The 88,486-nt window shown below is 63.3% G+C and carries 92 protein-coding genes, 2 tRNA genes and 1 other RNA gene (1 of these 95 cut by a window edge); 55 read left to right on the top strand and 40 right to left on the bottom strand.

The genetic code is table 11. The annotated features are described in order from the left end of the window. The first annotated feature begins 216 nt into the window (after positions 1–216). The 13 genes from ffs to nirD all read left to right on the top strand — a co-directional run bounded on the left by ffs (position 217) and on the right by nirD (position 13,614). Positions 217–315: signal recognition particle sRNA small type (gene ffs, locus BJN45_RS16275), an RNA gene on the top strand. A 27-nt stretch (positions 316–342) separates the two neighbouring features. Continuing rightward, positions 343–1,953, top strand: a complete 1,611-nt coding sequence (dnaX, locus tag BJN45_RS16270; protein WP_076097131.1) for a DNA polymerase III subunit gamma/tau — start codon at positions 343–345, stop codon at positions 1,951–1,953. A 12-nt stretch (positions 1,954–1,965) separates the two neighbouring features. Continuing rightward, positions 1,966–2,289, top strand: coding sequence for a YbaB/EbfC family nucleoid-associated protein (locus tag BJN45_RS16265; protein ID WP_076097129.1), 324 nt, complete (start codon positions 1,966–1,968; stop codon positions 2,287–2,289). A gap of 1 nt (position 2,290) precedes the next feature. Continuing rightward, complete coding sequence (gene recR, locus BJN45_RS16260; RefSeq protein WP_076097128.1) at positions 2,291–2,890, top strand: recombination mediator RecR; 600 nt, start codon at positions 2,291–2,293, stop codon at positions 2,888–2,890. Positions 2,891–2,994: 104 nt separating this feature from the next. Then, on the top strand, positions 2,995–3,591 hold the full coding sequence (petA, locus tag BJN45_RS16255; RefSeq protein WP_076097126.1) for a ubiquinol-cytochrome c reductase iron-sulfur subunit: 597 nt from the start codon (positions 2,995–2,997) through the stop codon (positions 3,589–3,591). A 1-nt stretch (position 3,592) separates the two neighbouring features. Further along, entirely contained in the window at positions 3,593–4,894 is a 1,302-nt protein-coding gene (locus BJN45_RS16250; protein ID WP_076097125.1) for a cytochrome b, read from the top strand. Between the two features lie 11 nt (positions 4,895–4,905). Then, on the top strand, positions 4,906–5,625 hold the full coding sequence (locus tag BJN45_RS16245) for a cytochrome c1 (protein ID WP_083651379.1): 720 nt from the start codon (positions 4,906–4,908) through the stop codon (positions 5,623–5,625). Positions 5,626–5,708: 83 nt separating this feature from the next. Next, a complete protein-coding gene (locus BJN45_RS16240) occupies positions 5,709–6,305 on the top strand; it encodes a glutathione S-transferase N-terminal domain-containing protein (RefSeq protein ID WP_076097121.1) in 597 nt (198 codons plus the stop codon). Positions 6,306–6,307: 2 nt separating this feature from the next. After that, positions 6,308–6,739: a ClpXP protease specificity-enhancing factor gene (locus BJN45_RS16235; protein WP_076097120.1), complete on the top strand. Its 432-nt coding sequence runs from the start codon at positions 6,308–6,310 to the stop codon at positions 6,737–6,739. Between the two features lie 128 nt (positions 6,740–6,867). Beyond that, positions 6,868–9,591 (top strand): nitrate reductase, encoded by a 2,724-nt coding sequence (locus BJN45_RS16230; RefSeq protein WP_076097118.1) that lies wholly within the window; start codon positions 6,868–6,870, stop codon positions 9,589–9,591. 19 nt (positions 9,592–9,610) lie between these two features. After that, a complete protein-coding gene (gene ybiB / locus BJN45_RS16225) occupies positions 9,611–10,600 on the top strand; it encodes a DNA-binding protein YbiB (protein ID WP_076097177.1) in 990 nt (329 codons plus the stop codon). A 231-nt stretch (positions 10,601–10,831) separates the two neighbouring features. After that, positions 10,832–13,276, top strand: a complete 2,445-nt coding sequence (nirB, locus tag BJN45_RS16220) for a nitrite reductase large subunit NirB (RefSeq protein ID WP_076097117.1) — start codon at positions 10,832–10,834, stop codon at positions 13,274–13,276. A 26-nt stretch (positions 13,277–13,302) separates the two neighbouring features. After that, a complete protein-coding gene (nirD, locus tag BJN45_RS16215) occupies positions 13,303–13,614 on the top strand; it encodes a nitrite reductase small subunit NirD (RefSeq protein WP_076097115.1) in 312 nt (103 codons plus the stop codon). 3 nt (positions 13,615–13,617) lie between these two features. On the opposite strand, the gene phnX is transcribed toward nirD, so the two are convergent. The 6 genes from phnX to BJN45_RS16185 all read right to left on the bottom strand — a co-directional run bounded on the left by phnX (position 13,618) and on the right by BJN45_RS16185 (position 20,701). Beyond that, positions 13,618–14,430, bottom strand: a complete 813-nt coding sequence (gene phnX, locus BJN45_RS16210; RefSeq protein WP_076097114.1) for a phosphonoacetaldehyde hydrolase — start codon at positions 14,428–14,430, stop codon at positions 13,618–13,620. A 27-nt stretch (positions 14,431–14,457) separates the two neighbouring features. Then, positions 14,458–15,693 (bottom strand): NAD(P)/FAD-dependent oxidoreductase, encoded by a 1,236-nt coding sequence (locus BJN45_RS16205; RefSeq protein WP_076097175.1) that lies wholly within the window; start codon positions 15,691–15,693, stop codon positions 14,458–14,460. A gap of 4 nt (positions 15,694–15,697) precedes the next feature. After that, positions 15,698–16,816 (bottom strand): 2-aminoethylphosphonate--pyruvate transaminase, encoded by a 1,119-nt coding sequence (locus tag BJN45_RS16200; RefSeq protein WP_076097112.1) that lies wholly within the window; start codon positions 16,814–16,816, stop codon positions 15,698–15,700. A 20-nt stretch (positions 16,817–16,836) separates the two neighbouring features. Further along, entirely contained in the window at positions 16,837–18,540 is a 1,704-nt protein-coding gene (locus BJN45_RS16195; protein ID WP_076097111.1) for a putative 2-aminoethylphosphonate ABC transporter permease subunit, read from the bottom strand. After that, positions 18,537–19,604, bottom strand: a complete 1,068-nt coding sequence (locus BJN45_RS16190) for a putative 2-aminoethylphosphonate ABC transporter ATP-binding protein (RefSeq protein WP_076097109.1) — start codon at positions 19,602–19,604, stop codon at positions 18,537–18,539. Before BJN45_RS16190 ends, BJN45_RS16195 begins: the two co-directional genes overlap by 4 nt. A gap of 65 nt (positions 19,605–19,669) precedes the next feature. Then, on the bottom strand, positions 19,670–20,701 hold the full coding sequence (locus tag BJN45_RS16185; protein WP_083651376.1) for a putative 2-aminoethylphosphonate ABC transporter substrate-binding protein: 1,032 nt from the start codon (positions 20,699–20,701) through the stop codon (positions 19,670–19,672). Between the two features lie 134 nt (positions 20,702–20,835). Here BJN45_RS16185 and BJN45_RS16180 point away from each other — a divergent pair, with 134 nt between their 5' ends. From BJN45_RS16180 to BJN45_RS16150, 7 genes are all read left to right on the top strand, one after another. Continuing rightward, a complete protein-coding gene (locus BJN45_RS16180; protein WP_205750615.1) occupies positions 20,836–21,594 on the top strand; it encodes an FCD domain-containing protein in 759 nt (252 codons plus the stop codon). Next, positions 21,587–22,447: an EamA family transporter gene (locus BJN45_RS16175; protein WP_076097108.1), complete on the top strand. Its 861-nt coding sequence runs from the start codon at positions 21,587–21,589 to the stop codon at positions 22,445–22,447. The genes BJN45_RS16180 and BJN45_RS16175 overlap by 8 nt, the downstream gene beginning before the upstream one ends. Positions 22,448–22,528: 81 nt before the next feature. Continuing rightward, on the top strand, positions 22,529–22,909 hold the full coding sequence (locus tag BJN45_RS16170; RefSeq protein WP_076097106.1) for a sirohydrochlorin chelatase: 381 nt from the start codon (positions 22,529–22,531) through the stop codon (positions 22,907–22,909). A 7-nt stretch (positions 22,910–22,916) separates the two neighbouring features. Then, positions 22,917–23,492, top strand: a complete 576-nt coding sequence (locus BJN45_RS16165) for an ANTAR domain-containing response regulator (protein ID WP_076097104.1) — start codon at positions 22,917–22,919, stop codon at positions 23,490–23,492. Between the two features lie 318 nt (positions 23,493–23,810). Then, positions 23,811–25,088, top strand: coding sequence for a CmpA/NrtA family ABC transporter substrate-binding protein (locus BJN45_RS16160; protein WP_076097102.1), 1,278 nt, complete (start codon positions 23,811–23,813; stop codon positions 25,086–25,088). 48 nt (positions 25,089–25,136) lie between these two features. Then, a complete protein-coding gene (gene ntrB / locus BJN45_RS16155; protein WP_240494601.1) occupies positions 25,137–26,087 on the top strand; it encodes a nitrate ABC transporter permease in 951 nt (316 codons plus the stop codon). 14 nt (positions 26,088–26,101) lie between these two features. Next, entirely contained in the window at positions 26,102–26,902 is an 801-nt protein-coding gene (locus tag BJN45_RS16150; RefSeq protein ID WP_170873114.1) for an ABC transporter ATP-binding protein, read from the top strand. A 54-nt stretch (positions 26,903–26,956) separates the two neighbouring features. Here BJN45_RS16150 and BJN45_RS16145 read toward each other — a convergent pair whose 3' ends face one another. The 6 genes from BJN45_RS16145 to BJN45_RS16120 all read right to left on the bottom strand — a co-directional run bounded on the left by BJN45_RS16145 (position 26,957) and on the right by BJN45_RS16120 (position 30,127). Next, positions 26,957–27,226 carry a hypothetical protein gene (locus tag BJN45_RS16145; protein WP_076097100.1) on the bottom strand — a complete coding sequence of 90 codons (270 nt, stop codon included), beginning with the start codon at positions 27,224–27,226 and terminating at the stop codon, positions 26,957–26,959. A gap of 130 nt (positions 27,227–27,356) precedes the next feature. Next, on the bottom strand, positions 27,357–28,130 hold the full coding sequence (locus BJN45_RS16140) for a fused MFS/spermidine synthase (RefSeq protein ID WP_076097098.1): 774 nt from the start codon (positions 28,128–28,130) through the stop codon (positions 27,357–27,359). 6 nt (positions 28,131–28,136) lie between these two features. Beyond that, positions 28,137–28,328, bottom strand: a complete 192-nt coding sequence (locus BJN45_RS16135) for a zf-HC2 domain-containing protein (protein ID WP_076097096.1) — start codon at positions 28,326–28,328, stop codon at positions 28,137–28,139. After that, positions 28,322–28,921 (bottom strand): sigma-70 family RNA polymerase sigma factor, encoded by a 600-nt coding sequence (locus BJN45_RS16130; RefSeq protein ID WP_076097095.1) that lies wholly within the window; start codon positions 28,919–28,921, stop codon positions 28,322–28,324. The genes BJN45_RS16135 and BJN45_RS16130 overlap by 7 nt, the downstream gene beginning before the upstream one ends. 50 nt (positions 28,922–28,971) lie before the next feature. Continuing rightward, positions 28,972–30,030, bottom strand: a complete 1,059-nt coding sequence (selD, locus tag BJN45_RS16125; RefSeq protein ID WP_076097093.1) for a selenide, water dikinase SelD — start codon at positions 30,028–30,030, stop codon at positions 28,972–28,974. Positions 30,031–30,052: 22 nt separating this feature from the next. Next, positions 30,053–30,127, bottom strand: a tRNA-Arg gene (locus BJN45_RS16120). 112 nt (positions 30,128–30,239) lie between these two features. On the opposite strand from BJN45_RS16120, the gene BJN45_RS16115 reads away from it, so the two are divergent. The 4 genes from BJN45_RS16115 (at position 30,240) to BJN45_RS18195 (ending at position 35,626) form a co-directional block, all read left to right on the top strand. Continuing rightward, entirely contained in the window at positions 30,240–32,264 is a 2,025-nt protein-coding gene (locus BJN45_RS16115) for a methyl-accepting chemotaxis protein (RefSeq protein ID WP_076097091.1), read from the top strand. Positions 32,265–32,338: 74 nt separating this feature from the next. After that, the gene (locus BJN45_RS16110) at positions 32,339–34,264 is read left to right on the top strand and encodes an ATP-binding cassette domain-containing protein (RefSeq protein ID WP_076097167.1); all 1,926 of its coding nucleotides are present in this window, start codon (positions 32,339–32,341) and stop codon (positions 34,262–34,264) included. 19 nt (positions 34,265–34,283) lie between these two features. After that, on the top strand, positions 34,284–35,495 hold the full coding sequence (locus BJN45_RS16105) for an MFS transporter (RefSeq protein WP_076097090.1): 1,212 nt from the start codon (positions 34,284–34,286) through the stop codon (positions 35,493–35,495). After that, on the top strand, positions 35,492–35,626 hold the full coding sequence (locus tag BJN45_RS18195) for a hypothetical protein (RefSeq protein WP_276205218.1): 135 nt from the start codon (positions 35,492–35,494) through the stop codon (positions 35,624–35,626). Before BJN45_RS16105 ends, BJN45_RS18195 begins: the two co-directional genes overlap by 4 nt. Here the strand turns inward: BJN45_RS18195 and BJN45_RS16100 are convergent. Beyond that, positions 35,614–36,546 carry an HDOD domain-containing protein gene (locus tag BJN45_RS16100; protein WP_240494600.1) on the bottom strand — a complete coding sequence of 311 codons (933 nt, stop codon included), beginning with the start codon at positions 36,544–36,546 and terminating at the stop codon, positions 35,614–35,616. The genes BJN45_RS18195 and BJN45_RS16100 overlap by 13 nt on opposite strands. A 38-nt stretch (positions 36,547–36,584) precedes the next feature. Here BJN45_RS16100 and BJN45_RS16095 point away from each other — a divergent pair, with 38 nt between their 5' ends. Beyond that, the gene (locus tag BJN45_RS16095) at positions 36,585–37,229 is read left to right on the top strand and encodes an MBL fold metallo-hydrolase (RefSeq protein ID WP_076097088.1); all 645 of its coding nucleotides are present in this window, start codon (positions 36,585–36,587) and stop codon (positions 37,227–37,229) included. Positions 37,230–37,231: 2 nt separating this feature from the next. On the opposite strand, the gene BJN45_RS16090 is transcribed toward BJN45_RS16095, so the two are convergent. Beyond that, on the bottom strand, positions 37,232–38,383 hold the full coding sequence (locus tag BJN45_RS16090) for an EAL and HDOD domain-containing protein (RefSeq protein ID WP_076097087.1): 1,152 nt from the start codon (positions 38,381–38,383) through the stop codon (positions 37,232–37,234). A 104-nt stretch (positions 38,384–38,487) separates the two neighbouring features. Here BJN45_RS16090 and BJN45_RS16085 point away from each other — a divergent pair, with 104 nt between their 5' ends. The 5 genes from BJN45_RS16085 to bamC all read left to right on the top strand — a co-directional run bounded on the left by BJN45_RS16085 (position 38,488) and on the right by bamC (position 43,199). Further along, on the top strand, positions 38,488–39,120 hold the full coding sequence (locus BJN45_RS16085; protein WP_076097085.1) for a DNA-3-methyladenine glycosylase family protein: 633 nt from the start codon (positions 38,488–38,490) through the stop codon (positions 39,118–39,120). A 59-nt stretch (positions 39,121–39,179) separates the two neighbouring features. After that, positions 39,180–40,148 carry an acetyl-CoA carboxylase carboxyltransferase subunit alpha gene (locus BJN45_RS16080; protein WP_076097163.1) on the top strand — a complete coding sequence of 323 codons (969 nt, stop codon included), beginning with the start codon at positions 39,180–39,182 and terminating at the stop codon, positions 40,146–40,148. Next, positions 40,117–41,094, top strand: a complete 978-nt coding sequence (tilS, locus tag BJN45_RS16075) for a tRNA lysidine(34) synthetase TilS (RefSeq protein ID WP_076097083.1) — start codon at positions 40,117–40,119, stop codon at positions 41,092–41,094. Before BJN45_RS16080 ends, tilS begins: the two co-directional genes overlap by 32 nt. A gap of 77 nt (positions 41,095–41,171) precedes the next feature. Next, on the top strand, positions 41,172–42,050 hold the full coding sequence (gene dapA, locus BJN45_RS16070) for a 4-hydroxy-tetrahydrodipicolinate synthase (RefSeq protein ID WP_076097082.1): 879 nt from the start codon (positions 41,172–41,174) through the stop codon (positions 42,048–42,050). A gap of 15 nt (positions 42,051–42,065) precedes the next feature. After that, positions 42,066–43,199, top strand: a complete 1,134-nt coding sequence (gene bamC, locus BJN45_RS16065) for an outer membrane protein assembly factor BamC (protein ID WP_076097161.1) — start codon at positions 42,066–42,068, stop codon at positions 43,197–43,199. A gap of 96 nt (positions 43,200–43,295) precedes the next feature. Here bamC and BJN45_RS16060 read toward each other — a convergent pair whose 3' ends face one another. Then, positions 43,296–43,571, bottom strand: a complete 276-nt coding sequence (locus BJN45_RS16060) for a hypothetical protein (protein ID WP_076097080.1) — start codon at positions 43,569–43,571, stop codon at positions 43,296–43,298. 120 nt (positions 43,572–43,691) lie between these two features. Next, positions 43,692–44,168: a hypothetical protein gene (locus tag BJN45_RS16055; protein WP_076097078.1), complete on the bottom strand. Its 477-nt coding sequence runs from the start codon at positions 44,166–44,168 to the stop codon at positions 43,692–43,694. A 51-nt stretch (positions 44,169–44,219) separates the two neighbouring features. Between BJN45_RS16055 and rlmD the strand changes: the two genes are divergently transcribed. Continuing rightward, a complete protein-coding gene (rlmD, locus tag BJN45_RS16050; RefSeq protein ID WP_076097160.1) occupies positions 44,220–45,518 on the top strand; it encodes a 23S rRNA (uracil(1939)-C(5))-methyltransferase RlmD in 1,299 nt (432 codons plus the stop codon). A gap of 42 nt (positions 45,519–45,560) precedes the next feature. Here the strand turns inward: rlmD and BJN45_RS16045 are convergent, their stop codons facing one another. Beyond that, entirely contained in the window at positions 45,561–46,253 is a 693-nt protein-coding gene (locus BJN45_RS16045; protein WP_076097077.1) for a Bax inhibitor-1/YccA family protein, read from the bottom strand. A gap of 133 nt (positions 46,254–46,386) precedes the next feature. Here BJN45_RS16045 and BJN45_RS16040 point away from each other — a divergent pair. Then, positions 46,387–46,474, top strand: a tRNA-Ser gene (locus BJN45_RS16040). 22 nt (positions 46,475–46,496) lie between these two features. Here BJN45_RS16040 and BJN45_RS16035 read toward each other — a convergent pair. Then, the gene (locus BJN45_RS16035; RefSeq protein WP_076097075.1) at positions 46,497–46,703 is read right to left on the bottom strand and encodes a hypothetical protein; all 207 of its coding nucleotides are present in this window, start codon (positions 46,701–46,703) and stop codon (positions 46,497–46,499) included. A gap of 130 nt (positions 46,704–46,833) precedes the next feature. Between BJN45_RS16035 and BJN45_RS17800 the strand changes: the two genes are divergently transcribed. From BJN45_RS17800 to BJN45_RS16020, 4 genes are all read left to right on the top strand, one after another. Beyond that, positions 46,834–46,977, top strand: a complete 144-nt coding sequence (locus BJN45_RS17800; protein ID WP_170873113.1) for a hypothetical protein — start codon at positions 46,834–46,836, stop codon at positions 46,975–46,977. 71 nt (positions 46,978–47,048) lie between these two features. Continuing rightward, positions 47,049–48,035 carry an HlyD family secretion protein gene (locus tag BJN45_RS16030; RefSeq protein ID WP_076097073.1) on the top strand — a complete coding sequence of 329 codons (987 nt, stop codon included), beginning with the start codon at positions 47,049–47,051 and terminating at the stop codon, positions 48,033–48,035. Positions 48,036–48,040: 5 nt separating this feature from the next. Further along, positions 48,041–50,782, top strand: coding sequence for a ribosome-associated ATPase/putative transporter RbbA (gene rbbA / locus BJN45_RS16025; RefSeq protein ID WP_076097072.1), 2,742 nt, complete (start codon positions 48,041–48,043; stop codon positions 50,780–50,782). Then, entirely contained in the window at positions 50,783–51,907 is a 1,125-nt protein-coding gene (locus BJN45_RS16020) for an ABC transporter permease (RefSeq protein WP_076097070.1), read from the top strand. A gap of 296 nt (positions 51,908–52,203) precedes the next feature. On the opposite strand, the gene BJN45_RS16010 is transcribed toward BJN45_RS16020, so the two are convergent. Further along, positions 52,204–52,809: a cob(I)yrinic acid a,c-diamide adenosyltransferase gene (locus BJN45_RS16010; RefSeq protein ID WP_076097065.1), complete on the bottom strand. Its 606-nt coding sequence runs from the start codon at positions 52,807–52,809 to the stop codon at positions 52,204–52,206. Between the two features lie 63 nt (positions 52,810–52,872). On the opposite strand from BJN45_RS16010, the gene hyi reads away from it, so the two are divergent. Further along, positions 52,873–53,646: a hydroxypyruvate isomerase gene (gene hyi / locus BJN45_RS16005; RefSeq protein ID WP_076097064.1), complete on the top strand. Its 774-nt coding sequence runs from the start codon at positions 52,873–52,875 to the stop codon at positions 53,644–53,646. Then, positions 53,643–54,917 (top strand): glycerate kinase type-2 family protein, encoded by a 1,275-nt coding sequence (locus tag BJN45_RS16000; protein ID WP_076097062.1) that lies wholly within the window; start codon positions 53,643–53,645, stop codon positions 54,915–54,917. Before hyi ends, BJN45_RS16000 begins: the two co-directional genes overlap by 4 nt. On the opposite strand, the gene BJN45_RS15995 is transcribed toward BJN45_RS16000, so the two are convergent. Both BJN45_RS15995 and BJN45_RS15990 read right to left on the bottom strand, forming a co-directional pair. Then, positions 54,914–55,573 carry a GGDEF domain-containing protein gene (locus BJN45_RS15995; RefSeq protein WP_076097060.1) on the bottom strand — a complete coding sequence of 220 codons (660 nt, stop codon included), beginning with the start codon at positions 55,571–55,573 and terminating at the stop codon, positions 54,914–54,916. The two genes, BJN45_RS16000 and BJN45_RS15995, sit on opposite strands and share 4 nt — an antisense overlap. Before the next feature lie 60 nt (positions 55,574–55,633). Next, a complete protein-coding gene (locus BJN45_RS15990) occupies positions 55,634–56,191 on the bottom strand; it encodes a CZB domain-containing protein (protein WP_076097058.1) in 558 nt (185 codons plus the stop codon). A gap of 122 nt (positions 56,192–56,313) precedes the next feature. Between BJN45_RS15990 and BJN45_RS15985 the strand changes: the two genes are divergently transcribed. Genes BJN45_RS15985 through BJN45_RS15965 form a run of 5 tightly spaced genes read left to right on the top strand, consistent with a single transcriptional unit; the run spans position 56,314 to position 61,817 of the window. Further along, the gene (locus BJN45_RS15985; RefSeq protein ID WP_076097057.1) at positions 56,314–57,795 is read left to right on the top strand and encodes an FAD-linked oxidase C-terminal domain-containing protein; all 1,482 of its coding nucleotides are present in this window, start codon (positions 56,314–56,316) and stop codon (positions 57,793–57,795) included. Continuing rightward, on the top strand, positions 57,795–58,850 hold the full coding sequence (gene glcE, locus BJN45_RS15980) for a glycolate oxidase subunit GlcE (RefSeq protein ID WP_076097055.1): 1,056 nt from the start codon (positions 57,795–57,797) through the stop codon (positions 58,848–58,850). The genes BJN45_RS15985 and glcE overlap by 1 nt, the downstream gene beginning before the upstream one ends. Beyond that, on the top strand, positions 58,850–60,079 hold the full coding sequence (gene glcF / locus BJN45_RS15975) for a glycolate oxidase subunit GlcF (protein WP_076097054.1): 1,230 nt from the start codon (positions 58,850–58,852) through the stop codon (positions 60,077–60,079). The genes glcE and glcF overlap by 1 nt, the downstream gene beginning before the upstream one ends. Then, positions 60,076–60,966 (top strand): HDOD domain-containing protein, encoded by an 891-nt coding sequence (locus tag BJN45_RS15970; RefSeq protein WP_076097052.1) that lies wholly within the window; start codon positions 60,076–60,078, stop codon positions 60,964–60,966. The genes glcF and BJN45_RS15970 overlap by 4 nt, the downstream gene beginning before the upstream one ends. A gap of 47 nt (positions 60,967–61,013) precedes the next feature. Beyond that, a complete protein-coding gene (locus tag BJN45_RS15965; protein WP_076097050.1) occupies positions 61,014–61,817 on the top strand; it encodes a PP2C family protein-serine/threonine phosphatase in 804 nt (267 codons plus the stop codon). Between the two features lie 44 nt (positions 61,818–61,861). On the opposite strand, the gene BJN45_RS15960 is transcribed toward BJN45_RS15965, so the two are convergent. The 4 genes from BJN45_RS15960 to BJN45_RS15945 form a co-directional block, all read right to left on the bottom strand. Further along, positions 61,862–63,313 carry a DEAD/DEAH box helicase gene (locus BJN45_RS15960; protein ID WP_076097158.1) on the bottom strand — a complete coding sequence of 484 codons (1,452 nt, stop codon included), beginning with the start codon at positions 63,311–63,313 and terminating at the stop codon, positions 61,862–61,864. Positions 63,314–63,474: 161 nt separating this feature from the next. Beyond that, positions 63,475–63,837, bottom strand: coding sequence for a response regulator (locus tag BJN45_RS15955; RefSeq protein WP_076097049.1), 363 nt, complete (start codon positions 63,835–63,837; stop codon positions 63,475–63,477). Beyond that, positions 63,830–66,370 carry a sensor histidine kinase gene (locus tag BJN45_RS15950; protein WP_076097047.1) on the bottom strand — a complete coding sequence of 847 codons (2,541 nt, stop codon included), beginning with the start codon at positions 66,368–66,370 and terminating at the stop codon, positions 63,830–63,832. The genes BJN45_RS15955 and BJN45_RS15950 overlap by 8 nt, the downstream gene beginning before the upstream one ends. A 32-nt stretch (positions 66,371–66,402) precedes the next feature. After that, positions 66,403–66,837 carry a hypothetical protein gene (locus tag BJN45_RS15945; protein ID WP_076097045.1) on the bottom strand — a complete coding sequence of 145 codons (435 nt, stop codon included), beginning with the start codon at positions 66,835–66,837 and terminating at the stop codon, positions 66,403–66,405. Between the two features lie 92 nt (positions 66,838–66,929). Here BJN45_RS15945 and BJN45_RS15940 point away from each other — a divergent pair, with 92 nt between their 5' ends. The 5 genes from BJN45_RS15940 (at position 66,930) to BJN45_RS15920 (ending at position 72,415) form a co-directional block, all read left to right on the top strand. Then, positions 66,930–68,216, top strand: a complete 1,287-nt coding sequence (locus BJN45_RS15940) for an extracellular solute-binding protein (RefSeq protein ID WP_076097043.1) — start codon at positions 66,930–66,932, stop codon at positions 68,214–68,216. Then, positions 68,216–68,959, top strand: coding sequence for a glycerophosphodiester phosphodiesterase (gene ugpQ / locus BJN45_RS15935; RefSeq protein WP_076097041.1), 744 nt, complete (start codon positions 68,216–68,218; stop codon positions 68,957–68,959). The genes BJN45_RS15940 and ugpQ overlap by 1 nt, the downstream gene beginning before the upstream one ends. A 53-nt stretch (positions 68,960–69,012) precedes the next feature. Beyond that, positions 69,013–69,372, top strand: coding sequence for a hypothetical protein (locus BJN45_RS15930; protein ID WP_076097040.1), 360 nt, complete (start codon positions 69,013–69,015; stop codon positions 69,370–69,372). A gap of 125 nt (positions 69,373–69,497) precedes the next feature. Continuing rightward, on the top strand, positions 69,498–72,113 hold the full coding sequence (alaS, locus tag BJN45_RS15925) for an alanine--tRNA ligase (RefSeq protein WP_076097038.1): 2,616 nt from the start codon (positions 69,498–69,500) through the stop codon (positions 72,111–72,113). A gap of 14 nt (positions 72,114–72,127) precedes the next feature. Further along, on the top strand, positions 72,128–72,415 hold the full coding sequence (locus BJN45_RS15920) for a hypothetical protein (protein ID WP_240494599.1): 288 nt from the start codon (positions 72,128–72,130) through the stop codon (positions 72,413–72,415). 3 nt (positions 72,416–72,418) lie between these two features. Here BJN45_RS15920 and BJN45_RS15915 read toward each other — a convergent pair whose 3' ends face one another. The 8 genes from BJN45_RS15915 to BJN45_RS15880 all read right to left on the bottom strand — a co-directional run bounded on the left by BJN45_RS15915 (position 72,419) and on the right by BJN45_RS15880 (position 79,060). Next, on the bottom strand, positions 72,419–72,727 hold the full coding sequence (locus BJN45_RS15915; protein WP_076097036.1) for a hypothetical protein: 309 nt from the start codon (positions 72,725–72,727) through the stop codon (positions 72,419–72,421). Positions 72,728–72,838: 111 nt separating this feature from the next. Next, a complete protein-coding gene (locus BJN45_RS15910) occupies positions 72,839–74,086 on the bottom strand; it encodes an EAL and HDOD domain-containing protein (protein ID WP_076097034.1) in 1,248 nt (415 codons plus the stop codon). A 9-nt stretch (positions 74,087–74,095) separates the two neighbouring features. Then, positions 74,096–75,487 (bottom strand): phosphomannomutase/phosphoglucomutase, encoded by a 1,392-nt coding sequence (locus tag BJN45_RS15905; protein WP_076097031.1) that lies wholly within the window; start codon positions 75,485–75,487, stop codon positions 74,096–74,098. Between the two features lie 9 nt (positions 75,488–75,496). Beyond that, on the bottom strand, positions 75,497–76,453 hold the full coding sequence (locus BJN45_RS15900) for a YheT family hydrolase (protein ID WP_076097029.1): 957 nt from the start codon (positions 76,451–76,453) through the stop codon (positions 75,497–75,499). Next, entirely contained in the window at positions 76,450–76,881 is a 432-nt protein-coding gene (locus BJN45_RS15895; RefSeq protein ID WP_076097154.1) for a YybH family protein, read from the bottom strand. The genes BJN45_RS15900 and BJN45_RS15895 overlap by 4 nt, the downstream gene beginning before the upstream one ends. Further along, complete coding sequence (gene waaF, locus BJN45_RS15890) at positions 76,878–77,891, bottom strand: lipopolysaccharide heptosyltransferase II (protein ID WP_076097026.1); 1,014 nt, start codon at positions 77,889–77,891, stop codon at positions 76,878–76,880. The genes BJN45_RS15895 and waaF overlap by 4 nt, the downstream gene beginning before the upstream one ends. 36 nt (positions 77,892–77,927) lie before the next feature. Next, positions 77,928–78,116 (bottom strand): zinc-finger domain-containing protein, encoded by a 189-nt coding sequence (locus BJN45_RS15885; RefSeq protein WP_076097024.1) that lies wholly within the window; start codon positions 78,114–78,116, stop codon positions 77,928–77,930. Between the two features lie 23 nt (positions 78,117–78,139). Next, the gene (locus tag BJN45_RS15880; protein ID WP_076097022.1) at positions 78,140–79,060 is read right to left on the bottom strand and encodes a branched-chain amino acid transaminase; all 921 of its coding nucleotides are present in this window, start codon (positions 79,058–79,060) and stop codon (positions 78,140–78,142) included. Positions 79,061–79,140: 80 nt separating this feature from the next. On the opposite strand from BJN45_RS15880, the gene BJN45_RS15875 reads away from it, so the two are divergent. Genes BJN45_RS15875 through mnmA form a run of 3 tightly spaced genes read left to right on the top strand, consistent with a single transcriptional unit; the run spans position 79,141 to position 81,237 of the window. Beyond that, positions 79,141–79,596: an NUDIX hydrolase gene (locus BJN45_RS15875; RefSeq protein ID WP_076097020.1), complete on the top strand. Its 456-nt coding sequence runs from the start codon at positions 79,141–79,143 to the stop codon at positions 79,594–79,596. Beyond that, complete coding sequence (locus tag BJN45_RS15870; RefSeq protein ID WP_170873112.1) at positions 79,596–80,147, top strand: hypothetical protein; 552 nt, start codon at positions 79,596–79,598, stop codon at positions 80,145–80,147. Before BJN45_RS15875 ends, BJN45_RS15870 begins: the two co-directional genes overlap by 1 nt. Beyond that, positions 80,140–81,237 (top strand): tRNA 2-thiouridine(34) synthase MnmA, encoded by a 1,098-nt coding sequence (mnmA, locus tag BJN45_RS15865; protein ID WP_076097018.1) that lies wholly within the window; start codon positions 80,140–80,142, stop codon positions 81,235–81,237. Before BJN45_RS15870 ends, mnmA begins: the two co-directional genes overlap by 8 nt. A 6-nt stretch (positions 81,238–81,243) precedes the next feature. On the opposite strand, the gene BJN45_RS15860 is transcribed toward mnmA, so the two are convergent. Both BJN45_RS15860 and BJN45_RS15855 read right to left on the bottom strand, forming a co-directional pair. Continuing rightward, positions 81,244–81,816, bottom strand: a complete 573-nt coding sequence (locus tag BJN45_RS15860; protein ID WP_076097015.1) for an HD-GYP domain-containing protein — start codon at positions 81,814–81,816, stop codon at positions 81,244–81,246. Between the two features lie 111 nt (positions 81,817–81,927). After that, on the bottom strand, positions 81,928–82,536 hold the full coding sequence (locus BJN45_RS15855) for a glutathione S-transferase (protein WP_076097013.1): 609 nt from the start codon (positions 82,534–82,536) through the stop codon (positions 81,928–81,930). A 95-nt stretch (positions 82,537–82,631) separates the two neighbouring features. Between BJN45_RS15855 and purB the strand changes: the two genes are divergently transcribed. The 4 genes from purB to BJN45_RS15835 all read left to right on the top strand — a co-directional run bounded on the left by purB (position 82,632) and on the right by BJN45_RS15835 (position 85,778). Continuing rightward, on the top strand, positions 82,632–83,999 hold the full coding sequence (gene purB, locus BJN45_RS15850) for an adenylosuccinate lyase (protein ID WP_076097150.1): 1,368 nt from the start codon (positions 82,632–82,634) through the stop codon (positions 83,997–83,999). Positions 84,000–84,061: 62 nt separating this feature from the next. Further along, a complete protein-coding gene (locus BJN45_RS15845; protein ID WP_076097148.1) occupies positions 84,062–84,379 on the top strand; it encodes a DUF2322 family protein in 318 nt (105 codons plus the stop codon). Between the two features lie 159 nt (positions 84,380–84,538). Further along, positions 84,539–85,000, top strand: a complete 462-nt coding sequence (locus tag BJN45_RS15840; RefSeq protein ID WP_076097010.1) for a c-type cytochrome — start codon at positions 84,539–84,541, stop codon at positions 84,998–85,000. Positions 85,001–85,085: 85 nt separating this feature from the next. Beyond that, positions 85,086–85,778, top strand: coding sequence for a cytochrome b/b6 domain-containing protein (locus BJN45_RS15835; protein ID WP_076097008.1), 693 nt, complete (start codon positions 85,086–85,088; stop codon positions 85,776–85,778). Positions 85,779–85,826: 48 nt separating this feature from the next. Here BJN45_RS15835 and nifM read toward each other — a convergent pair whose 3' ends face one another. The 5 genes in view from nifM to cysE are tightly spaced (at most 10 nt apart) and all read right to left on the bottom strand, a layout consistent with a single transcriptional unit that may run on beyond the window. Beyond that, entirely contained in the window at positions 85,827–86,654 is an 828-nt protein-coding gene (gene nifM, locus BJN45_RS15830; RefSeq protein ID WP_076097006.1) for a nitrogen fixation protein NifM, read from the bottom strand. Positions 86,655–86,658: 4 nt separating this feature from the next. Continuing rightward, positions 86,659–87,117, bottom strand: coding sequence for a nitrogen fixation protein NifZ (locus BJN45_RS15825; RefSeq protein ID WP_076097004.1), 459 nt, complete (start codon positions 87,115–87,117; stop codon positions 86,659–86,661). After that, positions 87,114–87,455, bottom strand: a complete 342-nt coding sequence (gene nifW / locus BJN45_RS15820) for a nitrogenase-stabilizing/protective protein NifW (RefSeq protein ID WP_076097002.1) — start codon at positions 87,453–87,455, stop codon at positions 87,114–87,116. The genes BJN45_RS15825 and nifW overlap by 4 nt, the downstream gene beginning before the upstream one ends. Before the next feature lie 10 nt (positions 87,456–87,465). Further along, complete coding sequence (locus BJN45_RS15815) at positions 87,466–88,005, bottom strand: hypothetical protein (RefSeq protein WP_076097000.1); 540 nt, start codon at positions 88,003–88,005, stop codon at positions 87,466–87,468. A 1-nt stretch (position 88,006) separates the two neighbouring features. After that, positions 88,007–88,486, bottom strand: partial view of a serine O-acetyltransferase gene (gene cysE / locus BJN45_RS15810; RefSeq protein WP_076096998.1) — the 3' portion only. 306 nt of this gene lie beyond the right edge of the window; the window shows 480 of its 786 coding nt (coding positions 307–786); the start codon falls outside the window, past its right edge — the gene reads right to left on this strand; it ends in the stop codon at positions 88,007–88,009.

Here is an 88,486-nt window from a genome sequence, read left to right as displayed (position 1 = left end):
CCCGAACAGGACCGTGAAACAGATGAGCGCCAATGATAGTGAGCTTCCGCTCGCGAAAGTAGGTCACCGCCAGGCTCCCATTACAAAACCCCCTGCTCATACCAGCAGGGGGTTTTTGCGTCTACTCTACGGAAAACCATTGATGCCACAGCTTGTCTGCTGAATTCCTTTGTTCGGCCAGAGAGCAGGCGCTATCTCTGTGTTAGAATCCTCAGTGGCGGGTCTCCCCGCATTGCAGGATGGTGAACCTGGTCAGGTCCGGAAGGAAGCAGCCACAGCTATTTACTGCAAGTGCCGGGGGTTAGGCTCGCCACTTTCATTTTTTGCTTTGGTGTGGGGCGCATGAGTTATCAGGTTCTCGCGCGCAAGTGGCGACCGCGCAATTTTTCGACACTAGTCGGCCAGGAACACGTTGTCCGTGCGCTGACTCATGCGCTGTCGGAACAGCGCCTGCATCATGCCTATCTTTTTACCGGCACGCGTGGTGTCGGCAAGACGACAATAGCCCGAATTCTTGCCAAGTCCCTGAATTGCGAGACGGGCATCACGGCTACACCTTGCGGAAAGTGCTCGGCTTGTCTCGAAATCGATGCCGGGAGATTCGTTGATTTGCTCGAGGTTGACGCTGCGACCAACACGCGCGTCGACGAGATGCGACAACTGCTGGAAAACGCGGTTTATGCTCCAACCAGGGGCCGTTTCAAGGTCTATGTGATTGACGAAGTGCACATGCTTTCAACCTCGGCATTCAATGCCATGTTGAAGACGCTTGAAGAGCCGCCCGAGCACGTCAAATTCATTCTTGCCACTACCGATCCGCAAAAGATTCCGGTTACGGTTTTGTCGCGCTGTCTGCAATTCAATCTGAAGCAGATGCCGGTTCTGTCCATATCCACGCATCTGGCCCACATACTTCAGGCCGAGGACATTCCTTTCGAAGCCACTGCGCTCGCGTTGATTGCCCGTTCAGCCGCAGGCAGCATGCGCGATTCGTTATCCTTGCTTGATCAGGCTATTGCGCACGGCGCAGGCAAGGTCGACGAGGCGCAAGTCCGGACGATGCTTGGCAGCGTCGATCAGGATCACTTGTTTTCTATTCTCGAGGCCTTGCAGGAAGGCAACGCTTCAGCGTTGCTCCAGGTGGCCTCGGCGCTTGCTGTCCGCAGCCTTTCCTTTGCCGGTGCCTTGCAGGAACTCGGGGCGCTGCTGACGCGCATTCAGGTTGCCCAGTGCGTGCCGACGGCGATTGATGACGAGGATCCTGACAGGGCCAGGGTGGTTGCGTTGGCGACAGCGCTTTCGCCGGAGTATGTGCAGCTCGCCTACCAGATTGTCAATGTCGGGCGTTCCGAACTGGCGATGGCCCCGGACGAGCATGCAGGATTCGTGATGACTCTCCTGCGTCTGCATACTTTCCGCCCGCGCAGCGTGGCCGAAGTGGTGGATTCGGCCCGGCCATCCCCCAGGGGAGGGGCTGAGCCTGTACGCCAGGTTGTACCTGTGGCTGCTCAAGTCAAGCCACCAGTCACTGAGCTGCCTTCGGCTCCGAGAAGTGTCCCTGTGGCAGGAAAGGTAGCTGGTGACTGGCATGAAATTGTTGCCGCGCTGCCGCTGTCCGGTTTGGCAAGGGAACTGGCAATCAACTGTGAATTGAAGGAGATTGGCGAGGGGCATTGTCTATTGTGCCTCCCGCCCAGTGTGGCCCATTTGCAGATGAAGCCATCGCCGGAAAAATTGCAACAGGCACTCAACGAATATTTTGGTCGTCAGGTGCTGCTCAAGATTGAGGTTGGCAGCCCGTCGGCTGAAACCCCGGCGGCGATAGCCGGGCGCCAGCGCCAGGAGCGTCAGGCGCTGGCTGAGAATGCCATTGAGCAGGATCTTTTTGTTCAGGAGGCGATCGATGCACTTGATGCCTCTATTGTGGAATCTTCCATTAAACCAATTGATTGACGGAGTAGCACCATGATGAAGGGTGGCTTGGGTGGTCTGATGAAACAGGCCCAGATGATGCAGGAAAATATGAAGAAGGCTCAGGAGCAGTTGGCCCAGACGGAAGTCGAAGGGCAGGCCGGGGCCGGGATGGTGAAGGTCCTGATGACCTGTTCGCACGATGTTCGCCGTGTCTCGATTGATGCATCGGTGATGGACGACAAGGAAATGCTTGAGGATCTCGTGGCCGCCGCAATCAACGATGCGGTGCGGCGTGGCGAAGCCTTGAGTCAGGAGAAAATGGCTGGTTTTACCTCCGGACTCAATTTGCCCCCGGGCTTCAAGTTGCCGTTCTGACGTGAATTCAAGTGGCCTCGATGCGCTGATCGAGGCGTTGCGCTGCCTGCCCGGTATCGGTCCCAAGTCTGCGCAGCGCCTTGCTTATCATCTGATGCAGCACGACCGGGCGGGTGCTGCCCGTCTCGGTGAGTCTATCCAGCATGCGTTGTCGGCAGTGCGTCATTGTCAGCGCTGCAACACTTTTACCGAACTCGATATTTGCGAACGCTGTGCTTCGCCACGGCGTGATCCGGAGTTGCTGTGCGTCGTCGAAACCCCGGTGGATATGAACATGATGGAGCAGACGCTTGCCTATCAGGGCCTCTATTATGTTCTGATGGGGAAAATCTCTCCGCTGGACGGTATCGGGCCGCGGCAGCTTGATCTGGAGCGTCTTCTGACGCGGGCCACTGATGGCGTCGTGCGCGAAGTGATTCTGGCGACCAATTACACCAACGAGGGTGAAGCGACCGCGCACTACATCACGGCAATGCTCAAACCACGGGGTATCGGGGTCACCCGGATTGCCAGAGGCATTCCGGTTGGTGGTGAGCTTGAGTACGTGGATAGCGGTACGCTGGCCCAGGCATTGCGCGAACGCAAGAGCCTCGGAGCCTGATAAGACGCGACAGCGTCTTTTAACAGGGGTTCCGTTGGCGTATAATTTAGCGTTTGTTTCTAAACCCATTCTAAACCCATCCAATTCCTTTAGGGGTCAGCGTTATGAGCAATCAAGGGAAAGTGGACTGCGGTCGGCGGCGTCTTGTCGTCGCGACTGCGGCCGTGGGCGGTGTAGGCGCCGTTGCTGCGCTTGTGCCGTTCGTATCCAGTTTGCTTCCGTCCGAACGTGCCAAGGCAGCAGGCGCTCCGGTCGAAGTCGATATCGGCAAACTGGAGTCTGGTCAGATGATCACCGTCGAGTGGCGCGGCAAGCCTGTCTGGATTATCAACCGGACCCAGGAAATGCTCGATACGCTGCCCAAGCTGGCCGATCAAATGGCAGATCCGAAGTCGGAAAAGAATCAACAGCCTGCTTACGCGCAAAATGAAACGCGTTCGATCAAGCCGGAACTGCTGGTTGTTGTCGGCATCTGTACCCACCTCGGTTGCTCTCCTTCCTCGAAATTCAAGCATGGTGCCGAAGAGGGAATGTCCGCTGACTGGCTCGGGGGCTTCCTTTGCCCTTGCCATGGTTCCACTTTCGACTTCGCCGGTCGTGTTTTCAAGGCGAAGCCTGCACCGACCAATCTCGAAGTTCCGCCGCACGTGTATCTGACCGATACCCGGATCCTGATCGGCGAAGACAAGAAGGGGGCATAAAATGGCTGGTGGAAATTTCGAAAAGTACAAGTCTGACGGTTCGCTCGGCGGCAACGTCCTGGAATGGGTGGACGCCCGTTTCCCCGCGACCTCGATGTGGAAGGGACACCTTTCCGAGTACTACGCACCGAAGAATTTCAACTTCTGGTATTTCTTCGGCTCGCTGGCCCTGCTGGTTCTGGTCATCCAGATCGTCACAGGCATCTTCCTGGTCATGCACTACAAGCCCGATGCCGCCCTGAATGCCGCCGGCGTTCCGGTGGCCTTTGCCTCGGTCGAGTACATCATGCGCGATGTCCCCGGTGGCTGGTTGATCCGCTACATGCACTCCACCGGTGCTTCGGCTTTCTTCATCGTGGTCTATCTGCACATGTTCCGCGGGTTGATCTACGGTTCCTACCGCAAGCCGCGGGAACTGACCTGGCTGTTCGGCGTCGGCATCTTCCTGGTGCTGATGGGTGAAGCCTTCTTCGGTTATCTGCTGCCGTGGGGCCAGATGTCCTATTGGGGCGCGCAGGTCATCGTCAACCTCTTCGGCGCGATTCCGCTGGTGGGCAACGATCTGTCGATCCTGATCCGCGGCGATTTCGTCGTCGGTGATGCGACGCTGAACCGCTTCTTCTCCTTCCACGTGATTGCTTTCCCGCTCGTCCTGATCGGTCTGGTTGCTGCCCATATCCTGGCGCTGCACGAAACCGGTTCGAACAATCCGGACGGTGTTGAAATCAAGGAAAAGAAGGACGCAAACGGCATTCCGCTCGACGGCATCCCGTTCCATCCCTACTACACGGTCAAGGATATCGTCGGTGTCGTGGTCTTCCTGATGGTTTTCTCCGCGGTCATGTTCTTTGCGCCGGAAGGTGGCGGTTTCTTCCTGGAAACGCCCAACTTCTACCCGGCCGATCCGCTGAAAACCCCGCCGCACATCGCGCCGGTCTGGTACTTCACGCCGTACTACTCGATCCTGCGTGCCATCGTCTGGAATTTCTTCGGTCTTGATGCGAAGTTCTGGGGCGTTGTGGCCATGGGCGCTTCCGTGGTGATCTTTGCCGCGCTGCCCTGGCTTGACCGCAGCCCGGTGAAGTCGATCCGCTATCGCGGTCCGATCACCAAAGTGATGATTGCGCTGTTCGTGGTCTGCTTCTTCATCCTCGGTTATCTGGGCACCCAGTCTCCGTCGCCGATGGGTGAGCTGATTTCCCAGATCTGTACGGTGTTCTATTTCGGCTTCTTCCTGGCCATGCCATGGTGGTCCCGAATGGACAAGTTCAAGCCGGTCCCGGAACGTGTAACCGTCAAGTGAGGATGCACAAAATGAAAAAATTTCTCATCGCATTGCTCTTCGCACCGGTTCTCGCGTTCGCCGCGGGTGCCAGCATCCACCTGGACAAGTGGCCGGGCTCGGTCAGTGACAAGGCTTCGCTGCAGAATGGTGCCAAGCTGTTCGTCAATTACTGCATGAACTGCCACGGCGCATCGTACATGCGCTACCAGAACCTGACCGATCTTGGTCTGACCGAGCAACAGGTCAAGGAAAACCTGATGTTCACCTCTGACAAGATCGGTGATCTGATGATGGTGGCGGCTCGTTACGACGAGCAGAAAAAATGGTTCGGTGCCGTTCCGCCGGATCTGACCATCATTGCCCGTGCCCGTGGCGAACTTGGCAACCCGGGTGCTGGTGCTGACTGGTTGTACACCTATCTGCGTACCTTCTATCAAGACACGAAGCGTCCGACCGGCTGGAACAACGTTGCGTTCGAAGCCGTCGGCATGCCGCACGTCCTGTGGGAACTGCAAGGAACCCAGGTCATGAATCCGGAAACGCACAAGCTGGAACTTGCTGTTCCCGGCAAGATGAGTCCGGCTGAGTTCGACAAGGCAGTTTCCGACCTTGTTGGCTTCATGGTCTGGATGGGCGAGCCGAAGCAGGAGTTCCGTCAGACGCTGGGCATTTTTGTTCTGGCATTCCTGGCATTGCTCTTCGTTGTGGCTTACGCTCTGAAGAAGGAATACTGGAAAGACATTCACTGATCCTCGCCGGGTCTGTTGACGGCATCGTGGGTTTGGCTTCGGCCAGCCCCCGGTGCCGAATCTCATTTTGAGGGCTACTAAACATGATGAACCTCTACTCGGGCACCACCTGCCCTTTCAGTCACCGTTGCCGTATTGTCCTGTTCGAAAAGGGCATGGATTTTCAGGTCATCGACGTTGATCTTTTCTCCAAGGCCGAAGAAATGGCTGCGATCAATCCGCATGGCCGCGTGCCGGTGCTGGCCGAGCGCGATCTTGTCCTGTTCGAGCCGAACATCATCAACGAGTACATTGACGAACGCTTCCCGCATCCGCAACTGATGCCGGCTGATCCGATCATGCGTGCCCGTGCCCGCCAGTTGCTGATCGGCATGGAACGCGAGATCTTCTCGCACATGGAGATCATCGAGAAGAACAGCAAGGCCGCCGACAAGGCGCGCCAGGAGATCAAGGCCCGTCTGACCGAGATCGTGCCGATCTTCAACAAGCAGAAATTCATGCTCGGTGATGAATTTTCCATGCTCGACGTCGCCATCGCGCCGTTGCTGTGGCGTCTCGACCACTACGGCATCGACCTCGGCAAGGCTGCGGCACCGCTGATGAAGTACGCCGAACGGATCTTCAGCCGCCAGGGCTTCATCGACGCGCTGACGCCGTCTGAAAAGGCCATGCGCAAGTAAGCATGGAACTCCCGTCCACCAAGCCTTATCTTGTTCGGGCCATCTGGGAATGGTGCTGCGATAACGGGTTCACCCCGTATATCGCAGTCCAGGTCGACTCGCGCACGCAGGTGCCGCGCGAATTCGTCCGGGATGGCCAGATCGTGCTCAACCTGGGGCCGGATGCAACCAACAAATTGCAGATGGGCAACGAGCTGATCGAATTCCAGGCACGTTTTGGCGGTGTGGCGCGTGAGCTTTCAGTGCCTATCGGCCAGGTGTCGGCAATCTATGCGCGCGAAAATGGCGCCGGGATGGCTTTCGATATCGGTGAAACTGCGCTAGCGACAGATGCCGGCGAAGAAATTGAACAGCCCGGTCAAGATGGTAATGACGAGCCGCCGGAGCCGCCACGCCCAACGACTGGGCGGCCAAACCTGCAACGCGTCAAATAGGGACATCAACTGCGGTCCACGCACCAAAAAGGGGAAATTCCATTCGGGAATATCCCCTTTTTTCATTCAAGTCATTGATTTTCATGGGTGGCATGTCTGTTGCTCAACAGGCATCCGGAAGGAAAATCATGAATCAGGAAGTCAAATCCACCTGTTGTTATTGCGGCGTCGGCTGCGGCGTATTGATCCGTACGGACGGCATTACGGTCCAGGGCGTGCGCGGCGATCCGGAACACCCGGCCAACTACGGACGTTTGTGCACCAAGGGCGCATCCCTGCATCTCACGGCGCAGGGCGAGGGGCGCCAGCGCCACCCGGCCTTGCGTCCGGCACGCGATCGTCAGCCCGAACAGGTGTCGTGGGCACAGGCCCTTGATACTGCGGTCGACCGTTTTGCCGGCATCATCCGCGAGCATGGGCCGGATTCCGTGGCTTTCTACATCTCTGGCCAGTTGATGACCGAGGACTACTATGTCTTCAACAAGCTGGCCAAGGGGCTGATCGGCACCAATAACGTCGATACCAATTCGCGGCTGTGCATGTCGTCGGCCGTCGCCGGCTACAAGCAGACCCTGGGGGCCGATGCGCCGCCTTGCTGCTACGAGGATATCGGCCAGGCCGGGGTGATCCTGATCGCCGGCGCCAATCCGGCGCTGGCCCACCCTATCGTCTTCCGCTACATCGAGGATGCGCGCGCCGCCAACCCGGCGTTGAAGATCATCGTCGTCGACCCGCGCCGTAGCGAAACCGCCGAGATCGCCGATCTGCACCTGCCCATCCTGCCCGGTAGCGATATCGCGCTGTTCAACGGCATGCTCCACGTGATGCTGGCCGAAGGGCTGGTGGATGGCGATTACATCGCTCGCCATACCAACGGCTTCGATGAGTTGGCTGGCAACCTGGCGGAATACACGCCGCAGCGGGTCGCCGGATTGTGTGGCATCCCCGCTTCCAGCATCGTTCGCGCCGCCCGCTGGTTTGCCACGCAGGGGCCGGCGTTGTCGCTGTATTGCCAGGGCCTGAATCAGTCGGCGCACGGCACGCACAACAATGCCGCGTTGATCCATCTGCATCTGGCCACCGGCCAGATCGGCAAGCCTGGCGCCGGGCCGTTTTCGTTGACTGGCCAGCCGAACGCCATGGGTGGTCGGGAAGTGGGCGGTCTGGCCAACCTGCTGTCGGCCCACCGCGATCTCGCCAATCCCGAGCACCGGGCCGAAGTCGCCGCGTTGTGGGGCATCCCCGACGTGCCGGCAAAACCGGGAAAAGCTGCGGTCGACCTGTTCAAGGCACTGGAAAGTGGCGAAATCAAGGCGGTGTGGATCGCCTGCACCAATCCGGCGCAGTCGCTGCCAAACCAGGCCAGCGTCCGCGCCGGGCTGGCGCGGGCCGAATTCGTCGTGCTCCAGGAAACCTTCGCCGACACCGACACCGCCGCTTACGCCGACCTCTTGCTGCCGGCCACCGGCTGGGGCGAAAAGCACGGCACGGTGACCAATTCCGAACGGCGCATCACGCGCGTGCAGCCGGCCGTTGCGCCGCTGGGCGAAGCCCGTCACGACTGGCAGATCGTCGTCGATTTCGCCCGCCGGTTGGGGCGGAAACTGCAGAATCCTGCGGTCGACCGGCTGTTTCCGTACGAAACCGTCGAATCCATTTTTGCCGAGCACTGTGTCACGACGCGCGGTCGCGATCTCGACATCAGCGGCCTGTCCTACTCCGTGCTCGAACAGCAAGGGCCGCAGCAATGGCCTTTCCCGGAAGGTGCCAGCCAGGGGCAGCAACGCCTGTACGCTGATGGCCGCTTCCCGACCGCCGATGGTCGGGCGCGCTTCATTGCCGTGGCGCATCAGGCAACGGTCGAGGTGCCGGGCAAGGAACATCCGCTCAGCCTGCTGTCGGGGCGCCTGCGTGACCAATGGCACGGCATGAGCCGGACCGGCATCGTGCCGCGCCTGTTCAATCTCGACGACGAGCCGCTGCTGGCCATGCATCCCTGCGACATGCGCCATCGCCAGCTTGACGACGGCGACCTGGTCCGCCTGTTCAACGGCCGCGGCGAGATCGTCGTGCGCGTGGCTTCGCGCCCCGGGCTGGCCCGTGGTCGGGTGTGGATGCCCATGCACTGGGGCAGCCGCTTCATGAACAGCGCCGGCGTCAATGCGCTGGTCGGCGATGCGGTCGATCCGTACTCGCAGCAGCCGGAACTGAAGCACGCGGCGGTCGAGGTGGCGAAGAGCGAACTGAACTATCCGCTGGCCGTGATCCGCCGCTGCAGCGACGTTGCCGAAGCGCTGCGCGTGCTCGATGCGGCGCGTAGCCTGCTGCCCGATTTTGCCTACGCCAGCGTTGGACTTTACGGCCGGGCCAGTCCGCTGGTCGTTTTCCGCGCGGCTACCGCCGAGCCGGCGACGGCCCGCGCACTGGCGGCGATCGATCGCTGTTTCGGCCTCGATGGCGAGACCGGCGCCATTGTCTATACCGACGCAAAACGCCATATCGCCAAGAAAGCCATCGCCATCGACGGCCAGCTGTTCGGCGTTCGCCTGGCTGGCGAAACTGTCGCTCAGGCCTGGCTCAAGCAGGCCATGGCCGAAGGCGGGCTGGACGCCAGCCTGTTGCGTTTCGCCCTGGCGCCGAGCGCCGCGGCACCGGTCAGCGTCAGTACCCGGCAGATTGTCTGCAAGTGCGCCGATGTCAGCGACGACCAGATCGTTAGCGCCATCGCGGGCGGCGCCGACCTTGCCGGCTTGCAGGAAAGCCTGAAATGCGGCACTTTCTGCGGCGGTTGTATCCCGGACATCAAGCGCCTGCTGACCCGGCAGGCCCAACAACACCCAGAGGCAGCCTGAGGCCCGAATGGAGGAGACTGTGAGTTACGCTCAATACATCAAGGAAATCGGTCGCGGTGCCCAGGGCTCGCGCAACCTCTCGCCGGAGGAAGCGCGGCAACTGTATGCGGCGATGCTCGATGGCGGCGTGCCCGATCTGGAACTCGGGGCGATCCTCATCGCCTTGCGCGTCAAGGGCGAATGCGTCGACGAAATGCTGGGTTTCATGGCTGCCATCGACGGCCGCATGAATCTGCTCGACATGCCGCACGGCCGGGTGCGCCCGGTGGTGCTGCCCAGCTACAACGGCGCCCGCAAGGAAGCCAACCTGACGCCGCTGCTGGCCCTGCTGCTGCAGCGCTTCGGCGTGCCGGTGCTGGTGCACGGTCTGCTCGAAGGTTATGGCCGGGTGACCAGTGCGCAGATCCTGCGCGAACTCGGTCACATGCCGGTCGGTTCGGCGCAGCAGGCGCAGCAGACGCTGGCCGAAAAGGGGCTGGCCTTCCTGCCGCTCAACGCGCTCTGCCCGGGGCTGCACAACCTGTTGTCGCTGCGTGCCCGGATGGGCGTGCGCAACAGCGCCCACAGTCTGGTCAAGCTGCTCAATCCTTTCCGCGGCGAGGCTGTGCTGGTGGCGCCGGCGACCCATCCCGACTTCATCACGCTGATGCGCGACATCCTTGTCGAGCGCGGCCATCGTGGCCTGCTGTTGCGTGGTACCGAAGGCGAGCCGGTAGCCAATCCGAAGCGCCGGCCGCGTCTCGAATACGTGCGCAACGGTGCCGTCGACGTGCTGTTCGAAGCCGAACACGACAGCCTGCGCGGCTTGCCCAACCTGCCCGAAGCCTTCGATGCGGTGAGTACCGCACGGTGGACGCGGCGCGTGCTGGAAAAGCAGTTGCCCCTGCCCAAGCCGATCGCCAACCAGCTGGCTTGCCTGCTGGTGGCCAGCGGTTACGTCGATGATCTGAACCAGGCCAAGGCCATTGTCGCCGTCGAGGCGACCGGCCTGCTGATGGGCGGCAACTGACGCAGCAATGCACTGCGCTGGTAGTGCAGGCACGCAATTGGTGCGTCGCTGTTGCGGTCGACGGGTGAAATTCGTTAAAAATCAATACCCTGATCCGCTGGCACGCGGATTGCACTGAAGTAGCCGAAAGCAGCGAATCAACCGCCAACGGGGGCGGTCCGATGGCAACGACGTCATGCGCTGAAACATCTTTGCACCGCAAGGTGCGCGCAACGTTGGAGCCCCGTCATCATGAGCAAACCCCGCCTGGTACTGATCGGCAACGGCATGGCCGGTGTCCGGACCATCGAAGAACTGCTGAAGATCGCCCCGGATCACTACGAGATCACGATCTTCGGCGCCGAACCGCATCCCAACTACAACCGCATCCTGCTGTCGCCGGTCCTCGCTGGCGAAATGACGGTGCCGGAAATCGTCCTCAACGAGCTTGAGTGGTATGCCCGCAACGGCATCACGCTGCACACCGGCAAGCAGGTCGTCGCCATCGACCGCGTCCGCCGCAAGGTGATCGCCGACGACGGCAGCGAGGCGCCGTACGACCGCCTGCTGGTCGCCACCGGCTCGACGCCCTTCATGCTGCCGATTCCCGGCAACGACCTGCCTGGCGTCATCGGTTACCGCGACATCAAGGACACCGACGAGATGATCGCCACCGCCAAAGTGCACAAGCACGCGGTTGTTATCGGCGGCGGCCTGCTCGGGCTGGAGGCCGCCAACGGCCTGAAGCTGCGCGGCATGGACGTGACCGTCGTGCATATCGGCCCGTGGCTGCTCGAACGGCAGCTCGACGAGACGGCCGGGCGGATGTTGCAGCAGTCGCTGGAAGACAAGGGTCTGAAGTTCCTGCTGCAGAAGCACACCGAGATGCTGGTTCAGGGTGAAAGCGGGCGCGTCGCTGCGGTGCGCTTCAAGGACGGCATGCAGATTCCCGCCGACCTCGTCGTCATGGCTGCCGGCATCCGCCCCAACTACGCGCTGGCCGAGAAGTCGGGCATCTATTGCAACCGTGGCATCGTCGTCAACGACACGATGCAGACCTACGACCCGAAGATCTACGCCGTCGGCGAATGCGTCAGCCATCGTGGCATCGCCTATGGGCTGGTGGCGCCGCTGTTCGAGCAGGCCAAGGTCGCCGCCAATCATCTGGCCGGTTACGGCATCGGCCGCTATACCGGCTCGGTGACCTCGACCAAGCTGAAAGTCACCGGCATTGACCTGTTCTCGGCCGGCGAATTCATGGGCGGCAAGGACACCGAGGAAATCGTCCTCAACGACCCGCACGGCGGCGTCTATAAAAAGCTGGTGATCAAGGACAACAAGCTGGTCGGCGGCGTCATGTACGGCGACACGGCCGATGGCCCGTGGTATTTCCAGTTGCTCAAGGACGCCCGCGACATCCACGACATCCGCGACTCGCTGATCTTCGGCCAGAGCCTGGTCGGCGACGTCGGCCACGCCGGCAACAGCAAGGCGGCCTTGATGGCCGACAGCGCCGAGGTCTGCGGCTGCAACGGCGTGACCAAGGGAACCATCGTCAAGGCGATCAAGGAGCAGGGCCTGTTCACGCTCGACGAGGTCAAGAAGCACACCAAGGCCGCGTCGTCCTGCGGTTCGTGTGCCGGGCTGGTCGAGCAGATACTGGCTTCGACCATCGGCGGCGCCTACTCGCCGGCGGCCTCCGACAAGAAACCGATCTGCGGCTGTACCGAACATTCGCACCAGAAAGTGCGCGAGGCGATCCGTGCGGAACACCTGACCAGCAAGGAAGCGGTTTTTGCCGAATTGGGCTGGTCGACCGCAAACGGCTGCGAGAAGTGCCGGCCGGCGATCAACTACTACCTGATCTCGACCTGGCCGCACGAAGCCAAGGATGATCCGCAGTCACGGCTGATCAACGAGCGCTCGCACGCCAACATCCAGAAGGACGGCACCTATTCGGTGGTGCCGCGGATGTGGGGCGGCCTGACGACGCCCAACGAACTGCGCGCGATTGCCGACGTCGCCGAGAAGTTCAACGTGCCGACGGTGAAGGTCACCGGCGGCCAGCGCATCGACCTGCTCGGCATCAAGAAGGAGGATCTGCCCGCCGTCTGGGCCGACCTCAACGCCGCCGGCATGGTTTCCGGCCACGCCTACGGCAAGTCGATCCGCACCGTGAAGACCTGCGTCGGCGCCGAACATTGCCGCTTTGGCACGCAACTGGCGATGGACATGGGCGTCAAGCTGGAGAAGATGCTGTTCGACATGTACGCGCCGCACAAGGTCAAGCTGGCCGTCTCCGGCTGCCCGCGCAACTGCGCCGAGGCCGGCATCAAGGACGTCGGCGTGATCGGCGTCGACTCCGGCTACGAGCTCTACGTCGGCGGCAACGGTGGGATCAAGACCGAGGTTGCGCAGTTTTTGTGCAAGGTGAAGTCGGACGAGGAAGTCATGGAATATTCCGGCGCCTTCCTCGAACTCTACCGTCAGGAAGGCTGGTACCTGGAGCGCACCTGCCACTGGCTGGAACGCGTCGGCCTCGATTACGTCAAGGGCCGCATCGTCGAGGACGAGGATGGCCGGCGCACGCTGTACGCCGCGCTGGTCGCCGCGCTGAAGGACGCCAAGGACCCGTGGTCGACCTCGCGCGAAGCGCAGCCGATCAAGCAGTTCATCCCGATTGCGGTCGACGCCTGAAAACAAGAGAAAACGAGGACAAGCCAATGAACCACTGGAAACTGATCTGCAAGCTGGAAGACATCCCGCCGCTCGGCTCGCGCATCGTCCGGCCGCAGAAGGGCGGCGACATCGCCATTTTCCGCACCAGCGACGACAAGGTCTTCGCGCTGCACGACAAATGCCCGCACAAGGGCGGGCCGCTGTCGCAGGGGCTGGTGCACGGCGAACGCGTGACCTGCCCGCTGCACGGCTGGAACATCGGCCTCGCCGACGGCCAGGCAGTGGCGCCGGACGTCGGCGGTTGCGACCGCTTCGATGTCAAGGTCGAGGCCGGCGAGGTCTTCCTCGCCCTTTGAGTTTTACGGGCGCTCGCCCTGGTGCAGGCGGCGCTCGATGTCGTCGAGCACCGGCAGCAGGTCGGCGACGCTGTCGATGACGTAATGTGCGCCGGCGCTGGTGAATTCGGGGGCGATGCGGGCGCGCAGGGCCGCCAGTTCATCCGCTGTCGCTGCCGTGAATTCGGCCTCGGTCAGGCCGGCCGGGCTGCCGGAAAGCATCAGGCCGACTGTCCACATGCCGGCGTTGCGGCCTTCGTGGATGCCCGGCAAGGTGTCGTCGACCTTGACGCAGCGGGCGACGTTGCCGATCTTCAGGTCGAGCACGCACTGCAGCGCCATCCACGGGCCGGGGCGGGCGCCGGCGGCGAGGTCGTCGGCGCAGACGGTACAGTCTGGCGTGTAGCCGTTGGCGGCGGCGACCGTCATCAGTTTTTCCATGACCACGCGCGGGTAGCCGGTGGTCGAACCGATCTTCAGGCCGCGTTTGCGCAGCGCGGCGACCGTCTCCCGCGTGCCGGGAATCAGCGCCGCGTGGGCGCCGACGCGCTCGACCTGCAGCGGCAGGAAGGTGCGGTAGATGTGGTCGATGTCGTCGTTGTTCATCGCCCGGCCGAATTTTGCCTGCCAGCGGGCGTTGACCGCAGGATCGCGGCCGAGCGCCTCGATGTGCTGCCATTTGCCCAGGCCCATCGGGCCGCGTGCTTCGGCCAGCGTCAATTCGAAAGCGAAAGCTGCGCGGAAGGCGTCGACGAAGATCTGGGTCGGCGCGAAGGAGCCGAAATCGACCGTCGTGCCGGCCCAGTCAAAAATGACGGCTTCAAGTTGTTCTTGCATGGAGTGTCTCCGTAGGGTGTCGGCGGTTCAGCCGGAAGTTTTTTGTGCCCGCGCGGCGGCGCAGGCGGCGAGGAATTCGCGGGAATAGGGATCGAAATTGCCGTGCCGGCCGGGTGCGCTTGGCAGCGGATCGACGAAGGGTGTGGCGCCACGGATCAGTTCGCCGATCAGCCGACCGACGCCGCCGGCGAAGCTGATTCCCGAGCCATTGCAGCCGCTGGCGACGAACAGTCCGGCGATCTGCGGCGCGGCGCCGACGACCAGTTGCCGGTCGGGCGTGTAGTTGCTCGGCCCGGTCAGGTAATGGGCGATGCCCAGCGTCTCAAGCGCCGGGAAATACGGTGTCAGTTCATCGGCGCCCTCGGCCAGGTTGGCCCAGCCGTCAGCATCGTCCGGGTCGAAGACGAAACCGCCGAGGTCGGCCGGCAGCGTGCGCGCGTCGGCAACCGCCGGCTGGCGTTCGCGGATACCGAAGAGCAGCGCGCCGACCTCGGGCCGCGCGTAGGCGCGGATCGCCGGCATCAGCACGATGGCGCCGTCGCGCGGAAAGATCGGCGCCGGCTCGCTGATCCAGTACTGGCTGCGCACCGGCGCCATCGGCAGCGGCAGGCCGAGATCGACGCTGAGGCTGTTGGCCCAGGCGCCGGCGGCGTTGACGACAACGCTGGCAGCGCGGCGCCGGCCATCGGCCAGCTCAATGCCCCAGACGCGGCCGGCTTCGACGACGATGCGTGTGACTTCGGCCGTCTCGCTGCGCACGCCGAGCGACACGGCGGCGCGCAGCAGTGCGGTGGCGAACAGATAGGGTTCGACGTAGCATTCGTCGGGGAAGAAGACCGCGTGATCGAAGCTCTCCGGCGCCAGCCAGGGCGCGCGGGCGAGTGCTGCGGTCTGGTCCAGCCAGGTGCAGGCGATACCCTGCGTGGCGGCCTTTTCGGCGCGCGCCTGCAGCGTGGCGAGATGGCTGGCCGGGGCGACGTGCAGCGCGCCGACCGTGCGCCGGCCGATGTCTTCGCTGAATTCGTTCTCGAGTTCGGCGATCGTGCGGAAGGTCTGGCGGGCCAGTGCGATCTGAGCGGCGTCGTCGCGCACCATGGTGACCAGCGCCGCTGCCCGGCTGGTCGCGCCGGCCGCCGGCTGCAGGCGCTCAAGCACAAGGACGCGCTCGCCCAGCCCGTGGCGGGCGAGTTCGTAGGCGACAGCGGCGCCGAAGATGCCGCCGCCGATAATCAAAATGTCGCGGTCGACCGGTGAATTTGTCATTTTTTCAGCCGTCGACCGCAACATTCATCGCGCGCAGCGTCGCGCCGACGGCATCGATCACCTTGGCCATGTCCTGCGTCGTCAGCGCGCCGATGCAGCCGACACGGAAGGTGTCGACTTCGGTCAGCTTGCCCGGGTAGAGGATGAAACCCTTGTCGCGCACCGCCGCGTAGAAGGTCTTGAAGTCGTAGTTCGGGCCACTCGGCGCGTGGAAGGTGACGATGATCGGTGCCTGGTGTTCGGGCGCCAGGAAAGGCTTGAGGCCAAGTCCGGCCATGCCGTCGACCAGTGCCGCGCAGTTGGCGGCGTAGCGGGCGTGGCGGGCGTTCAGGCCGCCTTCCTCGGCGTACTGCGCGAGGGCGGCGTGCAGCGCGACGACGACGTGGGTCGGCGGCGTGAACCGCCATTGCGTCGTCTTCTGCATGTACTGCCACTGGTCGTGCAGGTCCATCGCCAGCGAATGGCAGTTGCCGGCGGCGGCTTCCAGCGCGCTCTGGCGGACGATGACGAAGCCCATGCCGGGCACGCCTTCCAGGCATTTGCCGGAGGCGGCAACCAGCGCCGTGATCGGCGTCGTGCGCAGGTCGATGTCGAGGGCGGCGAAGGAGCTCATCGCGTCGACGATCAGCTCGCGTCCCTGGCGGGCGACGGCGGCGGCGATCTCGGCCAGCGGATTGAGGATGCCGGTGCCGGTTTCGCAATGGACCTGGGCGACGTGGGTGATCGCCGGGTCGGCGGCGAGCGCCGCTTCGATGGCCGCCGGGTCGGCCGGTTGGTCTTCGGCGAAGCGCAGTTCGACGGCCTCGCGCCCGAGGTAGCCGAGAATCTTCAGGATGCGCGCGCAGTAGGCGCCGTTGTTCGGCACCAGCACCTTGCCGTGGCGCGGCACCAGGGTGCCCAGCGCGGCTTCCACCGAGAAGGTGCCGGAACCCTGCAGCGGCACGCAGACGTGGCTGTCCTCGCCGTGGGCGATGGCCACGAGCTGCCGGCAGACGTCGGCGGTGATGGTGTTGAAGCCGGCGTCCCAGGAACCCCAGTCGTGCAGCATCGCCTGCTTGGTGCGCAGCGAGGTGGTCAGGGGGCCGGGGGTGAGCAGCAGCGGGTCGCGGTCGACGGCGTACATGGGGATTTTTCTCCGGAGAATCAGCGTTGGCCCTGGCGCCAGGCCTGGTGGCGGCGGAAGAGCAGGTGGGTGACGAGCGAATAGAGCAGGCTGATCGTTGCCGAAGTGAGCACAATCAGTGTCGCCATCGCCGCTGCCGGGCCGAGTTCGCCGGCCTCGTCGAGATTGAGGATGGCGACCGAGGCCGGCAGCGTTTCCGGCGAGTAGAGGAAGACCAGCGCCGACACCGTGGTCATCGCGTTGATGAACAGGTAGCGGGCGATTTCCAGCACCGCCGGCAGGCACACCGGCAGCGTCACCCGCCACAGCGTGACGAAGGGCGACACCTTGAGCGAGGCCGAGACCGCTTCGAATTCGCGGTCGATCCCCTTCAATGCAGTGACGGCGGTCAGGTGGCAGGGCGTGTAGAAATGGACGATGGTGGCGATGACCATGATCGTCAGCGTGTGGTACAGCCCGTTCAGCGGGTTGTCCGGCCCATTGAAGAAGAGGATGTAGCCGATGCCCAGCACCAGCCCGGGCACGCCCATCGGCAGCGCGGCCAGCGCACGGACCAATGGCCGCAGTCCGGCCGGGCCGCCCTGGCCTTTTTCCAGCAGCCAGGCGGTGAAGAAAACGAAAGGCGTGCCCAGGAGCGCGGTCAGGCCGGCGATGCGCAGGCTGTTCAGCCAGGCGTCGAGAACGCCGGCCTCGGCCAGGCCGTAGACGTAGTGGTCGAGGCTCAGTTCCAGGTTGTACGGCCAGAAGCGGACCAGCGAGGTATAGGCGGCCATGCCCAGTACGCCAAGCATCGCCGTCGTCAGCAGCAGGCAGTAGAACAGCAGCGGCAGGTCGCGGCGCCAGTCCGGGCGCGGCCGGTAAGGCACGGCGCGGGCGGTCAGTCCCGATTGCTGGCGGCGCTGCAGGTGCCAGTCGATGACGAAAGCGAGCAGCACCGGCAGCAGTAGCAACAACGCGACGACGGCGCCCCGGCCGAAATTGTGCTGGCCGACGACCTGGACGTAGATCTCGACGGCGAGCACCTGGAAGTTGCCGCCGATCACCTTGGGAATGCCGAACTCGCTGACCGAGTAGGCGAAGACGACGAGCGCCGCGCTGATCAGCCCGTAGCGGGCGCCGGGCAGCGTCACCGTGACGAACTTGCGCCAGCGTGAAGCCGACAGCGCGTCGGCGGCTTCGTAGAGACGGCCGTCGGCGGTGGCCAGCGCGACGACGAGGATCATCAGCGCATGCGGGAAGCTGGCGTAGACGGTGGCCATGACGATGCCCACCGGCCCGTAAACCGAGGTTTCGCCGAGCCAGGCCTTGAGCACACCCTGGGTGCCGAACCACTGGATAAAGGCAATCGCGCCGACCAGCGACGGGCCGAGCAGCGCCGACAGCCCGATGATTCGCCACAGCCCGCGCAGCGGCAGGCAGGCACGCTCGATCGCGTAAGCATAGACGAAGGCCAGCGGCACGGTGATCGCGGTCACCGCCAGTGCCACCCACAGCGTGTTCCAGACCGCCGTCGCCATGCCCGGCGTTGCCGCGAACTCGGCGAAGCGGGCCAGGCCGAAGGCGCCGGCATCGTCGCGGATGGCGCCGAGGAGCAAGGCGCCGAGTGGCAGCAGCAGGAAGATCGCCAGCGCCACGGCAGCGAGCAGCAGCAGCGGGCCGCCCAGGCGCTCGCTGAAGGTGGCGCGGCGGCCGGGCGGCAGCGTACTCAGGCCGGCGACCTTCATGCCGCCTCCGGCAGCGGGCGCAGGTGTTCGGCCGGGATGCCGACGCGCAGCGTCGCGCCCGGACGGATTTCGCGGCCGCACAGGTAGTTGCTGGAAAACTGGGCGACCAGCGGGCGGCCGTCGCCGGTTGCCGCCTGCAGCGTGACCAGCGAATAGGCACCGAGGAACTCGCATTTGACGACGTGGGCGTAGAAACTGTTCTCGCCCTGGTCGAGCGTGTCGTGCAGGCGGATGTCTTCGGGCCGGACGTAGAAGCGCTGGTGGCTGCCTTCGCCGGCGGGGGCGGCGCAGCGCAGCAGCAGATCGCCGATGCGGACGTGTTGCGGGCCGGCGCCGGTGGCGTCGAGCAGGTTGCCGCGACCGATGAAGTCGGCGACGAAATCGTTGCCCGGCGCCCGGTAGATTTCCTGCGGCCCGCCGATCTGCTGGATGCGGCCGCCGCGCATGACGACGATGCGGTCGGCCATGGCCAGTGCCTCTTCCTGGTCGTGGGTGACCATGATCGTGGTTACGCCGAGCCGGTTCTGCAGGCTGCGGATTTCCGAACGCAGGCGGACGCGTTCGATGGCGTCGAGGGCCGACAGCGGCTCGTCGAGCAGCAGCAGGTCGGGTGACGTGGCGAGCGCGCGGGCCAGCGCGACGCGCTGTTGCTGGCCGCCGGAAAGCTGCGCCGGGTATTTCGGCTGGCTGCCCGGCAGGCCGACCAGTTCGAGCATTTCCTCGACCCGGTTGTGGATCAGCCGGCGGTCGGCGCGGCGGCTGTTCAGGCCGTAGGCGACGTTGTCGGCGACGCTGAGGTTGGGAAACAGCGCGTAGGACTGGAAGACGATGCCGTAGTCGCGTAGCGCCGGCGACAGTTGCGAGATGTCGCGGCCGGCGTGGACGATGCGCCCGCTGTCCTGTCGCTCGAGGCCGGCGATCGCCCGCAGCAGCGTCGTCTTGCCGCAACCGGACGGGCCGAGCAGGACGAGGAATTCGCCGCGCTCGACGGCGAGATCGATCTGCTCAAGGGCGACGAAGGCGCCGTAACGCTTGGTCAGTTGCGTGATTTCCAGATGGGCCATGGATGTCTCGTGGTGAACGGCTGAACCACCCGCCCCGGTTGTGGAGCGGGTGGTAAGGGTTGGCCTTATTTCTTCGGCTCGGACTTGGTCGAATAGCGTTTCTGCCACTCGGCGAGGATCGCGTCGCGGTTCTTGCCCATCCATTCGAAATCGTTTTTGACCAGGCGCTGCTCGTAATCGGCCGGCACGTATTTCAGGCGGGTGGCGATGCCGGGCATGGCGACGACGGCGAAATTCTTCGCGTACAGTTCGTTGGCTTCGCGGGTCGTTGCCCAGTCCGACAGCTTCTTTGCTGCTTCAAGCTTCGCCGTGCCCTTGACGATGGCGATCGACTCCATGTCCCAGCCGAGACCTTCCTTGGGGAAGATGATGTCGATCGGGGCGCCCTTGGCGCGCACCGTGTTGGCCCGGTACTCGAAGGCGATGCCGACCGGGAACTCGCCGGCGCCGGCCATGACGCAGGGTTTCGAGCCGGAATGGGTGTAGACCGCAATATTTTCGTGCAGCTTGTCCATGTAGTCCCAGCCAGCCTTTTCGCCGAACATCTGCAGCCAGGCGGTGACGTCGAGGAAGCCGGTACCCGACGAGTTCGGGTTGGGCATGACGATCTTGCCCTTGAATTCCGGTTTCAGCAGGTCCTTCCAGCTTTCGATGCGGGGCAGGCCTTGTTTCTGCATCTCGGCGACGTTGTAACAGATCGCCGCACCCCAGACGTCCATGCCGACCCAGGTCGGCGTCGCGCCGGCCGAGCGGAAACGCGGGTTGAGCGCCTTCAGGTTGGCCGGGGCGTAGGGCTGCAGCATCTTCTCGCGGTCGAAGACGACCATGCTGGAAGCGGCGACACCCATGATCACGTCGGCCGCCGGCTTGGCCTTCTCGGCCAGCAGCTTGGCGGTGATGATGCCGGTCGAGTCACGCGTCCATTTGATCTCGATGTCCGGGTGCGACTTGTTGAAGGCTTCCTGATAGGCCTTCAGTTGATCGGTTTCCAGTGCGGTGTAGACATTCAGGACCGTCTTGTCGGCGTGGGCGGGGAGTGCTGCGGCCAGTGCGAAGCCGGCGACAGCAAGACTGCGGACAATATGCTTCAGGTTCATGCGGATTTCCTCCAGGAGTGAATGACGGGATTCCTCGGGCGTCGGTCTGTCATCGAACTGACATCACGGCGCACTAGACTGGCTTCATCTTAGTGATCGTTTATTGCAGATTGTTGACAATCTACAAAATGTTTATGAATTACAATCTGGCTTTCGATTCCCGCGAGACGGACATGTCCGAGCAACACGCCACTCCCGTCGATACCGTGCTGGCACTGGTTCAGCGCAACTCGCTGACGCGCCTGGTCGGCGAGGCACTGGAGAAACTGATCCTTTCCGGCGAACTGTCGCCGGGCAGCAAACTCAATGAGGCCGCGTTGGCCGAACGCCTCGGCGTGTCGCGTGGGCCGCTGCGGGAAGCCTTCCGCACACTTGCGGAAACCGGGCTGATCCGCCAGGAAAAGAATCGCGGCGCCTACGTCCGCGAGATCGAACTGGCCGAGGCGGCCGATATCTACGATGTCCGCGCCGGGCTCGACGCGACCGCCGGGCGCCTGCTCGCCGGCCGGATCACGACGGCGCAACTGGCGCTGCTGCGCGAATTCGCCGCCGGCATGCAGCGGGCGGCGGCGACCAACGACGTCGATGCCTTCCACACACTCAACCTGGCCTTCCACGACCGCATCGTCGAGATGACCGGCAACGTCGCGCTGATTGACGTCTATCGCCGGCTGGTCAAGCAACTGGCGCTGTTCCGCCGGCGCAACCTGCTGGCACCGAGGGCGATCCCGCATTTCGCCGACGAACACAGCGCGATTGTCGACCGGTTGGCCGCCGGCGACGGTCCGGGGGCGGCCGAAGCGCTGTATCAGCACGCCCAGGGCGGCCGTCAGCGCATGCTGCGCGACGGCGAACTGGCCGCGATGCCGGCGGCCGGCGAAAAACATGCCTGAAACCGGGTTGACCGTAACAGTCACGCTGGCGGTCCTTGCCGCAGCCTTGCTCCACGCCGGTTGGAATGCGCTGATCCGCGGGGCCGGTGACAAGGGGCTGTATACGTTGCTGCTGCATGCCTGCAGCGGTTTCCTGGCGATCTTCGCGCTGCTTTTCCTGGGCTTGCCGGCGGCAGCCAGCTGGCCCTACGTCGTCGCCTCGGCGCTGCTGCACACGCTCTACATCGCCTGGCTGATGCGTGCTTACGACGGCGGCCAGCTGGCGGTCAGCTACACGCTGATGCGTGGCGTGCCGCCGCTGCTGGTCGCGCTGGTCTCGGCGCCGGTGCTCGGTGAGTCGCTGGGCATGGGGGGCTGGCTTGGCATCGCGGCGATCTGTGGTGGAGTCCTTGGGATCGGTTTCGCCGGTGGCCTGACGCCGGGGCGGGCGCTCGCCCACCCGGCCAGCCGCGCGGCACTGCTCAATGCCCTGGTGATCGCCGCCTATACCGTCGTCGACGGTATCGGTGCGCGCCTTTCCGGCAATCCGCTGGGTTACGCCTGCAGTCTTTTCGTCTGCGAGCCGCTACTCATCCTGGCCTGGCAGTACCGCCAGCGCGGCCCGGCGATGCGTGCCTATTTCCGCAGTCACTGGCGCCTCGGCGTTGCCGGTGCGCTGTGCTCGACCAGTGCTTACGCGACCATCCTGTGGGCGATGACGCTGGCGCCGGTGGCGATGGTTGCTGCGCTACGCGAGAGTTCGGTGGTTTTCGCCGTGCTGATCGGCAGCCTGTGGTTCAAGGAAGGGCGTCTGCGCCCTGGGCTGCTGGCCGGTGCCGGCGTCGTGCTCGGCATTTTCCTGCTGCGCGGCTGAGCGGGCACTTAATCCCCGGCGGGCTGTCAATACGCCTTCCGGCGGACAGCCGCCATTCATCCTTTACGCTAGAGTGCACGCATGACCACAGCCATCATCCTTTTTGCCCACGGTGCCCGCGACCCGGAATGGGCCAGCCCCATGCGCCGTGTCCAGGCGGCGATCAGGGCGCGCTCGCCCGGCACCGCCGTCGAGCTCGCCTTTCTCGAGTTCATGGCCCCGGACCTGGAAACCTGCGTTGCCGGTGCCATTGCCGCCGGTGCGCGCAAACTGGTGATCCTGCCGATGTTCATCGCCCAGGGCGGGCACCTGAAGCGGGAAGTCCCGGAAATGCTGGAAAAGTTGCGGTCGACATGGCCGGATGTCGAATTTTCGCTCGACCGGGCGATCGGTGAAGTGGAGAGCGTTGTCCAGGCCATGGCCGAGGCGGCGCTGGCAAAGGCTGGCGCGGCGCTTGCTTGATTGAAGCATGCTAAGCGTACTGGTCATCGATGAATCCCGCAGCCGGGCGGCTGAAATCTGCGCCGGGCTGGCGCTCGCCGGCTATCAGGTGGCAGCGATCCTGGCCGACTCGGCCAACCTCACCGCCGAGGTCGAGAAGCTGCAGCCCGACGTCATCCTGATCGACACAGAAAGCCCCAGCCGCGACACGCTGGAGAACCTGGCCGTGGTGCACAAGGACATGCCGCGACCAGTTGTCATCTTTACCCAGGAAGACGGTCAGAACGCCATCCGCGATGCAGTCAGGGCGGGCGTTTCGGCCTATATCGTCGATGGCCTGGACCCGAAGCGGATCAAGCCCATCGTCGATGTCGCACGCGCCCGTTTCGAGGATACGCAGGCGATGCGCCGCGAGCTCGAAGAGGTTTCGCGCAAGCTTTCCGACCGCAAGCTGGTCGACAAAGCCAAGGGTATTTTGATGAAGGCCCGTGGCCTCGACGAGGAAGCGGCCTACCACGCGATGCGCAAGCTGGCGATGGAACGCGGCCAGAACATGGCCCGGGTGGCGCGCGACGTCATCGACATGGCGCGCGTGCTGCTCTGAAATAGCGCGCTGCGCCTTTCAGCTTTCTCCCTCATGTTGTGCGGAAGTCCCGTCTGTTGCACTGCAACAGTGCGCAGGCTGTTGCGGTCGACGCCGCCGCAAGCCCGATTTTCACGAATTTATTCATTGATTTCAATTGCTTGATGGTGTTTCCGGACGGGCTGGCACGGCCGTTGCGTTAGAAAAGGCATAGCACGGTCAAAGGCGGCCGGGCACGAACCGGGTGTTCCGGTTCCAGGACAATGGCGTCCATCCTTGCTGCCCCGTGCGGCTCGGATGCGACGCCTTTTTTATTTTTAGCCATCTGGAGTCAATGCAATGGAAGATAAAAAGCCGGCTGCCGCAGCCCTTGAATCCTCTCCGGTCTCGACCAAGCGTCGCGATTTCGTCACTGCCGCCCTGGGAGCATCCCTCATGTCCATGGTTCCCCCCGGTGTTCGTAGCGCAGCCTGGGCTGCCGGCTCGGATGCCCCTGAAAAGAAGGAAGTCCGCATCGGCTTCATCCCGCTGACCGACTGCGCCTCGGTGGTCATGGCGGCGGTCAACAAGTTCGACGAAAAATACGGCATCAAGATCATCCCGACCAAGGAAGCTTCCTGGGCTGGCGTCCGCGACAAGCTGGTCAATGGCGAGCTGGACATGGCACACGTGCTGTACGGCCTGATCTACGGCGTGCACTTGGGCATCGGCGGGCCGAAGAAGGACATGGCCAACCTGATGACGCTGAACAACAACGGCCAGGGGCTGACGCTGTCGAAGGCGATCGCCAACAAGGGCGCCACCGACCTCAACGGCCTGGTTGCGCTGATGAAGAAGGAACCGCGCGAATACACCTTTGCCCAGACCTTCCCGACCGGCACCCATGCGATGTGGCTGTACTACTGGCTCGCTTCGGCCGGCATCAACCCGTTCAAGGACGTCAAGTCGATCGTTGTGCCGCCGCCGCAGATGGTTGCCAACATGCGCGTCGGCAACATGGACGGCTTCTCCGTCGGCGAGCCGTGGAACCACCGCGCGATCATGGACGGTATCGGCATTTCCGCTGCGACCTCGCAGGACGTCTGGAAGGACCACCCGGAAAAGATCCTCGGCACCACCGCCGAATTCGTCCAGAAGAACCCGAACACCTGCCGCGCCGTGATCATGGCCGTGCTCGAAGCCAGCCGCTGGATCGACGCCAACATCAGCAACAAGATGAAGATGGCCGAGGTCATCGCCCAGAAGTCCTACGTCAATACCAGCGTCGATGCGATCAACCAGCGCATCCTTGGTCGCTACCAGAACGGCCTGGGCAAGACCTGGGACGATCCGAACCACATGAAGTTCTTCAACGACGGTGCGGTGAACTACCCCTACCTGTCTGACGGCATGTGGTTCCTGACCCAGCACAAGCGCTGGGGTTTGCTCAAGGATCACCCGGATTACCTGGCTGTCGCCAAGAAGATCAACCAGACCGAGCTGTACACGCAGGCGGCGTCCAAGCTGGGCATCAGTGTGCCGAAGAGCCCGCTGCGTTCGTCGAAGCTGATCGACGGCGTGGTCTGGGACGGTTCGAATCCGGCCAAGTACGCCGACGGTTTCAAGGTCAAGGTCTGAGCCAGCGCGCTGCCGCTCCGGCGGCAGCGCATCACCAAGGAGATTGCCATGAGCACCCTGACGATAAGCGGTGGTTTTGCCGGCCAGACAGCGGTCGACCACGCACCCAAGGAAGTCCCCGCCGGGGGCTGCACGATGACTCCGTCCGCCGAGGCGGCCAAGGAAACCAAGATGGAAAAAAGCGCTTCTCTCCCTGTCACCGAACCCGGCATTGCCTGGTCTGAACTCCTGAATGGCGCCGCCAGGCTGGTTCTGCCGCCGCTGCTCGGCATGTTGTTGCTGGTTGGCGTCTGGTATGTGGCAACGCTCGGCGGTGGCCCCATCCCCGGGCCGCTGGCGGTCTGGGATGCCGCTGCCGTGCTCTTCGCCGACCCCTTCTACAATAACGGACCGAACGATCTGGGCATTGGCTGGAACGTGCTTGCCTCGCTCGAACGCGTCGGCATCGGCTTCGGCCTGGCGGCGCTGGTCGGTATTCCGCTCGGCTTCATGCTCGGCCGTTTTGCCTTCCTGTCGAGCATGATCAATCCGCTGATCAGCCTGCTCCGTCCGGTGTCACCGCTGGCCTGGCTGCCGATCGGCCTGCTCGTGTTCCAGAAGGCCGACCCGGCAGCGACCTGGACGATCTTCATCTGTTCGATCTGGCCGATGATCATGAACACCGCCCAGGGCGTCCAGCGCGTGCCGCAGGATTACCTCAACGTCGCCCGCGTGCTCGACCTGTCGGAATGGAAGGTGGTCACGCGCATCCTGTTCCCGGCCGTGCTGCCCTACATGCTGACCGGCATCCGCCTGTCCATCGGTACCGCCTGGCTGGTCATCGTCGCTGCGGAAATGCTCACCGGCGGCGTCGGCATCGGTTTCTGGGTGTGGGACGAGTGGAACAACCTGAAGGTCGAACACATCATCATCGCCATCTTCATCATCGGTATCGTCGGTCTGCTCCTCGAGCAGGCGCTGATCCTGCTGGCCAAGAAGTTGACCAAAGAATCGTCCTGAGCGGAGCCAATATCATGGAAAAATTCGTACAAATCGAAAACGTCGGCCAGACCTTCGATACCAAGAAGGGCAAGTTCGTCGCCCTGCGCGACATCGACCTGACGCTGAAGCAGGGCGAGTTCGTTGCGCTGATCGGCCACTCCGGCTGCGGCAAGTCGACGCTGCTCAACCTGATTGCCGGCCTGACCAAGCCGACCAGCGGCGTGCTGCTGTGCGACGGTCGCGAGATTGCCGGCCCCGGTCCGGAGCGGGCGGTGGTCTTCCAGAACCACAGCCTGCTGCCCTGGCTGACCTGTTTCGAAAACATCTACCTGGCCGTCGAGCGCGTGTTCAGCCAGAAGGAAGGCAAGCCGAAGCTGAAGGCGCGGACGCAGGCGGCGATCGAACTGGTTGCTCTGGGCCATGCGGCGCACAAGTATCCGCACGAAATCTCCGGTGGCATGAAGCAGCGCGTCGGCATCGCCCGGGCGCTGTCGATGGAGCCGAAGGTGCTGCTGATGGACGAGCCCTTCGGTGCGCTCGACGCACTGACCCGCGCGCGCTTGCAGGATGAGCTGATGAAGATCTGCGAAAAGACGCAGGCGACCGTGGTCATGGTGACCCATGATGTCGATGAGGCGGTTCTGTTGTCCGACCGCATCGTGATGATGACCAACGGCCCGGCAGCAACCATTGGCGAGATTCTCGAAGTCAATCTGCCGCGTCCGCGTGCCCGCCTGGAACTGGCCCACGATTCGGCTTACATCGATTGTCGTGCCGCCGTGCTGGAATTCCTCTACGAAAAGCAGGCGCACGTCGAGAAGCAGGCTGCCTGAACTGCCTGGTTGCCGGCAACGGCCCGCAGCGCAAGCTGGCGGGCCGTTTTTCCGTCAGTGCTGGGTCGGCAGCGGGTGGGTCCGCTGCAGGTGTTCGTAGGTCTGCATCAGGTCGAGCACCCTTTCGTTGTGCCCAACCTCCAGTGCGTGCTGCATGTTTTCGATGATCATCGCATGCAGCTGGCAGACGCCTTCCGGCGTACATAGCAGTACTTCGCTCATTTCGGCGGCAATGGTCATCGGGATGTGTTGATGCTCGGCAATGGCTTCGATTTCACCACGGTCGAGATCGCAATAGTCGAGAACGTCTTGCATGGACAGCATGGGCTCCTCCGGTTTTGGCAGAATTCTGACGTGAATTACGTTGTCGTTATTTCTGTCCGCCTTGTCGTTGTTTTTGGTGGAGGATTCCGTTATTTATAGCACGTCAGGCCGTTAATTCAAGGTTTGCCGATCACAGGGCGAGCGGTGCGACATCGCTGGTGCCGGCCTGTTGCAGGCGGAGGACGGTTGGCATCAGGTTGAGACGGGTCTGTTTCTTCAGCGCATCGGCGCGTTCGGTCAAGGTTGTCAGCGTGGCTTCGACGGGGTTCTCGCCGCGCCCGAAAACGATGGTGTTGCCGCTGTCGCAGGCCGGAAAAACCGCGATCTGCCCGCTGAAGGCGTCCCTGATGCGGTCGACGCTGCGGCTGAAGCCTTTTTCCCGCAGCAGGTTGACGCAGAACAGGCCGTCATCGCTCAGCCGGGCGCGGCAGGACTGGTAGAAGGCCGGGGTATCGAGCATGCCGGGCCGGCCGCCGGCATCGAAGCCGTCGGACAGGATCAGGTCGAAACGGCGGCTACTGGTCTGCAGGTAGTCGGCACCGCAAGCAATCTGCACGTCGAGACGCAGCGGATCGTCGGGCAGCTTGAAATACTGGCGGGCGACGAATTCGACCTGCGGGTTGATCTCGACCACGGTGATCCGGCAATCCGGGAAATTGCGGTAGAGGAACTTGGCCAGTGAGCCGGCACCGAGGCCGATCAGCAGCGCGCTGCGCGGCCAGCGCCCCGGCTTGCGCAGCAACAGGCCGGCCATCATTTCGCGGGTGTAGTCGAGTTCCAGTGACCACGGCCGGGCAACGCGCATGGCGCCCTGCACCCATTCGGAGCCGAAGTGCAGATAGCGGACGCCATCGGCTTCACTGATGTCGATGGCGTGGCGCGGTGGGTTTCCGGTCTTTCGCATGGGGTTTCAGTCCTTGTGCTGGCGGCTTTCGTCGACGTAGCGACGACAGGCTTCGCGCAGGAAGTTGGTCTGGCTCTTGAAATGGCGGCAGCCGGTGCACATCGCCAGATGCATTTCCAGATTCATTTTTTCGCCCAGGCCGAGTTTCCGGTCCTGTGCTTCGGACATCAGGCGGGTGGCTTCCTTGCAGCTCAGCATGGCCGTTCTCCACTGGCAAACCAGCTCTTTTCCAGGCACCGGCGCAGGCCGTTGCGGGCGCGGTGCAGGATGACGTTGCAGTTGCTGGTCGTGATGCCCAGCTGGGTGCACACTTCCGGCGTTTCGAATTCGAGGAACTCGCGCATCATGAAGACGCGCGCGGTGTTCTCCGGCAAGTGGTTCAGGCAGACGTCGAAAACCTCCCAGAAGCGCTGCTGACGCAGGCTTTCTTCCGGATCGCCCCAGCCTGCCGGGCGATGGTCCGGGTGCCAGTGGGCGTTGGCCTTGAACAGGCTGTCGAAGGTCTGGTCCATGCTCTCCTCGTCGGTGGAAAGCGCGGAAATGTTGGTGGTTCTGGCTTGCAGGCGGATCTGGTCGACGATCTTGTTTTTCAGGATGGCAAAGACCCAGGTTTTCAGTGCCGAGCGGCCGGCAAAATCCCGGGCGCTGGTCAGCGCGGCGGCCAGCGCTTCCTGGACGACATCCTCGGCCAGGGCATGATCGCGCAGTTGCAGGCTGGCGAACTTGAGCAGGTCACGGCGGATTTCCTCGATCTGCTGCGGGTCGAACAGGGAGGCTGCACACTGGGCCATGGATGATTCCTGAAGGTCTTGCCCGGTAGTCGTGGCAGCCGGCCGGTTTCTTACGCTGCGCCGCGAACGAGCAGGGGTGCCGGGCCGGCAGGCAGGACTTCGCCGATCTCGGCCGCCTCGGCAAAACCATGGCGGTGGAAGATGGCCAGGACTTCGGCAACGCTGTCGGCGGCGCAGGAAACCAGCAGGCCACCACTGGTCTGCGGATCGGTCAGCAGCGTTCGTTCGACAGCCGGGAAATCGGCGGGCAGCGCAATTTCATGTCCGTAGCCGGCGAAGTTGCGGCCCGATGCGCCGGTGATGAAACCGCGTTCGGCCAGATCGCGCACGCCCTCGAGCAGCGGTACCCGGGCCCAGTCGATGGCCAGCGTGCACTTCGCGCCGCGTGCCAGTTCGAGCGCGTGGCCGGCCAGGCCGAAGCCGGTGACGTCGGTCAGGGCGTGCACCCCGGACAGTTCGGCCAGGTCCGGTCCGGGCGTGTTGAGCTGGGTGGTCACGGCGATCATTTTTGCGTATCCGGCGGCGTCGACCGCATCTTTCTTCAATGCCGCCGACAGGATGCCGACGCCGAGCGGCTTGCCGAGCACCAGCTTGTCGCCGGGGCGGGCATCGGCATTGCGCCGGACCTTGTCCGGGTGCACCAGGCCGAGTGCCACCAGACCGTAGATCGGCTCGACCGAGTCGATGGTGTGGCCGCCGGCGATCGGGATGCCGGCAGCGCGACAGACCGATTCGCCGCCTTCGAGGATGCGCCGGATGGTGTCGTGCGGCAGCACGTTGATCGGCATGCCGACCAGCGCCAGCGCCATGATCGGCCGGCCGCCCATGGCGTAGACATCGGAAATCGCATTGGTTGCCGCGATGCGGCCGAAGTCGAACGGATCATCGACGATCGGCATGAAGAAATCGGTGGTGGCAATCAGCGCCTGCGTGTCATTGAGCTTGTATACCGCGGCGTCGTCGGCAGTTTCGATGCCGACCAGCAGTTCCGGCGGGATCGGCAGCCGATTGGTCCCCTTGAGGATGTCGGCGAGGATGCCCGGAGCGATCTTGCAGCCGCAGCCGCCGCCATGGGAAAGGGAAGTGAGACGCGGGGGAGTCGTGGTCATGGGGCTTCCGGTTGGGCAGGCTTGGCGCCCCCAGGTGGAATCGAACCACCAATTCGCCCTTAGGAGGGGCGTGTTATATCCATTTAACTATGGAGGCAGGCCTTCGGTTTCGGCAGGGGCGCATTGTACCGGGCGTCGGAGCCTTGTGATAGATTGGCCGGCACTAATTACAAAAATGGAGGGGGGCGAAAATGTTTACGAAATTTCAAATGCGGCCGATCGCGCAGCAACTGATTGTTGCCGTGGTGGCGGCGCTGGTGCTGGTATTCGCGTTGATGACGGCGATCGTGCAGCAGCGGGCTGATGGTGCGGCGCTGGCTGTGGCCGAACATAACCTGACGCACGAGGCCAAGCTGATGGCCGGCATGCTCGATGCGCTGTTCGATGCGGTGCGCGAGCGCGGGGATCGGCAGTCCGACTTTTTCGGCAAGTTCCTCAACGGCACGCCGGTGCTGACGAACGAGACCATGCGTACCGGCGATGTCGATCTGCCCATCATTCGTCTGGGGGGCGAGGCGCTCAACGGCAGCGAGCGGGTTTTGTCGTCTTTCAAGGCGTTGACCGGAGAAGAGGCGGCCTTCCTAGTATTCAAGGACAACAAGGTCTATCGCCTGAGTACATTGCTGCGCAACAAGGAGGGCAAGCCGATGCATGGCGTGCCGCTGCCGGATGGCGATCCGGTGGCGCGTGCCCTGTTGGCCGGCAAGGATTATCAGGGACTGGCGATTCGTGCCGGCAAGTACAACTTCAGTACCGTGCGCCTGCTGCGTGACGACAGTGGCAAGGCCTGGGGCGCCTATTCGGTGCGGATTTCGCTGGAGCAGGAATTGAAGCGGATCCGGACGCAGTTTGGCGCGCTGGTCGCCGGCCAGACCGGTTATGTATATATCGTCCGGCCAACCGACGACAAGGGTGGCGGCGAGTTCGTCCTGCATCCGAAGTATCAGGAAAAGCAGCTGGCCGAGGTCGAGTTGCCGGCCACGGCGAAAAGCGCAGTCAGCGAGTTGCTGATGCGCAAGAACGGCGCCTATCGCTATCACATGCCCGATGCCGACGGCAGCGAACGCGAGAAGATCGTTGTCGCCGCGACTTCGGAAGCCTGGGGCTGGACCGTGGTGACCGGCAGCTGGCTGGATGAATATCTCGAGGAAAGTCAGGCCCTGCGCAATCTGTTCATCGTCATCAGCATCATTGCCGCGCTGTTGCTGGCAGCCATTGTTCTTGTCCTGATCAATTCGCGGATGCGCGGCTTGACCCAGATGGTTGGCGAGGTCGTGCGGCTCAGCGGTGGCGACTTGCGGGCAACGGTCCAGTCCGCCGATCCGGCCAGTCGCAATGAAGTGCATGCGATTGCCCGTGCTTTCAACGACATGGCGCACAGCATGCGGCAACTGGTTGGCGGTGTCGCCAGTACGTCCGGTCAGGTCGGGGTGGCCGCCAATGAATTGCAGGAAGCGGCACGACTGGCCATGCAGGGTTCGGAGCAGGCGGCCCAGTCGGCGTCCGGGATTGCCGCATCGATCGAGGAGTTGTCGGTCAGCGTCACTCAGGTGGCGGAAAACGCCAATCACGCCGCCCGGATTTCGGAGGAGACCAAGGATGTCACCGCCAACGGACGGCAGGTGGTCGGTCGCGCCATGGGCGAACTGGAGCGGGTGGCCGTCGATATCAGTGAATCGGCGGGCCTGATCGAATCGCTGGGCGCGCGCTCGAAGCAGATTTCCAGTGTGGTCGGCGTGATCCGGGAAATCGCCGAGCAGACCAACCTGCTGGCGCTGAATGCGGCCATCGAGGCGGCACGGGCCGGTGAGCAGGGCCGCGGATTTGCCGTGGTGGCCGACGAGGTGCGCAAGCTGGCCGAGCGGACTTCCCTGTCCACCCAGGAAATCTCGTCGACGGTGAATGCCATCCTGGACGAAACGGCGCGCGCTGTTGGCCGCATGCAGTCGGTCAGCGCCAACATGGCCGGCAGCGTCGGCCTGGCCCGGGAGGCCGGGGTGGCGCTGGCGACCATCGACGAGCGGGCACAGCAGACGGTGCTGGTGGTGCAGGGTATCGCCGACAGCACGCGCGAACAGAGTTCGGCCAGCCAGGAAATCGCCCGCCTGGTCGAAACCATCGTCCAGTCGGCCGAAGGCAGCAGCAGCCGGGCCGTGCGCAACAGTGACCGGGCGCAGAATCTGCAGCATCTCTCGGCCGAGTTGCAGGCACAGCTTTCCCGCTTCACCACCTGAACGATTAGAATCACGCCATCCTTCATCATTGCCAATGCGCGGCGCCTCGCGGGGCGCCGTTTTCATTGCTGAACATGCCCTATCTCAAACTTTCCGATGCCTGCCTCGCCTACGGCCATGTGCCGCTCCTCGATCACGCCGATTTCCTGCTCGATCCGGGCGAGCGCGTTGCCCTGATCGGCCGCAACGGTACCGGCAAGTCGTCGCTGCTGGCGGCGATGGCGGCCGGTTCCGGCAAAGGCCGGCTGGACGATGGCGAGGTCTGGGTGCAACCGGGCATCCGCGTTGGCTACGTGCCGCAGGAGCCGCCGTTCGATCCCGAGGCATCGGTGTTCGAAGCGGTGATTTCCGGCATGGGCGAGACGTCGACCCTGCTCGCCGAATATCACGAGATCTCGCATCACCTGGCCGACGGGCAGGGCGATCACGATACGCTGCTGGCGCGCATGGATACCCTGCAGCACGAGCTCGAATCCCGCGGCGCCTGGGCTTACGAGGCGCAGGCGGAGCGCGTCATCGCCCGCTTCAGCCTCGATCCCGAGGCCAAGGTCGGCAGTCTGTCCGGCGGCCAGAAGAAGCGCCTGGCGCTGGCCCAGGCACTGGCGGTGGCGCCGGAAGTGCTGCTCCTTGACGAGCCGACCAACCACCTCGACATCGCCGCCATCGAATGGCTGGAAACGCTGTTGATCGAGTCCGGTGTGACCTTGCTGTTCATCACCCACGACCGTTCCTTCCTGGATCGCGTCAGTACCCGCATCGTCGAACTTGATCGCGGCAAGCTGGCCAGTTTTCCCGGCAACTTCAGCCAGTACCAGCAGCGCAAGGAAGCGATGCTGCACGAGGAATCGCTGGCCAACGCCCGCGCCGACAAGCTGCTGAAGGAAGAGGAAGTGTGGATCCGCAAGGGCGTCGAGGCGCGGCGCACGCGTGCGGTGTTCCGCGTCCAGCGGCTCGACCGCCTGCGCGCCGAACGCCAGGCGCGGCGCGAGCGCATGGGCAAGGTCAACCTGCAACTGGAGGTTGGCGATCGCAGCGGCAAGCTGGTCGCCGAACTGGAGCACGTGCAGAAATCCTACGGTCAACGGCCGATCGTGGCCGATTTCTCGACCCGCATCCAGCGCGGCGACAAGATCGGCCTGATCGGTCCCAATGGCGCCGGCAAAACGACGCTGCTGCGGCTAATCCTCGGCGAATTGCAGCCGGATGCCGGCAGCGTGCGCCAGGGGACGAAGATGGAAATCGCCTACTTCGACCAGTTCCGTACGCAACTGAATCCGGATTCGACGCTGTCCGACGTCATCTCGCCGGGCTCCGACTGGGTCGAGATCGGCGGCGCGCGCAAGCACGTGATCGGCTACCTGGAAGATTTCCTGTTCGCGCCCGAGCGCGCCCGCTCGCCGGTCAGTTCACTGTCCGGCGGCGAGCGCAACCGGCTGCTGCTGGCCCGCCTGTTCGCCAAGCCGGCCAACGTGCTGGTCCTCGACGAGCCGACCAACGACCTCGACATTGATACGCTGGAACTGCTCGAACAACTGCTGCAGGACTATGACGGCACGCTGTTCCTGGTCAGCCACGACCGGACCTTCCTCGACAACGTCGTCACCCAGACCATTGCCGCCGAAGGCGACGGTGTCTGGAAGGAATATGCCGGCGGCTACAGCGACTGGGCCAGCTACAAGGCCGGCGTCGCCAGGGCGGAAGCCGACAAGCCGAAGATCGAGGCAAAGCCGGCGGCGAAACCGGCGGATGTCGTCAAGGCCAAGGGCGACAAGCTGTCGTGGAAGGAGCAGCGCGAACTGGAAACGCTGCCGGAGAAGATCGCCGGGCTGGAAACCGAGCAGGCGGCGCTGACGCTGCAACTGGAAGACCCGGCGCTGTACCTGCGCGACCCTCAGGCGGCGCAGAAGGCCTCTGACCGGCTGGCGGCGATCGACGACGAACTGATGAGCCTGCTCGAACGCTGGGAAAATCTTGAAGCCCGTGCCGGGAACCCGAACTGATCCGGTGAATCGAAGACCGATGAACGCAAATACCAACTCCGCTTCCTGGCGCACGCCGCTGATCATCCTGACCGTCGGCTGTGTCATCCTGACCCTGTCGATGGGCGTGCGCCACACCGCCGGCCTGTTCCTCCAGCCAATGACCATGGATCATGGCTGGAGCCGGGAAACCTTCTCCTTTGCCATTGCCTTGCAGAACCTGGTCTGGGGCCTGGCCTCACCCTTCGCCGGCGCCCTGGCCGACCGCCACGGTGCCGGGCGCACCGTGGTTGGCGCGGCGGTGCTCTATGTGATCGGTCTGGTGCTGATGTCGCAGGCGGCATCGCCGCTGGCATTCGACCTGTCGGCTGGCGTGCTGATCGGCCTCGGCCTGTCGGGGACGACCTTCGCGGTAATCATGGGCGTCATCGGCCGTCACACGACGCCGGAAAAGCGCAGTCTGGCGCTCGGCATCGCCAGTGCCGGTGGCTCCTTCGGCCAGTTTGCCGTGCTGCCGATCGGGCAGGCGCTGATCACCGCCTACGGCTGGCAGAGTGCGCTGGTCCTGCTCGCCTGCGGCGTCGGCCTGATCGCACCGCTGGCTTATGCCATGGCCGATGGCCACAAGCCTGCCGCCGGTGGTGGCCAGTCGATCGCCCAGGCACTGCACGAGGCCGGTGGTCAGAAAAGCTTCCACTACCTGTTCTGGGGCTATTTCGTTTGCGGCTTCCAGACCGCCTTCATCATGCTGCACCTGCCGTCCTTCCTGGTCGATGGCGGGCTGACCGCCAACGTCGGTATGACTGCGGTGGCACTGATCGGCCTGTTCAACATCTTCGGTTCCTTCCTGTTCGGCTGGGCCGGCGGGCGTGGCAGCAAGAAGGATCTGCTGGTGGTGATCTATGCCGTGCGCGCAGTGGCCATCCTGATTTTCATGCTGGTGCCGCTGTCGACCGCAAGTGCCTGGATTTTTGCTGCGGTGATGGGCATCCTCTGGCTGGGTACGGTGCCGCTGACCAACGGGCTGGTGGCGCAGATCTTCGGTCTGCGCTACATGTCGATGCTCACCGGCATCGTCTTCCTCGGTCATCAACTGGGCAGTTTCCTCGGTGCCTGGCTTGGCGGACGCATCTTCGACCAGACCGGCTCCTACGACATGGCCTGGATCATCGCTATCGTGCTCTCGGTGCTGGCGGCGCTGTGTTCGTGGCCGATCAACGAAAAGCCGCTGGCGCGGCAGGCGGCGGCATGAAGCCCCAGTGGCGATGGTTTCTCGCCGGCGCCGGGCTGGCGCTGCTGCTCGCCGTGCTGGCCATGATCTTCATGGCCTATCAGATGCCCGGGTTGCTGCTCGACTGGACCAACCTCAGTTATTGCGGCTGATCGTCGGTTGCCGGCTTATCCAGGCCGAGGTGGCGGCGGACCGCGTCGGGCGTCAGGTTGAGCAGTGTCCCGATGTCGGAGAAGTCGTCGGGTAGCGCCGGGTCGTCCCAGCCATTGGCCGAATGGCGGGCCAGTCGAACCGCCAGCGAGACGTTGCGCACCCGCGGCTGCTCGGTGTGGTGATCGTCGATCAACTGGGCCAGCAGGTCGGGCAGGTGCCAGACCTTGCACAGCGCCTGCTGGATTTCCTGAAAACTGAGGCCGAGGACCTGCTCCTGGGCGTCGGCACTGCGCATGGTCGGCTGGGCTTGTTGCCGGGCCTGGATGGCGAGGCCGAGTTTCGGGGCAAAGCACCACACCAGGATTTCCGCCAGATCGTGCAGCAAGGCTGCAATACGGATTTCCTCCATGTTCAGGTCGTGGCGCCAGATCGCCCAGTCCTGGGCGTAGTCGGCGGCCCGCTGGGAGCGCCGGATGACGTGGAGGATGCCGAGCAGGGCATGCGGATCGTAGCCTTTCAGCGTGTCCTCGATGGTCGGCAGGGCGTCGAAACGGCGGAAGAACGGCAGCAGGCCGGCCATCATCACGGCCCCGGCGATGGTCGTGATGTCGTGCTGCAGCGAACGGCCGCGGAGTGGCTGGATATAAGCCAGCACCCGGACCGTCATGATCGGGTCCTGCAGGATGACGCGGGCCAGTTCACGCGCATCGACGTTGTCGATGTCGGCGCGCATTTCCTCCAGTCGCCGCTTGGTGACACGCAGGACTGGCATGCTGTTGTTGCTGAACAGCAGTACCCAGGCATCCTGGTCCGGCAGGGGGTGGTCGATCATGCGCTTGGCGTCCCGAAGAAAGGCTTGCGTTGTGCCGATGACGGCCAGTGTAAGGGGGCGGTCGGCGCCGGGCAAGCGTTGGCGCATGCCATAATCGCGGTTGTTGCCACTTTTTGTTGCCGCCCATGCGCTACCAGATCATTCCCGTCACGCCTTTTGAACAGAATTGCACCCTTTTCTGGTGCGAAAAGACCCGCCAGGCGGCAGTCATTGACCCCGGTGGCGATGTTGATCGTATCCTGGCTGTACTGGCGGCCGAAGGTCTGACGCTGGCCAAGGTGCTGGTGACTCACGGCCACATCGACCATGCCGGCGGTGTCGCTGCACTGCTGGAACGTACCGCTGGTGTTCCGGTGGAAGGGCCGCACGAAGAGGATCGTTTCTGGATCGACGGCATGGCGAAGCAGAGCAAGATGTTCGGGTTTCCGGATGTCGCTTCCTTCACGCCGGATCGCTGGCTGCAGGATGGTGACAAGGTCTGTTTCGGCGAGGTTGAACTTGATGTCCTGCATTGTCCGGGACACACGCCGGGGCACGTGGTCTTCTTTCACGCGCCGAGCAAGCTGGCCCAGGTTGGCGATGTGTTGTTCCAGGGATCGATCGGGCGTACCGACTTTCCGCGCGGTGACCATGCAACCTTGCTGGCTTCAATCAAGGACAAGCTGTTCGCGCTCGGCGACGATGTCGATTTCGTTCCCGGCCACGGGCCGATGTCGACCCTGGGCGAGGAACGTCGCTACAACCCCTTCCTGAGTGGCCGCTTCGGCTGATATCAGGCGTGGATGCGTCCGGCCCAGCTCAGAGCCTGCATCTGTGCGTCGAGGACGTGCGCGGGATCAAGTGCGAGTTCACCGAGCAGTTGCCCGGCGACCGCCAGATTGCGTCGATCCATGGCTTCCAGCGCCAGCAGCAGCTTGCCGGCCGGTCCGGCATGGTGAGCCAGGGCATCATTCATGCTGGTTGCCAGCGGCAGTTGCTGGAGAATTTCCGGCATGGAAATGTTCAACAGTACGTCGAGTAGCGAGAAGCAACCGATCATGAAGGCGCTGTCCGCCAGATTGGGCAGTTCCGGTTGAGGCTGCAGGCGCGGGGCGAGCAGTTCCATCAGCCGGCCACGGACGGCAGCCTTGTAGAGCAGTGGGTTGGGGTGATGACCATTTTCCGGATCGGCGTAGATCAACAGTTGCAGCCAGCGCTCCAGTTGGCGGCGACCAAGCAGGTTGATGGCCTGGGCAAAACTGGTGATCGGCGTGCGCGGCGCGATGGCTGCTGAATTGACGAGGCGCAACAGACTGTAGGACAGCTTGGTTTCGTGGCGGAAAATTTCGTCGAGTTCGTCGGTATCCGCATCCTGGGCAATCAGCGCCAGCAGTTTCAGCATTTTCTGGCGGGTCGTGTCGGCTTTCTTGCCTGCGGCCGAACGCGTCATCAGGTATTCGCCGGTGCTCAGCGTGCAGGCGTTGGCCAGCGCCCAGTCGCGGTCGCTGTGATTCTGGACGCCGATGGCAACGATAAGGGTGCGCGCAGATAGGCCGTGCAGTGTGAACGGTGGCTGGGTTCTCGCCTGGCTGACCGATATCAGCAGGTGCTCCCAGGTGCCGGCGGCTGGCAGCTTGTTGGCGGGTGAGGCCAGCAGTGCCAGTTTGCGTTTTGCCTGGCGCAGCCCCGCTTCAAGTTCTCCGGCGCTTGCCGCGGGGCTGGCCTGGAAGGTGGCAATGATGCGCTCGGGATGCCTTTGTTCGAGCGGGCTTGCCGGAACGAACCACGGATGGCGATGGTCGAATTCGCCGAATTGCGGATGTTCGAAGAGATATTCTTCCGTCTCGGCCGGCGCAGTGTCCGGTGCATATTCCAGCAAATAGCCCGCACAGATGTCGTTGTGACCTAGCAGCGGGTGGATGAAGGCGTATCCTTTGGGTGTCATTGGCTGGCAGTTTTGGAGGTTTCGAGAATGGTAGCAAATTCGCTGGATGGCGTGGCTGGCGCAGTTCAACAATTTTTCCGCTTTTCTGCGGTCGACCGCAGCAAATGACGGTTTTTTCCGCATTTCCCGATTACTGGGCCGAAGCATCCCGGGCGCTCGCTGTCGGCGATCCGCTGATGGCTGAACTGGTCGAACGCCATGCCGGGGCGTCGCTGGCTTCCCGGGGCGATGCCTTTGCCACGCTGGCCCGCTCCATTGTCGGTCAGCAGATCTCGGTCAAGGCCGCCGACGCAGTCTGGGGGCGGTTTTCCGAACGGGTTGGCGAACTGGTGCCGACGCGCGTGCAGGCCTTGGGCTGCGATGGTCTGGCGGGTTGTGGCCTGTCGCAGCGCAAAATCGAATATCTGGGTGATCTGGCACAGCATTTTCTCGATGGGCGTCTCGACCCCGCGGGCTGGGACCGTCTGGATGATGAGGCGCTGATCGTCGAGTTGTGCAAGGTGCGCGGCATCGGCCGGTGGACAGCCGAGATGTTCCTGATTTTCAACCTGATGCGTCCGGATGTCTTTCCCCTTGACGACATCGGTCTGCAACGGGCGATTTTCACGCGCTACTTTGCCGGCGGGAAGCAGCCGCGGCGCGTGCTGGCGGATTTCGGCGAGCGCTGGCGGCCGTGGCGTTCGGTTGCCACCTGGCACCTCTGGCGCAGTCTCGATCCGGTACCTGTTGAGTACTGACGCATTCCCCTTTGGGCCTTTGGGGTAAAATGCGCGCCAACTTCAGAACCGAGCAGTCCATGAAAACAAGTTTCCTCGATTTCGAGCAATCCATTGCCGACCTCGAAGCCAAGATCGAACAGTTGCGCTTCGTCCAGGACGATACCGCCGTTGATATCTCGGAAGAAATCGGGCGCCTGGAGAAGAAAAGCGCCCAGTTGACCAAGGATATCTACGCTAAGCTGACGCCCTGGCAGATTTCCCAGGTGGCGCGCCATCCGCAGCGCCCCTATACGCTGGACTACATCCAGCACATCTTCACCGACTTCGAAGAATTGCATGGTGACCGCAGCTTTGCCGACGATCATGCCATTGTCGGCGGTCTGGCCCGCTTCAATGGCCAGTCGGTGATGGTCATCGGCCACCAGAAGGGGCGCGATACCAAGGACAAGATCTACCGCAACTTCGGCATGCCGCGTCCGGAAGGCTATCGCAAGGCGCTGCGTCTGATGAAGCTGGCCGAGAAATTCGGTCTGCCGGTGATGACTTTTGTCGACACGCCAGGCGCCTATCCCGGCATCGGCGCCGAGGAACGCGGCCAGTCCGAGGCGATCGGTCGCAACCTGTACGTGATGGCCGAACTGAAGGTGCCGGTCATCGTCACCATCATCGGCGAAGGTGGTTCAGGCGGCGCGCTGGCCATCGCCGTCGGCGACACCATGCAGATGCTGCAGTATTCGACCTATTCGGTGATTTCACCGGAAGGTTGTGCATCGATCCTGTGGAAGAGCGCCGACAAGGCGCCGGAAGCGGCGGAAACCATGGGCATCACGGCGCAGCGCCTGAAAACCCTGGGCCTGATCGACCGCATCGTCAACGAGCCGCTGGGCGGCGCCCATCGCGATCATGCCGCCATGTCGGCCAGCCTGAAGAAGGCATTGCAGGATTCGCTCAAGCAGCTTTCCGGGATGCCTGTCGAGGCACTGCTGGCGCAGCGCTACGAGCGCCTGATGAGTTATGGCCGGTTCAAGGAACAGCCTGTCGCCTGATCTTTCCGGGCGGGTCGGCGCTTTCGTCGCCGCCCGCATCGATGCTGCCGACACTTTCTACGTCGGTCTGTCCGGCGGCTGCGATTCCGTCGTCCTGCTGCACCTGCTGTCACGCCTCGATCTGACCGGGCGGCTGGGCGCCATTCATGTGCATCACGGCCTGTCACCCAATGCCGACGCCTGGGCCGACTTCTGTGCCGACTATTGCCGACGCCTCGCGATCCCGCTGATTTGTGAGCGTGTGGCCGTCGACCGCAACAGCGGCCAGGGTATTGAAGCGGCCGCCCGCGCAGCACGTTACGCGGCATTTGCCGAGCTGTTGCCGGCCGGTGCCTGTGTTCTCTTGGCGCAGCATCGTGGCGACCAGGCCGAAACCCTGTTGTTCAACCTGCTGCGCGGTGCCGGCGTCGCCGGGGCGGCGGCGATGCGCGCCGAGCGCGGTGCTGGCGCCTTGCGTATCCTGCGCCCGTTGCTCGACAGTTCCCGTGCCGAGATCGAAGCCCATGCCCGTCAGCATGGTCTGGCCTGGATCGAAGACGAGAGCAACGGCGATACCCGGTTGTCGCGCAATTTTCTTCGCCACGAGGTGTTGACCGCAATAAATCGGCACTTTCCCGCTGCCGAGGCAACGCTCGCCCAGGCCGCCGGCAACTTCGCCGAAGCCGCAGATCTGCTTGACGAGCTGGCGGCGCTCGACTGGCAGTCGGCTGCGGATGGTGAGGCCGCCAGACTGCCAGTGTTGCGCGGATTGTCATTCCCCCGTCTGAAGAATCTCCTGCGCTGGCGGCTGCGCCTTCTCGGCTGGCAGCCTCCGGTCGCCGCCCGCCTGGACGAGTTTGCCCGGCAGATTCTCGTGGCTGGGCCGGATCGCCATCCGGAACTCCGGTTGCCGGCCGGAAAAATGCGGCTGGCACGTGGCCGGCTGTGCTGGTTAGTCGATGAATAACAATTGGTTACGGAGCGCCTTTCACCTGTCGGAAGGCTTCAGTTACAATCACCGGATTATTTTCTAGCAAACAGGCCATGATTACCGGATCCCTTGTCGCCATCGTCACGCCCATGCACGAGGATGGCAGCCTCGATTTGAATTCACTGCGCAAGCTGGTGGACTTCCACGTTCAGGAAGGAACCGACGCGATCGTCGTCGTCGGCACCACGGGTGAGTCGCCCACGGTCAACGTCGAGGAACACTGCGAATTGATCAAGCTGACTGTCGATCATGCCGCTGGCCGTATCCCGGTGATTGCCGGTACCGGCGCCAATTCGACGGCGGAAGCCATCGAACTGACCCGCTTCGCCAAGCAGGCCGGTGCCGACATGGCGCTGTCGGTCGTGCCTTATTACAACAAGCCGACGCAGGAAGGCCTCTATCGCCATTTCAAGGCGATTGCCGAGGCGGTCGAACTGCCGGTGCTGCTGTACAACGTCCCCGGCCGCACCGTCGCCGACATGGCCAACGACACCATCCTGCGTCTTGCCGAGGTGCCGGGCATCGTCGGGGTCAAGGACGCCACTGGCAACATGGACCGTGCCTACGACCTGATCCAGCGTGCACCGAAGGGCTTCGCGCTGTACAGCGGCGACGATCCGACCTGCGTGCTGTCGATCATGATGGGTTTCCACGGCAATATTTCGGTTACCGCCAATGTCGCACCGCGCCTGATGCACGAAATGTGCGTTGCGGCAGCGGCTGGCGATGTAACGAAGGCGAAGGAAATTCATTTCAAGCTGCTTGGCCTGCATCGCGACCTGTTCTGCGAGGCCAACCCGATCCCGGTCAAGTGGGCTGTCAGCCGGATGGGGCTGATGCCGGCCGGTATTCGCCTGCCGCTGACCCCGCTGTCCGAAGCCAACCAGGCGCGCGTGCTGGCCGCGATGCGCCAGGCCGGCATTAATGCCTGACGGAGTATGAAAAACATGAATCGTCGGATTTCCGGCCTCACCCTGTCTCTCATCGCAGTTGCCATTGCCGGTTGCGGGATTTTGCCCGAATCGCGCAAGATCGAATACAAATCAGCCGGCAAGGTCCCCACGCTGGAGGTGCCGCCGGACCTGTCGCAGTTGACTCGCGATGACCGTTATCTGGTGCCGGATGATGCCGGCAAAGGGACAGCGACCTTCTCCGCCTATGCGGCGGATCGTTCCCCGGAAGCGCAGGCTGGCCAGTCGGTCGTCCTGCCACAGATCGAGAAGGTGCGCGTCGAGCGTTCCGGCAACCAGCGCTGGCTGGTTGTTGCCGCGGCCCCGGATGCCTTGTGGGACAACATCAAGGACTTCTGGCAGGAAACCGGTTTCATCGTCAATATCGAACGTCCGGAAGCCGGCGTGATGGAGACCGACTGGGCAGAAAACCGCGCCAAGATTCCGGATGATTTCCTGCGCAACACACTGGGCAGGCTGCTGGACTCCCTGTACTCCACAGGCGAACGCGACAAGTTCCGTACGCGTCTGGAACCCGGTGCCGAGCCAGGTACGACTGAAATCTACATCAGCCACCGGGCGATGGAAGAGGTCTTCATTTCCTCGGCCAAGGACGAAACCCGCTGGCAGCCGCGGACGCCGGACCCCGAACTGGAAGCAGAGATGCTGCGGCGCCTGATGGTTCGTCTGGGCGCCGAGGAGCGCCGTGCCGAAGTGGCGCTGGCAACCCCGAAGGCCGAGCCGCGTGCCCGTCTGGCGACGAGCAGCGAAGATGGCAGCGGCAAGCTGGAAGTCTTCGATCGCTTCGATCGTGCCTGGCGTCGTGTCGGTCTTGCACTGGATCGTGTCGGCTTCACCGTCGAAGATCGCGATCGTTCGCGGGGTCTCTACTTCGTCCGTTACGTCGATCCGGAAATCGACAATGCCAGCAAGAAGAGTGATGGCGTGTTGTCGAAGCTGGTTTTCTGGAAAGCCTCCGAGACATCGGCCGTATCCCGCGAGCAATATCGTATTCACGTTGCCGATGTCGGCGGTCGTTCGACAGTTCAGGTGCTGACCAGCGAAGGTGGCGCCGACAAGTCGGATACCGCCCGCAAGATTCTGGCGCTGCTGCAGCAGCAACTACAGTAATTCCCTTGTCCATTCCGCAGGCCTTGTGTCTGCGGAATCAGGGCTGCAAATGAAAAACGGGGCCGAAGCCCCGTTTTTCATTGCTCGCGAAGAAGATTACTTCTTGGCTTCTTCGACAGCAGCCTTGGCGGCATCGACAACAGCAGCCGGAACGGCAGCAGCGTCAGCCGGGGCAGCGGCCGGAGCGGCAGCAGCGTCAGCCGGAGCAGCGGCCGGAGCGGCAGCAGCGTCAGCCGGAGCAGCGGCCGGAGCGGCAGCAGCATCAGCCGGGGCAGCAACCGGAGCCGGAGCGGCAACAACCGGCTCTTCCTTCTGGCCGCAAGCGGTCAGGGCGATGGCAAACAGGGCGGCAGCGAGGATAGACTTGTTCATGAGATTTCCTTATCGACAAGAAGCTAAAAAATCCGAATAGATATATCGGTCGGTTTGCACCGATCCGTGCAAAATTATAGCGCAAAACAAATTGCTGCAACGCAGCGAGATACGCAAATGTCACAGCCCAAGCGGGGTTTGCAACAAATTTTTACGTGACTCCCCCCAGATTTCCTCGAATCGCAGCAAATAGGGGGCCACTGCAACTGATTCATCAATCAGCAGGATGCTGCGCGGCAGGGTTTTTTCCAGACGGATCAGGGCGTTGGTGCCATCAACGATCAGGAAGTTGTCGCGCAAGCGAGCCAGAGCGGGAGGTGTCTGGCGAATTTCCGCCCGGTGCGCCCAAGTGTTCAGCAACTGCTGCAGTCGCGGGCTGCTGATCTGATAGTGCCTGGCTTCGCGCAGCGTAATGCGCAGAGGGTGATCGCTGTGTCCGGCCAGTACCCTGGCCAGGTGGGCGAGGCGCTCGGGGGCATCCAGCCTGAGTGCCGACAGGTCTTCATCGTGGATGACCAGGGAGCGCGTCGCCATTGCCAGGAGCCGGTCGGCGGCTGACAGGTAGTCATTCCACGAGTCGATCAATGCACGAGCCATGGCGCCAAATATACCCGATTGATAGAATTCGCGCTTTTATTGGAGTCGACCGTGCCGATCGGGATTATTGAGTCGCTGGATCACGAGGCGCGGGGTATCGCCCGCCAGGATGGCAAGGCCATCTTCGTCGATGGTGCCCTGCCGGGGGAAATCGTCGAGTACGCGAGTTTCCGGCGCAAGCCGAAATACGAGATGGCGCACCTGATTCAGGTGTTGAAGCCGTCGGTGGCGCGGGTCCAGCCGGCTTGCCCCCATTTTGGCGTTTGTGGCGGCTGTGCAATGCAGCATATGGAGCCGTCGGCGCAGATTGCAGCCAAGCAACGGGTGCTCGAAGACAGCCTGTGGCATATCGGCCGGGTTCGCGCGGAAACCATCCTGCCGCCGATTCACGGCGCACCGTGGGGCTATCGCCATCGGGCCAGGCTCGGGGTGCGCAAGTTGCCGTCGCGCGGTGGCATGCTGATCGGTTTTCACGAGTGGCGCAGCAGTTATATTGCCGATATCCGCAGTTGTGCGGTGTTGCCGCCGCATGTTTCGGACTTGCTGTTGCCAATGCGCGAGCTGTTCGCCAGCCTGTCGATCAGCGATCGCCTGCCGCAGGTCGAGGTTTCCGTCGGTGAGCGTTGTACGGCACTGGTTTTGCGCATCCTGCAGGGGTTGACCGCAAAAGACGAGGATTTGCTGCGTGCATTTGCCGACCGCCACTCGGTCGTCATTTACCTGCAACCGAAAGGGCCGGACACGGCATTCCGTTTTTATCCCGTGCCGGGGCCGCGACTTTCCTACACGCTGCCGGAATTCGGGCTGGAGCTCGATTTCCGGCCGACCGATTTCACCCAGGTCAATCATGCGGTCAATCGGGTGATGGTGCGCCGTGCCCTGCGCCTGCTCGAGCCGCAGCCGGGCGAGCGGATTGCCGACATGTTCTGTGGTCTGGGTAATTTCACGCTGCCGATAGCCTGTTCGGGCGCGTCGGTGCTCGGCATCGAGGGTAGTCCTGCGCTCGTCAAGCGGGGGCGGGAAGCGGCTGTCGCAAACGGTCTGGGTAACCGGGTCGAGTTCGGCGTCGCCAACCTGTTCGAGTGCACCGAGGAGTCGCTGGCGGCATTGGGACGTTTCGACAAGATGCTCATCGATCCGCCGCGCGAAGGCGCGCTGGAACTGGTCAAGGCGCTCGGCAGGCAGGCGCCGTCACGGATCGTCTATGTGTCGTGCAATCCGGCAACGCTGGCGCGTGACGCCGGCGTCCTGTCAGCGGTTCAGGGCTATCACCTGAAGGCGGCCGGGATCGTCAACATGTTCCCGCATACGGCGCACGTCGAGTCGATCGCGTTGTTCGAGCGCCCATGAAAAAGGGCGGCCGCAGCCGCCCTTTGCTGATCCGCCGGACGATCAGTCGCGTTCGCCGGTGAAGGCCATGATCAGGTTCAGCAGGCCGACGAAGACGTTGTAGACGTTCAGGTAGACCGACAGCGTCGCACTGACGTAGTTGGTTTCGCCACCGTGCACGATACGGCTGATGTCGTACAGGATGTAGGCCGAGAAGATGCCGACAACGGCTGCGGAGATGGCCAGCGACAACGCCGGGATCTGGAAGAAGATGTTGGCAACGACGGCCAGCAGTACCAGGATGACGCCGGCGAACAGGAACTTGCCCATGCCGGTGAAGTCGCGCGTCTTGACGCTGGCGACGCTGGCCAGCGTGAAGAAGATGGCGCCGGTACCGCCAGCGGCCAGCGCGATCATCGAGCCGCCGTTGGAGAAGCCGAGCGCGACCTGCAGGATGCGCGACAGCATCAATCCCATGAAGAAGGTGAAACCGAGCAGCAGGGCAACACCCAGACCGCTGTCCTTGTTCTTTTCGATACCCCACATGAAGCCGAAGGCGATACCCATGAACAGCAGGAAGGAAATCATCGGGCTGCCGGCAAAGAAGCTGAAGCCCATCTGTACGCCAACCAGCGCACCGATGACGGTCGGGAGCATCGACAGGGCGAGCAGCATGTAGGTGTTGCGCAACACGCGATTCTGTTGCGTGGCGAGTTCGGCCGATCCGTGGCGGGCGATTTCTAAATTGGTGTTCATCAGCGGAAAACTCTCGTGTGTGGTTTCAACAGAGGCTAAGACTAACGGAGACCGTCATAAGTTTCAAACCCAAAGCGGTCCGGACAGGACATCCATCGCAGCCGGGGGCTGTGTTATCATGCGCGCCGCAAACGGGTCTGTGGCAGAGCGGTTGAATGCACCGGTCTTGAAAACCGGCGTGGGGAAACCCATCGTGAGTTCGAATCTCACCGGACCCGCCAGCGTGCGCATCTCTGCCGGCGGTCAGGCTCCGGCAGCTTCCGGCTGAAGCGGCATCAGTGAGCGGGCGGGAACGATCAGCCGTTTCCTGGAACCCGAACCCATCGCGCGCTCGACTTCCCACATGGCAAGTCCCTTGACGACCGCGACTTGTTCGATGGCTGTCACGACATCGCCGAATTTGATGCAGAGATACTGGGCGCCCTGCTTGATCGAAGTGCTTACCTTCATTTCCTGAGCCTCCTTTGTGGTAACTGCAGGGCTCATCCTACCCAATTTTTCGCCACTTTGAATCGTCTTGAAGAGAGATGATTCTTCGATAAAACCGAAGTGTGGGTCGTGGCGTTTCCGGATACACCGCTTGCGTTTCCTTCTTTATTGTTTTCTCGTCGGTACGACGGTAGCCATCGCCTGGAAGTTTCCCTTCCTGTTCGAACTGCCGCTGCTCGCCGCCATCGGTGGTGCGTGGCTGTTTTTCTTTCGTGATCCTGGTGAGCCGGATTGAGGCTGGTCTTGCCTGGACGGGCGGCCTATAATCAGGACAGGTAATGACTCATTGGTCATTAGAGGTGTGCCATGAAACTGTCCCGTTTGGGCAAGAGCCTGATTTTTCTTCTGCTGGCGGTGTTGACCGCAGCAATTGCTGTTTATCTCTATCAGCACCGTGCAGTCGAGTTGCCCGCAGGGCTGGCGACCGGGAATGGCCGGCTGGAGGCGACCGAAGTTGACGTAGCGAGCAAGATCGCCGGTCGGCTGCGTGAGGTGCTGCCACGCGAAGGCGATATGGTGGCAGCCGGTGCGGTCGTCGCCCGGCTCGATGCCGACGACCTGCGCGCCCAGGTCAGGGCCGCCGAGGCGCAGGTCGAGCAGGCGCGCAAGGCGGTCGAGCAGACGCAGGCCGGCATGCGCAAGTCGAAATCCGATGTCAGCCTGGCCGGCAAAACCCTGAAGCGCTCCGAGGAACTGGTCAACAAGGGCTTCATCAGCCGCAACAAGCTGGATACCGATCTGACCGGCATGGAGGGCGCGATGGCCGGCGTGGCCCAGGCGCGCGGGCGGATCGGCGAAGCCGATGCAGCCGTCGCCGCTGCCGAGGCGAAGCGCGATGCCTTGCTGGTGACGCTGGCCGACAGCGAACTGAAGGCGCCGATTTCCGGCCGTGTCCTCTACCGCCTGGCCGAGCCGGGCGAGGTGCTGGCGGCTGGCGGCAAGGCGTTGACGCTGCTTGATCTGACCGACATGTCGATGACCATCTACCTGCCGACCGATCAAGCCGGGCGGGTGGCGCTGGGCAGTGCCGCGCGCATCGTGCTCGATGCCTTGCCGGAGCAGGTGATTCCGGCCCATGTCAGTTTCGTTGCGCCGAAAGCGCAATTCACGCCGCGCGAGGTGGAAACCCGCAGCGAGCGCGAGAAACTGATGTTCCGCATCAAGGTCAAGGCTGATCCGGCCTGGCTGGCGGCGCACCGCGACCTGGCCAAGGGTGGCATGCCCGGTGTCGCCTGGGTCCGCCTCGACCCTGGCGTCGCCTGGCCGGCCAAGCTGGCGATCGACGGGCAGTAAGGATCATGGACCGCCCGCCGGTCGCCCGCCTGGCAGCCGTCAGCCTGCGCTACGGCGCGGTGACGGCGCTCGATGCGGTCGATGTCGCGCTGCCGGCCGGCTGCATGGTCGGCCTGATCGGGCCGGATGGCGTCGGCAAGTCGTCGCTGCTGGCGCTGGTTTCCGGTGCCCGGAAAATCCAGGAAGGGCAGGTCGAGGTGCTGGGGGGAGACATCGGCGAGCGCCGTTTCCGCGCCTCGGTGCAACCGCGCATTGCCTACATGCCGCAGGGGCTGGGCAAGAACCTGTATCCAACCCTGTCGGTTTTCGAGAACGTCGATTTCTTCGGTCGACTGTTCGGTCAGGACAAAAACGAGCGTGCCGGACGCATTGCCGACCTGCTCGCGGCGACCGGCCTGTCACCGTTCCGTGATCGCCCGGCGGCCAAGCTCTCGGGCGGCATGAAGCAGAAGCTCGGCCTGTGCTGCGCGCTGATCCACGATCCCGACCTGCTCATCCTCGACGAGCCGACGACCGGCGTCGATCCGCTGTCGCGGCGCCAGTTCTGGGAACTGATCGACAGCATCCGGGCGCGTCGGCCGGGCATGAGCGTGCTGGTGGCCACCGCCTACATGGAAGAGGCGGAGCGTTTCGACTGGCTGGCGGCGATGGACGACGGCAAGCTGATCGGCACCGGCACGCCAGCCGAACTGCGGGAGCGGACCGGGCAGGCGACGCTCGATGCGGCTTTCATCGCCTTGTTGCCCGAGGCACGGCGGCGGGCGCACCACGAACTGGTCATCCCGCCGCGCCGTGGCGACGGTGCCGGTGTGGCCATCGAGGCCGAGGGCCTGTCGCAGCGTTTTGGTGATTTTACGGCGGTCGACCGCGTCAGTTTCCGTATCGAGGCTGGCGAGATATTCGGTTTCCTCGGCTCCAACGGTTGTGGCAAGACGACGACGATGAAGATGCTGACCGGCCTGCTGGCACCGACCGAGGGCGAGGCCCGGCTGTTCGGCAAGGTGGTCGATGCGAAGGATCTGGCAACGCGCAAGCAGGTCGGCTACATGTCGCAGTCGTTCTCGCTGTATGGCGAACTGACGGTGGCCGCCAACCTCGATCTTCACGCCCGCCTGTTCCATCTGCCGGACGCCCGGCGCGGGCCGCGCATCGCCGAGTTGATGAAGCGTTTCGGGCTCGATGATTATGCCGATCAGGCGGCGGCCGAACTACCGCTGGGCATTCGTCAGCGTCTGTCGCTGGCGGTGGCGGTGGTGCACGAACCGAAGCTGCTGATCCTCGACGAGCCGACTTCCGGCGTCGACCCGGTGGCGCGCGACGAATTCTGGTCGTTGCTGGTCGAACTGTCGCGCGGGCAGGGCGTGACCATCTTCATTTCGACCCACTTCATGAACGAGGCCGAACGCTGCGACCGCATCTCGCTGATGCATGCCGGCCGCGTCCTCGCCAGCGACACGCCGGCGGCGTTGTGTGCGCAGCGCGGCGCGGCGACGCTGGAAGCGGCATTCATCGATTACCTGGAAGAAGCGACCGGCGCCAACGAGGTCCCCGACGCGCCGCCGATGCTTGCGGTCGCCCCCGGAAAATCGGCAAAAACCGCGGTCGACCGTAACAATGGTGGCGTTTTCAGTCTGCGCCGGCTGCTTGGCTACGCCTACCGGGAATCGCTGGAACTGCGCCGCGATCCGGTGCGTCTGGCCTTCGCGCTGATCGGTTCGGTGCTGCTGATGTTCGTGCTCGGTTTCGGTATTTCGCTGGATGTCGAAGGCCTGCGCTTTGCCGTGCTCGACCGCGACGGTTCGCCGGAAAGCCGGGCCTACGTGCAGAACATCGCCGGTTCGCGCTATTTCATCGAGCGCGCGCCGATCACCGATTCGGCCGCGCTCGACCAACGCATGAACAGTGGCGAACTGGCGCTGGCCATCGATATTCCCGCCGGCTTCGGCCGTGACCTGCGGCGCGGGCACTGGCCGGAAATCGGTGTCCTGGTCGATGGCGCGATGCCCTATCGCGGCGAAACGGTGCGCGGTTACGTCGAGGGCATGCACCTCGACTACGTCAACCAGTTGGTCCGCGAAACGACTGGCACGAGCAGCGCCTACCCGGTCAACATCGTCTCGCGCTACCGCTACAACCAGGACGTCAAGAGCATCTACGCGATGGTGCCGGCGGTGATTCCGCTACTGCTGATCTTCATTCCGGCCATCCTGATGGCGCTTGGCGTGGTGCGCGAAAAGGAACTCGGCTCGATCACCAACCTCTACGTGACGCCGGTGACGCGACTGGAATTCCTGCTCGGCAAGCAGTTGCCCTACATCGTCGTCGCCATGATCAGTTTCCTGCTGCTGCTCGTCCAGGCCCAACTGGTGTTCGACGTGCCGGTCAAGGGCAGCCTGCCCGCGCTGTGCGTCGCCGCGTTGCTCTACGTCATCGTCACCACCGGCTTCGGGCTGCTGGTGTCCACCTTCACCAACACGCAGATCGCCGCGCTGTTCGGCACCGCGATCATCAGCATGCTGCCGACCGTCAGCTTTTCCGGGCTGACCAGCCCGGTCAGCGCGCTCGAAGGTGCCGGCTACTGGATCGGCCAGTGCTTCCCGGCCACCTATTTCCTGATCATCAGCCGCGGCATCTTCACCAAGGCGCTCGGCTTTGCCGACCTGCTGCCGCATTTCCTCGCGCTCGCCGCCTTCATCCCGGTGCTGACGATACTGTCGGTCGTCCTGTTGAAAAAGCAGGAGCGCTAGATGTCGATCGCCAACATCTACCGTCTCGGCCTCAAGGAACTGAAGAGCCTGTGGGCTGACAAGGTCCTGCTGGTGCTGATCTGCTGGGCCTTCTCGGGAGCGATCTACGAAGCTGCAACGGCCAGTTCTCAGGAACTGCACAATGCACCGGTGGCGGTGGTCGACGAGGACCGCTCGCCATTGTCGATGCGCATCGTCGATGCCTTCTACCCGCCGTACTTCCGCGAGCCGCAGCCGATCACGCTGGCCGAACTGGATCGCGGCATGGACCTTGGCACCTACAGCTTCACCCTGGTCATCCCGGCCAATTTCCAGCACGACGTGCTCGCCGGCCGGCAACCGGAAATTCAGCTCAACATCGACGCGACGATCATGAGCCAGGCCTTCATCGGCGCCAGCTACATCAAGCAGATCACGCTCGGCGAGGTCAACGAGTACCTGACCGGCACGCGCGCGACCAGCGCCTCGCCGATCCGTCTGGTGTCGCGCGTGCGCTACAACCCCAATTTGACCGGCGTGTGGTTCGGCGGCGTCATGGAAGTGATCAACAACATCACCATGCTGACCATCATCCTGGTCGGCGCGGCCTTCATCCGCGAGCGCGAGCACGGCACCATCGAGCACCTGCTGGTGATGCCGCTGACGCCATTCGAGATCATGATGGCCAAGATATGGGCCAACGGGCTGGCGGTACTGGTTGGTGTCTGTTTCGCGCTGACCGTGATGGTGCAATGGGTACTGAAGGTGCCGATTGCCGGATCGCTGCCGCTGTTCCTCTTCGCTGCGGTGATCTACCTGTTCGCTGCCGCGTCGATCGGGATCTTTCTCGGCACGCTGGCGCGCTCGATGCCGCAGTTGGGGCTGCTGATCATCCTGACCATCCTGCCGCTGATGCTGCTCTCCGGCGGTGTCACGCCGCGCGAAAGCATGCCGCAGATCGTCCAGAACATCATGCTGGCGGCGCCAACCACTTATTTTGTCCGCCTGGCCCAGGGCATCCTTTACCGCGGTGCCGGCCTCGATGTTGTCTGGCAGGACCTGCTGGCAATGACCGCAGTCGGCGCGGTTTTCTTCAACATCGCGCTGTTGCGCTTCCGCAAGGCAGTGACACGGACGCAGGCTTAGGGCTGGGTCAGGCCATGCTCGACAGTGCGGCCAGCAGGTCGGCGTTGTCGTCGCCACCGCCGCCGCCGCCCATTCCGCCGTCGATCAGTCCGTTCTGGGTCTCGATGAAGACGATGTAACCATGCATGCGCAGGGAATCCGCCCAGTCCTCGGCGGTTTCCCTGGACGTGTGCCAGGGACCGCGTTCGACGACGGGGTGCGAGGAGCCATTGCGATATTTGGTGACGACGCGGTACACGGTTGCTGCCTGAGGGTTATGCCTGATTATCCTGCCGCGGCATCACCGGGAGCAAGCATCAATCCGCATTCTTGCCTTTTTGCCAGAGAACGTCGCCGCGACCGCCGGCACGATTGAGGCTGCGCCCGAGGATGAACAGCAGGTCGGACAGCCGGTTGATGTAGCGGCGGGCCGGCTCGGACAGGGCTTCGGCGTGGTGCAGGGCGACCATCGCGCGCTCGGCGCGGCGGCAGATGGTGCGGCACAGGTGGGTGATGGCGGCCGGGCGGGTGCCGCCGGGCAGGATGAATTCCTTGAGCATCGGCAGTTCGCGGTTGAATTCCTCGGCCAGTTCTTCCAGCCGGGCAACCTGCGCCTGCTTCATGACTTCCATGCCGGGCAGGCACAGTTCGCCGCCGAGGTCGAACAGGTCGTGCTGGATATCGAGCAGCGCAGCGCGCACGGCTTCCGGCAGATCCTCGCACAGCAGCAGGCCGAGGCTGGAGTTCAGTTCGTCGACTTCGCCGATGGCGGTTATGCGCAGGCTGTCCTTGGTTGTCCGGCTGCCATCGCCGAGCCCGGTGGTGCCGGCATCGCCGGTACGGGTGACGATTTTCGACAGACGGTTGCCTTTGCGCTCAGTGTCGTTGCCTTGTTCGTTGTTTTGTTGATTTTCGCTGTTCAAGATGCCTTCTCCTTTGTTGTCTGGGAATTATACTTTCCGGCTCGCACACAGACCGTCGCTGTCATGCCAAAGTTCGCCGCCAACCTGAGTTTTTTGTTCACCGAGGTTCCGTTTCCCGAGCGTTTCGCGCGGGCGGCTGCTGCCGGCTTCACCGGGGTCGAGTATCTGTTTCCCTACGACTGGCCGGCGCACGAGGTGGCGCAGTGGCTGCAGTCGGCCGATGTCGAGCAGGTGCTGTTCAACCTGCCGCCCGGCGACTGGGCGGCCGGCGAGCGCGGCCTGGCCTGTCTGCCGCAGCGGCAGGGCGAATTCGCCGAGAGTGTCGAACAGGCCCTGGATTACGCGATGGTGCTCGATTGCGAGCGCGTGCATTGCCTGGCCGGCCTGCGTCCGGCCGGTTGCGACGAAGCGATGCTGGAGACGACATTCGTTGCCAACCTGCGCCATGCCGCCGACCGTTTCGCGACCATCGGCGCCACGGTGATGATCGAGCCGATCAACAGCCGGATCGACATGCCCGGCTACTGGCTGGACGATGTCGGCAAGGGTTTTCGCCTGTTGCAGGCCGTCGACCGCAGCAATGTGAAACTGCAGCTCGATCTTTATCACGCGCAGATCATCCAGGGCGATCTGGCACGCACCATCGAAGCCAATATCGGCGACATCGGCCACGTCCAGATCGCCGACAATCCCGGCCGGCACGAACCGGGCAGCGGCGAGATCCATTATCCGTTCCTGTTCGAACTGCTCGACCGGCTCGGCTATACCGGCTGGGTCGGCTGCGAGTACAAGCCGCAGACGACGACCGAGGCCGGTCTGGGCTGGCTGCGGCGATGATCAATCCGCGTGATTTTCTGCAGCGGCTGTTTGCCGCCGGCATTGCGGTGGCCGACCCGGCGCGTTGCGTACCGGCGGCGCTGGCCGAGCTCGATCCGCCCGGGCCGGGTGGGCGGCTGATCGTCGTTGGCGCCGGCAAGGCCTCGGCGGCTATGGCCAGGGCCGTTGAAGATCATTGGTCCGGGCCGCTCGGCGGGCTGGTGGTGACCCGTTACGGGCATGGCGTGCCTTGCGCGCGCATCGAGATCGTCGAAGCGGCGCACCCGGTGCCCGATGCCGTCGGTGAAGCGGCTGCCCTGCGCATTTTGTCGCTGCTGACCGGGTTGACCGCAGCAGACCGCGTGCTGGCGCTGATTTCCGGTGGCGGCTCGGCGCTGCTGGCGGCGCCGGCCGCCGCCGTCACGCTGGCGGAAAAGCGGGCGCTGACCGCGGCCCTGCTCGCCTCGGGGGCGGCCATCGGCGAGATCAACTGCGTGCGCAAGCATCTGTCGGCAATCAAGGGCGGGCGTCTGGCCATTGCTGCCTGGCCGGCACCGGTGCTGACGCTGGCCATTTCCGACGTGCCCGGCGACGACCCGGCGGTGATCGCTTCCGGACCGACCGTGGCCGATCCGAGCACGGCGGCGCAGGCGCTGCAGGTGCTGGATCATTACCGGATTCCTGTCGCCGCTGCCCTGCGTGCCCGCTTGCTCGCCGGCGAGCTGGAAACGCCCAAGCCCGGCGATCCGCGGCTGGCGCAATCCGCTTTCCGGCTGATCGCCTCGCCACGGCAGATGCTCGAAGCGGCGGCTCTGGAAGCGCGCCGGCTCGGGGTCGAGCCACTGATCCTCGGCGACGCCATTGAAGGCGAGGCGAGCGAGGTCGGCAAGGTGCTGGCCGGGATGGCAAAATCCTGCGGTCGACACGGTTTTCCCGGCAAAAAGCCCTGTGTGCTGTTGTCCGGTGGCGAGACGACGGTCAGCGTACGCAACGCTGCCGGTCGTGGCGGGCGAAATAGCGAGTTCCTGCTTGGCCTGACGCTGGCGCTTGAGGGCATGCCGGGTGTCCATGCGCTGGCTGCGGATAGCGACGGTATCGACGGTACCGAGGACAACGCCGGCGCCTTCACCGGTCCGGAGACGCTGGCCCGGGCGCGCACGCTCGGCCTGGATGCGCGGGCCGCGCTGGCCGGCAACGATGCCTGGGGGTTCTTCGCCAGCCTCGGCGACCTGCTGGTCACCGGGCCGACGCGGACCAACGTCAATGACTTCCGGGCGATCCTGATCGTCTAGACGACCCGGTTGCGGCCGCTGTGCTTGGCCGCGTAGAGCTTGCCGTCACAGGCGGCAATGACGTCGTGGACCAGGCGCGTGTCGACCACTTCGTAGGATTCCGGCGACACCTCGGTGACCCCGAAACTGGCGCTCATCGCCAGCGCCGGCTGGTGCGGGAGCGGATTGCTGGCGATGCGCTCGCGCAGCTTCTCGGCGAGGCTGCGGCCCTGGGCCAGGCTGGTCGACGGTGAAACCAGCAGGAATTCCTCGCCGCCGTAGCGGAAGATCAGGTCGGACTGGCGCAGCGTTTCGCGGACGATGCCGGCGATGTGTTCGAGCGCCTGATCGTCGACCTGGTGGCCGTACTGGTCGTTCAGGTCCTTGAAGTGATCGAGATCGAACATGATGACGCTGAACGGCGATTCAGTAGCCTTGGCCAGTTCCATCTGGGTGATCAGCACGCGGTCGAGGAAGCGTCGGTTGAGGAAGCCGGTCAGCGGGTCCTTGCTGTACACGCTCATGATGACGATGCTGTTGAGCAGCGAAATCTCGTGTCCGAGTTCCAGCGAGTAGGTCTCGGCCTTCTTCAGCAGCGCATAGACCGGACCGCTGGCGCGCTGGTGATTCATGATGCCGCCAACCTCGACCACCACGTGGTGCATGGCTTCGTGCAACTCGCGGATCTGGGCGATATGGCTGCGGTCGCGGATCAGGCGCGCGCCCTCTTCGTTCAGTCAGCTGCCGAACTGGCAGCGGGTCGGGTCGAGTTCGGGCATCTGCAGCAGGTCGCGCGTGCGCACCGCTTCGACCAGACTGGCCATCCATTCGAGATGGCTTTCGAAGTAGCTGAGGATGTTCTTGTCGTTGAGCGCGCGAATGTGGGTCAGACGCAGATGGTTGCGCGTGCCCAGACGGTTCAGGAAAACACGCAGGTAGATGGCGGCGAAGCCTTCTTCCATTTCCTCGAACATCGTCATGACGCGCTGCGCGTCGCCGATGGCGCCGCCTTCGAGTGCCAGCTTGAGGACCAGATTGCGCAATACACCGAACTGGTGAGCGAACAGCATGAACGGGGTATCGCTGCCGGCAAGTTGCCGGATCATCGCCTCGCAGCGTGTCTCGTCGCCGCTATCCAGGGTTTCCAGCAGGCAGTCCTTGATGCTCGGCCAGGCGACGTTGGTGCTTTCGATGGCAAAGATCTCGTCTGGCGGGTTGCTGCTGATGCGTGCATCGAGTTCATGCAGCAGGCGCTCCAGCAGGCGCCGGTTGTCTGGCGTCTTCCAGTCGGTCATGGGAGATTGCTCCTTTGCTTCCAATTATAGAAGGGAGGCTGCCAGGGGGCGGGTAAATTTCTGTGTGAACATGGTGGCTTTCCCGCATGGCTGCGCTTCGTGTCGCGGTTTAAAATCACCCCATGAGCAGACCTGAATCTTCTTTCGTAACTGATCGTGCCACGCTGGTCCGTCGCCTGAAAATGATCCTGCCGGCGCATTGCCTGCTGGTCGAGGACGAGGATTTGCGGCCCTACGAATGCGACGGCCTCACCGCCTACCGCGCCATGCCGCTGGCCGTCTGCCTGCCGGAAAGCGAAGGCCAGGTGATCGACGTGCTGCGCACCTGCCACCAGCTTGGCGTGCCGGTGGTCGCCCGTGGCGCCGGCACCGGCCTGTCCGGCGGCGCGATGCCGCATGCCGAGGGCGTGGTGTTGTCGCTGGCGCGTTTCAACAAGATATTGCGCGTCGACCGCGACAGTCGCACTGCTGCCGTCCAGCCCGGCGTGCGCAACCTCGCCGTGTCCGAGGCTGCCGCGCCGTATGGCCTTTATTACGCGCCCGATCCGTCTTCGCAGATCGCCTGCACGATCGGCGGCAACGTTGCCGAGAATTCGGGCGGCGTGCATTGTCTGAAATACGGGCTGACCGTGCATAACGTGCTGCGTCTGCGCGTCGTTTCGATCGAAGGCGAGATATTCGAGATCGGCGGCGGCGCACCGGATGCGCCCGGATACGACCTGCTGGCGCTGCTGATCGGTTCAGAAGGCTTGCTTGGCGTGGTCACCGAGGTGACGGTGAAGCTGGTGCCGAAACCGGAACTGGCGCAGGTGGTGATGGCTTCGTTCCATGATGTCGCCAGGGCCGGCGACGCGGTTGCCGCGATCATCGCCGCCGGCATCATCCCGGCCGGGCTGGAAATGATGGACAAGGCTGCGGCCGCCGCTGTCGAACCCTTCGTCAAGGCCGGCTACGACCTCGATGCGGCGGCCATCCTGCTGTGCGAATCCGACGGCACGCCGGAAGAGGTGGCCGAGGAGATTTCCCGCGTCATGGCGGTGTTGACCGCAAGCGGCGCACACGACCTGCGCGTCTCGCAATCCGAAGCCGAGCGCCTGCGTTTCTGGGCCGGGCGCAAGGCGGCGTTTCCGGCGGTCGGGCGGATCACGCCGGATTACTACTGCATGGACGGCACCATTCCGCGCAAGCGCCTGGCCGAAATGCTCGCCGCCATCGCCGCCATGGAGCAGAAATACGGCCTGCGCTGCGCCAATGTCTTCCACGCTGGCGACGGCAACCTGCATCCGCTGATCATGTACGACGCTTCGCTGCCCGGCGAATGGGAACGGGCCGAGGCCTTCGGTGCCGACATTCTGGAACTGTCGGTGGCGCTCGGCGGTTCGATCACCGGCGAGCACGGCGTCGGCATCGAGAAGATCAATCAGATGTGCGTGCAGTACGCGACGCCGGAGTTGGAAGCCTTCCACCGCGTCAAGGCGGCGTTTGACGAAAAGCGCCTGCTCAACCCGGAAAAGGCGGTGCCCAGCCTGCACCGCTGCGCCGAGTACGGGCGCATGCGCGTGCATCGCGGCGAACTGAAATTTCCCGAACTGGAGCGCTTCTGATGACGCTGGACGATATCGTCGCGGCCGTTCGCACCGCGCACGACACGCGCACGTCGCTGCGCCTGCGCGGCCATGGCAGCAAGGACTTCTACGGTGGGCTGCTGTCGGGCGAGGTGCTCGATCTGGCCGGCCATCGCGGCATCGTTGCCTATGAACCGACCGAGCTCTACCTCACCGCCAGGTGCGGCACGTCGCTGGCCGAGATCGAGGCTGAACTGGCCGCCAACGGACAGATGCTGGCCTTTGAGCCGCCGCGTTTTTCCGGTGCCACCCTGGGCGGCTGTCTCGCCGCCGGGCTGTCCGGCCCGCGCCGGATGCAGGCCGGCGCGGTGCGCGATTTCGTTCTCGGCGTGAAGCTGGTCGACGGCAGCGGCCAGGTGCTGAATTTCGGCGGCCAGGTGATGAAGAACGTCGCCGGCTACGATGTCTCGCGACTGATCGCCGGCAGCCTGGGCACGCTCGGCGTGATCGCCGAGGCAACGCTGAAGGTCCTGCCGCAGCCGGTTGCCGAGACGACGTTGGAATTCGCCTGCGACGAAGCGGAAGCCATCCGTCGGCTGAATACCTGGGGCGGCCAGCCCTTGCCGGTATCGGCGTCGTTCTGGCATGAGCAGCGCTTGTGGCTGCGGCTGTCCGGCGCCGCAGCAGCGGTCGATGCGGCGTGCCGCAGGCTGGGCGGGAATGTTGCGGTCGACGCCGGAAAATGGTGGGTTTCGGTCCGCGAACAGAGCCATCCGGCCTACGCCGGACAGTCGCTGTGGCGCCTAGCGCTGCCATCCACCGCGGCACCGCTGGCCGTGCCCGGGCTGCGCGCCAGCGAGTGGGGCGGTGCCCTGCGCTGGTACGGCAGCGAGGTCGAGCCGGCGGTCATGCGCGCCGCGGCTGCCGCGGCCGGCGGTCATGCCGTGCTGTACCGGGCACCGGAATCGCTGCGCTGCCTGGAGGGCGCTTTTGCGCCGTTGCCGCCGCCACTGCTGGCCTTGCATCGGCGCCTGAAGAAGGCTTTCGACCCGCAGGGCATCCTCAATCCCGGTCGGTTGTACGCGGAGTTCTGATGGATACCCAACTTGCCGATTTCATTCGCGACACCCACGCCGGCCGGATTGCCGGCGAGATCCTGCGCAAGTGCGTGCATTGCGGTTTCTGTACCGCCACCTGTCCGACCTACCAGTTGCTTGGCGACGAACTCGACGGGCCGCGCGGGCGCATCTACCTGATCAAACAGGTGCTGGAAGGGCGTGAAGTCACCGAGAAGACGCGCAGCCACCTCGACCGTTGCCTGACCTGCCGTTCCTGCGAAACGACCTGCCCGTCCGGGGTCAAGTACAGCCAGTTGCTCGACGTCGGCCGTCAGGTGGTGGAAGCGAAGCTGAAAAGGCCGCTGCGCGAATCGCTGCCGCGCACCTTGCTGAAAACCGTGCTGCCCAATCCGGCGCTGTTCGCGCCGGCGGTGAAGATCGGGCGGGCGCTCAAGCCGCTGTTGCCGAGCAGCCTGGCCGACAAACTGCCGCCGTTGCCGGAGACCGGCCGGCCATGGCCGGTGAAACAAGGCCACAGCCGCCGCATGCTGACGCTCGCCGGCTGTGTGCAGCCGACGCTGGCGCCGAACATCAATGCCGCGACGGCGCGTGTTCTCGACCGTCTGGGCATCGAGTTGTTCGAGGAAGTGAAAGCCGGTTGTTGCGGCGCCGTGCGTTTTCACCTGAACGATCAGGCGCGGGCGAAGGACGACATGCGCCGCAATATCGACGCATGGTGGCCGCATGTGGAAGGCGGTGTCGAGGCCATCGTCGTCACCGCCTCGGGCTGCGGGGTGCAGGTCCGGGATTACGCCCGTCTGCTGGCCGATGATGCGGTCTACGCCGGAAAAGCAGCAAAAATCAGTGCCCTGTGTCGCGATCCGTCGGAAATCGTCGCTGCCGAGGGCGAGCGCCTGCGGGCCCTGCTGCCGGCCAGTCCGCGCGGCAAGCTGGCTTTCCATTCGCCGTGCACGCTGCAGCACGGGCTGCAGATTCGTGGCATCATCGAAAGCCTGCTGGCAGCAGCCGGCTACGTTCTGACGCCGGTTGCCGACGGGCATCTGTGCTGTGGTTCGGCCGGAACCTACTCGGTGTTGCAGCCGGAATTGGCGGAAAAGCTGCGCATCAACAAGCTCACCGCCCTCAATGCCGGCGGCCCGGCATTGATCGCCACGGCCAATATTGGCTGCCTGACGCATTTGCAGGCGGGCGGCATGACGCCGGTTCGCCACTGGATAGAATTGATTGACGAGGCTTTGACATGAGCGCCGGCTCTTCGATAAAGGAAATTACCCAGACGCTGGGCAAGGAAGATGCAGAGCGCGTTCGTCGGGTGCTTGATGGCGGGGTGAAGATCCCGGCTCAGCCGCGCGTGCTGGAGGCATTGCGCAAGCTGATGGCGCGTCAGGAACTCGATGTGCGTCCGCTGGCGCGGACGATCAATCAGGATCCGGGGCTGACGGCGATGCTGTTCAAAGTGGTTGGCAATGCCGCCTATCGCAAGCATCAGCCTTTCGATTCGGTCGAGCAGATACTGCATGCAGTCGGTGTCCAGCAGACCTACCATCTGGTCCAGGCCATCGCGCTCAGCAGTGCCGTTGGCCTGCGCAAGAATCATCGTGTCTACGAGGCGTTCTGGGCGCGCTCGCAGGCCGTTGGTGAACTGGCCATGCTGATTGCCGATGAGCGTATTGCGGTTTGCAACCTGTTTCCCGATCAGGCCTATCTGACCGGAATCTTTCATGCCTGCGGCGTACCCTTGCTGCTCCAGCGTTTTCCCAGTTATTGCCATGAACTGCGTTTGGGTACGCCCGGCCGATGGACCGACTGGCGCGAGGAGGATCGCAAGTTCAATACCGATCACGCCGTCGTCGGCTATCTGGTGGCACGTCACTGGTGCTTGCCTGGTTTCATTTGCGATGCGATCCGCCATCAGCATGCGGTGGCCGAACTGGGCGATCACGAGTCACGCAGCATGGTCGCCATCCTGCTGCTGGCCATCGATATTCATGCCCGTGAACAGCGCGTTCCGAACCCCGAATGGGACGAAGTGAAGGCGGTCGTCCTGCCCGAGCTGGGCCTCAGCGACGAGGCGCTTCCCGAGTTCGTTGACATCATTCTCGAGCGCTTTGGTTGTGCCGCCGGACTGTAGGCGGTGGCAGCTTTCGTGATAACCTTTTCCGCTCAGGGGGAGAGTCAATGCCGATAGCAGTCGATGCGTGCGCGGCTCAGCATCAGGGGGATCGCAAGGAGCAACAGGATCGTGTCGCGATCCTGCCGCACGCGCGCAAACGTGGTGTGGCGCTGGCTGTCGTGGCCGACGGCATGGGCGGACACACCGGCGGTGCGCTGGCAGCAGAGCAGGTGATTCACACCTCGAAGAACAACCTCGATCATTTTTCGCCGACGGAAGAAAGTGCGCGCTGGCTGCTGGAAAACAGCATGCGCGAGGCGCATACGATGATCAAGGCATCGCGGTTCATGAACGAAAAGGACCCGCACAGCACTGCTGTCATGCTGCTGCTGCAGCCGGGCCGGGTAACCTGGGGGCATTGTGGCGACAGCCGGCTCTACCGTTTTCGTGGCAACAAACTGCTGGGCCGTACGGTCGACCATTCATTTGTCGAACATCTTGTCGCCGTCGGCAAGATCACGCCCGAGCAGGCATTGACCCATCCCAACCGCAATGTCCTGATGACTTCGCTGGGCGGTCAGGATGAACCACGGTTCGACTTCGCCGATACGGTTGATCTGCAGGCAGGAGACAGCTTCATGTTGTGCTCGGATGGCGTCTGGGCCTATTTTGACGAGGCCGAGATGGGGGAGTTGCTGGCGGCCAATTCGGCGCGCACGGCTTGCGAGAAAATCATCGACCTGGCGCGCCAGCGCGCTGGCGGCACTGGCGACAACCTGTCGCTGGCGGTGATCCGCCTGCTTGAGATTGAAGTCCCCAAGGCCAGGCCACCCGCCGGCTTCGTGCCGAGTTCCGGCAGGCGAATGTAAAACGGCCGCTTTGCAGCGGCCGTTTCTGTTGTGGCGGATGTCGCTCAGTGCTTGCGACCGATGCCGCCAAGCAGGGCGGCAACGACCCGCTTCGGCTTGTGCGGATCGGCCTTGGCCGGGGCGTTTGGCGAATCCGGCACTTCCCCGCGCGGCGTCGTTTCTTCGTAAGGCTTGCTGAAATCGAAGCCGTCGGCGGCAATCATCGGATTGCGCCGGGCCGGCCGGCGGTCGCTGCGTTCCGGTCGTTCGTGCCGATCACTGCGTTCGCTGCGCTCCGGCCGGCTGGCCACCGGCGCCTTGGCCGGCGGGGCTGCGCGCTTCTTCTTGTTGCCCGGGGGATATTCGTATTCCGGCTCCGGTTCGAAACCAGCGACTTCAACCTGCTCGATCGGCCGTTTGATCAGCTTTTCGATATCGACGAGATAGCCAACTTCGTGGGCACTGACCAGCGAGATGGCGTTGCCGGACTTGCCGGCGCGGCCGGTACGGCCAATCCGGTGCACGTAGTCTTCCGGGGTGTGCGGCAGTTCGTAATTGATGACGTAGGGCAGGTCATCGACATCCAGACCGCGCGCCGCGACATCAGTGGCGATCAGCGCGTCGGTTTCGCCGCCCTTGAAGGCTTCGAGCGCCTTGATACGCTCCAGCTGGCTCTTGTCGCCATGAATCGCATCGGCCTTGATGCCGGCGCGCTGCAGTTCGCGGGTCAGGCGCGAGCAACCCTGCTTGGTGCGACAGAAGACGATGCACTGGCGGATTTCGCCGGATTTCAGCAGCTTGGTCAGCAGGCCGCGCTTGCCGTATTCGGATACCGGATGGACGCGGTGGGTGATGGTGTCGGAGACCTGGTTGCGGCGGGCTACTTCGATCAGGATCGGCGACTTCAGCATGGTGTCAGCCAGCCGCTTGATTTCTTCCGAGAAGGTGGCCGAGAACAGCAGGCTCTGGCGCTGCGCCGGCAGCATGTTGAGAATGCGGGTGACGTCCGGGACAAAACCCATGTCGAGCATGCGGTCGGCTTCGTCGAGGACCAGGGCCTGGACGGAATTGAAGCTGACGCTCTTGTTTTCAACGTGATCGAGCAGTCGACCGGGCGTGGCGACGAGGATTTCGACGCCTTTTTTCAGTTCGGCGATCTGCGGCCGGATATCGACGCCGCCGAAGGCGCACATGGCGCGGATCGGCGTGTGCTTGCTGTAGGTCTTGACCGACTCGTAGACCTGCATGGCCAGTTCGCGGGTCGGCGCGAGGATCAGCGCGCGCACCGGATGCTTGGCGGGTGACGGGCTGCTGGAGGCAAAGGGCAGGATGCGCTGCAGGATGGGCAGCGTGAACGCAGCCGTCTTGCCGGTGCCGGTCTGGGCGCCGCCCATGATGTCCTTGCCGCTGATGACCAGCGGAATGGCCTGGGCCTGGATCGGCGTCGGCTTGGTGTAGCCCTCGTCGAGCACTGCGCGCAGGAGCTCCGGCGCCAGGCCGAGGTCGGCAAAGGTGATTTCGGGCACTGCGTCGGCAGCGATGATGATGGCGTTCTCGCCAGCTAAGGTATTGATTTCAGACATGGGGCATGATTATACCCGTGAAGGGGGCGTGGCGATGTCGAAGAATTTGTGATGTTCAGTCCGACTGCCCATGGCCGATTCCGCTTAGGGGGCGCTCAGATATTTTCGATCAGGGCTTCGAGGCGTTCCCTGTTGATCGGCTTGACCAGGATGTCATCGAAACCGGCGGCGAGAAAACGGGTGCGTTCTTCAGGAAAGGCGTGGGCGGTATAGGCGATGATCCGCAACGCGTTGCCATGCACCTGTTCGCGCAGCGCCTTGCAGGTTTCCTCGCCGGTCAGTCCGGGCATGCTGATGTCGAGCAGGACCAGACGGAACGCGTGGCGACCGGCAAGTTCCAGGGCTCCGGCACCCGAATCGGCCTCGTGCGTCTGCCAACCCAGTTTGCGCAGCAAGGCAACGGCGATCAGACGGTTGGTGGGGTGATCATCGACGATCAAGGCGAGGCGCTCAGTCATTGATTTCTTTTTTCGGCAGGAATACGGTGAAACAGGCGCCGGCACCGGGCTCGGATTCGACGGTGACGTAACCGCCCATGTGTTCGGCGAGTTGTCTGACCAGCGCCAGGCCAAGTCCGGTGCCGCCGTGTTCACGCGTCAGGAAGTTTTCCAGTTGCTTGAATTTTTCGAAGATCACGGCGTGATGTTCGGCGGCAATGCCCGGTCCCGTGTCCGAAACGGAAATGGCGATGTGGTCGTGATCGACGCGGGCGGCCAGGATCACTGCCCCCTCGTCGGTAAATTTGATGGCGTTGTTGAGCAGGTTGTTGATGATCTGGCGCAGGCGGGTCGGGTCGCCCTGCAGGTATTCCGGCAGGTCGCCAGCCAGCTGCAGCGACAGGTTCAGGCCTTTGGCGCTGGCGCTGCTGCCGTAGGTGGACAGGCAGCTTTCCAGAAAGCTGTGCAGCGGAATGTCGCCGCGCTGGAACTGCATTTCGCCAGCTTCGATTTTGGCCAGATCGAGAATCTCGCTGACCAGACTGAGCAGGTGTTCGCCACTCTGGTGGATGATTCTGGCGTATTCGAGATGGTCGGGGTTGTTCAGGTCGGTGCGCAGCAGGTCGGCAAAACCCAGGATGCCGTTCAGCGGCGTGCGCAGTTCATGCGACACGGTCGCCAGGAAGGCAGATTTTGCCCGGCTGGCCTCTTCCGCCTTCTGGCGGGCTTCCTCCAGGCGTTTGAATGATTCCTCGACGGAGTCCGCCATGCCATTGAAGGAGCGCGCCATTTCTCCCATTTCGTCGGTGGCGCTGGCATCCAGCCGGTGCCCGAGATCGCCGTCGCGGAAGGCGCGAATCCCTGCAATCATCGACGTGATGCGGCCGGTCAGCAGATTGGCCATCCAGATCGCGATGAAAATGACCAGAACGACCATCAGCAGCGTCGATCCCCACAGGCCGATGGCGGTGGTCCGCAGGCTCTGCTCGATGCCGTCCAGCAGATCGCTGCGCTGGGCCTTGAACTGTTTGTCCTTCTCGCCGATCAGCGTGTTGATCTTGACTGCGGTTTCGCTCGCGGCCTTGTGGAAATCATCGACGTTGGCGCCGATCGTGACGAAGCCGAAGCCTTGCGGTGATTTCCCGTACTGACCGGTGTAGTAGGGAATGGCAGCGGCGGTGGTGAGCTTCCACAGGCCGGAGAAGAAGATGACGAAGGAACCGGAGCCGCCGTGCTCGGTCAGGGCGTTCCAGCCGTCGCATTGCGGCGAGAAGTTCAGGTAGCGGCAATCGAGCCCGAGTGTGCGCGCCTTGACCTGTTCGCCGGCGGGTTTGCGCGTCAGGCGCTGGTCGCGAAAGGGCGGGATGGTGGCCAGGAATTCATGTGAAGGCTGGCCGCTGGCCTGCCATTCGGCGTACAGCTCGCTGTCCAGCCAGGGCGTTGCCGGATGGCCGGTTTCCGGATCGTAGCCGACGATCATGTAGTCGCGGGGATGGGCGATCGAGCGGCTCTTGTGATCCCAGATGAAGGCGTAATTGCCCTTGATGGCGTCGATGATCGGCGTGTAGCGCTCGGCCGTGGGCATCAGACGGTCGGTGAACTGACGGATGTGGTCGTGGTCGAGCGCCAGTGTCACGTAGCCGCTGACCCGGCCGTCGCGGAGTACCGGCGTGGCCCAGCGGACGATGCCGCGAAAACGCTTGCCAACGGGGTTTTCGGTGCCGGCGTAGGCGGATTTTTCAGGGGCGAAGGGGGTGCCGATCTTTTCCAGCCGCTCGGGCAGGTAGGGGCCGATCAGGTCGGTCGGCACGTAGGCGCCGATCACCTCGGAAACGTGGATTTCGCCGGCCTTGAGTTTTTGCAACTCGGGGAAGTAGGTTTCGGCACGGACGAACGTATTTTTGCGGTCAACAACGTTTTTCAGCGATTTTTCGGTCAGGTTGCCGGTTGTGACCTTGATCTTCTCGTTACCGGCCAGATCGATGTAGGTCATTTCGACGAACAGCGGACGCTGCTCGGGCTCGCCGAAATATTCGGGGGGGCGGACGTTGAAGTCCCGGGCGTTGTCGGGCAGGACAGGGCGCGTCACCCTGGCTTCCCGCGATGGCGGCGAGACCGGTTCCCAGGATTTGCCGTCGGGCGCCAGTTGCCAGGGGCCGTGTTGATACAGCGTGCGTTTGCGCTGTTCGAGGAAGCGCCGGAAAGCGGCTTCGGAAGGTTCGGTGGCTGCCGCCTGGAGTATGTCCGCATCGCGGGCGTAGAGAAAATCGGCGATATTGCGCGCGGCATCGGTGGTCAGCATCTCGATGGCTTCGCGTGACCGCTCGTCGAGGGCGCGGATCGAATCGTCGGTAACTGTCTTGCCGATTTCCTGGATGGTCTGCAACGAAGTGTCGGCCATGTTGCCGGCCTTGACGGAGACATCCTCGCCAAGCAGCTGGGCGGTGTGCCAGGCGAACCACGCCAGCAGCAACAGCGGCACGACCTTGATCAGGACGAAGATGGCGATCAGCTTGCCGCGTATTCCGTGCAGAAAATCCGGCAGCCTGTTCATCGCATTCTTCTCACGGGTTTGATCCGCAGGGATCAGTTCTTGCCGTTTTCAGCCTTGACGTCCTTGGCTGCCTTGTCATCTGCTGTTTCAGATGCTGCCGGTACTGCCGTCGGCGCCGGGTCGGCGAGCCCTTCCGGAGGGGTGGTCACGGCGCGCTTCTTCTTGGCGCCGGGAGGTTCGGGCGGCGGCAATTGCGGTTCGATGGTTTCCAGCTTGTTTTCCCGCATGTATTCATCCATCTCGCGCCAGCCGGTATAGACGCTTGCCTTGGGCAGCCAGCTGTAGATCGCGTAGCAGTCCTCGATGGCCCGGCCGGAATGGCGGCAGGCGCTGCCGACAGCCTTGCCTTCGGCATCGGTTCTGGCTTCCTTGGCGGCCGGATTTTCGAGGCCGAGCTTGCCGGCGACCTGGTCGCAGCCGGATAGCGCCAGCACGGCAAGGGCGAGAATTGAAGCATGCTTGATCATGCGGCGATTCTCGCATATTGCAATCATTGTGTCGAAATCTGGAAAGGGGCAGGGCGCTATAATGGTCGCTTGCTTTCCTTCAGGTGCCCCAGATGTTGCAAGTCGTTCGTCCGTTGCTGATTGCTCTTTGTACCGTTTTTCCCTTCTCTGTCCAGGCCGCCAAGGCGCCGGCAAAGCCGCCAGCCAAGGCTGCAGCTCCCGTCGAGCCGACGCTGGCGCACAACCTGGATGCTGCAAATGAGGCGCGGCTGGCTGCCGTGGTCGAGCGTTACCGGAAGGAAACCGGCAATGTCATCAAGCTGGTGCGTCTGGAAAAGGGTGACAAGCCGGGGACACTGAATCTGCTCAGTCGCTACGAAATGAGCGATGTGCTCAGCCAGCCGAAGGATTTCGTGCCCTTGTACTCGATGATGAGCAAGGCGGGCGTGCCGCTGTCGCTCAGCCTGTCCGAAGTGCTCAAGCCCGGTGTGACCGATGCCCGTGGCCGGGTGGTGGCGCTGCCGGTGCTGTATTCGACGCCGGTGCTGTTCTTCAACAAGAATGCGTTCCGCAAGGCAGGCCTGAATCCGGATGTGCCGCCGAAAACCTGGTTCGAGATGCAGGGTTACCTCGACAAGCTGCAGACGGCGGGTTTTGATTGTCCCTATACCTCCTCGTGGCCGGTCTGGGTGCATATCGACAACGTCAGCGCGGTATCCGGCGTGCCGGCCACGGACGCCAAGGGCGGCTTGAAGTTCAACGCCCTGCCGCAGGTCAAGCATGTGGCGATGATGGCGACCTGGAGCAAGGCCCGCTATTACCGGCAGTATGGTAACGGCAACGAGGCCAGCCAGCGTTTCCGCGACGGCCAGTGCGCGATGATCACGACTGATTCGCGTGAGTACGCGGACTTCCAGGATGCCCGTGGTGTCGAACTCGGAGTTGCGCCGATACCGTTTCACGACGATGTTTATGGCGGTCGTCGTCCGACGCTGGCCGATGGCCCGTCGATCTGGGTCGGTGCCGGCAAGGCGGCAGCCGAATACAAGCAGGCGGCCCGTTTTGTCTCCTTCCTGCTGTCGCCGGAAATCCAGATCGAGCTGGTGCGCAGCCACGGTGGTCTGCCGATGACCGAAGCAGCCCGTCTGGCCTCGCTCAGCCGTCTGTTGCAGGATGGCAAGCAGGCGCTCGACGCGGCTTACCTCTCGCTGCAGGGCAAGCCCGATGCGCCGGCGCTGCGTGTCAGCAATGTCGATGGCGCACGCATGATCGCCGACGAGGAACTGGCTGCCGTCTGGGCTGACCAGAAACCGGCCAAGGCGGCCCTCGATACCGCGGTCACCCGTGGCAATTCGGTGCTCGGGGCCCGGCCGGCGTTGAGAAAGACCCAGCCCTTCTGATGTCGCTGACGCTGCCACGCTGGATTGCCCATCGTGGTGGCGGTTCGCTGGCTCCCGAAAACACGCTGGCCGGTATCCGGCTGGCTGCCGCCATGGGTTTCCGGGCCGTCGAATTCGACGTGATGCTGAACGGCGACGGTTCGCCTTTCCTGATTCACGACGAGACGCTGGAGCGGACGACCGACGGTCACGGTCTGGTGTCGGCCATGTCCGACCTGGACATGCAACGGCTTGATGCCGGCAATGGCGAAGCCGTTCCGCCATTTGTCGAGGCGGCCCGTCTGTGTCGCCAGCTCGGCGTGCTGGCGAATGTCGAGATCAAGCCGGCGCGCGGCTATGACCGGGAAACGGCCGCCGCAGTTGCCGCCCAGGCCGCCGCCATCTGGCCTGCGGCTGGCCCTTTGCCATTGCTTTCTTCTTTTTCGCTGGAAGCGCTGGGTGTCGCCCGCGAACGGGCGCCTCATCTGCCGCGCGGTGTGCTGTTCGAAACGGTACCAGCCGACTGGCTTGCCATTTTTCGCCAACTCGATGCGTCGACCCTGCATTGTGCTGCCGACCGGCTGTCCGATGATGTGCTCGAAACCGCAAGGGCGCAGGCTATCCCGGTGTTGTGTTTTACGGTCAACCGGCCGGTGCAGGCAAAAAAGCTGTTTTCCCGCGGCGTGACCGCCTTGTTTACCGACCGCCTTGATCTTTTTTCTCCCGAAACAGCTGCTTACAAACGCTTGCATCCTGCGGGCTGATTTTCCCCTGTAATGGCAGGCGTGCAGTTCGTTTCCATTTCCAGGAGAAAATCATGAAAGCCGTCAAGAATCTTGTTGTCCTGAGCCTGTCGCTTGCCCTGCATGGCATCGTGCTGGCCCAGCCGGCGACGCCGCACGTCGATCAACGCCAGGCCTGGCAGGAATACCGTATCGACCAGGGCGCTGCTTCAGGCAGCCTGACGCAGCGCGAAGCAAACCGCCTGGCGCGCGGGCAGCAGCATGTGGACAACATCGAGAATCGTGCCAAGGCGGACGGTGTCGTGACGCGGAAGGAGCGCGCCCGGCTGCACCAGGCGCAGGACGTGCAGCAGCGGCATATTGCCCGGCAGAAGCATGACCGCCAGCATGATTACAACCATGATGGCCGTGTCGATCGGCGGCGTGTACTCTGATCAGTGCGCTTGCCGAGGGACATGACCCGCCATCCGGCGGGTTTTTCTTTGCTGTTTCGCTGAAGCAGCACGCTTTCATTTAAAATCACCGGTTTCGTATTCAACGCCTTGAAGGCCGGACTCACATGAAAAGCGCCGAAATCCGCCAGAAATTCCTCGACTTCTTTGCCGCCAAGGGACACCAGATCGTCTCCTCCAGTTCGCTGGTGCCGCACGAGGACCCGACGCTGCTGTTCACCAATGCCGGGATGAACCAGTTCAAGGATGTCTTCCTCGGTTTCGACAAGCGTCCGTACAGCCGCGCCACGACTTCGCAGAAATGCGTGCGTGCCGGCGGCAAGCACAACGATCTCGAGAACGTCGGCTACACCGCCCGCCATCACACCTTCTTCGAGATGCTCGGCAACTTCAGTTTCGGTGACTACTTCAAGCGCGACGCGATCAGCTACGCTTGGGAACTGCTGACCGAGGTCTACAAACTGCCCAAGGACAAGCTGACGATTACCGTCTATGCCGAGGACGACGAGGCCTACGATATCTGGACGAAAGAGATCGGCGTGCCGGTCGAGCGCGTCATCCGCATCGGCGACAACAAGGGCGCGCGCTACGCTTCCGACAATTTCTGGATGATGGGCGACACCGGCCCTTGCGGCCCGTGCACGGAAATCTTCTACGACCACGGCGAAAAGCACTGGGGCGGACCTCCGGGATCGCCGGAAGAAGATGGCGATCGTTTCATCGAAATCTGGAACAACGTCTTCATGCAGTTCAATCGCGATGAAAACGGCGTCATGCATCCGCTGCCCAAGCCATCCGTCGATACCGGCATGGGGCTGGAGCGTATCTCCGCCGTGCTGCAGGGCGTGCATGCCAACTACGAGATCGACCTGTTCCAGGCGCTGCTGAAGGCCGCCGCCCGCGAAACCTCGGCAGCCGACATGGATTCGCCGTCGCTGAAGGTGCTGGCCGACCACATCCGCGCCTGTTCCTTCCTCATCGCCGATGGCGTCATCCCGGGTAATGAAGGCCGCGGCTACGTGCTGCGCCGGATCATCCGCCGCGCCATCCGTCACGGCTACAAGCTCGGCGCCCGCGCTGCGTTCTTCAACAAGATGGTGCCGGACCTGGTCGCCGAGATGGGAAGCGCCTATCCGGAACTGGAAAAGAATCAGTACAAGATCGTCGCCACCTTGAAGCAGGAAGAAGACCGCTTCTTCGAAACCATCGAGCACGGCATGGCCATCCTCGAAGGCGAACTGAAGGCGCTTGGCGACGGTGGCGTGTTCAATGGCGAGACTGCCTTCAAGCTGCACGACACCTACGGCTTCCCGCTCGACCTGACGCAGGATATCTGCCGCGAGCACCAGATCACCGTCGATGCAGCCGCCTTCGATGCGGCGATGGCACGCCAGAAGGAGCAGGCGCGTGCCGCCGGCAAGTTCAAGATGGCGACCAATCTCGATTACAGCGGCCCGGCAACGACCTTCCACGGTTACGACAATCTGGAATACAAGGCCAACGTGCTCGCGTTGTACAAGGACGGTATTGCGGTCAACGAGCTTCACGAGGGAGAAATGGGCGTAGTCGTGCTCGACAACAGCCCGTTCTACGCCGAGTCCGGCGGTCAGGTCGGTGATCGCGGCGCCCTGCAGTCGGTGCATGGCATTTTTGCCGTCGAGGACACGCAGAAGATCCAGGCCACGGTTTTTGGCCATCACGGTGTCGTCAAGACCGGTACGCTCAGCGTCGGCAACGGTGTCACCGCCAAGGTTGACGTGCTGGCCCGCCAGCGCACGATGCGCAACCACTCGGCCACCCATCTGCTGCACAAGGCACTGCGCGAAGTGCTCGGCGACCACGTCCAGCAAAAGGGTTCGCAGGTCGATCCGGACAAGACCCGTTTCGACTTCGTGCATAACCAGCCGATGAGCGACGAGGAAATCCGTCGCGTCGAGAACATCGTCAATGCCGAGATTCTTGCCAATACGGCGACCGAGTGCCGCGTCCTGCCGATTGCCGAAGCCCAGAAACTGGGGGCGATGATGCTGTTCGGCGAGAAATACGGCGACAACGTGCGCGTGCTCGACATCGGTTCGTCGCGCGAACTGTGCGGCGGAACGCACGTCGGCCGCACCGGCGACATCGGCCTGTTCAGCATCACCGCCGAAGGCGGCGTGGCAGCGGGCGTGCGCCGGGTCGAAGCAGTCACTGGCGACAATGCGCTGAGTTACATGCAGGACATGGAATCGGTGCTCGGCGGTGTTGCCGGCACGCTCAAGGTACTGCCGAAGGATGCCCATGCCCGGGTGCTCTCCGTGCTCGACCAGGTGCGCAAGCTGGAGCGCGAACTGGCGGCACTGAAGGGCAAGCTGGCGTCGGCCCAGGGCGACGACATGCTGGCGCAGGCGCTCGATATCAAGGGGGCGAAGGTGCTGGCCGCCAATCTGGAAGGCGCTGACATCAATGCCCTGCGCGAAACGATGGACAAGCTCAAGGACAAGCTGAAGTCGGCAGCCATCGTGCTGGCCTCGGTAGTCGATGGCAAGGTGACGCTGATTGCCGGCGTAACGGCCGATCTGACCGGCAAGGTCAAGGCCGGCGAACTGGTCAACATGGTCGCTCAGCAGGTTGGCGGCAAGGGCGGCGGTCGTCCAGACATGGCGCAGGCTGGCGGTACCCAGCCGGAGAACCTGGTGGCGGCAATGGCGTCGGTGCCGGCCTGGGTCGAGGGCAAGCTGTGAGGGCGGCGCTGGCGTTGATCGGGCTGCTCGTCAGCATGCCCGTGCTGGCGGCCGAACTCGACCGGACGCCGGTCGAGGCGACGACGGTCGACGGTCAGAAAGTGCGTCTTTTCCCGAACGGGCGCTGGGAGTTTGCCGATGCGGCGAAAGCCGCGGAGGCACAGAAACTGGCGGCGGAGTATCCGGAAAACAAGACGCGGCCGGTCGATTCGCAGGGGATACAGGTTGGCGGCTTCGGTCGCGTCATCATGCCGGGCGACAAGGATTACAACCGCGGCTCGCTGAATCCGAAGCTGCGTTAAGCGTCAGCGCAGCAGGCGGTTGTCCGGTGTTTCGCGGACGAATTCGCCTTCGATGACCTGATCTCCCTGCGCCGTCGGTTCAATCGGTGCGCCTTCGCGCATCGCCTTGCGCAGGGCGCGCGTCTTCCACCAGAACCAGCCGGCAAAGATCACCGCAGCGACGGCGACGACAGCCAGGGCAACCAGTGAAAACATGAAGGCGAGCACCAGAAAGACGGCGCTCAGGATGAACGTGACGATGCGTCCGGCCAGGCTTTGTGGCGCCCGGGCAAACTGCATGCGGGCCTGGAATGGGTTGGATTCTCTGTTCATCGGCTGGATTGCGATCCTGGTTCATTGAAATCGGCGTCCATTGTGACGCAAGCGGCTGCTCCGGTCTGTAGTGCGATGTCGCCGATTTGTAACAGGCGTCGGCGGCGGGGATCAGCCGGTCTTTTCCTGGCCAATGCTGTTGGCCCACATCAAGGCTTCGGTCTGCGCCCGGTTCAGCGCTTTCGGGCCGATCGACGGCAGTTTGGCAAACAGGGTGGAAAGCCTTGCCAGGTCGCCGTTTTCGCTGCACTCGGCGAGACCCAGCAACTGGGCGAGCCGTCCTTCGTCGTTGCACAGTGCGGCCTTGACGTCATCGGCCAGACCCAGCGGTGCGACGATTTCCTGGATCGGCAGGCCGACCAGTGCCGGCATCAACGACATGATGCCGACCATGAAGGCCTTGTCGGCAAAACCCGCATCGTTGGGCTGCAATTCGCCCGCCAGCAATTCAATCAGGCGGCCGCGGGTGGCGGCGAGCAGCAGCAAGGGACTGGCCGTGCCGTTGTGGCTGCCCGAGGCAAAGAGCAGCAGTTGCAGCCAGCGCTGCAACTGGCGACGCCCGAGGACGGCGATGGCGTGGCCGAGCGAGGTGATGGTTTCGCTGCTGCCGGCACCGACCGAATTGGTCATCCGCAGCAGGTTGACCGTAAGACCGGGTTCCGGCTTCAGTGCCTGTTCCAGCTCGCTGGTATCGGCGTCGGAAAGCAGTAGTCCCATCAGTTTCATCAGCGACAGCTGCGAATGGTCCAGCTTGCGGCCGGCGATGATCGTCGGCTTGGCGAAGTAATAGCCCTGGAACAGCGCGAAACCGAGTTTCAGGCATTGTTCCATCTGCTCGCGCGAATCGACTTTTTCGGCCAGCAACTGCTTGCCCATCGGCTTCAGCTTCATGACCAGTTGCATCAGTTCGACCCGGCTGAGCGGCTGGATGTCCACCTTGACGATTTCCACCAGGGCCAGCAATTCGGCGTATTCCGGGGCGAGCTGGATGACGTCGTCGAGCGCCAGCGTGAAGCCGGCGGCTTTCAGGGCCTTGCAGCGCTCGATGACGGCTTCGCTGGGCGGCACCGTTTCGAGGATTTCCAGCACCACCGACTGGCGCGGCAGCAGTTCGAGCATGTCGCTGAACAGGAATTCCTCGTCGATGTTGATGAAGCCGCGGCAATTGCCCAGCGCGGCCTCGACGCCGAGTTCGGCGAAGGCATTGACGATGACGGTGGCGGTGGCCGCGACGCCGTCGGTGACATCGGCGGCATTGATGCCGCCGTTGCGGAAGAGCAGTTCGTAAGCATGCAGCCGCTGATCGCGGTCGAGGATGGGTTGTCGTCCGAGGAATAGCTGATCGGCGGCGTCGCTCACGAATTCTCCTTAAAACGGCAGCTGTATCCCCGGCCAGACAGCGCGCAGGGCAGCGCGGAAACCGGCCTGGATACGTTCCAGGGCGGCAGCGTCATCGGCTTCGAAGCGCAGCACCACGACCGGCGTCGTGTTCGACGGGCGGGCCAGGCCGAAACCATCCTTGTATTCTACCCGGACGCCGTCGATGGTAATGATCTGTTCGGCGCCGTCGAAGCGGCCTTCGGCCTTGAGTTTGTCGATCAGCGCAAAGGGTTCGCCCTCGGCCATCTTGATGTTCAGTTCCGGGGTCGACGGCGAATTCGGCAGGGCTTTCAGCGGCGCGCCGGCATCGGCCGAGCGGCTCAGGATTTCGAGCAGGCGGGCGCCGGTGTACAGGCCGTCGTCAAAACCGTACCAGCGCTCCTTGAAGAAGGTATGGCCGGACATCTCGCCGGCCAGCGGGGCGCCGGTTTCCTTCAGCTTGGCCTTGACCAGTGCGTGGCCGGTATTCCACATCAGCGGTATGCCGCCGTGCTGTTTGATCCACGGCGCCAGCAGGCGTGTGCATTTGACGTCATAGATAATGGTGCCACCCGGTACGCGCGACAGTACGTCGGCGGCGAACAGCATCAGCTGGCGGTCGGGATAGATGATTTCGCCATCCTTGGTGACGACGCCGAGGCGGTCGCCGTCGCCGTCGAAGGCGATGCCGATTTCAGCGTCGGTTTCCTTGAGCGCCTTGACCACGTCGGCCAGGTTTTCCGGCTTCGACGGGTCCGGGTGGTGGTTCGGGAAATTGCCGTCGACTTCGCAATACAGCGGCACGATTTCACAACCGAGGCGCTTGAACAGTGCAGGGGCAATCGCACCGGCGACGCCGTTGCCGCAATCCATGACGATCTTCATCGGCCGCGCCAGTTTTACATCGCCGACGATCTTGTCGACGTAGGCGTCGAGGACGTTGGCGGAAGTGCGTTGGCCGAGTTGGTCGGCCTTGGCGTGGCGCAGATTGCCGGCTTCGATGCGCTTCTTCAGGTCCTGGATCGCATCAAGCGCCAGCGTCGTGCCGCCGATGACCATTTTCAGGCCGTTGTAGTCGGGCGGGTTGTGGCTGCCGGTGACCGAGACGCAGGAATTGCAACCGAGCTCATAGGCGGCGAAATAGGTGACAGGGGTCGGCACGCAGCCGACGTCGATGGCGTCGCAACCGGCGGCGCAGATGCCGTCCATCAACGCGCCGGACAGTTCCGGGCCGGACAGGCGGCCGTCGCGGCCGACGGCGATGGCCTTCTGGCCTTGCTCGAGTGCCAGCGTGCCGAGGGCGTGGCCGACCCGGCGGACGACGTCGGCGGTCAGCGATTTATCGACGATCCCACGAATGTCGTAGGCCTTGAAGATTTCTGCGGGAAGAGGTTGGCTCATGATGGGCGCTTATGACGTTTCGGAAAGGAAGAAGTGTAAGAGCCTTTGCGGGAGCCAGTCCAGCTTTCCCGGAAATGAGCCGGTGACGAAACCGACATGGCCGCCGCCGGCCGGTTGTTCGAGGCGGACGCAGGCGGCGACATCGGCCGGGCCGGGCAGGTGCCGGGCGGGCAAAAACGGGTCGTTTTTCGGGTTGACCGCAAGTGTTGGTACGGCGATCGACTTGAGGAAGGGTTTGGCCGAACAGCGTCGCCAGTAATCGTCGGCACCGGCAAAACCGTGCACCGGGCCGGTGACGGCGTCATCGAATTCCCACAGGTTGTTGGCACGACGCATCCGCGCTTCATCGAACAGCCCGGGGAAGTGCTGCAGGCGTTGCCCCGAGATGCGCTTCAGAGTGGTGAGAAAATGCTGCGTATACAAGCGGTTGAAACCGCGTGCCAGGTGGTGGCCACAGGCAGCCAAGTCGAGCGGCGCACACATCGCGGCAACGCCGGTGACGACATCGGCGGCGGCAATTCCTTGCTCGCCAGCCCATTTGAGCAGCGCGTTGCCGCCGAGCGAGACGCCGGCGGCGTGCAGCTTGCGGCCACCGTGCGCGGCCTGAAGCCGGCGCAGGATCCAGTCGATTTCGGCCGAGTCGCCGGAGTGGTAGGCGCGCGGGCGCCGGTTCAGTTCGCCCGAGCAGCCACGGAAATGCGGCAGCACCAGGCGCCAGCCGGCGGCCTGGCAGGCGTGCGCGGTGGAGATCGCGTAATGGCTGCGGGCGCTGCCTTCGAGGCCGTGGAAAAGGACCAGTATCGGTGCGTCGACCGCAGCATCGAGAAAATCGACATCGATGAAATCGCCATCCGGCGTTGTCCAGCGCTCACGGCGCAGCGGCAGCTGCTGGGGCTTGATCAGCAGCGGCCACAGCGTCTGGGCGTGGCCGCCCGGCAACCATGAGGGTGCCCGGTAGACTTTCAATGCAGCGTGTGCGGCATGGCGTCGGCCATGGCCTGATGGCCGTCGTCGGCTGCCGAGGCGTGGCGGCTGGCGAGGCGCCAGCCCTGGGCGCCGCGCAGGTAGACGTGGGTGACGTGCAGCGGGCCGTGCGGCGCCGGGTCGTCGCCGACAAACAGGATTTCGGTCAGGTGATGCACCGCCATCACCGTGCCCTGCCAGCGGGCGACGGTTTCAGCCTGGATGCGCAGGCTGGCATTGGCGAAGATGCTGCGCCAGCTTTCACGGATCGGCACGATGCCGGTCAGGCGGACGCCGGTCGGATGCACGCACAGCGTTTCCTCGTCTTCGGCCCAGTAATGCATCAGCAGGTCGGCATCGCCGCTGCTGACGGCAGCGTAGAAGGCGTGTTCGGCGTCATCCGAGGTGGCGAAATTGGTGGGCTGGCTCATCGTGCGATCCATTTCTCGCAGGCCAGCAGGGCCTGGGCGGGGAGCAGTTTATTCAGGCAGTCGAGATGGCCGAGCGGGCATTCACGCTTGAAGCACGGACTGCAGTCGAGGTTCAGGCTGAGGATATCGGCGCGGTCCGACAGCGGCGGCGTGAAGCCGGGTGACGACGAACCGTAGAGAGCGACAATCGGACGGTCGAGCGCAGCGGCGACGTGCATCAGGCCGGAATCGTTGCAGACGACGAGGTCGGCCAGCGCCAGCAGGTCCACCGCCTGGCCGAGTGAGGTGGCGCCGCACAGGTTGCGGCACAGGCCGGGTGCCAGTTGCGAGATTTCTTCGGCGACCGCGTGGTCCTTCGGCGAGCCGAACAGCCAGACGGCGTAGCCGCGCGCGGCGAGGGTCCGCGCCAGTTCGGCGAAATGCGCCGCCGGCCAGCGCTTGGCCGGGCCGTATTCGGCACCGGGGCAGAAGGCGACGATCCTTGCCGGGCGTTCGATGGCCAGCTCGGCCAGGGTTTTTTGCTGTTCTGCTGCGGTCGACCGCAACATTGGGTAGGAAACCGGGCGCGGCAGCGGGGCTCCAGGCGTTTCGGCGAGTTGTGCGAAACGCTCGACCATCAGCGGCAGCGCCACCTTGTCCAGCGTGTGGCGGACGTTGATCAGGCCGTAGCGCGATTCGCCGGTGAAGCCGACGCGTTGCGGGATGCCGGCGAGGAACGGGACCAGCGCCGATTTCAGCGAGTTGGGCAGGACGTAGACCGCATCATAGCCGCGTGCCGCCAGTTCGCGGCCCAGCCGCCAGCGCGCTTTCATTGACAGCTGGCCGTGGCCGAAAGGGCTGTCGACGACCGCGCTGATTTCCGCCATCCGCTGCAGCACCGGCGCCACCCAGCGTGGCGCCAGGGCGTCCAGCTGCAATCCGGGATGCAGGGCATGCAGGCGGGCGAACAGCGGCTGCGCCATGATTGTGTCGCCGATCCACGAGGGAGCGACGATGAGGGCTTTCTTCATGTGAAAACGGCGGGTGTTGTGCCCGCCGTCCCTGTTTCAGTGATGGCCCTTGGGCGCTTCACCGGTGAAGACATATTTTGTGCTGCAGTACGGGCAGGTGACTTCGCCGGTCTTCAGCACGTCGAGAAAGACGCGCGGATGCTGGCTCCACAGCGCAGAGCCCGGTTGCGGGCAGTGCAGCGGCAGGTCGTGGGCGGTCACTTCGACGGTCTTGTTGTCGGACATCGTTTTTCTCCCCTGGGGCTTGCTCAGACGACGGCCAGCCAGTCGGCATGCGCTGCCGAGCGGCCATAGACGACGTCGAAATACTTTTCCTGCAGCGCCTTGGTGATCGGGCCGCGGCTGCCGGCGCCGATCTGGCGGTTGTCGAGTTCGCGGATCGGCGTCACTTCGGCGGCGGTGCCGGTGAAGAAGGCTTCGTCGGCGCAATAGACTTCGTCGCGGGTGATGCGCTTCTCGATGACTTCGATGCCCAGTTCGCCAGCCAGCTGGATGACCGTGGCACGGGTGATGCCTTCGAGGCAGGCGGTCAGGTCCGGCGTGTACAGCTTGCCGTTGCGGACGATGAAGATGTTCTCGCCGGCGCCTTCGCAGACGTAACCTTCCGGATCGAGCAGCAGCGCTTCGTCGTAGCCGTCGGCCGTCGCCTCGTTGTTGGCGAGGATGGAATTCATGTAATTGCCCGAGGCCTTGGCGCGGACCATGGTGATGTTCACATGGTGGCGGGTGTAGGACGAGGTCTTGATGCGGATGCCGCGCTGCATGCCTTCCTCGCCGAGGTAGGCGCCCCACGGCCAGGCGGCGATGATCACGTGCACTTTGGCGCCCTTGGGCGAAACGCCCATCTTTTCCGAGCCGTAGAAGGCGAGCGGACGCAGGTAGCCGGATTCGAGATTGTTGGCGCGGATGACTTCCTTCTGCGCTTCGTTCAGTTCTGCCTGCGAGTAGGGAATCTGCATCTGGAAGATGTGGGCCGAACGGAACAGGCGCTCGGTGTGCTCCTTCAGGCGGAAGATCGCCGTGCCGCGTTCGCCCTTGTAGGCCCGGACGCCCTCGAAAACGCCCATGCCGTAATGCAGGGAATGGGTAAGGACGTGGGTGGTCGCTTCGCGCCAGGGCACAAGCTTGCCATCCTGCCAGATGAAACCGTCGCGGTCCGACATGGACATGGTGAAATCTCCGTGATGCACTCGTGAAAGCGCACAATTCTAGCCGAAATCAGCGGGTAAAATAACGCTTTTGACGCAGGATGCAGTACATGATCTGGAAGCCGAATGTCACCGTGGCCGCAGTGGTTTATCGCGACGGGAAGTTTTTGCTGGTCGAGGAGGAAACCGATGCCGGGCTGGCCTTCAACCAGCCGGCCGGTCATCTTGAGCAGGGTGAAGCGCTGGTCGATGCCGTGGTGCGCGAGGCACTGGAAGAAACCGCCTACCATTTCCGGCCGACACACCTGGTCGGTGTCTATAACTGGCGGCATCCGCTGAAGGACATCACTTACCTGCGTTTTGCCTTTGCCGGCGAACTGCGCGGTTTCGACGCCGAGCGGCAACTGGACGACGGCATCGTCGCCGCCCGCTGGCTGACGCTCGATGAGGTCAGGGCGACGCAGGATCGCCATCGCAGCCCGCTGATCCTGCGCTGTTGCGAAGATTACCTGGCCGGGCGGCGTTATCCGCTGGACCTGCTGGTGCATTACGACTGATGTTGCGGTCAACGCTGCTTTTGCTGGCTTTTCTGCTGTCGACCGCAACAGCCGTTGCCGACGAGCGTGTGGCCGTCTGTCATGGCTACGGTTGCATTGCCCAGGCGGACATCCATTACTCGCAGGGACAGCTCGGCGACATCCGGCGCCTGCTGTTTTCTGCGGTCGACGCCGATGGCGAGCGGAAAATGCTGGCCGAGGCCGTCGGCAAGCTGTATCGCTGGGCCGGCGAGCAGTCGGATGTGCGCAACGACCGCGGCGGCAATTACGCCGATGGCCATGTGGCGGGGAAAATGGACTGCATCGATCATTCAACCTCGACCACTCGCCTGCTGGCGCTGCTCGAAAGTCGCGGTTATCTGCGCTGGCATCGTGTGCTGCAGCCTGAACCGCGGTATTTCCTGGGGCTCATCGCCAATCACTGGTCGGCGGTGATCGAGGCTGACGACGGCGAGCGTTTCGTCGTCGACAGCTGGTTTGTGAACAACGGAGAGCCGGCGGTGATCCTGCCGCTGGCCGAATGGAAGAAAGGGGCTGGGCCCGATGTCTAAGGGAACTGTGGTCGTCGGCTTGTCCGGCGGTGTGGATTCGTCGGTCGCGGCGCTGTTGCTGAAGCAGCAGGGCTGGAAGGTGATCGGCCTGTTCATGAAGAACTGGGAAGACGACGACAACGACGAATACTGCTCGTCGCGCCAGGATCTGGTCGACGTGATGAGCGTCGCCGACGTCATCGGCATCGACGTCGAAGTGGTCAATTTCGCTGCCGAGTACCGCGACCGCGTGTTCGCCGAATTCCTGCGCGAATACCAGGCCGGGCGGACGCCGAACCCGGACATCCTGTGCAATTCGGAAATCAAGTTCAAGGCCTTCCTCGACCACGCCATGCAGCTCGGCGCCGAGAAGATTGCCACCGGCCACTACGCCGGCGTGCGCGAATTCAACGGTGAATACCAGTTGCTGAAGGCCGAGGACGGGACCAAGGACCAGAGCTATTTCCTCTACCGGCTGAATCAGGCGCAGCTGTCGAAGACGCTGTTCCCGCTGGCTGACATCTACAAGCGCGAAGTGCGCAGGATTGCCGAGGCCGAAGGCCTGCACGTCGCGGCGAAGAAAGATTCGACCGGCATCTGTTTCATCGGCGAGCGTCCGTTCAAGGAATTCCTCAGCCGCTACCTGCCGCCGAAACAGGGCGAAATCCGCCGGCTCGACGACGGCAAGGTGCTCGGCAGCCACGATGGCCTGATGTATCACACCATCGGCCAGCGCAAGGGCCTGCACATCGGTGGTCTGAAGGAAAAGGGCCAGCCCGGCGGCGGCGATCACGACGCCTGGTTCGTCGCCGGCAAGGACATGGAGAAGAATGTACTTTACGTCGTCCAGGGCCACGATCATCCGGCGCTGCTGCGCGACGACCTGGTGGCCGAACAGTTGAGCTGGGTGTCAGGGCGGGCACCGCACACGCATTGGGTCTATACCGCCAAGCCGCGTTACCGGACCAGCGACCAGCCGTGTCACGTTGAACGTGTCGATGGTGAAAGCTGTGAAATCCGCTTTGCCGAGCCGCAGTGGGCGCTGACCCCGGGGCAGTCGGTGGTGCTTTACGAAAGCCGGGTCTGTTTGGGCGGCGGCATCATCCGCTAGGCGGTATCAGGGGGCACGCATCGGCGAACGTTCGATGACGTGCCGGAAGGCGTGGAGAAGGTCGGGGTCGAACTTCTCCGCTTCCTGATTCGACAGGATGTCCATGATTTCATGGTGCGGCCGTCCCGGGTGATAGGGGCGGCTGACCGCCATCGCATCGTAGTTGTCGGCCAGCGACACGATGCGCGCGTAGAGTGGTATGTCGGTTCCGCGCAGGCGGTCGGGGTAGCCGGAGCCGTCAAAAGCCTCGTGATGATGGCGAACCACGGCGGCCAGTTGGGTGGCGCATTCGTTGCCGATGGCCAGGATGATGCGCTCGCCGATCAGCGGATGCTGGCGCATGGTTTCCCATTCGTCCTGCTCGAAACGGCTGGGTTTGCGCAGTACGTGGTCAGGAATGCCGATCTTGCCGATGTCGTGCAGGCGGGCGCCCTGCGCCAGCATGGCGAGCTCCTGCGAATCGAGGTCGATGTGCATGCCGAGTTCGCGAGACAGTTCTATGACGCGATCCGAGTGCATGCGCGTGTCGGCATCGCGTTCACCCAGGGCGGTGCTCAGGGAGTTGAATATTCGGTGCATGGCGCCTGTCTGTTGAAAACACGTTTTGTTGACCCCGGGATGCACCGGGAGTTCTGACAAATGCAACGGGGCGCCCGCGGGCGCCCCGAAGAAGGTCGGACGATAGTGGTCTCAGCTTTGCGGGACGGTATCGGCAAAGGACTGGCGCTGCATCAGTTTTTCGTACAGGCGGGCGAGGTTGGGATGGCTTTCCTGCCAGGCGATGTCGGGGAAGCGCAGGCACAGGTAGCCGAGTGCAGTGCCGACGGCGATGTCGGCCAGCGAGAAGTGCGTGCCCATGCAGAAACTCTTTTCCCCCAGATGCGTTTCCATGAAACGCAGCGTGCGCTGGACGGCCTCGTGCTGGCGCACGATCCAGCCGGCACTCTGTTCCTTCTTTGGGCGCAGGCCTTCCATGACGGCGCTGACGGCGGCATCGCACAGACCATCGGCCAGTGCTTCCCAGCGCTTGACTTCGGTCCGCTCGCGATTGGGCGCCGGCAACAGCTTGTTGTTCGGCGTGATGTTGTCGATGTGCTCGACGATGACCCGCGAGTCGAACAAGGGCGTGTCGTCATCAAGCACCAGCGCCGGAATCCGGCCGAGCGGATTGATGTCGGGGACCGTGCTGCCGGGCTGGCGCGGCGAATCGATCACGAACTCGTATTCCATCTTTTTTTCAGCCAGAACGATCCGGACCTTGCGGACGTAGGGGCTGGTATGGGTACCGATCAGCTTCATCGCTTGCTCTTGGATAGGGGAACGCGATTATAGCGTATGGCGCGGGTCATGGTCGGACGGGTAAAATGCCGGTCTTGATCGATAAGGATGTTTATATGGACTTCAATCCCTTGACCGCAATTTCCCCGCTCGACGGCCGCTACGCCGGCAAAGTTGACGCCCTGCGCGAGCACTTTTCCGAATTCGGCCTGATCCGCGCCCGCCTGAAGGTCGAGATCGAATGGCTGAAGGCGCTCGCCGCCGAGCCGCATTTCACGGAAATCGCCGCTTTTTCGCCGTCGACCGTAAAAGAGCTCGATGCGCTGGTCGCCGGCTTCGGCCCGGGCGACGCGGCCGAGGTCAAGGCTATCGAAGCGACCACCAACCACGACGTCAAGGCGCTGGAATACTGGATCAAGGACAAGACCAAGGGCAATGCCGAAGTGGTCAAGGTCAGTGAATTCATCCATTTCGCCTGCACCTCCGAAGACATCAACAACCTGTCGCACGCATTGATGTGTCAAGGTGCCCGCGAACAGGCCATGCTGCCGACGCTGGACAAGGTCATCGAGCGCCTGCGCGAACTGGCCCACGCCTACGCCGACATCCCGATGATGAGCCGCACGCACGGCCAGCCGGCGACGCCGTCGACGATGGGCAAGGAAATGGCCAATGTCGCCTACCGTCTGCAGCGCGCCCGCACCCGCATCGCCCAGGTCGAACTGCTCGGCAAGATCAACGGCGCCGTCGGCAACTACAACGCCCACCTGGCGGCTTACCCCGGTTACGACTGGGAAGGCTTCGCCAAGCGTTTCGTTGAATCGCTCGGTCTGACCTTCAACCCCTATACCATCCAGATCGAGCCGCACGATGCTCTGGCCGAAATGTTCGACGCCTTTGCCCGCGCCAACAGCATCCTGATCGATCTCGACCGCGACGTCTGGGGCTACATCTCGCTCGGTTTCTTCAAACAGAAGGTCAAGGCCGGTGAAATCGGTTCGTCGACGATGCCGCACAAGGTCAATCCGATCGACTTCGAGAACTCCGAAGGCAACCTCGGTCTGGCCAACGCGGTCTTGAAACACCTTGCCGAGAAGCTGCCGATCTCGCGCTGGCAGCGCGACCTGACCGATTCGACGGTGCTCCGCAACATGGGCGTTGGCCTCGGCTATACCTTGCTCGGCTACGATTCGCTGCTGAAGGGCCTGTCCAAGCTGGAAATCAACGCCGAACTGATGCACGCCGACCTCGACGCCAACTGGGAACTGCTGGCCGAGCCGATCCAGACGGTGATGCGCCGCTACGCCGTGGCCAATGCCTACGAAAAACTCAAGGAACTGACCCGCGGTACCCGCGTTTCGCGCGAAGGCATGCAGGCTTTCGTGTCGACGCTGGACATTCCGGCAGCCGCCAAGGCGGAATTGCTTGAACTGACGCCATGGACCTACACCGGCAAGGCCGCCGAACTCGCCCGCCGCATCTGATTTCCTGAATGTCTGTCCAGGCCGGTCCGCAGCGCGGATCGGCCTTTTTCTTGGAGAAAAACATGTCCTTCGCCGAAAACCTGAAAAAACTTCCCGGGATCTCGCACCTCGCTGCGCTTAATCTGCTCGACGCCGACGGCAACGTCGTCGCAACGATCGAGAACAAGGCCGGCAGCCAGGGTTCGCTGGCTGTCTACAACCATCTCGCACAGACCTATGGGTCGATCAATGCCGAGGCGGCCAGGAAAGGGCTGGAAATCTTTGCCGAGCATACCGACGACGAACGGGCCAACCCGGGCAAGCATCCGAACATCGCCCGTCTGCTCGCCGTCGAGTCCGGACAGCCGGCATTGCGGGTCAAGCACGTATTTGCCATTTGACTATCGTTCGATTTTGTTCAACGGTTGCGTGAATATCGGTCAACGTACGGCTGTCTGCATGTCATATAAGAAAGCTATAATTTTGCGGGGTTAATTGACGGGGAGGCCCGGTTACCGGGTACTTGATCATTTTCCTTCAACGACAACGGAGAAAACACAATGAAATCAAAGATTCTGCTCGCATTGCTTGCCACCGCCACGCTGGCTGCCGGCGCTCACGCCCAGGTCAAGGTCGAGGACGCCATCAAGTGGCGTCAGTCGGCCTACGCCACGATGGGCTGGAGCATGGGCCGTATCAAGGCCAACGTCGACGGCACCTACAACAAGGATGAAGTGGTCAAGGCGGCCAATGTCATCCAGGCCATCGCCAATTCCGGCATGGGCGCACTCTATGTGCCGGGTAGCGACAAGGGCAAGGGCTGGGCGGAAACCCGCGTGAAGCCGGAACTGTTTACCGATGGCCCGAAGGTCGGCAAGATTGCCGGCGACTTCAACCAGGCTGCCAACGAACTCGCCAAGGTGGCTGCCACCGGCGATGCCGCCGCTGTGAAGACTGCCTTCGGCAAGCTCGGCGGTACCTGCAAGGCCTGTCACGACGACTATCGCAAGGACAACAAGTAAGACGTTGTCGATTGCGGCTCTGCCGTATTGACCGGGGCGCCGCGAGGCGCCCTTTTCGTTCAATGAAAATAAAAGAGGTAGCAGGATGAACAGCAAGAAAATACGGGTCTGGGATCTGCCGACCCGTCTGTTTCACTGGTTGCTCGCGCTGGCTGTCATCGGTCTGGTGGCGACCGGCAAGATCGGTGGCAACCTGATCGACTGGCACGGCAGGATCGGCCTGCTGGTCGTTGGCCTGGTGGTCTTTCGTCTGGTCTGGGGGCTGGTGGGTTCGACCTATGCGCGTTTCGCCACCTTCTTCCCGACACCGGGCCGGATCGTCAGCTATCTGCGTGGCGAATGGCGGGGAATAGGCCACAATCCGCTCGGCGCGCTGTCGGTTTTTGCCCTGCTTGGCGTGTTGACCGTGCAATTGCTGACCGGACTGATTGCCAACGACGACATCGCCTTCGTCGGCCCGCTCTACGATCTGGTCGGCCGTGACTTGAGCAACCTGGCCACTGGCTGGCACAAGCTGTCCGTCAATGTGCTGATTGCGCTGGTCGTGCTGCACCTGGCGGCAATCATGTTCTACGCGCACGTGAAGAAGGACAATCTGGTCAAGCCGATGGTCCGTGGCTGGAAGGACGTCCCCGCCGGTGAGCCGGCACGTGGCGGCGGTCTGCCGGCAGTGATCTTTGCGCTGCTGATTGCCTTGGCCGCCGTTTTCCTGGCCAGCGGAGCCTGGCTGCCCGAGCCCCCGCCGCCTCCGGCCGCCGTAGAAACGCCGTCGTGGTGATGTGCCGGGCTGGCGAGGCGTCAGGCAGCCATCATCCTGCTGCGTCGGTCAAGCCAGCTGGCGAGCCGACATCAGCTGTTTGATCCATTCCTTCTGCTTTTCCTGGCGGCGCTTGTCGGTCAGGCGTTCGACGATTTTCCCGCTGACCTCGGCAAAGGGGAGCATGCCGCTGGGCAGGATCTCGTCGCAGCGGATGATGTGCAGGCCGATTTCTGATTCCAGCACGGCGCTGATTTCGCCTTCGAGCAGCGCAAAAGCCGCTGCTTCAAGGACGGGATAGAGCTGGTTGCGCTTGACCAGTCCGAGTTTGCCGCCTTCCAGCGCAGTCGGGCATTGCGAGTGACGTTGTGCGGCGGCGGCGAATTTTTCGCTGTCGGTGAGCGTTGACCGCAGGTTTTCCAGTTGCTGGCGGGCTTTTGCTGCCTGCTGCGGATTGTCGAAGGTGATCAGGATGTGCCGCAGACGGCGCGCTTCCGGCCGGTCGAACGCTTCCGGATGCAGGCGGTAGTAGATCTCGGCGTCCACCAGCGAGACGGCGGCAACGGTCGATACCACCCGGTCGAGCACGGCTTCGACGCGCAGGTCGCGCTCGACGGCTTTTTCCAGCTCGGCCGGGGTCAGGTCGATGCGCTCGAGATCGTGGGCAAAGGCTTCGTCGTCGGGATAGCGCTTGCGGATTTCCGCGAGGCGGGTGCGCAAGGTCGGCTCCGGCACCATCACGTTGGCCGCCTGCGGGCTGGCCAGGATGCGCTGCTCGATGCTGTCCTGTTTCAGCGCCACCTCGCTCAGCCGGTTGCGCTCCGGTTCGCTGAGGGTTTCCGGGGCTTTCTGGAACAGCTCCCAGGCCAGTTTCAATTCGAGATAAGCGTGCAGCATGGCATTACTCCGCAGTGTCGGCGGGTTCCAGGGTGTCTTCCGGGATCTGCAGCACGCGTCCCGCCAGACTGTCGAAATGGATGTGATAGGCGACGCCGCCCGGCGCATCACGGATGACCTTGATCACTTCGCCGATGGCGCCGAGTGCGACCAGCACTTCGCCGCCGACGGCCAGTTGCTTGGCCGCGCGGACCTTTTCGCGGAACTCGAAGCGCGAAGGCGTCCACGGCTCATCCGCCCCGATCAGTTCCTCTTCCCGGCAGCCGACGATCTTGCCTTCTTCGAGAAAATTGACCGAGTAGATGATCTGGTCCTGCAGAAAGGTGCCGACATCGACGACATAGCCGATGCTGCCACGACGGACCAGCGGCGCTCCCGGGTCGAGACCGGGGTAGGTGCCGTCGTTGCGCACGTTGCGGGTGAGACGCACGGCCTCACCGTACTCCCACTTGGCGTTCATCATTGGCGGAAGACCTTGTCGAGCGAGACGAAGGAGCTCATGCCGCCATCCGGCTTGGCAACGTGCTGAAAGACCGCGAAGACCTTTTCGGTCAGCGAGTCGGAGACGGTGAAGTCCTGGTAGGCGCGTTCCAGCCACAGGCGGTAGATGCCGCGCTGCTGTTCTTCCTCCGGCGGCAGGTTGGGCGCCTGCTTGGCTAGGTAGTCGTGGAAGCGCTGCAGGATGTGCAGGCGATTGACCTGGACCACCGACGGCTCGTAGGGGATTTCGAAGTAGTCCAGGAAATCTTCGGCGGAAACCAGGTCTTCCATGGCTTCGGCAAGGCTCAGCGTATCTTCCATGATTGCCTCCTCAGGCTGCGACTAACGTTAAATCGGTGGATGTTGCGGTCGACGCTTCAGAACCCTGAAATTCGTCGACCACTTCGAGAAGCTTGCCGGCACCCAACTGGTCGCGGCTGTCCAGCGCCGCCAGCTTGGTCAGCCGGGCGCGCGAGGCGTCGATCTGGCCGAGGCGCAGCAGGATGACGCTGGCGGCCTTCAGCGCCAGCAGGTAAAAACGCAGCAGGCCGAAGGAGTTGGCGGCGGCCGAGCCAAGCCGGGTTTCGTCGATCTGGCTCCAGTCGGGCAGGCCGAGATGGCGGCCGGACAAGGCCATGGCGCGTTCGGCGACCTGCAAGGCATCTTCCAGGCGGTGCTGGTAAAAATAGTAGCGGTACAGGCCGACCAGTACCGTCAGGTTGTCCGGGGCGAGCAGATGGGCGCGCAGCAGGGACATTTCGGCAGCCGGTTCGCCGTACTCGCGGGCGGCCTGGGCAATCAGCGCCTCGGCTTCCGCCGGCAGCGGATCCTCGAAATACAGCTTGCAATCGGAAAAGTCGAGCAGGTCCATGTCAGTGCATCGCCTCGTGCATCGATTCGCTCTCGCAGCACAGGTCGCCGGCCGAGCAGGTCTTGCATTCGCCGCTGTGGTCCGGCGGTGGCGGTTCGTTGCGCATTTCCGCCAGTTCCTTCTCCAGCGTCTCGATGCGATCGATCAGGCAGGCGATGGATTTGGCCACCGGGTCGGGCAGCAGGTTGTGGTCCAGGTTGATGCCGTTGGCGGTCGGCCGGCCGATGCGCGTATCGACGATGCGCCCGGGAATGCCGACCACCGTACGGTCGGCCGGCACGTCCTTGACGACCACCGAGTTGGCGCCGACACGGACGCGTTCGCCGATGCTGATTGGACCGAGAATCTTGGCGCCGGCTCCGACGACCACGCCGTCGGCCAGCGTCGGGTGGCGCTTGCCCTTGTTCCAAGACGTGCCGCCGAGCGTGACGCCGTGATACAGCGTCACGTCGTTGCCCACTTCCGCCGTTTCACCGATGAC

The organism is Azonexus hydrophilus (genome assembly GCF_001956855.1).
Lineage (GTDB): Bacteria > Pseudomonadota > Gammaproteobacteria > Burkholderiales > Rhodocyclaceae > Azonexus > Azonexus hydrophilus_A.
Note: the sequence above shows the minus strand (reverse complement) of the source record. Positions and strands in the feature narration are given on the sequence as shown.

Coding starts and splice junctions, on each gene's coding strand:
- dnaX (WP_076097131.1), top strand. CDS start 343: ATGAGTTATCAGGTTCTCGCGCGCAAGTGGCGACCGCGCAATTTTTCG.
- BJN45_RS16265 (WP_076097129.1), top strand. CDS start 1,966: ATGATGAAGGGTGGCTTGGGTGGTCTGATGAAACAGGCCCAGATGATG.
- petA (WP_076097126.1), top strand. CDS start 2,995: ATGAGCAATCAAGGGAAAGTGGACTGCGGTCGGCGGCGTCTTGTCGTC.
- BJN45_RS16250 (WP_076097125.1), top strand. CDS start 3,593: ATGGCTGGTGGAAATTTCGAAAAGTACAAGTCTGACGGTTCGCTCGGC.
- BJN45_RS16245 (WP_083651379.1), top strand. CDS start 4,906: ATGAAAAAATTTCTCATCGCATTGCTCTTCGCACCGGTTCTCGCGTTC.
- BJN45_RS16240 (WP_076097121.1), top strand. CDS start 5,709: ATGATGAACCTCTACTCGGGCACCACCTGCCCTTTCAGTCACCGTTGC.
- BJN45_RS16235 (WP_076097120.1), top strand. CDS start 6,308: ATGGAACTCCCGTCCACCAAGCCTTATCTTGTTCGGGCCATCTGGGAA.
- BJN45_RS16230 (WP_076097118.1), top strand. CDS start 6,868: ATGAATCAGGAAGTCAAATCCACCTGTTGTTATTGCGGCGTCGGCTGC.
- nirB (WP_076097117.1), top strand. CDS start 10,832: ATGAGCAAACCCCGCCTGGTACTGATCGGCAACGGCATGGCCGGTGTC.
- nirD (WP_076097115.1), top strand. CDS start 13,303: ATGAACCACTGGAAACTGATCTGCAAGCTGGAAGACATCCCGCCGCTC.
- phnX (WP_076097114.1), bottom strand. CDS start 14,430: ATGCAAGAACAACTTGAAGCCGTCATTTTTGACTGGGCCGGCACGACG.
- BJN45_RS16205 (WP_076097175.1), bottom strand. CDS start 15,693: ATGACAAATTCACCGGTCGACCGCGACATTTTGATTATCGGCGGCGGC.
- BJN45_RS16200 (WP_076097112.1), bottom strand. CDS start 16,816: ATGTACGCCGTCGACCGCGACCCGCTGCTGCTCACCCCCGGCCCCCTG.
- BJN45_RS16195 (WP_076097111.1), bottom strand. CDS start 18,540: ATGAAGGTCGCCGGCCTGAGTACGCTGCCGCCCGGCCGCCGCGCCACC.
- BJN45_RS16190 (WP_076097109.1), bottom strand. CDS start 19,604: ATGGCCCATCTGGAAATCACGCAACTGACCAAGCGTTACGGCGCCTTC.
- BJN45_RS16185 (WP_083651376.1), bottom strand. CDS start 20,701: ATGAACCTGAAGCATATTGTCCGCAGTCTTGCTGTCGCCGGCTTCGCA.
- BJN45_RS16180 (WP_205750615.1), top strand. CDS start 20,836: ATGAATTACAATCTGGCTTTCGATTCCCGCGAGACGGACATGTCCGAG.
- BJN45_RS16175 (WP_076097108.1), top strand. CDS start 21,587: ATGCCTGAAACCGGGTTGACCGTAACAGTCACGCTGGCGGTCCTTGCC.
- BJN45_RS16170 (WP_076097106.1), top strand. CDS start 22,529: ATGACCACAGCCATCATCCTTTTTGCCCACGGTGCCCGCGACCCGGAA.
- BJN45_RS16165 (WP_076097104.1), top strand. CDS start 22,917: ATGCTAAGCGTACTGGTCATCGATGAATCCCGCAGCCGGGCGGCTGAA.
- BJN45_RS16160 (WP_076097102.1), top strand. CDS start 23,811: ATGGAAGATAAAAAGCCGGCTGCCGCAGCCCTTGAATCCTCTCCGGTC.
- ntrB (WP_240494601.1), top strand. CDS start 25,137: ATGAGCACCCTGACGATAAGCGGTGGTTTTGCCGGCCAGACAGCGGTC.
- BJN45_RS16150 (WP_170873114.1), top strand. CDS start 26,102: ATGGAAAAATTCGTACAAATCGAAAACGTCGGCCAGACCTTCGATACC.
- BJN45_RS16145 (WP_076097100.1), bottom strand. CDS start 27,226: ATGCTGTCCATGCAAGACGTTCTCGACTATTGCGATCTCGACCGTGGT.
- BJN45_RS16140 (WP_076097098.1), bottom strand. CDS start 28,130: ATGCGAAAGACCGGAAACCCACCGCGCCACGCCATCGACATCAGTGAA.
- BJN45_RS16135 (WP_076097096.1), bottom strand. CDS start 28,328: ATGCTGAGCTGCAAGGAAGCCACCCGCCTGATGTCCGAAGCACAGGAC.
- BJN45_RS16130 (WP_076097095.1), bottom strand. CDS start 28,921: ATGGCCCAGTGTGCAGCCTCCCTGTTCGACCCGCAGCAGATCGAGGAA.
- selD (WP_076097093.1), bottom strand. CDS start 30,030: ATGACCACGACTCCCCCGCGTCTCACTTCCCTTTCCCATGGCGGCGGC.
- BJN45_RS16115 (WP_076097091.1), top strand. CDS start 30,240: ATGCGGCCGATCGCGCAGCAACTGATTGTTGCCGTGGTGGCGGCGCTG.
- BJN45_RS16110 (WP_076097167.1), top strand. CDS start 32,339: ATGCCCTATCTCAAACTTTCCGATGCCTGCCTCGCCTACGGCCATGTG.
- BJN45_RS16105 (WP_076097090.1), top strand. CDS start 34,284: ATGAACGCAAATACCAACTCCGCTTCCTGGCGCACGCCGCTGATCATC.
- BJN45_RS18195 (WP_276205218.1), top strand. CDS start 35,492: ATGAAGCCCCAGTGGCGATGGTTTCTCGCCGGCGCCGGGCTGGCGCTG.
- BJN45_RS16100 (WP_240494600.1), bottom strand. CDS start 36,546: ATGCGCCAACGCTTGCCCGGCGCCGACCGCCCCCTTACACTGGCCGTC.
- BJN45_RS16095 (WP_076097088.1), top strand. CDS start 36,585: ATGCGCTACCAGATCATTCCCGTCACGCCTTTTGAACAGAATTGCACC.
- BJN45_RS16090 (WP_076097087.1), bottom strand. CDS start 38,383: ATGACACCCAAAGGATACGCCTTCATCCACCCGCTGCTAGGTCACAAC.
- BJN45_RS16085 (WP_076097085.1), top strand. CDS start 38,488: ATGACGGTTTTTTCCGCATTTCCCGATTACTGGGCCGAAGCATCCCGG.
- BJN45_RS16080 (WP_076097163.1), top strand. CDS start 39,180: ATGAAAACAAGTTTCCTCGATTTCGAGCAATCCATTGCCGACCTCGAA.
- tilS (WP_076097083.1), top strand. CDS start 40,117: ATGGCCGGTTCAAGGAACAGCCTGTCGCCTGATCTTTCCGGGCGGGTC.
- dapA (WP_076097082.1), top strand. CDS start 41,172: ATGATTACCGGATCCCTTGTCGCCATCGTCACGCCCATGCACGAGGAT.
- bamC (WP_076097161.1), top strand. CDS start 42,066: ATGAATCGTCGGATTTCCGGCCTCACCCTGTCTCTCATCGCAGTTGCC.
- BJN45_RS16060 (WP_076097080.1), bottom strand. CDS start 43,571: ATGAACAAGTCTATCCTCGCTGCCGCCCTGTTTGCCATCGCCCTGACC.
- BJN45_RS16055 (WP_076097078.1), bottom strand. CDS start 44,168: ATGGCTCGTGCATTGATCGACTCGTGGAATGACTACCTGTCAGCCGCC.
- BJN45_RS16045 (WP_076097077.1), bottom strand. CDS start 46,253: ATGAACACCAATTTAGAAATCGCCCGCCACGGATCGGCCGAACTCGCC.
- BJN45_RS16035 (WP_076097075.1), bottom strand. CDS start 46,703: ATGAAGGTAAGCACTTCGATCAAGCAGGGCGCCCAGTATCTCTGCATC.
- BJN45_RS16030 (WP_076097073.1), top strand. CDS start 47,049: ATGAAACTGTCCCGTTTGGGCAAGAGCCTGATTTTTCTTCTGCTGGCG.
- rbbA (WP_076097072.1), top strand. CDS start 48,041: ATGGACCGCCCGCCGGTCGCCCGCCTGGCAGCCGTCAGCCTGCGCTAC.
- BJN45_RS16020 (WP_076097070.1), top strand. CDS start 50,783: ATGTCGATCGCCAACATCTACCGTCTCGGCCTCAAGGAACTGAAGAGC.
- hyi (WP_076097064.1), top strand. CDS start 52,873: ATGCCAAAGTTCGCCGCCAACCTGAGTTTTTTGTTCACCGAGGTTCCG.
- BJN45_RS16000 (WP_076097062.1), top strand. CDS start 53,643: ATGATCAATCCGCGTGATTTTCTGCAGCGGCTGTTTGCCGCCGGCATT.
- BJN45_RS15990 (WP_076097058.1), bottom strand. CDS start 56,191: ATGACCGACTGGAAGACGCCAGACAACCGGCGCCTGCTGGAGCGCCTG.
- BJN45_RS15985 (WP_076097057.1), top strand. CDS start 56,314: ATGAGCAGACCTGAATCTTCTTTCGTAACTGATCGTGCCACGCTGGTC.
- glcE (WP_076097055.1), top strand. CDS start 57,795: ATGACGCTGGACGATATCGTCGCGGCCGTTCGCACCGCGCACGACACG.
- glcF (WP_076097054.1), top strand. CDS start 58,850: ATGGATACCCAACTTGCCGATTTCATTCGCGACACCCACGCCGGCCGG.
- BJN45_RS15970 (WP_076097052.1), top strand. CDS start 60,076: ATGAGCGCCGGCTCTTCGATAAAGGAAATTACCCAGACGCTGGGCAAG.
- BJN45_RS15965 (WP_076097050.1), top strand. CDS start 61,014: ATGCCGATAGCAGTCGATGCGTGCGCGGCTCAGCATCAGGGGGATCGC.
- BJN45_RS15955 (WP_076097049.1), bottom strand. CDS start 63,837: ATGACTGAGCGCCTCGCCTTGATCGTCGATGATCACCCCACCAACCGT.
- BJN45_RS15950 (WP_076097047.1), bottom strand. CDS start 66,370: ATGAACAGGCTGCCGGATTTTCTGCACGGAATACGCGGCAAGCTGATC.
- BJN45_RS15945 (WP_076097045.1), bottom strand. CDS start 66,837: ATGATCAAGCATGCTTCAATTCTCGCCCTTGCCGTGCTGGCGCTATCC.
- BJN45_RS15940 (WP_076097043.1), top strand. CDS start 66,930: ATGTTGCAAGTCGTTCGTCCGTTGCTGATTGCTCTTTGTACCGTTTTT.
- ugpQ (WP_076097041.1), top strand. CDS start 68,216: ATGTCGCTGACGCTGCCACGCTGGATTGCCCATCGTGGTGGCGGTTCG.
- BJN45_RS15930 (WP_076097040.1), top strand. CDS start 69,013: ATGAAAGCCGTCAAGAATCTTGTTGTCCTGAGCCTGTCGCTTGCCCTG.
- alaS (WP_076097038.1), top strand. CDS start 69,498: ATGAAAAGCGCCGAAATCCGCCAGAAATTCCTCGACTTCTTTGCCGCC.
- BJN45_RS15915 (WP_076097036.1), bottom strand. CDS start 72,727: ATGAACAGAGAATCCAACCCATTCCAGGCCCGCATGCAGTTTGCCCGG.
- BJN45_RS15905 (WP_076097031.1), bottom strand. CDS start 75,487: ATGAGCCAACCTCTTCCCGCAGAAATCTTCAAGGCCTACGACATTCGT.
- BJN45_RS15895 (WP_076097154.1), bottom strand. CDS start 76,881: ATGAGCCAGCCCACCAATTTCGCCACCTCGGATGACGCCGAACACGCC.
- waaF (WP_076097026.1), bottom strand. CDS start 77,891: ATGAAGAAAGCCCTCATCGTCGCTCCCTCGTGGATCGGCGACACAATC.
- BJN45_RS15885 (WP_076097024.1), bottom strand. CDS start 78,116: ATGTCCGACAACAAGACCGTCGAAGTGACCGCCCACGACCTGCCGCTG.
- BJN45_RS15880 (WP_076097022.1), bottom strand. CDS start 79,060: ATGTCCATGTCGGACCGCGACGGTTTCATCTGGCAGGATGGCAAGCTT.
- BJN45_RS15875 (WP_076097020.1), top strand. CDS start 79,141: ATGCAGTACATGATCTGGAAGCCGAATGTCACCGTGGCCGCAGTGGTT.
- BJN45_RS15870 (WP_170873112.1), top strand. CDS start 79,596: ATGTTGCGGTCAACGCTGCTTTTGCTGGCTTTTCTGCTGTCGACCGCA.
- mnmA (WP_076097018.1), top strand. CDS start 80,140: ATGTCTAAGGGAACTGTGGTCGTCGGCTTGTCCGGCGGTGTGGATTCG.
- BJN45_RS15860 (WP_076097015.1), bottom strand. CDS start 81,816: ATGCACCGAATATTCAACTCCCTGAGCACCGCCCTGGGTGAACGCGAT.
- BJN45_RS15855 (WP_076097013.1), bottom strand. CDS start 82,536: ATGAAGCTGATCGGTACCCATACCAGCCCCTACGTCCGCAAGGTCCGG.
- purB (WP_076097150.1), top strand. CDS start 82,632: ATGGACTTCAATCCCTTGACCGCAATTTCCCCGCTCGACGGCCGCTAC.
- BJN45_RS15845 (WP_076097148.1), top strand. CDS start 84,062: ATGTCCTTCGCCGAAAACCTGAAAAAACTTCCCGGGATCTCGCACCTC.
- BJN45_RS15840 (WP_076097010.1), top strand. CDS start 84,539: ATGAAATCAAAGATTCTGCTCGCATTGCTTGCCACCGCCACGCTGGCT.
- BJN45_RS15835 (WP_076097008.1), top strand. CDS start 85,086: ATGAACAGCAAGAAAATACGGGTCTGGGATCTGCCGACCCGTCTGTTT.
- nifM (WP_076097006.1), bottom strand. CDS start 86,654: ATGCTGCACGCTTATCTCGAATTGAAACTGGCCTGGGAGCTGTTCCAG.
- BJN45_RS15825 (WP_076097004.1), bottom strand. CDS start 87,117: ATGATGAACGCCAAGTGGGAGTACGGTGAGGCCGTGCGTCTCACCCGC.
- nifW (WP_076097002.1), bottom strand. CDS start 87,455: ATGGAAGATACGCTGAGCCTTGCCGAAGCCATGGAAGACCTGGTTTCC.
- BJN45_RS15815 (WP_076097000.1), bottom strand. CDS start 88,005: ATGGACCTGCTCGACTTTTCCGATTGCAAGCTGTATTTCGAGGATCCG.